132 protein-coding genes, 8 pseudogenes and 1 riboswitch (1 of these 141 cut by a window edge) are annotated in these 111,301 nt (G+C 39.3%); of the genes and pseudogenes, 109 read left to right on the forward strand and 31 right to left on the reverse strand.

Annotation, left to right across the window (positions count from 1 at the left end):
* The first annotated feature begins 212 nt into the window (after positions 1-212).
* Together trhO and HT688_RS00220 are read left to right on the forward strand one after the other, a co-directional pair.
* Entirely contained in the window at positions 213-1,199 is a 987-nt protein-coding gene (trhO, locus tag HT688_RS00215; protein WP_001030029.1) for an oxygen-dependent tRNA uridine(34) hydroxylase TrhO, read from the forward strand.
* Positions 1,200-1,411: 212 nt separating this feature from the next.
* Positions 1,412-2,272: a DUF4299 family protein gene (locus HT688_RS00220; protein ID WP_166736540.1), complete on the forward strand. Its 861-nt coding sequence runs from the start codon at positions 1,412-1,414 to the stop codon at positions 2,270-2,272.
* A 165-nt stretch (positions 2,273-2,437) separates the two neighbouring features.
* On the opposite strand, the gene HT688_RS00225 is transcribed toward HT688_RS00220, so the two are convergent.
* From HT688_RS00225 to HT688_RS00245, 5 genes are all read right to left on the reverse strand, one after another.
* The gene (locus HT688_RS00225; protein ID WP_000808432.1) at positions 2,438-3,502 is read right to left on the reverse strand and encodes a DUF6574 domain-containing protein; all 1,065 of its coding nucleotides are present in this window, start codon (positions 3,500-3,502) and stop codon (positions 2,438-2,440) included.
* Positions 3,503-3,563: 61 nt separating this feature from the next.
* Positions 3,564-4,475, reverse strand: coding sequence for a DUF4097 domain-containing protein (locus tag HT688_RS00230; protein ID WP_001229063.1), 912 nt, complete (start codon positions 4,473-4,475; stop codon positions 3,564-3,566).
* Positions 4,468-5,061, reverse strand: a complete 594-nt coding sequence (locus tag HT688_RS00235; protein WP_023941404.1) for a DUF1700 domain-containing protein — start codon at positions 5,059-5,061, stop codon at positions 4,468-4,470. The genes HT688_RS00230 and HT688_RS00235 overlap by 8 nt, the downstream gene beginning before the upstream one ends.
* Positions 5,048-5,374: a PadR family transcriptional regulator gene (locus HT688_RS00240; protein WP_023941403.1), complete on the reverse strand. Its 327-nt coding sequence runs from the start codon at positions 5,372-5,374 to the stop codon at positions 5,048-5,050. Before HT688_RS00240 ends, HT688_RS00235 begins: the two co-directional genes overlap by 14 nt.
* A 138-nt stretch (positions 5,375-5,512) precedes the next feature.
* Entirely contained in the window at positions 5,513-6,679 is a 1,167-nt protein-coding gene (locus HT688_RS00245; protein WP_050142008.1) for a CynX/NimT family MFS transporter, read from the reverse strand.
* A 57-nt stretch (positions 6,680-6,736) separates the two neighbouring features.
* On the opposite strand from HT688_RS00245, the gene HT688_RS00250 reads away from it, so the two are divergent.
* Together HT688_RS00250 and HT688_RS00255 are read left to right on the forward strand one after the other, a co-directional pair.
* Positions 6,737-7,867, forward strand: a complete 1,131-nt coding sequence (locus HT688_RS00250) for a glycosyltransferase family 2 protein (protein ID WP_000096212.1) — start codon at positions 6,737-6,739, stop codon at positions 7,865-7,867.
* A gap of 67 nt (positions 7,868-7,934) precedes the next feature.
* Positions 7,935-9,785, forward strand: a complete 1,851-nt coding sequence (locus HT688_RS00255) for a polysaccharide biosynthesis protein (RefSeq protein WP_023941401.1) — start codon at positions 7,935-7,937, stop codon at positions 9,783-9,785.
* Here HT688_RS00255 and HT688_RS11580 read toward each other — a convergent pair.
* From HT688_RS11580 to sdaAB, 4 genes are read right to left on the reverse strand one after another with little or no spacing between them, the layout of a single operon-like run.
* Positions 9,764-10,039, reverse strand: a complete 276-nt coding sequence (locus HT688_RS11580) for a hypothetical protein (protein ID WP_050142007.1) — start codon at positions 10,037-10,039, stop codon at positions 9,764-9,766. The two genes, HT688_RS00255 and HT688_RS11580, sit on opposite strands and share 22 nt — an antisense overlap.
* A gap of 49 nt (positions 10,040-10,088) precedes the next feature.
* The gene (locus HT688_RS00265; RefSeq protein WP_023941060.1) at positions 10,089-10,721 is read right to left on the reverse strand and encodes an HAD family hydrolase; all 633 of its coding nucleotides are present in this window, start codon (positions 10,719-10,721) and stop codon (positions 10,089-10,091) included.
* A 21-nt stretch (positions 10,722-10,742) separates the two neighbouring features.
* A complete protein-coding gene (sdaAA, locus tag HT688_RS00270) occupies positions 10,743-11,615 on the reverse strand; it encodes an L-serine ammonia-lyase, iron-sulfur-dependent, subunit alpha (protein WP_000500040.1) in 873 nt (290 codons plus the stop codon).
* A gap of 8 nt (positions 11,616-11,623) precedes the next feature.
* Positions 11,624-12,295 (reverse strand): L-serine ammonia-lyase, iron-sulfur-dependent subunit beta, encoded by a 672-nt coding sequence (sdaAB, locus tag HT688_RS00275; protein ID WP_000838914.1) that lies wholly within the window; start codon positions 12,293-12,295, stop codon positions 11,624-11,626.
* 241 nt (positions 12,296-12,536) lie between these two features.
* Here sdaAB and apf point away from each other — a divergent pair, with 241 nt between their 5' ends.
* Positions 12,537-13,109, forward strand: coding sequence for an aggregation-promoting factor (gene apf, locus HT688_RS00280; protein WP_016398064.1), 573 nt, complete (start codon positions 12,537-12,539; stop codon positions 13,107-13,109).
* Between the two features lie 51 nt (positions 13,110-13,160).
* On the opposite strand, the gene HT688_RS00285 is transcribed toward apf, so the two are convergent.
* On the reverse strand, positions 13,161-14,024 hold the full coding sequence (locus tag HT688_RS00285) for a helix-turn-helix domain-containing protein (protein WP_001268157.1): 864 nt from the start codon (positions 14,022-14,024) through the stop codon (positions 13,161-13,163).
* 465 nt (positions 14,025-14,489) lie between these two features.
* Here HT688_RS00285 and HT688_RS00290 point away from each other — a divergent pair, with 465 nt between their 5' ends.
* The 11 genes from HT688_RS00290 to HT688_RS11590 all read left to right on the forward strand — a co-directional run bounded on the left by HT688_RS00290 (position 14,490) and on the right by HT688_RS11590 (position 23,952).
* Positions 14,490-16,709, forward strand: coding sequence for a peptidase domain-containing ABC transporter (locus HT688_RS00290; RefSeq protein ID WP_031222872.1), 2,220 nt, complete (start codon positions 14,490-14,492; stop codon positions 16,707-16,709).
* The gene (locus tag HT688_RS00295) at positions 16,702-17,169 is read left to right on the forward strand and encodes a hypothetical protein (protein ID WP_001096141.1); all 468 of its coding nucleotides are present in this window, start codon (positions 16,702-16,704) and stop codon (positions 17,167-17,169) included. Before HT688_RS00290 ends, HT688_RS00295 begins: the two co-directional genes overlap by 8 nt.
* On the forward strand, positions 17,166-18,518 hold the full coding sequence (locus HT688_RS00300) for a beta-barrel domain-containing protein (protein ID WP_023941054.1): 1,353 nt from the start codon (positions 17,166-17,168) through the stop codon (positions 18,516-18,518). The genes HT688_RS00295 and HT688_RS00300 overlap by 4 nt, the downstream gene beginning before the upstream one ends.
* 145 nt (positions 18,519-18,663) lie before the next feature.
* Positions 18,664-18,987 carry a hypothetical protein gene (locus HT688_RS00305; RefSeq protein WP_023941053.1) on the forward strand — a complete coding sequence of 108 codons (324 nt, stop codon included), beginning with the start codon at positions 18,664-18,666 and terminating at the stop codon, positions 18,985-18,987.
* A gap of 109 nt (positions 18,988-19,096) precedes the next feature.
* Positions 19,097-20,155, forward strand: a complete 1,059-nt coding sequence (locus tag HT688_RS00310) for a hypothetical protein (protein WP_023941052.1) — start codon at positions 19,097-19,099, stop codon at positions 20,153-20,155.
* Between the two features lie 314 nt (positions 20,156-20,469).
* On the forward strand, positions 20,470-21,447 hold the full coding sequence (locus HT688_RS00315) for a hypothetical protein (RefSeq protein ID WP_061743318.1): 978 nt from the start codon (positions 20,470-20,472) through the stop codon (positions 21,445-21,447).
* Positions 21,448-21,823: 376 nt separating this feature from the next.
* Positions 21,824-22,198 (forward strand): SPH_0224 family bacteriocin-like peptide, encoded by a 375-nt coding sequence (locus HT688_RS00320; protein ID WP_061371279.1) that lies wholly within the window; start codon positions 21,824-21,826, stop codon positions 22,196-22,198.
* A 6-nt stretch (positions 22,199-22,204) separates the two neighbouring features.
* Positions 22,205-22,387: a hypothetical protein gene (locus tag HT688_RS11585; protein WP_000511665.1), complete on the forward strand. Its 183-nt coding sequence runs from the start codon at positions 22,205-22,207 to the stop codon at positions 22,385-22,387.
* Positions 22,388-22,405: 18 nt separating this feature from the next.
* Positions 22,406-23,308, forward strand: coding sequence for a hypothetical protein (locus tag HT688_RS00325; protein ID WP_172923437.1), 903 nt, complete (start codon positions 22,406-22,408; stop codon positions 23,306-23,308).
* A 55-nt stretch (positions 23,309-23,363) separates the two neighbouring features.
* A complete protein-coding gene (locus tag HT688_RS00330; RefSeq protein ID WP_000424453.1) occupies positions 23,364-23,744 on the forward strand; it encodes an SP_0115 family bacteriocin-like peptide in 381 nt (126 codons plus the stop codon).
* A gap of 1 nt (position 23,745) precedes the next feature.
* A complete protein-coding gene (locus HT688_RS11590; RefSeq protein ID WP_014632394.1) occupies positions 23,746-23,952 on the forward strand; it encodes a hypothetical protein in 207 nt (68 codons plus the stop codon).
* Between the two features lie 294 nt (positions 23,953-24,246).
* On the opposite strand, the pseudogene HT688_RS00335 reads toward HT688_RS11590, so the two are convergent.
* Positions 24,247-24,573 (reverse strand): annotated as a pseudogene (locus HT688_RS00335) (DNA-binding protein); the annotation flags it as partial.
* A 751-nt stretch (positions 24,574-25,324) separates the two neighbouring features.
* Here HT688_RS00335 and HT688_RS00340 point away from each other — a divergent pair.
* The 10 genes and pseudogenes from HT688_RS00340 to mnmG all read left to right on the forward strand — a co-directional run bounded on the left by HT688_RS00340 (position 25,325) and on the right by mnmG (position 32,061).
* Positions 25,325-25,708: a hypothetical protein gene (locus HT688_RS00340; protein WP_041171076.1), complete on the forward strand. Its 384-nt coding sequence runs from the start codon at positions 25,325-25,327 to the stop codon at positions 25,706-25,708.
* Positions 25,705-25,905 (forward strand): hypothetical protein, encoded by a 201-nt coding sequence (locus HT688_RS12090; protein ID WP_345789435.1) that lies wholly within the window; start codon positions 25,705-25,707, stop codon positions 25,903-25,905. The genes HT688_RS00340 and HT688_RS12090 overlap by 4 nt, the downstream gene beginning before the upstream one ends.
* Positions 25,906-26,101: 196 nt before the next feature.
* Entirely contained in the window at positions 26,102-26,476 is a 375-nt protein-coding gene (locus HT688_RS00345) for an SPH_0224 family bacteriocin-like peptide (RefSeq protein WP_050206582.1), read from the forward strand.
* 7 nt (positions 26,477-26,483) lie between these two features.
* Positions 26,484-26,672: a hypothetical protein gene (locus HT688_RS00350; protein ID WP_016397257.1), complete on the forward strand. Its 189-nt coding sequence runs from the start codon at positions 26,484-26,486 to the stop codon at positions 26,670-26,672.
* Between the two features lie 126 nt (positions 26,673-26,798).
* On the forward strand, positions 26,799-27,527 hold the full coding sequence (locus tag HT688_RS00355) for a hypothetical protein (protein ID WP_016397256.1): 729 nt from the start codon (positions 26,799-26,801) through the stop codon (positions 27,525-27,527).
* Positions 27,528-27,671: 144 nt separating this feature from the next.
* Positions 27,672-27,744 (forward strand): annotated as a pseudogene (locus tag HT688_RS12240) (argininosuccinate lyase); the annotation flags it as partial.
* The gene (locus HT688_RS00360; RefSeq protein WP_524539346.1) at positions 27,720-27,986 is read left to right on the forward strand and encodes a hypothetical protein; all 267 of its coding nucleotides are present in this window, start codon (positions 27,720-27,722) and stop codon (positions 27,984-27,986) included. The pseudogene HT688_RS12240 and the gene HT688_RS00360, both read left to right, overlap by 25 nt.
* A gap of 434 nt (positions 27,987-28,420) precedes the next feature.
* A complete protein-coding gene (gene mnmA / locus HT688_RS00365; protein WP_172923441.1) occupies positions 28,421-29,542 on the forward strand; it encodes a tRNA 2-thiouridine(34) synthase MnmA in 1,122 nt (373 codons plus the stop codon).
* A 140-nt stretch (positions 29,543-29,682) separates the two neighbouring features.
* Positions 29,683-30,138, forward strand: coding sequence for an NUDIX hydrolase (locus HT688_RS00370; protein WP_172923443.1), 456 nt, complete (start codon positions 29,683-29,685; stop codon positions 30,136-30,138).
* A gap of 9 nt (positions 30,139-30,147) precedes the next feature.
* Positions 30,148-32,061, forward strand: coding sequence for a tRNA uridine-5-carboxymethylaminomethyl(34) synthesis enzyme MnmG (gene mnmG / locus HT688_RS00375; RefSeq protein WP_023941038.1), 1,914 nt, complete (start codon positions 30,148-30,150; stop codon positions 32,059-32,061).
* 270 nt (positions 32,062-32,331) lie between these two features.
* Here the strand turns inward: mnmG and rnjA are convergent, their stop codons facing one another.
* Both rnjA and HT688_RS00385 read right to left on the reverse strand, forming a co-directional pair.
* The gene (rnjA, locus tag HT688_RS00380; protein WP_000331962.1) at positions 32,332-34,011 is read right to left on the reverse strand and encodes a ribonuclease J1; all 1,680 of its coding nucleotides are present in this window, start codon (positions 34,009-34,011) and stop codon (positions 32,332-32,334) included.
* 1 nt (position 34,012) lies between these two features.
* Positions 34,013-34,246 (reverse strand): DNA-dependent RNA polymerase subunit epsilon, encoded by a 234-nt coding sequence (locus HT688_RS00385; RefSeq protein ID WP_000639571.1) that lies wholly within the window; start codon positions 34,244-34,246, stop codon positions 34,013-34,015.
* Between the two features lie 184 nt (positions 34,247-34,430).
* Between HT688_RS00385 and HT688_RS00390 the strand changes: the two genes are divergently transcribed.
* The 3 genes from HT688_RS00390 (at position 34,431) to HT688_RS00400 (ending at position 35,431) form a co-directional block, all read left to right on the forward strand.
* Positions 34,431-34,664: a hypothetical protein gene (locus HT688_RS00390; protein WP_001200005.1), complete on the forward strand. Its 234-nt coding sequence runs from the start codon at positions 34,431-34,433 to the stop codon at positions 34,662-34,664.
* An 84-nt stretch (positions 34,665-34,748) separates the two neighbouring features.
* Positions 34,749-34,982 (forward strand): hypothetical protein, encoded by a 234-nt coding sequence (locus tag HT688_RS12245; protein WP_000234806.1) that lies wholly within the window; start codon positions 34,749-34,751, stop codon positions 34,980-34,982.
* Positions 34,983-35,215: 233 nt separating this feature from the next.
* Positions 35,216-35,431: a hypothetical protein gene (locus tag HT688_RS00400; protein WP_000282480.1), complete on the forward strand. Its 216-nt coding sequence runs from the start codon at positions 35,216-35,218 to the stop codon at positions 35,429-35,431.
* Between the two features lie 322 nt (positions 35,432-35,753).
* Here HT688_RS00400 and cibB read toward each other — a convergent pair whose 3' ends face one another.
* On the reverse strand, positions 35,754-35,906 hold the full coding sequence (cibB, locus tag HT688_RS00405) for a fratricide two-peptide bacteriocin subunit CibB (protein ID WP_000974046.1): 153 nt from the start codon (positions 35,904-35,906) through the stop codon (positions 35,754-35,756).
* Between the two features lies 1 nt (position 35,907).
* The gene (cibA, locus tag HT688_RS00410) at positions 35,908-36,093 is read right to left on the reverse strand and encodes a fratricide two-peptide bacteriocin subunit CibA (RefSeq protein ID WP_000180841.1); all 186 of its coding nucleotides are present in this window, start codon (positions 36,091-36,093) and stop codon (positions 35,908-35,910) included.
* A 177-nt stretch (positions 36,094-36,270) separates the two neighbouring features.
* Here cibA and tsaB point away from each other — a divergent pair, with 177 nt between their 5' ends.
* From tsaB to HT688_RS00495, 17 genes and pseudogenes are all read left to right on the forward strand, one after another.
* Complete coding sequence (tsaB, locus tag HT688_RS00415; protein WP_000865700.1) at positions 36,271-36,954, forward strand: tRNA (adenosine(37)-N6)-threonylcarbamoyltransferase complex dimerization subunit type 1 TsaB; 684 nt, start codon at positions 36,271-36,273, stop codon at positions 36,952-36,954.
* A complete protein-coding gene (gene rimI, locus HT688_RS00420; RefSeq protein WP_000569845.1) occupies positions 36,951-37,388 on the forward strand; it encodes a ribosomal protein S18-alanine N-acetyltransferase in 438 nt (145 codons plus the stop codon). The genes tsaB and rimI overlap by 4 nt, the downstream gene beginning before the upstream one ends.
* The gene (tsaD, locus tag HT688_RS00425) at positions 37,378-38,388 is read left to right on the forward strand and encodes a tRNA (adenosine(37)-N6)-threonylcarbamoyltransferase complex transferase subunit TsaD (protein ID WP_023938424.1); all 1,011 of its coding nucleotides are present in this window, start codon (positions 37,378-37,380) and stop codon (positions 38,386-38,388) included. The genes rimI and tsaD overlap by 11 nt, the downstream gene beginning before the upstream one ends.
* Positions 38,389-38,492: 104 nt before the next feature.
* Positions 38,493-39,356: an XRE/MutR family transcriptional regulator gene (locus tag HT688_RS00430; RefSeq protein ID WP_023941033.1), complete on the forward strand. Its 864-nt coding sequence runs from the start codon at positions 38,493-38,495 to the stop codon at positions 39,354-39,356.
* A gap of 289 nt (positions 39,357-39,645) precedes the next feature.
* The gene (locus HT688_RS12100) at positions 39,646-39,813 is read left to right on the forward strand and encodes a hypothetical protein (protein ID WP_014017185.1); all 168 of its coding nucleotides are present in this window, start codon (positions 39,646-39,648) and stop codon (positions 39,811-39,813) included.
* A 66-nt stretch (positions 39,814-39,879) separates the two neighbouring features.
* Entirely contained in the window at positions 39,880-40,548 is a 669-nt protein-coding gene (locus HT688_RS00440; RefSeq protein ID WP_023941031.1) for a CPBP family intramembrane glutamic endopeptidase, read from the forward strand.
* 148 nt (positions 40,549-40,696) lie between these two features.
* Positions 40,697-41,923, forward strand: a complete 1,227-nt coding sequence (locus tag HT688_RS00445; RefSeq protein ID WP_000862438.1) for an MFS transporter — start codon at positions 40,697-40,699, stop codon at positions 41,921-41,923.
* 158 nt (positions 41,924-42,081) lie between these two features.
* Entirely contained in the window at positions 42,082-42,777 is a 696-nt protein-coding gene (locus HT688_RS00450) for an AzlC family ABC transporter permease (protein ID WP_172923445.1), read from the forward strand.
* Positions 42,767-43,090, forward strand: a complete 324-nt coding sequence (locus HT688_RS00455) for a branched-chain amino acid transport AzlD family protein (RefSeq protein ID WP_000253927.1) — start codon at positions 42,767-42,769, stop codon at positions 43,088-43,090. The genes HT688_RS00450 and HT688_RS00455 overlap by 11 nt, the downstream gene beginning before the upstream one ends.
* 256 nt (positions 43,091-43,346) lie before the next feature.
* Positions 43,347-44,177, forward strand: coding sequence for an amino acid ABC transporter substrate-binding protein (locus HT688_RS00460; RefSeq protein ID WP_172923447.1), 831 nt, complete (start codon positions 43,347-43,349; stop codon positions 44,175-44,177).
* A gap of 153 nt (positions 44,178-44,330) precedes the next feature.
* A complete protein-coding gene (locus HT688_RS00465) occupies positions 44,331-45,185 on the forward strand; it encodes a MetQ/NlpA family ABC transporter substrate-binding protein (protein ID WP_000694496.1) in 855 nt (284 codons plus the stop codon).
* Positions 45,186-45,284: 99 nt separating this feature from the next.
* A complete protein-coding gene (locus HT688_RS00470) occupies positions 45,285-46,658 on the forward strand; it encodes a M20 family metallopeptidase (RefSeq protein ID WP_050223309.1) in 1,374 nt (457 codons plus the stop codon).
* Positions 46,651-47,712 (forward strand): methionine ABC transporter ATP-binding protein, encoded by a 1,062-nt coding sequence (locus HT688_RS00475; RefSeq protein WP_000085651.1) that lies wholly within the window; start codon positions 46,651-46,653, stop codon positions 47,710-47,712. The genes HT688_RS00470 and HT688_RS00475 overlap by 8 nt, the downstream gene beginning before the upstream one ends.
* Before the next feature lies 1 nt (position 47,713).
* Positions 47,714-48,406 (forward strand): methionine ABC transporter permease, encoded by a 693-nt coding sequence (locus HT688_RS00480; protein ID WP_000444653.1) that lies wholly within the window; start codon positions 47,714-47,716, stop codon positions 48,404-48,406.
* A gap of 130 nt (positions 48,407-48,536) precedes the next feature.
* Positions 48,537-49,406 carry a helix-turn-helix domain-containing protein gene (locus HT688_RS00485; protein WP_050223307.1) on the forward strand — a complete coding sequence of 290 codons (870 nt, stop codon included), beginning with the start codon at positions 48,537-48,539 and terminating at the stop codon, positions 49,404-49,406.
* Between the two features lie 184 nt (positions 49,407-49,590).
* Positions 49,591-50,835: an MFS transporter gene (locus tag HT688_RS00490; protein ID WP_025170636.1), complete on the forward strand. Its 1,245-nt coding sequence runs from the start codon at positions 49,591-49,593 to the stop codon at positions 50,833-50,835.
* A 16-nt stretch (positions 50,836-50,851) separates the two neighbouring features.
* A pseudogene (locus tag HT688_RS00495) lies at positions 50,852-51,076 on the forward strand (hypothetical protein); the annotation flags it as partial.
* 195 nt (positions 51,077-51,271) lie between these two features.
* Here the strand turns inward: HT688_RS00495 and HT688_RS00500 are convergent.
* Positions 51,272-51,841, reverse strand: coding sequence for an MptD family putative ECF transporter S component (locus HT688_RS00500; RefSeq protein ID WP_000415698.1), 570 nt, complete (start codon positions 51,839-51,841; stop codon positions 51,272-51,274).
* A 134-nt stretch (positions 51,842-51,975) separates the two neighbouring features.
* Here HT688_RS00500 and HT688_RS00505 point away from each other — a divergent pair, with 134 nt between their 5' ends.
* The 5 genes from HT688_RS00505 to nrdI all read left to right on the forward strand — a co-directional run bounded on the left by HT688_RS00505 (position 51,976) and on the right by nrdI (position 56,678).
* Positions 51,976-52,590, forward strand: coding sequence for a YesL family protein (locus HT688_RS00505; protein WP_023935553.1), 615 nt, complete (start codon positions 51,976-51,978; stop codon positions 52,588-52,590).
* Complete coding sequence (locus HT688_RS00510) at positions 52,568-54,238, forward strand: sensor histidine kinase (RefSeq protein WP_345789436.1); 1,671 nt, start codon at positions 52,568-52,570, stop codon at positions 54,236-54,238. Before HT688_RS00505 ends, HT688_RS00510 begins: the two co-directional genes overlap by 23 nt.
* 11 nt (positions 54,239-54,249) lie before the next feature.
* Positions 54,250-55,536 (forward strand): response regulator transcription factor, encoded by a 1,287-nt coding sequence (locus tag HT688_RS00515; protein WP_050207614.1) that lies wholly within the window; start codon positions 54,250-54,252, stop codon positions 55,534-55,536.
* 60 nt (positions 55,537-55,596) lie between these two features.
* Positions 55,597-56,130, forward strand: coding sequence for an ABC transporter permease (locus HT688_RS00520; protein WP_023935558.1), 534 nt, complete (start codon positions 55,597-55,599; stop codon positions 56,128-56,130).
* Between the two features lie 77 nt (positions 56,131-56,207).
* The gene (gene nrdI, locus HT688_RS00525; protein WP_050209058.1) at positions 56,208-56,678 is read left to right on the forward strand and encodes a class Ib ribonucleoside-diphosphate reductase assembly flavoprotein NrdI; all 471 of its coding nucleotides are present in this window, start codon (positions 56,208-56,210) and stop codon (positions 56,676-56,678) included.
* Positions 56,679-56,970: 292 nt separating this feature from the next.
* On the opposite strand, the gene HT688_RS00530 is transcribed toward nrdI, so the two are convergent.
* The 3 genes from HT688_RS00530 to HT688_RS00540 all read right to left on the reverse strand — a co-directional run bounded on the left by HT688_RS00530 (position 56,971) and on the right by HT688_RS00540 (position 59,438).
* On the reverse strand, positions 56,971-58,233 hold the full coding sequence (locus HT688_RS00530) for an NRAMP family divalent metal transporter (RefSeq protein ID WP_000075789.1): 1,263 nt from the start codon (positions 58,231-58,233) through the stop codon (positions 56,971-56,973).
* A 309-nt stretch (positions 58,234-58,542) separates the two neighbouring features.
* Positions 58,543-59,001, reverse strand: coding sequence for a DUF3021 domain-containing protein (locus tag HT688_RS00535; RefSeq protein WP_023939708.1), 459 nt, complete (start codon positions 58,999-59,001; stop codon positions 58,543-58,545).
* A complete protein-coding gene (locus HT688_RS00540; RefSeq protein WP_000861956.1) occupies positions 58,998-59,438 on the reverse strand; it encodes a LytTR family DNA-binding domain-containing protein in 441 nt (146 codons plus the stop codon). The genes HT688_RS00535 and HT688_RS00540 overlap by 4 nt, the downstream gene beginning before the upstream one ends.
* Before the next feature lie 205 nt (positions 59,439-59,643).
* Here HT688_RS00540 and mutL point away from each other — a divergent pair, with 205 nt between their 5' ends.
* Positions 59,644-61,593, forward strand: coding sequence for a DNA mismatch repair endonuclease MutL (mutL, locus tag HT688_RS00545; RefSeq protein ID WP_023939706.1), 1,950 nt, complete (start codon positions 59,644-59,646; stop codon positions 61,591-61,593).
* A 324-nt stretch (positions 61,594-61,917) separates the two neighbouring features.
* On the opposite strand, the gene ribH is transcribed toward mutL, so the two are convergent.
* From ribH to ribD, 4 genes are read right to left on the reverse strand one after another with little or no spacing between them, the layout of a single operon-like run.
* Positions 61,918-62,385 (reverse strand): 6,7-dimethyl-8-ribityllumazine synthase, encoded by a 468-nt coding sequence (gene ribH, locus HT688_RS00550; protein WP_001099497.1) that lies wholly within the window; start codon positions 62,383-62,385, stop codon positions 61,918-61,920.
* Complete coding sequence (locus HT688_RS00555) at positions 62,386-63,591, reverse strand: bifunctional 3,4-dihydroxy-2-butanone-4-phosphate synthase/GTP cyclohydrolase II (RefSeq protein WP_031222701.1); 1,206 nt, start codon at positions 63,589-63,591, stop codon at positions 62,386-62,388.
* Positions 63,592-63,610: 19 nt separating this feature from the next.
* Positions 63,611-64,246 (reverse strand): riboflavin synthase, encoded by a 636-nt coding sequence (gene ribE, locus HT688_RS00560; protein WP_000493842.1) that lies wholly within the window; start codon positions 64,244-64,246, stop codon positions 63,611-63,613.
* Positions 64,231-65,331, reverse strand: coding sequence for a bifunctional diaminohydroxyphosphoribosylaminopyrimidine deaminase/5-amino-6-(5-phosphoribosylamino)uracil reductase RibD (ribD, locus tag HT688_RS00565; RefSeq protein WP_001284104.1), 1,101 nt, complete (start codon positions 65,329-65,331; stop codon positions 64,231-64,233). The genes ribE and ribD overlap by 16 nt, the downstream gene beginning before the upstream one ends.
* Before the next feature lie 132 nt (positions 65,332-65,463).
* Positions 65,464-65,578, reverse strand: a riboswitch (FMN riboswitch).
* A gap of 156 nt (positions 65,579-65,734) precedes the next feature.
* On the opposite strand from ribD, the gene ruvA reads away from it, so the two are divergent.
* Genes ruvA through HT688_RS00580 form a run of 3 tightly spaced genes read left to right on the forward strand, consistent with a single transcriptional unit; the run spans position 65,735 to position 67,572 of the window.
* Complete coding sequence (ruvA, locus tag HT688_RS00570; RefSeq protein WP_000271487.1) at positions 65,735-66,328, forward strand: Holliday junction branch migration protein RuvA; 594 nt, start codon at positions 65,735-65,737, stop codon at positions 66,326-66,328.
* Between the two features lie 9 nt (positions 66,329-66,337).
* Positions 66,338-66,901: a DNA-3-methyladenine glycosylase I gene (locus HT688_RS00575; RefSeq protein WP_172923449.1), complete on the forward strand. Its 564-nt coding sequence runs from the start codon at positions 66,338-66,340 to the stop codon at positions 66,899-66,901.
* Positions 66,898-67,572: a CPBP family intramembrane glutamic endopeptidase gene (locus HT688_RS00580; protein WP_172923450.1), complete on the forward strand. Its 675-nt coding sequence runs from the start codon at positions 66,898-66,900 to the stop codon at positions 67,570-67,572. The genes HT688_RS00575 and HT688_RS00580 overlap by 4 nt, the downstream gene beginning before the upstream one ends.
* 51 nt (positions 67,573-67,623) lie before the next feature.
* On the opposite strand, the gene HT688_RS00585 is transcribed toward HT688_RS00580, so the two are convergent.
* The 5 genes and pseudogenes from HT688_RS00585 to HT688_RS11595 form a co-directional block, all read right to left on the reverse strand.
* On the reverse strand, positions 67,624-68,655 hold the full coding sequence (locus HT688_RS00585; RefSeq protein WP_172923452.1) for a S66 family peptidase: 1,032 nt from the start codon (positions 68,653-68,655) through the stop codon (positions 67,624-67,626).
* Positions 68,656-68,968: 313 nt separating this feature from the next.
* A complete protein-coding gene (locus HT688_RS00590; RefSeq protein WP_172923454.1) occupies positions 68,969-69,652 on the reverse strand; it encodes a DUF1129 domain-containing protein in 684 nt (227 codons plus the stop codon).
* A gap of 11 nt (positions 69,653-69,663) precedes the next feature.
* Entirely contained in the window at positions 69,664-70,608 is a 945-nt protein-coding gene (locus HT688_RS00595) for a magnesium transporter CorA family protein (RefSeq protein ID WP_000815629.1), read from the reverse strand.
* Between the two features lie 160 nt (positions 70,609-70,768).
* A pseudogene (locus tag HT688_RS00600) lies at positions 70,769-71,933 on the reverse strand (tyrosine-type recombinase/integrase).
* Between the two features lie 636 nt (positions 71,934-72,569).
* Positions 72,570-73,160 (reverse strand): helix-turn-helix domain-containing protein, encoded by a 591-nt coding sequence (locus HT688_RS11595; protein ID WP_078929748.1) that lies wholly within the window; start codon positions 73,158-73,160, stop codon positions 72,570-72,572.
* A 206-nt stretch (positions 73,161-73,366) separates the two neighbouring features.
* Between HT688_RS11595 and HT688_RS00610 the strand changes: the two genes are divergently transcribed.
* The 36 genes and pseudogenes from HT688_RS00610 to HT688_RS00780 form a co-directional block, all read left to right on the forward strand.
* Positions 73,367-73,567: a helix-turn-helix transcriptional regulator gene (locus HT688_RS00610; protein WP_000040966.1), complete on the forward strand. Its 201-nt coding sequence runs from the start codon at positions 73,367-73,369 to the stop codon at positions 73,565-73,567.
* A gap of 15 nt (positions 73,568-73,582) precedes the next feature.
* On the forward strand, positions 73,583-74,353 hold the full coding sequence (locus tag HT688_RS00615) for a BRO family protein (RefSeq protein ID WP_000828330.1): 771 nt from the start codon (positions 73,583-73,585) through the stop codon (positions 74,351-74,353).
* Entirely contained in the window at positions 74,344-74,970 is a 627-nt protein-coding gene (locus HT688_RS00620) for a Rha family transcriptional regulator (RefSeq protein ID WP_050222792.1), read from the forward strand. Before HT688_RS00615 ends, HT688_RS00620 begins: the two co-directional genes overlap by 10 nt.
* Positions 74,971-75,302: 332 nt before the next feature.
* Complete coding sequence (locus tag HT688_RS00625) at positions 75,303-75,578, forward strand: hypothetical protein (RefSeq protein WP_050222793.1); 276 nt, start codon at positions 75,303-75,305, stop codon at positions 75,576-75,578.
* Positions 75,565-76,080 (forward strand): hypothetical protein, encoded by a 516-nt coding sequence (locus HT688_RS00630; protein WP_050222794.1) that lies wholly within the window; start codon positions 75,565-75,567, stop codon positions 76,078-76,080. Before HT688_RS00625 ends, HT688_RS00630 begins: the two co-directional genes overlap by 14 nt.
* Positions 76,077-76,292 carry a hypothetical protein gene (locus tag HT688_RS00635; protein ID WP_050222795.1) on the forward strand — a complete coding sequence of 72 codons (216 nt, stop codon included), beginning with the start codon at positions 76,077-76,079 and terminating at the stop codon, positions 76,290-76,292. Before HT688_RS00630 ends, HT688_RS00635 begins: the two co-directional genes overlap by 4 nt.
* Positions 76,289-76,630 carry a helix-turn-helix domain-containing protein gene (locus HT688_RS00640; protein ID WP_049543979.1) on the forward strand — a complete coding sequence of 114 codons (342 nt, stop codon included), beginning with the start codon at positions 76,289-76,291 and terminating at the stop codon, positions 76,628-76,630. Before HT688_RS00635 ends, HT688_RS00640 begins: the two co-directional genes overlap by 4 nt.
* Entirely contained in the window at positions 76,623-76,904 is a 282-nt protein-coding gene (locus tag HT688_RS00645; RefSeq protein ID WP_050222797.1) for a hypothetical protein, read from the forward strand. The genes HT688_RS00640 and HT688_RS00645 overlap by 8 nt, the downstream gene beginning before the upstream one ends.
* Positions 76,891-77,733 carry a putative phage replisome organizer gene (locus HT688_RS00650; protein ID WP_138704601.1) on the forward strand — a complete coding sequence of 281 codons (843 nt, stop codon included), beginning with the start codon at positions 76,891-76,893 and terminating at the stop codon, positions 77,731-77,733. The genes HT688_RS00645 and HT688_RS00650 overlap by 14 nt, the downstream gene beginning before the upstream one ends.
* A gap of 11 nt (positions 77,734-77,744) precedes the next feature.
* Positions 77,745-78,602 (forward strand): DnaA ATPase domain-containing protein, encoded by an 858-nt coding sequence (locus tag HT688_RS00655; RefSeq protein ID WP_050222799.1) that lies wholly within the window; start codon positions 77,745-77,747, stop codon positions 78,600-78,602.
* Positions 78,583-78,753 (forward strand): hypothetical protein, encoded by a 171-nt coding sequence (locus HT688_RS00660; protein ID WP_078929750.1) that lies wholly within the window; start codon positions 78,583-78,585, stop codon positions 78,751-78,753. The genes HT688_RS00655 and HT688_RS00660 overlap by 20 nt, the downstream gene beginning before the upstream one ends.
* 82 nt (positions 78,754-78,835) lie before the next feature.
* A complete protein-coding gene (locus HT688_RS00665; protein WP_050222800.1) occupies positions 78,836-79,366 on the forward strand; it encodes a hypothetical protein in 531 nt (176 codons plus the stop codon).
* Positions 79,367-79,436: 70 nt separating this feature from the next.
* Entirely contained in the window at positions 79,437-79,940 is a 504-nt protein-coding gene (locus tag HT688_RS00670; RefSeq protein ID WP_050222801.1) for a hypothetical protein, read from the forward strand.
* Between the two features lie 54 nt (positions 79,941-79,994).
* Positions 79,995-80,309 carry a hypothetical protein gene (locus HT688_RS00675; RefSeq protein WP_045605141.1) on the forward strand — a complete coding sequence of 105 codons (315 nt, stop codon included), beginning with the start codon at positions 79,995-79,997 and terminating at the stop codon, positions 80,307-80,309.
* Positions 80,310-80,684: 375 nt separating this feature from the next.
* Entirely contained in the window at positions 80,685-81,095 is a 411-nt protein-coding gene (locus HT688_RS00680; protein ID WP_050222802.1) for a DUF1492 domain-containing protein, read from the forward strand.
* Between the two features lie 156 nt (positions 81,096-81,251).
* Positions 81,252-81,644, forward strand: coding sequence for a transcriptional regulator (locus HT688_RS00685; RefSeq protein ID WP_050222803.1), 393 nt, complete (start codon positions 81,252-81,254; stop codon positions 81,642-81,644).
* 69 nt (positions 81,645-81,713) lie between these two features.
* On the forward strand, positions 81,714-81,845 hold the full coding sequence (locus tag HT688_RS11975; RefSeq protein ID WP_258953688.1) for a hypothetical protein: 132 nt from the start codon (positions 81,714-81,716) through the stop codon (positions 81,843-81,845).
* Between the two features lie 218 nt (positions 81,846-82,063).
* Positions 82,064-82,249, forward strand: coding sequence for a type II toxin-antitoxin system HicA family toxin (locus HT688_RS00690; protein ID WP_023935892.1), 186 nt, complete (start codon positions 82,064-82,066; stop codon positions 82,247-82,249).
* 47 nt (positions 82,250-82,296) lie between these two features.
* Positions 82,297-82,701, forward strand: a complete 405-nt coding sequence (locus HT688_RS00695) for a type II toxin-antitoxin system HicB family antitoxin (RefSeq protein WP_050222804.1) — start codon at positions 82,297-82,299, stop codon at positions 82,699-82,701.
* A 332-nt stretch (positions 82,702-83,033) separates the two neighbouring features.
* Positions 83,034-85,865: an excinuclease ABC subunit UvrA gene (gene uvrA / locus HT688_RS00700; RefSeq protein WP_050222805.1), complete on the forward strand. Its 2,832-nt coding sequence runs from the start codon at positions 83,034-83,036 to the stop codon at positions 85,863-85,865.
* On the forward strand, positions 85,858-86,919 hold the full coding sequence (locus HT688_RS00705) for a M24 family metallopeptidase (RefSeq protein WP_001042863.1): 1,062 nt from the start codon (positions 85,858-85,860) through the stop codon (positions 86,917-86,919). The genes uvrA and HT688_RS00705 overlap by 8 nt, the downstream gene beginning before the upstream one ends.
* Positions 86,920-87,050: 131 nt before the next feature.
* Positions 87,051-87,449, forward strand: a complete 399-nt coding sequence (spx, locus tag HT688_RS00710) for a transcriptional regulator Spx (protein WP_000591165.1) — start codon at positions 87,051-87,053, stop codon at positions 87,447-87,449.
* Positions 87,450-87,514: 65 nt separating this feature from the next.
* Positions 87,515-88,084, forward strand: a complete 570-nt coding sequence (locus HT688_RS00715; RefSeq protein ID WP_000725131.1) for an SP0191 family lipoprotein — start codon at positions 87,515-87,517, stop codon at positions 88,082-88,084.
* Positions 88,085-88,170: 86 nt separating this feature from the next.
* Complete coding sequence (locus HT688_RS00720) at positions 88,171-88,437, forward strand: IreB family regulatory phosphoprotein (RefSeq protein ID WP_000507059.1); 267 nt, start codon at positions 88,171-88,173, stop codon at positions 88,435-88,437.
* Positions 88,438-88,440: 3 nt separating this feature from the next.
* On the forward strand, positions 88,441-88,860 hold the full coding sequence (ruvX, locus tag HT688_RS00725) for a Holliday junction resolvase RuvX (protein ID WP_001808830.1): 420 nt from the start codon (positions 88,441-88,443) through the stop codon (positions 88,858-88,860).
* Positions 88,861-88,875: 15 nt separating this feature from the next.
* Positions 88,876-89,181 (forward strand): DUF1292 domain-containing protein, encoded by a 306-nt coding sequence (locus tag HT688_RS00730; protein WP_000017620.1) that lies wholly within the window; start codon positions 88,876-88,878, stop codon positions 89,179-89,181.
* A gap of 206 nt (positions 89,182-89,387) precedes the next feature.
* Positions 89,388-90,638: a folylpolyglutamate synthase/dihydrofolate synthase family protein gene (locus HT688_RS00735; RefSeq protein WP_000464364.1), complete on the forward strand. Its 1,251-nt coding sequence runs from the start codon at positions 89,388-89,390 to the stop codon at positions 90,636-90,638.
* An 83-nt stretch (positions 90,639-90,721) separates the two neighbouring features.
* Positions 90,722-91,186 (forward strand): annotated as a pseudogene (locus tag HT688_RS00740) (SP_0198 family lipoprotein).
* Positions 91,187-91,331: 145 nt separating this feature from the next.
* Positions 91,332-92,864: a cardiolipin synthase gene (gene cls, locus HT688_RS00745; protein ID WP_000877323.1), complete on the forward strand. Its 1,533-nt coding sequence runs from the start codon at positions 91,332-91,334 to the stop codon at positions 92,862-92,864.
* 255 nt (positions 92,865-93,119) lie between these two features.
* Positions 93,120-94,658 carry a glycosyltransferase family protein gene (locus HT688_RS00750; RefSeq protein WP_050207603.1) on the forward strand — a complete coding sequence of 513 codons (1,539 nt, stop codon included), beginning with the start codon at positions 93,120-93,122 and terminating at the stop codon, positions 94,656-94,658.
* A 119-nt stretch (positions 94,659-94,777) separates the two neighbouring features.
* Positions 94,778-96,985: an anaerobic ribonucleoside-triphosphate reductase gene (gene nrdD / locus HT688_RS00755; protein ID WP_050207602.1), complete on the forward strand. Its 2,208-nt coding sequence runs from the start codon at positions 94,778-94,780 to the stop codon at positions 96,983-96,985.
* A gap of 11 nt (positions 96,986-96,996) precedes the next feature.
* Complete coding sequence (locus HT688_RS00760; protein ID WP_000521618.1) at positions 96,997-97,137, forward strand: hypothetical protein; 141 nt, start codon at positions 96,997-96,999, stop codon at positions 97,135-97,137.
* A gap of 43 nt (positions 97,138-97,180) precedes the next feature.
* Positions 97,181-97,687, forward strand: a pseudogene (locus tag HT688_RS00765) (GNAT family N-acetyltransferase).
* Positions 97,680-98,270, forward strand: coding sequence for an anaerobic ribonucleoside-triphosphate reductase activating protein (gene nrdG, locus HT688_RS00770; protein ID WP_050222807.1), 591 nt, complete (start codon positions 97,680-97,682; stop codon positions 98,268-98,270). Before HT688_RS00765 ends, nrdG begins: the two are co-directional and overlap by 8 nt.
* Positions 98,267-98,518 (forward strand): annotated as a pseudogene (locus HT688_RS00775) (phosphoribulokinase); the annotation flags it as partial. The gene nrdG and the pseudogene HT688_RS00775, both read left to right, overlap by 4 nt.
* A pseudogene (locus HT688_RS00780) lies at positions 98,510-98,656 on the forward strand (transposase); the annotation flags it as partial. The pseudogenes HT688_RS00775 and HT688_RS00780, both read left to right, overlap by 9 nt.
* Before the next feature lie 272 nt (positions 98,657-98,928).
* On the opposite strand, the gene HT688_RS00785 reads toward HT688_RS00780, so the two are convergent.
* The 3 genes from HT688_RS00785 to HT688_RS00795 all read right to left on the reverse strand — a co-directional run bounded on the left by HT688_RS00785 (position 98,929) and on the right by HT688_RS00795 (position 102,126).
* Entirely contained in the window at positions 98,929-101,067 is a 2,139-nt protein-coding gene (locus HT688_RS00785; protein WP_023939680.1) for an ATP-binding cassette domain-containing protein, read from the reverse strand.
* Between the two features lie 247 nt (positions 101,068-101,314).
* The gene (locus HT688_RS00790; protein WP_050222808.1) at positions 101,315-101,653 is read right to left on the reverse strand and encodes a hypothetical protein; all 339 of its coding nucleotides are present in this window, start codon (positions 101,651-101,653) and stop codon (positions 101,315-101,317) included.
* A 32-nt stretch (positions 101,654-101,685) separates the two neighbouring features.
* Positions 101,686-102,126 (reverse strand): hypothetical protein, encoded by a 441-nt coding sequence (locus HT688_RS00795; RefSeq protein ID WP_050222809.1) that lies wholly within the window; start codon positions 102,124-102,126, stop codon positions 101,686-101,688.
* A 520-nt stretch (positions 102,127-102,646) separates the two neighbouring features.
* On the opposite strand from HT688_RS00795, the gene rpsJ reads away from it, so the two are divergent.
* From rpsJ to rplR, 18 genes are all read left to right on the forward strand, one after another.
* Entirely contained in the window at positions 102,647-102,955 is a 309-nt protein-coding gene (rpsJ, locus tag HT688_RS00800) for a 30S ribosomal protein S10 (RefSeq protein WP_001284513.1), read from the forward strand.
* A gap of 216 nt (positions 102,956-103,171) precedes the next feature.
* Positions 103,172-103,798 (forward strand): 50S ribosomal protein L3, encoded by a 627-nt coding sequence (gene rplC / locus HT688_RS00805; RefSeq protein WP_000160197.1) that lies wholly within the window; start codon positions 103,172-103,174, stop codon positions 103,796-103,798.
* A 24-nt stretch (positions 103,799-103,822) separates the two neighbouring features.
* Complete coding sequence (rplD, locus tag HT688_RS00810; protein ID WP_172923456.1) at positions 103,823-104,449, forward strand: 50S ribosomal protein L4; 627 nt, start codon at positions 103,823-103,825, stop codon at positions 104,447-104,449.
* Positions 104,449-104,745, forward strand: coding sequence for a 50S ribosomal protein L23 (locus tag HT688_RS00815; protein ID WP_001055347.1), 297 nt, complete (start codon positions 104,449-104,451; stop codon positions 104,743-104,745). Before rplD ends, HT688_RS00815 begins: the two co-directional genes overlap by 1 nt.
* 17 nt (positions 104,746-104,762) lie before the next feature.
* Entirely contained in the window at positions 104,763-105,596 is an 834-nt protein-coding gene (gene rplB / locus HT688_RS00820) for a 50S ribosomal protein L2 (protein ID WP_000512910.1), read from the forward strand.
* Positions 105,597-105,699: 103 nt separating this feature from the next.
* Positions 105,700-105,981, forward strand: a complete 282-nt coding sequence (gene rpsS / locus HT688_RS00825; RefSeq protein WP_000533766.1) for a 30S ribosomal protein S19 — start codon at positions 105,700-105,702, stop codon at positions 105,979-105,981.
* 11 nt (positions 105,982-105,992) lie between these two features.
* Entirely contained in the window at positions 105,993-106,337 is a 345-nt protein-coding gene (rplV, locus tag HT688_RS00830; RefSeq protein ID WP_000818137.1) for a 50S ribosomal protein L22, read from the forward strand.
* 12 nt (positions 106,338-106,349) lie between these two features.
* Positions 106,350-107,003 carry a 30S ribosomal protein S3 gene (gene rpsC / locus HT688_RS00835; protein WP_000529936.1) on the forward strand — a complete coding sequence of 218 codons (654 nt, stop codon included), beginning with the start codon at positions 106,350-106,352 and terminating at the stop codon, positions 107,001-107,003.
* 3 nt (positions 107,004-107,006) lie between these two features.
* The gene (gene rplP / locus HT688_RS00840; protein ID WP_000960946.1) at positions 107,007-107,420 is read left to right on the forward strand and encodes a 50S ribosomal protein L16; all 414 of its coding nucleotides are present in this window, start codon (positions 107,007-107,009) and stop codon (positions 107,418-107,420) included.
* 9 nt (positions 107,421-107,429) lie between these two features.
* Entirely contained in the window at positions 107,430-107,636 is a 207-nt protein-coding gene (gene rpmC, locus HT688_RS00845; protein ID WP_000772918.1) for a 50S ribosomal protein L29, read from the forward strand.
* 24 nt (positions 107,637-107,660) lie between these two features.
* Entirely contained in the window at positions 107,661-107,921 is a 261-nt protein-coding gene (rpsQ, locus tag HT688_RS00850) for a 30S ribosomal protein S17 (RefSeq protein WP_000440801.1), read from the forward strand.
* Positions 107,922-107,946: 25 nt separating this feature from the next.
* The gene (gene rplN / locus HT688_RS00855; RefSeq protein WP_000616545.1) at positions 107,947-108,315 is read left to right on the forward strand and encodes a 50S ribosomal protein L14; all 369 of its coding nucleotides are present in this window, start codon (positions 107,947-107,949) and stop codon (positions 108,313-108,315) included.
* Positions 108,316-108,497: 182 nt separating this feature from the next.
* A complete protein-coding gene (rplX, locus tag HT688_RS00860; protein ID WP_000497691.1) occupies positions 108,498-108,803 on the forward strand; it encodes a 50S ribosomal protein L24 in 306 nt (101 codons plus the stop codon).
* A 23-nt stretch (positions 108,804-108,826) separates the two neighbouring features.
* Positions 108,827-109,369: a 50S ribosomal protein L5 gene (gene rplE, locus HT688_RS00865; RefSeq protein ID WP_000013542.1), complete on the forward strand. Its 543-nt coding sequence runs from the start codon at positions 108,827-108,829 to the stop codon at positions 109,367-109,369.
* Between the two features lie 17 nt (positions 109,370-109,386).
* Positions 109,387-109,656, forward strand: coding sequence for a 30S ribosomal protein S14 (rpsN, locus tag HT688_RS00870; protein WP_001085703.1), 270 nt, complete (start codon positions 109,387-109,389; stop codon positions 109,654-109,656).
* Between the two features lie 285 nt (positions 109,657-109,941).
* A complete protein-coding gene (rpsH, locus tag HT688_RS00875; protein WP_000245503.1) occupies positions 109,942-110,340 on the forward strand; it encodes a 30S ribosomal protein S8 in 399 nt (132 codons plus the stop codon).
* A 187-nt stretch (positions 110,341-110,527) separates the two neighbouring features.
* Complete coding sequence (gene rplF, locus HT688_RS00880) at positions 110,528-111,064, forward strand: 50S ribosomal protein L6 (RefSeq protein ID WP_000086622.1); 537 nt, start codon at positions 110,528-110,530, stop codon at positions 111,062-111,064.
* A gap of 83 nt (positions 111,065-111,147) precedes the next feature.
* On the forward strand, positions 111,148-111,301 hold the 5' portion of the coding sequence (gene rplR / locus HT688_RS00885; RefSeq protein ID WP_000624044.1) for a 50S ribosomal protein L18. Its footprint extends 203 nt past the window's final position; only the first 154 of its 357 coding nucleotides appear in the window; the start codon lies at positions 111,148-111,150; its stop codon lies off the right edge, out of view.

The raw sequence follows: 111,301 nt of genomic DNA on the forward strand, positions 1-111,301 counted from the left end.
ATAGAACTGACAGAGTCAGTATCATATACCTACGGCAAGGTGAAGCTGACGTAGTTTGAAGAGATTTTCGAAGAGTATAACCATTCAGGAAATTTCGATAACCCTCTACAATTTCCAGTCAAATAAATTGCATTCGTTTTCTCAAGCAGGTATACTGGTATGGATAAATAAAAAATTTAGAAAATTTAAGAATAGAAAAGAGAACAAATCTTATGGCAAAAGATATTCGTGTCTTACTTTACTACCTTTACACTCCAATTGAAAATGCAGAGCAATTTGCTGCAGACCACTTGGCTTTCTGTAAATCAATCGGCCTTAAAGGCCGTATCCTAGTCGCTGACGAGGGAATTAACGGAACAGTTTCAGGTGACTATGAAACAACTCAAAAATACATGGACTACGTTCACAGCCTCCCAGGCATGGAGGACCTCTGGTTCAAGATTGACGAAGAAAGTGAACAAGCCTTCAAGAAGATGTTTGTTCGCTACAAGAAAGAGATTGTCCACCTTGGTTTGGAAGACAACGACTTTGACAATGACATCAACCCACTTGAAACAACAGGTGCTTACTTGTCTCCAAAAGAGTTCAAAGAAGCCCTTCTTGATAAAGATACAGTTGTCCTTGACACACGTAACGATTATGAGTACGACCTAGGACACTTCCGTGGGGCTATCCGTCCAGACATCCGCAACTTCCGTGAGTTGCCACAATGGGTCCGTGATAACAAGGAAAAATTCATGGACAAGCGCGTCGTGGTTTACTGTACAGGTGGCGTTCGCTGTGAGAAATTCTCAGGCTGGATGGTCCGTGAAGGCTACAAAGATGTCGGCCAATTGCACGGAGGAATTGCAACTTACGGTAAAGACCCAGAAGTTCAAGGTGAGCTTTGGGATGGGAAAATGTACGTCTTTGACGAGCGTATCGCCGTTGATGTCAACCATGTCAACCCAACCATCGTAGGGAAAGACTGGTTTGATGGAACACCATGTGAACGTTATGTCAACTGTGGAAATCCCTTCTGTAACCGTCGTATCTTGACATCAGAAGAAAATGAAGACAAGTACCTTCGTGGATGCTCACACGAGTGCCGTGTTCACCCACGTAACCGCTATGTTTCAAAAAATGAATTGACACAAGCTGAAGTGATCGAGCGCCTAGCCGCTATCGGTGAAAGCTTGGATCAGGCAGCTACTGTATAAGATCAAACAGTCCTCAGGGGCTGTTTTTCTATGCTTTTTACTCAAAAATCTAATACTCAATGAAAANNGACTGACGAAGTCAGTTACATATATCTACGGCAAGGCGAAGCTGACGCGGTTTGAAGAGATTTTCGAAGAGTATAAAGTTTGTTTTTGTATCTTTCAGAAAAATAAGGTATACTGTATGTAAACGATTTCAAAGGAGTCCAGTTATGGAGAAAACAATTTTTATTCCAAATAAACAGAGCATTTTAGGAGAACAGGAAATTTTGACTGCCAAGTCCATCTTGGCCTTGGTAGATGGTTTGGAGTCACATAGCTATGATGCTGTCTATCTCCGTCAGCCTCTTAACCGTCTCGAGTATATCGAGTGTGCGATAGTGGGGCAATCACAATTTCTTTTTAAAGTCAGTTATGCTGATGGTCAAAAGGCTTACCGTGTCGATCTTCCTGACCTACTCACGAAGACAGACTGGGAGATCATCAAGTCATTTTTAGATGCTTTGCTTGCTTATACAGGGACTGATATTGAAGGGCTAGATGGTTTTGATTTTGAAGCTTATTTCCAAGCAAGTATTCAAGCCCATCTGACAGATAATGCAGTTCGTTTTACGATTTGCCAAGGAATTTTTAATCCTATTTTCTTTAGTCATGAGGACTTGAAAAGCTTTTTAGAGGAAGATGGTTTGGCTCAGTTTGAAGCGCGTGTGCGTGCGGTTCAAGAGACCGATGCTTACTTTGCAAGAGTTTCCTTCTATCAGGATGGAGAAGGCCAAGTGCACGGTGTTTACCATCTGGCTCAAGGAGTCAAGACTGTTTTACCGGAAGAACCATTTGTGCCTGCAGCTTATATTGAGCAATTGGTGGATAAGGAAGTGCAGTGGGAGATTGACTTGGTTCAAATCACAGGAGATGGCTCTAAACCAGAAAACTATGAAGCCATTGCTCGCTTGGACTATGCAAAATTCCTAGAGTCACTACCATCAGCATCTTACCACCAACTAGACGCCAATCAATTAGAAGTACAACCCATCTTAGACAAATATTTTAAAGCATTAGCACAAGAAAAGTAAAGCAGAAGCAGGTCAATCGACTTGCTTTTTTGGCATAGAAAAATCCTGCCATGAAAGACAGGATTGCTACTCAATGAAAATCAAANNACTGACAAAGTCAGGAACATATATCTACGGTAAGGCGAAGCTGACGTGGTTTGAAGAGATTTTCGAAGAGTATGAAGTTTAAAGAAAGGCTAAGATACGAAGATAATCTCCAATCAGTGCCACTTCAGCTACAAAGAAGAGGAGGATAATGACTCCGTTCACAAGGACAGACAAGAATAATTGATAGAAGGAGTCGCTTTCACTTGCTTGACTAGGTCTCGTAATGATATGGAGGCTAGCAAGCAGAATGATTCCAATGCTAATCACACACAAAAGGGCTGAAAATCGTAGGCTATCAAAGAAGGCAAAGAAACTAGCAATGGCAGTTAGGAAGATTGGAATTGCCAAGAGTTGACTATATTGTTGGAGAATCTTTTCCAGCGTCCAGTTCTTGTCTTGGTAGATAAATCGTCTCACAACGAAACTACCCAAGAGGAATGAAAAGAAGAAGAGTGTTGTTGCTACTAGGATAGAGATGATAGAAAAGAGAGTTAAAGGTGCTAGTTGCTCAGGGAAGTGGCTGTTTATGGTTGCTATATGTCCATAGTAAGCATGTTTGATGTGGTAGATACTAAAGAAAAAGGAAGATGAAGAAAATAGAATGAGCAAGAGAAAGGCTGTGTAGCTGTGTGTGCTACTTGTTTCAAGCTTGCTTGTAGGAGATTTGATTGCTTCCACTAGCCAAGACCAAAAATCAAGCACTTGCTCTTTCCATTTATCCCTAGATTTTGGAGCTTGGTCGGGGATATAAGGACTTTCTAAAGATTTACTGAGAAGAAGAGGCTCTTTCGTGGTTGCTTTTTGCTGAGGAAGAGCTTCTTGGCTCTCTTCAGCTATAGTGACTTTTTCTGTTTCTTTAGAAAGGTCTGGCTCTTCTTCACTAGAATTAGATGCCTTCTTTTCTTTTATTTCTGTTCTCGCTTCACCGTCTTCAGGAGTTTCAATTGTCTCTTCTTGCTGGCTTTCCAATTCGACTGCAGTTTGAGAGACTTCCTCCTCTAACTGAGTATTTTTTTCAATTGGTGTATCGAGATCGGCTATCGTTTCTTCAGCCTTGTCTGCAAGCTCTTGAGCTTGCTCTTCAGGCTTGTTCTTGCTTGTTGTTTTTACAAAATCATTACTTTCAAACCATTCTTGTTTCATGGTAGAACCTCCTTTTAGTTAGATAAATATGTTTCCATAGTAGCAGATGTAAGCGTTTTTGTCAACGTCTGATTGGTGTGGATATTAGTTCAATATCATCATCAGATCTCGCAATGAGTTGATCCTTGACATCGGTTTTTTCAGTTTTGTAAGGGTTGCTTAATTCCGTGCCTCTTGATTCAGGCTCTTCCCTTGTGAATTGGAAGATAGAACCGTAGTTACTTGAGATGTCCCAGTTAATTCGTTGGTTTTCTTTCTGGTCTAGGATGATTCTGAGATAATCTTTGGCAGTCAGTTCAACCTTACCATGAACTTGGATATTTTCAGCGTGGAAGTGATTCTCTGTTGACTCTAGCTGACTATCTGTAATATCTGTATCAAAGATATTAACGATATTGGGCGTTGTGAGTTTACTGTTTTTGATACGACTTCCTTCAATTCGGAGGATATAGCTGTTTGTATTGAGGGTCGCATTTTCAAGGCTAGCATTTATGATGGTGGTTTGTCCACGATTGCTTGAGATGTTGATCCCTTTTAGAGTTCTCCCTTTTGGCAGTCTGATGATGACATCATTAAAACGATTAGATGAACTACTTACAATATGGAGAATCCCATCAATTCCAGAAGAGATAAATGGACTTTCAGACAGTTTCTTATCAGTGAGACTCAGAGTTCTATCGTTCTGATTGGTGATAAGATCATGGTGAGCAGAAAGTGATGGATGGTAAGAAATGTGGATTTGATCATCGAAAGAGTCTGTGATGGTCAGTGCGTGTTGATGGAGAGTAATCTCTAGATTTTCGACTTCCTTGCCAAAGGTTAGCTCTTCCGTACGGCTATCATAGACAGGTTCTTTGGACATGGAAAGTAGGCTCTTGATTCCGTCAGATTGGATGCCTACAAAGAGCAGGATAAAGCCGATAACGGTAGTCACCACACCAAAAATGAGAAATCCTTTTGTCAATTTACGCATGCTGGTCACCTCTCTTTCCTTTTTTAAGAACAAATTGCACCAAGCGAACAATGAGTAGACCGAAGAAACGAGCTACATAGGAAATGCCTAGTAAAACTAGTGAAGAAGCACCGATAGCCAGTAAACCAGAACCGAAAATCAAGATAAAGGCTGGTTTGGCTTGGGCTAAGACAGTGAAACTTTCAACTAAAAATAGGAATCCGCCAATGATACCAAGTATGGAAATCGCAAAGAAAGCCAGAATGACAGTCAAAGCGGCCACAAGGATTGCGAACAGGGTCACGAGGATGGCGATTCCCAGAGGAATGCCGATAGGTGCTGCAAGGAGAGCTAACAAGGCGATATGTAAAATTTGTCGGTTATTTTTTTGAGCGGGTGCCTCATTGATTTTTTTATCGAGAAGATTGGATAGAACTTCGTGGGCTGCTTCTTTGGGAGTTCCCAAACTGGCAATGAGTTCTTCTTCTCCTTCGACTCCAGCATCGTCAAAGAGTTCCCTGAAATAGTCCATGGCTTCAATTTGGTCAGCCTGAGGCAGTTTTTTGAGATAGAGTTCTAGCTGAGTCAGGTATTCAGTTCTTGTCATGGCGGATACTCCCTTCTATGATGCCATTAATGGTGTCTGTATAGAGTGCCCATTCATCTTTTAGGGTCACGAGCTGTTCTATACCACCATTTGTCAAGGAGTAGTATTTGCGCATGCGACCTTGGAACTCTCTAGAATAGGTTGTCAGAAAGCTATTGCCTTCCAATTTTTTGAGAATGGGATAGAGTGTGGATTCTTTGATATTAGCGATCAGCTTAATGGTTTGGCTAATCTCATAACCATAAGAATCCCCTTTTTCCAGTACGGCCAAGATGAGAAATTCAATCAAGGCAGAGGATGTTGGAAAGTACATGGGAAACCTCCTTTTCTAATGTGTAAGATTTTTATATATAATTTTTCTACACATACATTGTACATCTAAAAGAAAGCCCTGTCAAGAGAAATGTGTAAAATTTTTATATATAAAAAACTTCTAGCTAAAACTAGAAGTTTAAAGGATCTTATCCGCTCTGTCCACTGTAAAGAGGGCTACAGTCATCAGAATATCGACGAGTAAGAGGGCAGCTACAGCTGGTACCCAAGAGTGGAACAGGTCAAAACTGTAACCAAAGAGGGTTGGACCAAAAGCTGCTAGGATATAGCCTCCTGTTTGAGATAAACCAGACAATTGGGCTGTCTTTTCAGGGGCGCTTGTCTTGAGTGAAAAGTTGACCATGAGATAAGGGAAGAGGGCGCTTGTTGCGGTTCCGATGAGGAGATGGATGGCAAGCCAGTAAAAGAAATTACCGACTGGGAAAAAGAGCATGGCAATGCCGACCACACCAGCTAGTGAAACCAGAGTGAGCATGAGCTGACGGTTGCGAGTAGATAAACTGGTTGTCAGGCTTGGGATGGTCATTGAGAAAGGAATGCTAATCAGAGAGAAGATAGAAGTCAGCAAGCCAGCTTCGTGACTGGATAGACCTGCATGGATAGACATGGTAGGTAACCAGGTCATGACGGTGTAAAAGATCAAGGATTGAAAACCTGAAAAGATAATAATTGCCCAAACCTGTTTATTACGCATGACCTTTATTTGACTTTTTTGTTTGGTTTGTGGAGCTAGTCTATGATTATAGCGGTGATTTGGGAGCCAGACCAAAAAAGTTGCTAGACAGAGTAACGTGAGGAGGAGGATAAGTCCTTTCCAAGAACTGGCTTGTGTAATGGGCACAGCTAGATAGGAAGCCAGAGCCGTTGCAATCCCCATAGAGGTTACATATAAGGTGGTCAGAAAACCAATTTTCTTTGGTTGATTGGCTTGGATAAGACTAGGAAGCAGGACATTGATGACTGCGACACTTGCCCCAACCATCAAGGTTCCTAGATAGAGCAGGGGCAGATTGATTAGTCGAATAAGTGAGCCGATGGTCAAGAAGAAGAGGCTGTAGGTGAAGAGATGCTCCAAGCCGATTTTCTGAGCCAGTCGGGTAGAAAATGGTGAAAAGAGGGTAAACATAAGGAGAGGCAGGCTGGTCAAGACACCAAGCGAACTAACTTCTACCTCTAGACCTTGCGAAATATTTCCCAAAATAATGGGTAAAACAGTAAAAGGAGTTCGCAAGGAAACACCAATCAGGATAATACCTGGAACAAAAAAGAGTGATTGCTTTTTCATATAATACCTCTTATAGCTGATTTTAATAACAGCTTATTTTAAGGCTTTTTCACTATAATGTCAAGTAAGGTTTCTGGCTTTCAAGATAAAAATGGGAAAGTCTTGAAAATTATGATAGAATGGTGGAAGGAAAAATTCAGGAGAGTAGTAGTGACTCAAAATGTTAAAAGTCTTCTCGTATCCATTGTAATCAGTGCATACAATGAAGAAAAATATCTGCCTGGTCTAATTGAAGACTTAAAAAATCAAACCTATCCTAAAGAGAATATTGAAATTCTATTTATAAATGCTATGTCCACAGATGGGACCACAGCTATCATTCAGCAATTGATAAAGGAAGATACAGAGTTTAACTCAATTAGATTGTATAACAATCCTAAGAAAAATCAAGCTAGTGGTTTTAACCTGGGAGTTAAACATTCTGTAGGGGACCTTATTTTAAAAATTGATGCTCATTCAAAAGTTACTGAGACTTTTGTAATGAACAATGTGGCTATTATTCAACAAGGTGAATTTGTCTGTGGGGGGCCTAGACCGACGATTGTCGAAGGAAAAGGAAAATGGGCAGAGACCTTGCATCTTGTTGAGGAAAATATGTTTGGCAGTAGCATTGCCAATTATCGAAATAGTGCCGAGGATAGATATGTTTCTTCTATTTTTCATGGGATGTATAAACGAGAGGTTTTCCAGAAGGTTGGTTTAGTAAATGAGCAACTTGGCCGAACTGAAGATAATGATATTCATTATAGAATTCGAGAACATGGTTATAAAATCCGCTATAGCCCAAGTATTCTATCTTATCAGTATATTCGACCAACATTCAAGAAAATGCTGCATCAAAAGTATTCAAATGGTTTGTGGATTGGCTTGACAAGTCATGTTCAGTTTAAGTGTTTATCATTATTTCACTATGTTCCTTGTTTATTTGTTTTGAGTCTTGTGTTTAGTCTAGCATTGTTACCGATCACATTCGTATTCATAACTTTACTATTAGGCGCCTATTTTTTACTTTTATCACTACTCACTTTGCTGACTTTATTAAAACATAAAAATGGATTTCTAATTGTGATGCCCTTTCTTTTATTTTCCATTCACTTTGCTTATGGCCTTGGAACGATTGTAGGTTTAATTAGAGGATTTAAATGGAAGAAAGAGTACAAGGGAACAGTAATTTATTTGGAAAAATAAGCCAAATAAATTAAAATGTGCTACAATAACAATATAGTAAAACTCTTTTAAGGAGGAGTAGATTGACATGAATAAAAAACTAACAGATTATGTGATTGATCTGGTGGAAATTTTAAATAAACAACAAAAGCAGGTTTTCTGGGGAATATTTGATATTTTCAGTATGGTGGTTTCGATCATTGTATCTTATATTTTATTTTATGGGCTGATTAATCCAGCACCTGTTGACTACATTATCTATACGAGTTTGGCCTTTCTGTTCTATCAATTGATGATTGGTTTTTGGGGGTTGAATGCTAGTATTAGTCGTTACAGCAAGATTACGGATTTCATGAAAATCTTTTTTGGTGTGACTGCCAGCAGTGTTTTGTCTTATGGAATCTGCTATGCCTTCTTGCCACTCTTCTCCATCCGTTTCATCATTCTCTTTATCTTGTTGAGTACCTTCTTGATTTTATTGCCACGGATTACTTGGCAGTTAATCTACTCTAGACGCAAAAAAGGAAGTGGCGATGGAGAACACCGTCGAACCTTCTTGATTGGTGCTGGTGATGGCGGAGCCCTCTTTATGAACAGTTACCAACACCCAACCAGTGATTTGGAACTTGTTGGTATTTTGGATAAGGATGCTAAGAAAAAGGGTCAAAAACTTGGTGGTATCCCTGTTTTAGGCTCTTATGACAATCTGCCTGAATTAGCCAAACGCCATCAAATCGAGCGAATTATCGTTGCAATTCCGTCGCTTGACCCGTCAGAATATGAGCGTATCTTGCAGATGTGTAATAAGCTGGATGTCAAATGTTACAAGATGCCTAATGTTGAAACGGTTGTTCAAGGACTTCACCCAGCAGGTGGAGGCTTCCAGAAGATTGATATCACAGACCTTTTGGGTCGTCAGGAAATTCGTCTTGACGAATCGCGTCTGGGTGCAGAACTGACAGGTAAGACCATCTTAGTCACAGGAGCTGGAGGTTCAATCGGTTCTGAAATCTGTCGTCAAGTTAGTCGCTTCAATCCTGAACGCATTGTCTTGCTCGGTCATGGGGAAAACTCAATCTACCTTGTTTATCATGAATTGATTCGCAAGTTCCAAGGGATTGATTATGTGCCAGTGATTGCCGATATTCAAGACTATGACCGTCTCTTGCAAGTCTTTGAGCAGTACAAGCCAGCTATTGTTTATCATGCGGCTGCCCACAAGCACGTTCCTATGATGGAGCGCAATCCAAAAGAAGCCTTCAAGAACAATATCCGCGGAACTTACAATGTTGCTAGAGCTGTTGATGAAGCCAAAGTACCTAAGATGGTTATGATTTCGACAGATAAGGCGGTTAATCCACCAAATGTTATGGGAGCAACCAAGCGCGTGGCTGAGTTGATTGTCACTGGTTTTAACCAACGTAGCCAATCGACCTACTGTGCAGTTCGTTTTGGAAATGTTCTTGGTAGCCGTGGTAGTGTCATTCCAGTCTTTGAACGCCAGATTGCTGAAGGTGGTCCTGTAACGGTGACAGACTTCCGCATGACCCGTTACTTTATGACTATTCCAGAAGCTAGCCGTTTGGTTATCCATGCTGGTGCTTATGCCAAGGATGGGGAAGTCTTTATCCTTGATATGGGCAAACCAGTCAAAATCTATGACTTGGCCAAGAAAATGGTCCTTCTAAGTGGGCACACCGAAAGCGAAATTCCAATCGTTGAAGTTGGAATCCGCCCAGGTGAAAAACTTTACGAAGAACTCTTGGTATCAACCGAACTTGTTGATAACCAAGTTATGGATAAGATTTTCGTTGGTAAGGTCAATGTCATGCCTCTAGAAGCCATCAATCAAAAGATTGAAGAATTCTGCACTCTCAGCGGAGATGAGTTGAAGCAAGCTATTATCGCCTTTGCCAATCAAACAACCCACGTTGAATAAAAAAGAAAAACGCATATTATCAAGTTTTGAACCTTGGTAATATGCGTTTTGTTATGTAGAGACTTATACTCTTCGAAAATCTCTTCAAACCACGTCAACGTCGCCTTGCCGTGCGTATAGTTACTGACTTCGTCAGTTCCATCCACAACCTTAAAACAGTGTTTTGAGCTGACTTCGTCAGTTCCATCTACAACCTTAAAACAGTGTTTTGAGCAGCCCGCAGCTAGTTTCCTAGTTTGCTCTTTGATTTTCATTGAGTATTACTTCATTTTCTTCTGAAATGGAGTTGTTACCCAGTCTATGCTATTGAAAATACGCCAAAACTTCTAAGGGTTTGTGAGCGATATAATCAGGTTGATAGTTTAGTAGATCTGCTTGCTCTCCAAATCCCCAAGTGATGGCCAATTTCTGAATACCTGTTTCTCGAGCTCCCAGCATATCAAACTTGGTATCTCCGATGATGATGGCTTGTTCTGGTGCTAGTTGATGTGCCTGCAAGGCTTGGTGAATGACATCTGCCTTATGGGGTGCTTCAGGGCTAGAACCATAAATGCCATCAAAGAAATGATGGATTTCCAAGTTTTTTGCCATGTCTTGAGCAGTAGATGTATTCTTTGTCGTGGTGATGTAGAGTGGATAACTGCTCGATAACTCCTCAAGCAAGTCTATAATCTGAGGAAAGAGTTGAGTTTCATAGATGCCTTTTGCCTTATAGTAAGAACGATATATCTGCACGGCTTCAGAAATTTGGTCTTTGGACAGGCAGGTCGCAAAACTACTTTCAAGAGGTGGTCCCATAAAACCACGAATAGTTTTGGCATCAGGGCTAGGTACCCCCAGCTCTTTAAAGGTATAGGTAAAGGCATTGTGAATCCCGATAGAACTATCAACGAGGGTTCCATCCAAATCGAAAAAAATCGCTGTGATAGAGGTCATGGTTTCTCCTATTTGATAAGCTTATTCTCCGAAAATTTCTTTTTGGAGGCGACGACCAGTAGGGGTGGTAGCGAGTCCACCTTCAGCTGTTTCACGAAAGGCAGTTGGCATGCTTGCTCCTACTTGGTACATGGCATCGATCACTTCATCCACAGGGATTTTAGATTCAATACCTGCCAAGGCCATGTCTGCTGCGATGAAAGCAAAGCTAGCTCCCATGGCATTACGTTTGACACAGGGAACTTCGACCAAACCTGCAACAGGGTCACAGATGAGGCCTAGCATATTTTTAATGACAAAGGCAATAGCTTGACTGGCCTGATAAGGTGTTCCACCTGCAGCCAGAGTCAAGGCGGCAGCACTCATAGCAGAGGCTGAACCAACTTCAGCTTGACACCCGCCCTCAGCACCTGAGATGGAGGCATTGTTTGCGATGACTAGTCCAAAGGCACCAGCAGCAAAGAGGAAATCCAATTGTTGCTCGTGGCTGAGGTCTAATTTTTCAATAGCAGCAGTGAGAACGGAAGGGAGACAACCGGCACTTCCTGCGGTAGGAGTAGCGCAGACCAAGCCCATTTTAGCATTGTGTTCATTGACTGCGATAGCATTTCGGGCAGCAGAGAGAATCGTGTAATCTGATAAAGTTTTTTCGTTTTTGATGTAGTGATCCAATTTGGCAGCATCTCCACCTGTCAGGCCACTACGAGATTTATTTTCATTGAGGCCAAGTTGGACAGAGGCTTTCATAACTTCCAGATTGCGTTCCATGAGAAGGAAGACTTCTTCACGTTCGCGACCGGTCAATTCAAACTCTGTTGTAATCATGAGTTCTGCGACATTTCCTTGAAAGTCCAGATCTGCTTGCTCGACCAATTCTTTGATAGAATAAAACATGCTTCCTCCTATTTAAAGAAATTGACATTGTGGAGATGAGGGATTTTTCGAATTTCTTCGATAGCCTCATCACAGTTGCGACTGTCAACTTCGATAATCATAATGGCTTTTTCACCAGCTTTTTCACGAGTGACATTCATCTGGGCGATATTGATACCATAGCGGGAAAGCGCCTCTGTTACAAGAGCAATCATGCCTGGAATATCTTGATGAACGATGATGATAGTCGGTGTATTCATATTGAGAGAGACGGCAAAACCATTGAGTTCGGTTACCTGAATATTTCCTCCACCGATAGAAATACCAGTCACGCTGATGGTCTTGTGGACATTTTTGACGGTAATTTTAGTGGTGTTGGGGTGAGGGGCATTGCTGTCTTTCTGAATGGTCCAGACAATCTTGATACCACGCTTGTGGGCAATCTCCAGACTGTTTGGAATTTCAGGATCATCTGTATCCATGCCTAAAATACCTGCAACAAGGGCTAGGTCTGTTCCGTGACCACGATAGGTCTTGGCAAATGAGTTAAAAAGTTGGAATTCAACTTCTGTCGGAGTATCATCAAAAATGGAAGAGACAATCTTCCCAATACGAACAGCACCAGCGGTATGGCTACTAGATGGGCCAATCATAACTGGTCCGATGATATCAAAGACAGATTGAAAACGAAGTGATTTCATCAGTTTCCCCTTATAAAAATTCTTATCTCTATTATATCAAAGAATGAGGGTCTTGACTTTAATTGTGGATGAAAACCTTTCTAATACCTCAAATAGCATAAAAATAGTATCTTTTATGACAAAAAACACCTTATCTAGGGAAATAAAAAATAATTTTGTAATATTTCTACATAAAAGTGTCAAGAAACGGTAATATTTAAAGGGTATGATAGAACTATAGAAAGAAGGAGAATTTTCGAATATGAAATCAATAACTAAAAAGATTAAAGCAACTCTTGCAGGAGTAGCTGCCTTGTTTGCAGTATTTGCTCCATCATTTGTATCTGCTCAAGAATCATCAACTTACACTGTTAAAGAAGGTGATACACTTTCAGAAATCGCTGAAACTCACAACACAACAGTTGAAAAATTGGCAGAAAACAACCACATTGATAACATTCATTTGATTTATGTTGGTCAAGAGTTGGTTATCGATGGCCCTGTAGCGCCTGTTGCAACACCAGCGCCAGCTACTTATGCGGCACCAGCCGCTCAAGATGAAACTGTTTCAGCTCCAGTAGTAAGTGAAACAGTTGTTTCAACTGTAAGCGGATCTGAAGCAGAAGCCAAAGAATGGATCGCTCAAAAAGAATCAGGTGGTAGCTATACAGCTACAAATGGACGTTATATCGGACGTTACCAATTAACAGATTCATACCTGAACGGTGACTACTCAGCTGAAAACCAAGAACGTGTAGCAGATGCCTACGTTGCAGGACGTTACGGTTCATGGACTGCTGCTAAAAACTTCTGGCTTAACAATGGCTGGTATTAAGAACTAACGAACAAATAATATGTAAAGAGTCGAGGAAATCCCTCGGCTTTTTTATCTTTCCTTCGCTTGGTAATAGATCTCTACTTCTTTTTTGAGATGAGACAGCATAGAAGTTTCCTCGGTTAGCTCCAGAAGGGAGAACCCTTTTTGGATAAGTTTAGAATCGTCTGTACAAATCCCAATACGGACATAGCAGATAGCCAGCCTGTCGTAGCTTTTCTTATTCTTGGCGTCCTCTAGTAAAGTGTAGCAGATTTGCTTACACATGTTTTTATCTTGATTGTATAGATAGAGTGTGGAAAGGTTGAGCAGGATTGCTATTCGCAAGTCATATAAATGTTGATAGTTTTTATAGACTTCTAGGCGTTGCAATATTTTTCCAGTGATGAGATGGAGGTATTCAATGGGAAAACTGAAAAGAATGGTATTGAGGATTTTTAGATCACTCTCATACCATGTATCTTGTTTTTCAATTTTTCTCCAAAGTTTTTTGACAACCTGTTCTGCGTGATCTGATAGTTCACCTGCCCCGTGTTGACGGATATAAATGACAACTTCAAGCATATCTCTGATTTCTTCTATAGGGAGATCGTGGTGGGTCTTGAGGTAGTCTTGGCATTTTTGAAATAAATTGACAAGATCGCTGGTCCCGATAATGGAACGCATATTGAGATAGGTTTGCATAATCTCTGTGCGTTGACTTGGTTGATAAAGTTGACAGATATATTCAAACTCTTCAAAACTCATATTGATTTGACGGAGAAGAAATTCCATATTTTCATATTTTGGGGTTGTCTTGCCACTTTCGATTTTTGATAAGCTGGTTCTTGAGAGAACACCCCCACAGACCTCTTCTTGGGTCAGCCCCTTTGACTCACGTATTTCTTTATAGACCTTTCCGAAATCATAACGCATGATTTTCTCCTTTCTGTGAAAAAAGTTAACAAATAATAAAATCTTGTTAAAAATATTGTATCATAGCAGTGTAAAAAGTAAAAAAGAAAGTAAAAATAAATTTGTGAAAAAAGTTAACGTAATTTTGAAATGAGCTTAATAAGAGGTATGATGTAGGTAGAAAATAAAGATAGGAGAAAAAGTATGAATAAAAAAATATTTTGTATTCTAGTATGTATTATATCATTGATTAGTCTGGCTATAATCTTTCCATGGGGCTGGCCGATATAATGTAAGGGAGCTTGAGTTGTTAAAGGAGGCTTAGTCCTTGGACAAAAATCTGCTGTACTACAATGCTTGGAAAGATATCAAGAACAAAGAATGATACGGTTGAAAATAAACTAATTCAAGAACTACTGGGCAGTGATTGAGGTTTGGGTGACATCAAAGAAAAGTTAGATGAATTCTAAAGAATTGAGTATTTCTATGTTAAAAAAATATCCTTGTACGATGCAACATGACCAGTCAGATTGTGCTGCGGCAGTTGTTTCAACAGTTCTTTTATCTTACAAAAAGGAACTATCAATCATGAAGATTAGGGAAATTATTGGTACAGACATGTATGGAACGACTGTCAGTGGTATTGTTTCAGGTCTGAATAAGTTGAATTTTACAGTAAAAGCTGTTCGAGTAGCACTGGAAGATTTGACTCCAAAATTAACATTTCCTGCGATTCTTCAAGTTAAGAATGATTTAGGTCAAAATCATTTTGTGGTATTACATAGTATCAAAAGGAATAGTAAATTTTACGTAGCAGACCCTGCTAGTGGCATACGCAAGATGTCAAGTGACGAACTGGGAGAAATTTATCAAGGTATTACTCTTTTTATGGTTCCAAATTCGGATTTTGAAAGAGGGAAACTAAAGGGAAAAGGACTTCTTGATTTATTTGGAACGTTAATTTTTAATCAAAAAGGATTGATTAGTACAGTCATATTAGCTTCCTTTGTTTTAAGTATCATTGGTATTTTATCGAGTCTCTTTTCAAAAGTTATCATGGACGAGGTGATTCCATATGCTTTAAAAAATAGTCTGTATATGTTTTTGATAGTATTTGGAATAGTGTCGTTCTTACAGACTCTTCTATCTGCATTTCGTCAGCACGTTCTTTTGTTTCTATCTCGAAAAATTGATATACCGGTTTTAATGGGATATTATGACCATATTATTCATCTTCCTTATAGTTTTTTTGGAAGTCGTAGAGTTGGTGATGTTTTAACAAGATTTCAAGATGCGATGACGATAAAGAATGTGTTTACGTCAGTCTCTATTTCATTAGTCATGGATATCACCTTGTCAGTTATTAGTGCGGTTGTCCTTTGGACTATTAATCAATCTTTATTTCTGATATTAGTTTTTATGGTTATTGTTAACATCATTCTTATATACTGTTTTAAAAAGCCTTATAAAAAAATTAATCATGAACAAATGGAAGCAAATGGACTTCTTAATTCACAGTTAATTGAATCTATTCGTAACATTGATACCATTAAGTCTCAGCATGATGAGGAACAACGTTTAAACAAAATTGAAGAAAAATTTGTTCATACTTTAGAAATTGGTTATAAAGAGGGTGTTTTGCAGAATATTCAATCTACAATATCTTCAATGACCTCAACCATGGGTGGGTTATTATTTATGGGAGTGGGCGCCTTATTTATCATTGATGGAAAAATGACTATTGGGGACCTCTTGGTTTTTCAGACATTAAGTCAATATTTTACAGAACCTATTCAGAATTTAGTTGGCTTGCAGTTAACCTTTCAAGAGGTACAGGTTGCGGTTAGTCGGCTTCAAGAATTGATGGAAGTAGATCGTGAAGACATTGCCTTGGATTATAGTATTAGAGACTTCACCTTATGTGATGACATTGAATTTAAAGATGTAACATTTGCCTATGGTTCACGCCCTCCTGTTATCGAGGACTTTAATTTGCGAATTAAACAAGGAGAAAAAATAGCTTTTGTTGGAGAAAGCGGAGCAGGAAAAAGTACGCTAGTTCGTTTGTTATTAAGATTTATAAATCCGAGTGAGGGGAAAATTCGTATAGGAGAAAATGACTTATCAGATCTTGACTATGGTAAACTACGTAAGAAAATTTCCTACATTCCTCAGACCATAGAACTCTTTACAGGGACAATTATTGATAATCTAAAAATTGGTAATCCTTCTGTTACATATGAGGATATGGTGAGAGTTTGTCGTATTGTTGGTATTCATGATACGATTCAACGTCTTCAAAATCGTTATGGCTCCTTTGTAGAAGAAGGCGGTCAAAATTTCTCGGGTGGAGAGAAACAACGATTGGCTATTGCAAGAGCACTACTGAGTAAAGCTGATTTGTATATATTTGATGAGGCAACCTCTAACTTAGATTCATTTAGTGAACAGATTATTCAGGATTTAATCTTTAATAAAATAATGGATAAGACAACAATTGTAGTAGCCCACAGGCTGTCTACAATTCTTCGATGTGATAAGATATGCTTTTTAGAAAATGGGACTATTATGGAATATGGTACTCATGAAGAACTAATGGCGAAAAATGGAAAGTATGCTAGAATGGTTGGTTTGCAGAGCGTTCAAGTGAATCAACAAATTCAGTCACAGGCTGTGTTAGATACAGAGGAGGTTACTTATGGCTAAGTTAGAGGTAAAAGATAATAAAAAACTGGTACTAAAGTCAGTTATCTGTAAAAAGTTACATGATACAAAAGTAGAAGATGTAGATCAGGAAATTAATAAATTTCATCAACATTTGCAGTTGTTAAAAGCACAAATTTTTGGTCCATTAATTGTAAAAAGTTGTGGTACTACTATTCATGATGATGGATTAATAACGACTGATTTTGAGTTTTATATTCAAGCTCATAATGCTCAACAGTACAGTAACATTTATGATGTACAGGATTCTATCTCTGTTCCATATTGTTTATATGTTCGTTTTGAAGACAGTCCAGAGTATCTACAGTATGCGTATTCTAAATTGGATCTATATGTCTATGAAAATGATATTCAAACGGATGGGATTGTCTATACAGTTTATGTTAATTCTTCTCCTGAAAAAATGGTAGTAGATATTTTTAGACCAATTGTAAGCCTATGAAATTATATAATAAATCAGAATTACGTTATTCTCGTATTTTCTTTGATAAGAGACCACCAGCTTTTGCGTTTATTCTCATTATTTCAACTGCTATTATCTTAAGCGGTGCATTGGTTGGCGCAGCTTATATACCCAAAAACTATATTGTAAAAGCGAATGGAAATTCAGTTATAACAGGTACAGAGTTCCTATCAGCAATTGGTTCAGGGAAGGTAGTTACTTTACATAAGTCAGAAGGAGATATGGTAAATGCTGGAGATGTCATTATTTCGTTATCAAGTGGACAAGAAGGTTTACAAGCGAGCTCTTTAAATAAACAATTGGAGAAGTTACGTGCAAAAGAAGCTATCTTTCAAAAATTTGAACAATCATTAAATGAGAAATACAATCATTTATCTAATTCTGGTGAAGAACAGGAATATTATGGGAAAGTTGAATACTATCTGTCTCAGTTAAACTCGGAAAATTATAATAATGGTACCCAGTATTCAAAGATTCAGGATGAATATACGAAGTTGAATAAAATAACAGCTGAAAGAAATCAGTTAGATGCCGACTTGCAAGTTCTACAAAATGAATTGCTTCAACTTCAACAGCAAGGAGACTCCCCTTCCTTATCAGATACGACATCAGCTGATGATAAAGCTAAGTTAGAAACTAAGATATTAGAAATAACAACAAAAATCGAAGCATTAAAAACAAATATTACTTCTAAGAATAGCGAGATTGATAGTCAACAAAGCAATATTAAAGATATGAACCGTACCTATAATGATCCAACTTCTCAGGCTTATAATATTTATGCTCAATTAGTTAGTGAGTTAGGTACTGCTCGTTCAAACAACAATAAAAGTATTACAGAGCTTGAGGCTAATCTTGGAGTGGCAACAGGTCAAGATAAAGCTCATAGTATATTAGCGCCAAATGAAGGTACTCTGCATTATTTGGTACCTTTGAAACAAGGAATGTCTATTCAGCAGGGGCAAACGATAGCAGAAGTTTCAGGGAAAGAAAAAGGTTACTATGTAGAAGCTTTTGTACTTGCGAGTGATATTTCTCGTGTTTCGAAAGGAGCAAAAGCTGATGTTGCTATTACTGGTGTAAATAGTCAAAAATATGGAACACTAAAGGGACAAGTCAGACAGATTGATTCAGGAACGATTTCCCAAGAAACGAAAGAAGGCAATATTAGTCTTTATAAAGTCATGATAGAATTAGAAACCTTAACTCTAAAACATGGAAGTGAGACAGTCGTCCTCCAAAAGGATATGCCAGTTGAAGTGCGGATTGTCTATGATAAAGAAACCTATCTTGATTGGATTTTGGAAATGTTAAGTTTCAAGCAATAATTGGTTTTAAACATTAAGTCACCTATAAAATAAAGTAAGATAAAGGAAAGATATCTTATCTAGGTAACTAAGTGCTATAAACAAAGTCAACGATCACTTGTTAGGAAACTATCCTAACCATGCTTAATAAAAAAGGAGAATTTTAATGGAACTCGTATTACCAAATAATTATGTTGATCTTGAGCAAGAAGAGATGATGTATCTTGATGGGGGAGATGCACAAAACTTTGCACGTAATATTGGAGGTCTTTTATATAAACTGGGAGTTAATGCAGCTAACAGAGTAGCGGCTGGACTACCTTCTACTCTCACAATTGCGAAATGGGGGTATTGGACAGCGATGGCATATTTTCCAGGAATTACTACTAAATTAACAGCTATGACAGGTAATCCTATAGTTATAGGACTTGCTGCATTAGGAACAGCTGCAGCTGTTCACTATTTATGGAACAACAGAGTATATTATTAGTAGAAACTTTTCTATATAACTAGAATAAAGCAGGGTTTAAAACTCTGCTTTATCAAATATTGCTTTATAGAAAGTCCTCTGTGGGATTGAAAATGATAAGGTGTTTTGAATGAAAGATGATCAGAAATATTTATTAGCGGGACTTTATTCGCTTCTAGTTGCAATATTTTATTTTCCATTGATTGATTCCAAGGGGATTTTTGTAAGTATATTGATGGCGGTTTTACTTTTATATTTAATATACTTCATTGCAACAGTCATTCATATTGTGATAATTAAGTTTATAAGAAAAAAATCTTTTAAGTATTTGGTTCTATATCCATTTACTTACGATGGGAGCTGGAGATTTCAGCCTATAAACTTACTCTACTTTCCAGAAATGGTGAGAGATGTCATTCCGATTAATTTAGTTCAAGAGTATTGCCAAGGACAACCTTACGGACTGTTAAAAAAGATGCTGAAAAGAATTCGATTGTCACGAGAGATAGCTTTACTTCTGGCTACCATTATCGTCTATTTTTTTACGCATAGAATTCTACCTCTTTCAGTATTTACGTTCATGTTTTCTTATATATTGCTATTTGTACAATCTTATTTGGGTAGCAATACCGCTTGGATTGGAAATAGAAGATTAATAATAGATGATGAATTTGAAAAAATCTTGCTTTCAAAAAGTTATATAAAAGAAATATCATCTGCACGATACTCGGAATACTTGACATGTGAATACAAAAACCTTACACCAATCATATTGTTAGCTATTTTTGAAAATTTGCTTGACTCCTACTTGCTTCAGAATCAGAGTAAGGTTGACTTAGATATTTTTTATAAAGTTTTACCTTTGCTTTATAAAGAAAAATATACTATGGGATTCAATTACTTTGTAAGTTTAAATTATTTACTATATAAGGTTGGATTTTTGGGAATCATTTACGATAATGAAGCATTAAGAGATTTGTCAAAACAATATTTAAACAAAAATATTTCGGAATTACAAGATGGTTCTTTCGAGGGCGGTATACAAGATGCTGTTGCCTCTAAACAAATAGTAGTTATAAATGAATTTATAGCTTGTTTAAATTCCAGATGCATGCCATCCCAATATGATAGATTTTTTTATAAAGATAGACCTTATATTTTTTCCAGAAAGAGTCCTATTAAGGGGTGAAAATTTGTTACATTTGGATTAACAAGTGTCCTAGGGATTAGAAATAACTCTAGTATAGCTAGATATTTTTGAGTAACTAGAAATATCATTAGGCTACCCATATGATTGCCAGAAAAGATGGCTGATGAATCTTATTTATACTGTTGCAGTAGGCGTTGTCTAGGATAAATAAGCTATCTTGATGGGGGAGATTGGAATAATTTTAGTAGAAACATTAAAGGATTATGGGCAAGTAGCACAGGATTAGGTGATGCAATGTGCTAAGTTGGCTTGGTGTTAGCAGTAGTATTATTTAACAATGGAAAGTAGACTAAATGAAAAATAAGCGTTATTTTTTTGACACAATTTTAATAATTTTACTGCTTATAAGCACGATATTTTGTGTCAGCCCAGTATTTATAAAATTGGACATCTTAGGAACCCCCTCTCATGCCATCTTAACCTTTGTATTGGCGATACCGTTATTCTATATTTTGTCTCAATGCTTACATACTTTGCTATTACTAGTTTCCTCAATCTTTTGTAAATTAAGACCAATTTATTTTTATTTTATATTTGTGATTATTATAGGAGCTAGGAAATACTATCGAATTCTCTTTCACCAACTAATGGGATTTAGTCCAGGAATAGCAGTGTTTTATAAGGAGAGTCAAACAACTAAGAATCTGTTTAAATTTTACTACTTCTTGTACTTTACAACACTAATTTCATACTATTTTTTCTTTACTTTTGTGTATGACAAACCGTTGCTTTTGCCTCTTATTCCATTTTCTATTATCATAGCATTAGTACAAAAACTTTATAGAATTGAGAATCAACAATTATTTCTGTTAAAATCAAAGGTACTAACAATACTGGAATCTAAGAAGAATTGTGAGTTTAATCTTCAGGATTATCATGAAATTTGGAAATTGCAATCAAAATCTGAGTTGCCATGCGTGGCTTTATCTTATATCAGTTTGATCAAGCCATATCTTTCAGAGAGCGTGCGTGAACAAATTGATTTATTAGAAGTTAAGCGATTTAAAAAAATAAATCATCCAATATCACTTTATGGTATGTTGGATGTTATAAAATTAAATCTATATTTACGGCATTATAATGAAAAAAATAAATATGAATCAATGTTAAAGAAAATTTTAGAGGTAAGACCAGACTTTGTTTTAATCGAGCAGAATATTGATGATAGTTTAAATAGCTCGCAACCATTATCTTTATCTTTAGCTATTTCAGAAATCCAACTTTTGCTTGAAGTGTATATAGGGATCAAACATGTTTCAATTAGGAGATAAAACTAGAATAACATTTGCTATTATAGGGGCAAGTTGCATATTAGTCAGTATGTATCTTATACCTCTCATTAACACGGATAATAAATTTTGGGAAATACTTTTATTTATAATAGGTGTATTGCTAATTGGAATTGCGTTACTAAGTCAAAAAAAATAAATTTTGAAATAGTATTAGTGAGTTCGCAATCATTTATTGCTAGTGGTTTAGAACTGTTAAGTTTCAAGCAATAATTGGTTTTAAACCTTAGGTAACCTATAAAAACAAATAAGGTAGAGAAAGGATATCTTATTTAGGTAACTAAGTACTATAAACACAGTCGTCTATCACTTGTTAGGAAACTATCCTAACTATGCTTAATAAAAAAGGAGAAAATAAATGGAACTCGTATTACCAAATAATTATGTTGCTCTTGAGCAAGAAGAGATGATGTATTTTGATGGGGGATTTTCTATTCCGAGATGGCCTGTTGCAACAGCCATTAATATAGCTTTTAATGGTGTTTTAGGTGGAGGAGCAATCAGTCTAGTTAGAAATTATATTCGTAATTATGGTTTGCGGCGAGTTACAAGCGCAATTGCTGGAGTAGCTGCAAGATATGTTGGGGTACGAGTTGCAAATAGAGTGGCAGGATTTGCACTGTCTGCTATTAATGGATTTGCAGCTTGGATGTCAATTGGTGATGCTATTACAACAATCTGGGCCAACAATGATGTAAATAGGAGAGACCCAAATTTAAACGCCTTGTGGTAACTAGATATGGGTATTAAAATGGAAAAAATTTTTGTTATTATTTTTTTTGTATGTCTATTTATATCATCCATAACTTTTTTAGCCTATGATTTTGTTAGCGAAGAAATAAAAAAGTTGATTATTTGGATTAATGTCGTTTTTTTGATTTTAATCATAGCAATGATAATTTATCCAAAATTAAGAAAATGATAAGGACACTGTAAAATTATGATACGTAAACTAATCATTTTTTTATTAATGCTCCCTCTTTTTGTCTTGTGGCTAGAGTTGCATGTCCTAGTGAATAACTTACTATTGAATCTAGAATCTCCCCTTGATTTTGTGATTAGTATGAGTCTTGCTTTCTGTAGTTTGATTTTATCAAAAATAGTTTTAGACATACTATACGCATTGAAAGATTTGTACAAGAAAGAAGCTCTTATTACGATTTTTCCCTTTATTTTTATAGGCAGGAAGAAAGTAAATGTGAGGTTCTCACCCTATTTTTCATTCCATCGAAAAAGTTTGTCGGTTGATGATTTAAAATCTAGAATGATATGGAGTTTTATTCTTGAAATAGCTATTATCCTAGTATTTATTTTAAAAATTCCTTTTGCAATCATCATGCTTACTACAATATTTTTCTGGACTATAATGGATATCAATCATCTCGTTTTTAATAAGACGGAATTTCTTTTTAATCAAAATAAATGGGAAAAAGAAGATTCGTTTGAAAGTGATTTGACAAATACGTTAAAGGATAAGATACAAAAATCAGAATTAAGCTATTCTGACTTAATGTCCCTTCTTCTCTATGATGCGATGAACCAATCCACCTTTTTAACGGATAGTGAACTTTTTGAGGATATTTTGAAAAAAATCGAAGATTCTCATAACACCCTTCTGTGTACAGGTCTTGTCGAGTTACTGCTGTATGAGATTTCTATTAGTAACAATAACAACTGGCAAGAAAAGGTTGATAAAATTAGAATACAGCTCATCAGAATAAATCAATTAGATTTTTTCTATTATACAAGTTGGTTAAGGCAAAATTTTGATTTCTGTATGAATAGAGAGTATCATAAAATGAAATCTCGGAAATTATTACTGAGTAATAAAAAGATAGTTTAAGTTCGTCCTATTTGTAAAACAAATGAAACAATTTCAACTAAGGAGGAGAAAACAAATGGAACTTGTATTACCAAATAATTATGTTGTGATTGATGAAGAAGAGATGATGTATCTTGATGGGGGTGGTGTTGGTCGTAACTGGTGGAATAGTAGAGGTAGTTTTGCAACAGTTCTGGATGTAGGTTTGGCCATCTATAGTGGTGGTGCAACAATTTATTCTGCTTATGCGATAAAAAAAGCTATCTCAGCTAATAGAGGGGCTATTACGAGAACATTACGTAGTTTAATAATTAAACATGTAGGTAGTGCAGCTGGCCATTTAGTCAATACTGCACTAAACGTTGCACTAACTGTTACTGGATTTTCACTAGGTGGAGCAATCGCATATGGGGCTGATTGGGCTGACGGTAGCTTAGATGGTTATATTTTTGCTTAAAATGAAACATTTTTTTGCAGGAATTGGTGAAATAAACTTTGTAAGTTATTTATTGTATATATGTGTAGGAATAGCCCCTTTTTTTCACGTATATATAATAGGTTCTGAAATGAATTTTGTGAAAATAGTGTTATCTATTTTGGGAATTATATTTGTTTGTATTTTAACTATTGCTCGAATTTATAGGACTTTTTTCTATAAAGAATAGTTTGGACTTGAAATGTATTTAAAAACAAGAGGTTGGTAGATTATCAGCCTCTTTCTTGTCGTTGAAAAAGTGAGATATATTGACTTTTGAAAAAAATGTCATAATTGAGTTGGGATAAACGTAAAAGTCATACTTTCTCGTTAAATCGTTCGGCGATTCATGGTGACATGGACACATAGTAGTAAACACACTATGTGGCTTGGCAGAGCTAAAAACTTCTGGTTTAACAATGGCTAGTATTAAGAACTAACGAACAAATAATATGTAAAGAGTCGAGGAAATCCCTCGGCTTTTTTATCTTTCCTTCGCTTGGTAATAGATCTCTACTTCTTTTTTGAGATGAGACAGCATAGAAGTTTCCTCGGTTAGCTCCAGAAGGGAGAACCCTTTTTGGATAAGTTTAGAATCGTCTGTACAAATCCCAATACGGACATAGCAGATAGCCAGCCTATCGTAGCTTTTCTTATTCTTGGCGTCCTCTAGTAAAGTGTAGCAGATTTGCTTACACATGTTTTTATCTTGATTGTATAGATAGAGTGTGGAAAGGTTGAGCAGGATTGCTATTTGCAAGTCATATAAATGTTGATAGTTTTTATAGACTTCTAGGCGTTGCAAGATTTTCTCGGATTATTGACAAATAAACGGACATTCTGATAGACGATTGCCCTGGCGGCTTAGTGTAAACTTTACAAATTTGGCTTGTAATTTTTTTATAAAATTCACTTTAGTTACTTGACAGTTATTATATTTTCGCTCATAATATAGATAAAAGGATGGGATAGGAGTTTAAAAATTTGAAAGCGCTATCCATAATCATAACGCATAATTTTCTCCTTTTCGTGAAAAAAGTTAACGTAATTTTGAAATGAGCTTAATAAGAGGTACTATGTAGGTAGAAAATAAAGATAGGAGAAAAAGTATGAATAAAAAAATATTTTGTATTCTAGTATGTATTATATCATTGATTAGTCTAGCTATAATCTTTCCATGGGGCTGGTCGATATAATGTAAGGGAGCTTGAGTTGTTAGTGGAGGATAAAATGTTAAGAGTAATAGTAGTTATTCAATCTTTAGTAATAATACTGCTTGCTGTTGCTTTATTATTATCTCGGAAAAGCTTTGATTCGTTAAATGTTGTTCTTATAATGATGATCGTATCACAATTGTTGTTATTAGTATATTTGATAAAATCAGGGAATCAGTGATTAGCTGTTATTTGAATTAAGTAAACTGTTAAGCTTCAAGCAGTAACTGGTTTTAAATATTTAAAATAAGATAAAGGAAGGAAGTCTAATTTAGGTAACTAAACAAAGCCTGCGATCACTTGTTAGGAAACCATCCTAACCATGCTTAATAAAAAAGGAGAAAATAAATGGAACTCGTATTACCAAACAACTATGTTACTATTGATGAACAAGAAATGATGTATCTTGATGGGGGATTGTCCATACATAACGGAGTACTTTCTTTTGGGATAAACGCTGCAGTAAATGCAACCCTGGCTTATTTCATGGGTGGTGGAGGTGGTATTGCTTTATTTAGAGCAGCCATTAAAGCAGTTGGAAGACAAACTTTTACAAGGCAACTTAGGGGAACGTTAATAAGCTTCGTGGGGGTACAAGCGGCTAATAGAATTTCTGGAACAGTTGTTGGATTTATTCTTCAATCCGGTGGTTTAAGCGTGGGAGGTATGCTTGCAAACTGGTTGGATTCTGGGGATAAATATCCAAGAAATGGTTGGTGGGATATAACATGATTCAACTAAGTGATAAAACCAGAATAATATTTGCCATTATAGGGGCAAGTTCCATATTAGTCAGTATGTATCTTATTCCACTTATTAAAACTGAGAATAAATTTTGGGAAATACTTTTATTTATATTAGGTGTATTGCTAATTGGAATTGTGTTACTAAGTCAAAAAAAAATAAATTTTGTGTTAGTGAATACGTAATCATTAATATTGACTGTTTTATGGTGGAAAGCATCCATAGCTTTTTGTAAGATATCTGATTGGAGAAGAGTTGAGGTGCGGATTGTCTATGATAAAGAAACCTATCTTATATAGGTAACTAAGTGCTATAAACAAAGTCGACGATTACCTGTTAGGAAGCTATCCTAATCATGCTTAATAAAAAAGGAGAAAACAAATGGAACTTGTATTACCAAATAATTATGTTGTGATTGATGAAGAAGAGATGATGTATCTTGATGGGGGATTTTCTATTCCAAGGTGGCCAGTTGCAGTAGCCATTAATATAGCTTTCAATGGTGTTCTAGGCGGAGGAGCTATCAGTTTGGTTAAAAATTATGTCCGTAAGCATGATTTACGATGGGTTACGAGTGCAGTAGCTGGAGCTGCAGCAAGATATGTTGGAGTACGGGTTGCGAATAGAGTTGCAGGTTTTGCAACTTCTGCTATTAACGGATTTGCAGCTTGGATGTCAATTGGTGATGCCATCACAACAATTTGGGCAAATAATGATATTAATCGAAGAGATCCAAACTTAAACGCTTTATGGTAATTGTAAAATGGATATGAAAATTGAAAAAATTTTTGTTATTGTATTTTTAGCATTTCTACTCATTTCCTCTGTAACTTTTTTAGCATATGATCATGTTGGTGAGGAACTAAAGAAATTAATCATTATGATTAATTTAATATTTTTGCTTTTAACCATAGCAATGATAGTTTATGCAAAAATTTTTTTAAATCGATAACAAATATGATATAGCTGGAGTGATAGGAAGGGGAGTCTACTATATTAGAGACTGTTCTCTTAATGAGGGTTATAATATTAGTGGTAATTTTTATCCTTGGGACGGCTTCATATCGGAGACAGTAAGATGAGTAATGTAGATAAAATTCGTAAAATACATATTATCGTATGTTGGATGTATATATTTTTATCATTCAGGACGATTATAAATGACACGGAGTATTTTTTGCTTATTTTTTTATCTTTTATCTACTCAATAGTATCACTACCTCTATATTCTGTGAAAAATAAAATAGTATCTATCTGTCTAGTTATAAATTCGATTCTGTTAATCAGTTTCCCCATTTTAATCAATAAGTTATTCCCAGAAAGCTTTTCGACTTATATTGTATTAATAAGTGTTTTTATTACAGAGTTGATAATTTTTCATTTAATTGGGAAAGATTTTGATACTAAATTGACTAACGAATATAAGAAAATTAGTCAGTTTAGAAGCAAGGTGTCTCAATCTCCTTGGATAAAATATTTAGAGATTTCTAGTTTTATATTAACTATATTTCCATCTATTCTTTATGCTACAGTTGATAATCATGTACTAACTCTTATCTTTTTGATAAAAATTTGTGTAGATACCACGATAAAATTTTTATTCATCAGATTATTTGACACAAGTACTTTAATGAAGAGGAGAATATTTTTTCTTTTCGCATTGGATGTTATAGCTTACTTATTTTTAGGATATCTTTTAGTGATTCAAAAAGCAGGCTATTTGTTTTCGGTTTTACTTCTTTTTTCTAATTTTTCAGTTCCATTTATCAAGGAAAAGGAATACGAATTATTTAAAAATAGCAAGTAATAGAAATATGGATTAAATCTTAGAACGGCTTAAAATCAGACATGATAAAGGAAAGCTATCTAGGTAACTAAGTACTATAAACACAGTCGACAATCACTTGTTAGGAAACTATCCTAACCATGATTAATAAAAAAGAGAATTTTGATGGAACTCGTATTACCAAACAACTATGTTACTATTGATGAAGAAGAGATGATGTATCTTGATGGTGAAGGGTGGCTTGCCTTGCTTTGTGGAGGTGTAGGTGGTGTCGCAAGCGGAATAGCAGGAGCTATAACTGGAGCGGCAGCTGGTGCAGCACTAGGGACAATAACCTTACCAGTTATTGGTACAGTTAGCTATGCATTCATTTTAGCTACTTGTGGTGCAGCAACAGGTTATATGTCAGGTTATATGTCAGGCTATATTATCGGCTATAATTTCGGTAGGATATTGGAAAGTAATTTAGGCTGGGACTAGTTATGAAAGATAAAAAAGTACAACTATTTGCGACTATAGTATTTATTATGAATCTATTATTAGCTATCGTGAGTTTATTTGATACTAGTATTTTTAAGCATGTTTTCCTTATAGTGAGCTATCTGGTAATCATGTTTGCCTTTCTTATCTATATTGTTGCTAAATACATTCAATCACGGAATAATGGAAGGTAAGTATAGGATATTTTATGTGCCTATTCAATCATGGGCATCTTTATCGATTACCATTTCATTTTCGGCTTAGAAAAGAAAGGACAAGGTTAAAACAATTTCTTCAATAAAGGAGTCAAGATTGGCTCCTTTCCTTGTCTTCTCTAACCAAGCGTGTTATAATGAATACTGCTCAAGCGACCTTCAATCGTTAAGCACACACGACCTTCAATCGTGAATAAACGAATAGATGGGAGACCTACCATGAGTGATAACTCTAAAACCCGTGTTGTTGTGGGGATGAGTGGTGGTGTTGATTCGTCGGTGACGGCTCTTTTGCTCAAGGAGCAGGGCTACGATGTGATCGGTATCTTCATGAAGAACTGGGATGACACAGATGAAAACGGCGTCTGTACGGCGACCGAAGATTACAAGGATGTGGCTGCGGTAGCAGACCAGATTGGCATTCCCTACTACTCTGCCAATTTTGAAAAAGAGTACTGGGACCGCGTTTTTGAGTATTTCCTAGCGGAATACCGTGCAGGACGCACGCCAAATCCAGATGTTATGTGCAACAAGGAAATCAAGTTCAAGGCCTTTTTAGACTATGCTATGACCTTGGGGGCAGATTATGTAGCGACTGGGCATTATGCTCGAGTAGCGCGTGATGAGGATGGCACTGTTCACATGCTTCGTGGCGTGGACAATGGCAAGGATCAGACCTATTTTCTCAGCCAACTTTCGCAAGAGCAACTTCAAAAAACCATGTTTCCATTGGGATATTTGGAAAAGCCTGAAGTTCGCAGATTAGCAGAAGAAGCAGGCCTTGCGACTGCTAAGAAGAAAGACTCGACAGGAATTTGCTTTATCGGAGAAAAGAACTTTAAAAACTTTCTCAGTAACTACTTGCCAGCTCAGCCTGGTCGCATGATGACTGTGGATGGTCACGATATGGGCGAGCATGCAGGTCTTATGTACTATACGATTGGTCAGCGTGGAGGTCTCGGTATCGGTGGCCAACATGGTGGTGACAATGCCCCTTGGTTCGTTGTCGGAAAAGACCTGAGCAAGAATATCCTCTATGTAGGCCAAGGTTTCTACCATGATTCGCTCATGTCAACCAGCCTAGAAGCCAGTCAAGTCCACTTTACTCGTGAGATGCCAGAGGAATTTACGCTAGAATGCACAGCAAAATTCCGCTACCGTCAGCCTGATTCTAAGGTGACCGTCCATGTCAAAGGAGATAAGGCAGAGGTTATCTTTGCAGAACCGCAACGCGCGATTACACCAGGTCAGGCAGTTGTCTTTTACGATGGCGAAGAATGTCTAGGTGGTGGTTTGATTGACAATGCTTACCGAGATGGACAAGTTTGTCAGTACATTTAGATTGACAAATTTTCTCAATTTGCTACAATAATAAAAGCAATAGAAATGATGGTCAAAGCTCATGGATGTTGCAGGCTTTTTTGTCCTGCACCTCTTTGGAGTTTTGACTGTTTTTGTGTCGTTTAAGGGAGAGGATAGAAATGACTCAACAAGACTTTCGGACAAAAGTAGGCAATACGGTTTTTGGTGTTCGGGCGACAGCTTTGATTGTCCAAAATCGTAAGCTTCTAGTCACCAAAGATAAGGGCAAGTATTACACAATTGGTGGTGCTATCCAAGTCAATGAAAGAACGGAAGACGCGGTAGTCCGCGAAGTGAGGGAAGAACTGAGTGTTAAAGCTCAAGCTGGGCAGCTAGCTTTTGTGGTTGAAAATCATTTTGAACAGGACGGTGTTTCCTATTACAATATCGAGTTTCATTATCTGGTGGACTTGCTTGAAGATGCTCCATTGACCATGCAGGAAGACGAAAAAACGCAGCCTTGTGAGTGGATTGACATAGACAAGATTAAGGGTATCAATCTAATTCCAGCCTTTCTAAAAACAGCCCTGCCAGATTGGGACGGCCAACTAAGACACATTCATCTTGAGAAATAGGAGAGAAATATGATTTATAACTTTACTGAAGAATACGATATTATTGTAATTGGTGCGGGACACGCTGGGGTTGAGGCTTCCCTGGCTGCCAGCCGTATGGGTTGTAAGGTTTTGCTTGCGACTATCAACATTGAAATGCTGGCTTTCATGCCTTGTAACCCCTCTATCGGTGGTTCTGCCAAGGGGATTGTCGTGCGTGAAGTCGATGCCCTCGGTGGCGAGATGGCCAAGACCATTGACAAGACTTACATCCAGATGAAGATGCTTAACACAGGGAAGGGGCCAGCTGTCCGTGCCCTTCGTGCGCAGGCTGATAAGGAACTTTACTCTAAGGAAATGCGCAAGACGGTTGAAAATCAAGAAAATTTGACCCTTCGTCAGACCATGATTGATGAGATTTTGGTTGAAGATGGTAAGGTTGTCGGTGTCCGTACAGCTACCCACCAAGAGTATGCTGCCAAGGCTGTTATCGTGACGACAGGAACGGCCCTCCGTGGGGAAATTATCATTGGAGACCTCAAGTATTCATCAGGTCCTAACCACAGCTTGGCTTCTATTAACCTTGCTGACAATCTTAAGGAATTAGGACTCGAAATTGGTCGTTTCAAGACAGGAACACCTCCACGTGTCAAGGCTTCTTCTATCAACTACGATGTGACCGAGATTCAGCCAGGGGACGAAGCGCCTAATCACTTCTCATACACTTCACGTGATGAGGACTATGTCAAGGATCAAGTGCCATGCTGGTTGACCTACACCAATGGTACCAGTCATGAGATTATCCAAAACAACCTCCACCGTGCGCCTATGTTTACAGGTGTGGTCAAGGGAGTGGGACCTCGTTACTGTCCGTCGATTGAAGACAAGATTGTGCGCTTTGCGGATAAGGAACGCCACCAACTTTTCCTAGAGCCAGAAGGGCGCAATACAGAGGAAGTCTATGTCCAAGGACTTTCAACCAGTCTGCCTGAGGATGTCCAACGTGAGCTGGTTCATTCTATCAAAGGTTTGGAAAATGCAGAGATGATGCGAACAGGTTATGCCATCGAGTACGATATGGTCTTGCCACACCAGTTGCGTGCGACTCTGGAAACCAAGAAAATCTCCGGACTTTTCACTGCTGGTCAGACTAATGGAACGTCAGGTTATGAAGAGGCAGCAGGCCAAGGGATTATCGCTGGGATCAATGCGGCTCTGAAAATCCAAGGTAAACCTGAGTTGATTTTGAAGCGCAGTGACGGTTATATCGGAGTGATGATTGATGACTTGGTGACCAAGGGAACCATTGAACCCTACCGTCTATTGACCAGTCGTGCTGAATACCGTCTCATTCTCCGTCATGATAATGCTGATATGCGTTTGACTGAGATGGGACGTGAGATTGGTCTTGTGGATGATGAACGCTGGGCTCGTTTTGAAATCAAGAAAAATCAATTTGACAATGAGATGAAACGCTTAGACAGCATCAAACTCAAGCCAGTCAAGGAAACTAATGCCAAGGTTGAGGAGATGGGCTTCAAGCCGTTGACAGATGCAGTGACAGCCAAGGAATTCCTTCGCCGTCCAGAAGTTTCTTATCAAGATGTGGTGGCCTTCATCGGACCAGCTGCAGAGGACTTGGATGACAAGATTATCGAATTGATTGAAACAGAAATCAAGTACGAAGGCTATATTTCCAAAGCCATGGACCAGGTTGCTAAGATGAAACGTATGGAAGAAAAACGCATTCCAGCCAATATTGATTGGGATGACATTGATTCTATCGCAACCGAAGCTCGTCAGAAGTTCAAACTCATCAATCCAGAAACCATCGGTCAAGCCAGCCGTATTTCGGGAGTAAACCCAGCAGATATTTCTATTTTGATGGTGTATCTGGAAGGTAAAAATCGTAGTATTTCTAAAACTCTTCAAAAATCAAAATGATACGTCGTCGGCTTCTTACGAATGAGTTCAAAGCTTGGCTTTGATTCATCTCCAACCTCCCATAGTTCCCCGAACTATGGGAGCTAACTCAAGTTATGCATTTTCCTAGCCTTCTGGTCTGATTTTCATTGAGTTTTAATCTCAAAAGAAAGCATAGAGAAAAACAGCTCCGAAGACGGGGCTGTTTTGTTGACTTGTACTCAATGAAAATCAAANNCATATATACGGCAAGGCGAAGCTGACGTGGTTTGAAGAGATTTTCGAAGAGTATTATTCTTCATCTGGTGTGAGGATCATCGGGATGATAATCGGTTCACGTTCGGTATTTTCATAGAGGAAGGGGCGAATAGCGTTGACAATGGCACCATTGACAGATTGCACGCTAGCATCCTTGTTTTTCAGTGCGATACGAATGGCATTGAAGAGGATACGCTGGCTTTGGCGAATCAGGTCGCCAGACTCTCTCATGTAGACAAAGCCTCGGCTGAGGATGTCTGGACCAGATAGAATCATCTGCGACTTGAAGTCAACAGTTGCGACTGCTAAAACGACACCGTCTTCAGATAGATCACGACGGTCTTTGAGGACAGCTGCGCCGATTTCACCGATACGATTTCCATCGACATAGATGTCTTGGGCGTTGAAATGACCTGCAATACGAGCTGAGTCAGCAGTAAGGGCAAGCACATCACCATTACTCATGATAAAGATATTGTCCTTCTCAACACCAGTATCCACTGCTAGTCCAGCATGGACTTTTTGCATGCGGTATTCACCGTGGACAGGCATGAAGTATTTTGGCTTAATCAAGCGGAGCATGAGTTTTTGCTCTTGCTGGCCACCGTGTCCAGATGTATGGATATTGTTCACTTTACCGTGGATAACTTCGACACCAGCTTCAGAAATGATGTTAATCAGCTTGTTGACGCTAGTCGTATTTCCAGGGATTGGGCTTGAAGAGAAGATAACGGTATCACCGGGTTGGAGTTGTACCTGACGGTGGGTTCCGTTGGCGATACGAGAGAGGGCTGCCATAGGCTCGCCCTGACTACCTGTACAGAGGATCAGAACCTCGCCAGCAGGGTAGTCTTTGATTTCATTTGGCTCGATAAAGGTTCCCTTAGGAGCTTTGATGTAGCCAAGGTCGATTCCGTTGACAATGGCCTTTTCCATAGAACGACCAAAGACCGCAATCTTACGTCCAGTCTTAACAGCAGCTTCAGTTGCTTGCTGGAGACGGAAGATATTTGAGGCAAAGGATGCAAAGATGATACGTCCTTCAATGCCTTGGATAATCTTCATGATGGACTGACCAACGACTTTTTCAGAGTTGGTAAAGGTTGGCACTTCTGCATTTGTTGAGTCAGACAGAAGACAAAGCACGCCTTCTTCACCAAGGGCAGCCATACGATGCAAGTCTGCAGGTTCTCCAACTGGAGTAAAGTCGAACTTGAAGTCGCCCGTACAGATGATTTTTCCTTGCGGAGTATGAATGACAATTCCCAAAGGCTCTGGAATAGAGTGAGTCGTTCTAAAGAAAGTTGCCTTGAGATTTTTAAAGGTCAACTCAGTGTTGTGGTTTATTTCGTAAAGTTTGGCGTTGCGCAAGAGGCCGTGTTCTTCGAGTTTCCCACGGATCAAAGCCAAGGCAAGTGGTCCAGCATAGATAGGGACATTTGCTTGCTTGAGCAGGAACGGAATCCCACCAATGTGGTCCTCGTGTCCGTGTGTGATTAAAACAGCCTTGACGCGGTCGATATTGTCCACGATGTATGAGTAGTCAGGAATGACATAGTCGATACCCAGCAAGTCATCTTCTGGGAATTTAATCCCAGCATCGACGATGATAATCTCATCTTGGTATTCAATTCCGTATGTATTTTTCCCGATTTCTCCCAGACCACCGATGGCAAAAACGCCGACTTCTTCAGGTTTAAGAGTGTAGGCCATATTAGAACTCCGTAATTTCGAAGGCGCCAGTTTCTTTTTCGTAATCTAGCAATTTGTCAGACAAGAGTTCGATATACTCGATATTGTACTCTGGGCGATTTTCTTCGACAAGTTGGCGAGCAGCGATACGGCCCTCAAGTTCTGAGTTGGCATCGATGTCTAGGTATAGTGCGCGTGTTGTTTCACGACGTGGGCTACGTTCTTTTGTTTCTTGATAAAAAACTTTGTAAATCATATAGTTCCTTTCTATTTTACAGGTCAGCTTATTCCAAACTTTTAGCATAGATTTGCTTGATTTCATTCCATTTTGTGTCTAGATTGACCTTGATTCGTTACAATTATTTCAATTATACCACAAAATGAAAAATTAGTAAAAGACGGAAACGAGAAAGTCATGGGACGATTTCTTTGGTAAACGCTTGCAATATCAAAAAGTATATGCTATAATAATAGAAAGAAATAGTATAAGCTGGAAAGGAAATAATTCGGAAACTATATTGTTTAGTGCTATTGATATTATGTTTAACTTTATAGATACTTCTGAATTGGATAAAGTTACCGAATTGAATGAACATGCTTTCCCTGTAGTTAGATTAGATAAAGCAGAGGAGCTTGGTTTAGATAATGAAGCTTTGGAGGTAGGCGTGTTTTAAACGAAATCGTAACGGATATAGAGACTAACGGAGAGTCAACTGATTTGGCTAGAATGGATCGCTCTCTTTTTCCTATAGGCTCTTATGGTAATTATTGTGGTTATGGGAAATAATGGATATTCTATTCCAGCTATTGATGATTTAGATATGGCTTGTTTCTATCATGATAAGTGTTTTAAGGGATTTTTAGCAGATAATAGAAGTTGCAATGCCGCATTCCTAATAAGATTATCTCCTATTGTAGCAAATAATGCTTGGAATACAACTAAAGGAGCATATGCAAGAGCAGCTGTGGTTCTATTTTCTAGATTCGTATAAGACCAAGTTTTTGTAAAATATGAGTTGTTACGTAAAAGTGTTGATATGAGTATTGGTGTCTATGAACAGAATCTTATCTTATAAGTTTTAACTTATCTTTTAAGGTTTCTGTTTATAGGCGCTTGTAGATGTGTTTATGTCTTTAAAAAATATATTTGCGATATTAAAAATGGATACTTATGCAATATTTCACTTTACTTATTAAGATAAATTTAAACTAAGGAGGTTGCTCTATGTATAACTTATTTGCTTTTGCTATCGGAGCTCGCTTGGTAGCTTTTATTGTTTTTGTTGCTTGCGTTTATGCGGGTAATCTTCTATTTACCAAACTGGAACGACGACAAACCAAGTTCTTGTGGAAAATTACCTTTGTGACTCTCTACTCGCTTTTTCTTCTCCTCGTAACCTATGTCGTTTGGTTTGTATTTTACTTTGGATTAAATGCTTAGATGCCCTGCTCATGCTGGGGCGTTTTTGTTTGGTGGCAAAAGATAGTAAATTTATGACACGAAAATTCCACCCCATCTATCAAGATGAGGTGGTCTTTGCATTTTTCTAAAATGACATGACAATGGAATTTTCAGAGCTTATTATTTTTATGGGAGTCATTGTTCTGCTCAAAAATAGAGTTGAAGCATAAAAATAAAACAATACAAACAGATAGATCAATTGGTAAAGGGATAGTAGTCATGTTTAAATCATTGAGAATGCTGAGCAAACTGTAAGAGATGAAGACAATAAAATTTATCCTTCTAAAAATGTGTTTCTTATCTAGCATGACTTACCAAACTTTTTACGAAGGTCTTTTCCAATGGTATAACCTGCCATAAATAAAGCGATACCAACACCTACACCAAAGCCACCCTTTATTTCTTGCAATTCCTTAGTAGAAATTTCACAATAGTTGTTCAAATCTTTCATCATATTAATCTCCTCCTAAAAAATAACCAGCTGCCAAACCAGAACCTATAAGTGCTGTTCCACCTGCAATAGCTTTCCAAGATACTGCTACTCCAAAGATAACCAAGGGAGCGAGACCGCCATCAATATCTGATAATTCATTTTCAGATAAGGATAAAAATTGATTGTCAAGAACGTCAAAATTTGTCATTGAACTTTCCTCCTTTTTTCTTGTTCACTTTTATATTCGTAAAAGAAAAGGAAAAGTGAACATTTTTTTAAATTATTTTTAGTTAAGTGAGGGCACTCTTGTTTGGGGATAAAGAAAATTCCCATGTGCCAGCTTTTGTAGTATAATAGTAAGCAGACAAAAAGATAGGAATGTGTTATGAAAGTATTAGCTTTTGATACGTCTAGCAAGGCTCTTTCTCTGGCTATTTTAGAGGACAAGCAGGTTCTTGCCGAGACGACGATTAATATCAAGAAAAATCACAGCATTACCCTTATGCCTGCCATCGATTTTTTGATGGCAAGTTTGGATTGGACACCCAAGGATTTAGACCGAATCGTGGTGGCGGAAGGACCAGGTAGCTATACAGGCTTGCGAATTGCGGTAGCAACTGCCAAGACCTTAGCTCATACCCTGAACATCGAGTTGGTTGGTATGTCGAGTCTCTTGGCTCTGGTGCCCTACCAACAAGAAGGTTTGTTTGTCCCCTTGATGGATGCGCGTCGCAATAATGTTTATGCAGGATTTTATGAAAATGCCAAACCTGTCATGCCAGAAGCGCACTTACCCTTTGAGCGAGTGATTGAGTTAATCAAGGGCGCTAGTCAGGTAACCTTTGTCGGAGAAGTTGTCCCCTTTGTTGAGCAGATTCAAAAACACTTGCCAAGGACTAATTTCAAAGAAACCCTGCCTAATGCAGCCAATCTTGCTCTTTTGGCCTGGGACAAGGAAGCAGACTCCTTACACGACTTTGTGCCTAACTACCTCAAGCGTGTCGAGGCTGAGGAAAACTGGCTCAAGAACCATACCGAGTCTGGCGAGTCTTACATTAAACGCCTATGATAGAAATCAAACGAATCCAACAGCAGCCTAATCTAGCTAAAGCCATCTACGCTGTTATGATAGCTGTTTACCCAGTCAGTCCTTGGACGCTGGAACAAATCCAAGCTGACCTATTCCAAGACCAGACTTGGTATGCTCTGGCCTATGATGGGGCAGAAGTGATTGGATTTCTAGCTGTGCAGGAAAATATCTTTGAGGCAGAAGTCTTGCAAATCGCTGTTAAAGGAGACTATCAGGGTCAGGGGATTGCGTCAGCCTTGTTTGCTCAATTGCCGACAGACAAGGAGATTTTCCTCGAAGTCAGAAAGTCAAATCACCGAGCGCAAGCATTTTACAAGAAAGAAAAGATGGCAGTCATCGCTGAGCGAAAGGCCTACTACCATGATCCAGTCGAGGACGCCATTATCATGAAGAGAGAAGTAGATGAAGGATAGATATATTTTAGCATTTGAGACATCCTGTGATGAGACCAGTGTCGCCGTCTTGAAAAACGACGATGAGCTCTTGTCCAATGTCATTGCTAGTCAAATTGAGAGTCACAAACGTTTTGGGGGCGTAGTGCCTGAAGTAGCCAGTCGTCACCATGTCGAGGTCATTACAGCCTGCATCGAGGAGGCACTGACAGAAGCAGGGATTACCGAAGAGGACGTGACAGCTGTGGCTGTTACCTATGGACCAGGCTTGGTCGGAGCCTTGCTAGTTGGTTTGTCAGCTGCTAAGGCCTTTGCTTGGGCACATGGACTTCCACTTATCCCTGTTAACCACATGGCTGGTCACCTCATGGCAGCTCAAAGTGTGGAGCCTTTGGAGTTTCCCTTGCTAGCTCTTTTGGTTAGCGGTGGACACACAGAGTTAGTTTATGTTTCTGAGGCAGGAGATTATAAGATTGTTGGGGAAACGCGAGATGACGCGGTTGGCGAGGCCTATGATAAGGTCGGCCGCGTCATGGGCTTGACCTATCCTGCAGGTCGTGAGATTGACGAGTTGTCTCATCAGGGGCAGGATATTTATGATTTCCCTCGTGCCATGATTAAGGAGGATAATCTGGAGTTTTCATTCTCAGGTTTGAAATCTGCCTTTATCAATCTTCACCACAATGCCGAGCAAAAGGGAGAAAGTCTGTCTACAGAGGATTTGTGTGCTTCCTTCCAAGCAGCTGTACTGGATATTCTCATGGCTAAAACCAAGAAGGCTTTGGAGAAATACCCTGTTAAAACCCTTGTCGTGGCAGGTGGCGTGGCAGCCAATAAAGGTCTCAGAGAACGCCTAGCAACTGAAATCACAGATGTCAATGTCATCATTCCACCTCTGCGTCTCTGCGGAGACAATGCAGGTATGATTGCTTATGCCAGTGTCAGCGAGTGGAACAAAGAAAACTTTGCAAACTTGGACCTCAATGCCAAACCAAGCCTCGCTTTTGATACCATAGAATAAAGAGTCAGCTTAAGGCTGGCTTTTTTATTTTTTCTAACTATCAGAATATTTTGACAAATGAACACAAATAATGATATAATATGCAAAAGCTAGGAGGTGGTAGGATGATTGAAAAAATGGAATTGGGGGAATTTTACAAGGAACTGCGCCTGGCTAGAAAGCTCAAGCAGTCAGATGTGGCTTGTGACGGGCTAACAGCTTCTCAGTTGTCCAAGTTTGAGCTAGGGCAGTCCATGTTGTCTGCTGATAAGCTCATATTAGCCATTCAAGGGATCAATATGAATTTTGATGAGTTTGGGCACAAGCTCAACAACTATCAAGAATCTCCACATATGCGAATCGGTCGAAAGGTTGTGGATCGCTTTGCCCACCAAGATATCGCTGGCTTAGAGCAACTATTGGAGAAAATCAAGCAAGAACAGATGGCAGAGACCTATCGTCGTTTGAATGCCATTGTGATTAAAAATGCCATCCATTCCTTAAATAAGAGCTATCTGCTAACAGAGGAGGATAGCGAATTTTTGACCAGCTATCTCTATGTTATCGAGTCTTGGACCTGGTTTGAACTCTATCTCTTTTGCAATACCATGCCCTTCTTGAGCAATCAAGATTTGATCTTTTTATCGACCGCTTTAATTGAGAAGTCTAAAGAATTTAAGGAGTTGGTACATAATCGGTTGTATATGAAGCAAGGACTCTTAAATATCTTATCAGAACTCATGGAGCGAAAACTTTTCTCATACATCCCAATCTTCGAAGCCGAGTTGGAGAGCATGTTGCGTCCGTACGATGTTTTTGAGAAAGTATCGTGGCAATTTTTAAAGAAAATGAGTGTCTTTCTTCAAACCAAAGGAAGCAATCAAAAAGAGATTGAACACTTTATCCAATCTCTGCAAGTATTAGAAAATCCACAATTGCTAGCCCTCTTCGAATTGCGTTTTCAGCAATACAAAGAACTTATCGATTAATTAGAAACGGGAAGACGATAACCCACTCCGAAATAAGCAGGAGTATCAGTTGGATTTTTCTTTTTTTCATCATTATATCCCTCCTTGTTAGTAATAACTTTATTATACCAGGGAAATAATCAAATCTACCAAAATCGCAAATCTGAAATTTCTATAAGAAAAAATATCAAATATGCGATTTTCTAAAATAAGTCAATTTCCGTGTTATACTGTCCTTGTAAAACATTTGAAGCAAATCCTAGGTCGCAGAAGTGGTTTACAAATGAAGATAATTGAAGGAGTGTAAAAGATGTTAAATTTACAATTTGCAGAAACAATGGAATTGACAGAAGCTGAGTTGGAGACAGTTTATGGAGGAAGGTCATATCCTCCATTGGGATCTGGTGGAATGGGCGGTCTATGGCAAAACTACTTTAACTTTGCTCCTCCAGCTCCTGAGACTAGACGTCGTTATTGATGTTTAAAGCCCTTGCCTTTTTCTTGGGTAGGGGCTATTTTTATTTCATATATAGGAGAAAATAAAATGGGAAAGATAACTTCAAGATACTATTTTTTTATAGCGATTCTACTCGTCCTTGCTTATCAGTACCTTAGTGGTCTGGTTTTATCTAGCGACTTTGCTCTTAGGCTATCTGACTTTGGCTATTATTTGTCGGATATGATGTTGCATTTTCTTGTCGTTTTTATTGCTTTTTTTGCTATGGTTAAGTCAGGAAAATGGCAAGGAATTAACAGTAAGAAGTTTCGCTGGTCTTATTTGTTTTATTGTGTCTTAGCTTTTCTTTTGTTGTTCCTTTGGAATAGGGTTACCTTTTCTCTTTTTCCACCTACTCGAAATGCAATTTCTTATCAACATGCTACTCCTACTTTTACAGGAGCTACGGCATTTTTGATGTATTTTTTTTATCCTGTGATTGCAGGTCCCATTTTTGAAGACATGATTTATCGTGGATTAGTGATGACTGCTCTGGAAAAAGGGAAGAAATGGGGATTGGATGTACTTGGATCAGCTATATTATTTGGAATTTTGCACATTAGTAGTCATGGTTGGGTCTTGACAGACTTTTTCGTATATATGGGTGGCGGTCTCATATTTGCAGTCTTGTTTAGAGTAACCAAGTCCATTTATTGGCCTATTGGACTGCACATAGTCTACAATGGTATTGGTCAGATTTTGATGTTATTGCACTAGGATCTGGTTAGTAGCTAAAGACATGATGAGGTGTGCAGTGAAAAAGGCTGTGTAGGCTATCTATATGATATGGGATAGACTGGGCATACAGGATTTATTAGGATGTTTTGGAATAAAAATTCTAACTGGAATTTAAAAAGGAGTTATAATGAAAGTATTTCTTCAAAATAGAGATTTTAGGCAATTAACTGTCAACCAGTGGATTTCAACGGTTGGGGATACGATTTTTTATCTGGCCTTTTTGAATTATGTGGCAGATGCCTCTTTTGCCCCTCTGGCGATTTTACTCATCACGATTTCAGAAACTCTTCCCCAAGTTCTACAAATCTTTCTGGGAGTTTTGGCGGATTTTCAACATCATCGTGTCCTAAAATATACAATTATTAGTTTTGCAAAATTTTTGCTTTACTCTATAGTGTCTTTATCACTTTCAGGGCAGTCTTTCTCCTTGTTGCTAGTAGCATTTATTTGTCTGATTAATCTCTTGTCTGACACATTGAGTTATTTTTCAGGCGCCATGCTTACTCCGATTTTCATTAGAATTATTGGGCAAGACCATTTGGCAGAAGCTATTGGGTTTAAACAATCAACTGTTAGTTTAGTGAAAACAATCAGTAATATTCTAGGAGGAGTCTTACTAGGTATTCTATCTATCCAGTTTATTTCCTTACTGAACGCTCTTACCTTTTTAATCGCATTTTTAGGTATCATTTTCATAAAAACTGACCTCTTGAAAGTAGAAAAAACGATTAGCTATCAAGAAGGACTCTCTGTAAAATCCTTTTGCCAGCATTTGCTCCAATCATCGAAATTGATATGGAATATGAATAAGGTGCTCTTGGTTTTGTTTATTATTTCTATTAGTCAAGCAGTGATAAATGTTACAGTTCCTGTTTCTACTCTATTTTTGAGGAATCAACCCTTTTTGAATTTACAAACAGGTCAATCTCTTGCCTTGCTATCCACTTTTGAACTGTCAGCCCTGATTGTCGGAAGCCTTGTAAGTGGCTATCTGAAAAATATGATTTCTATAAAAACAGCTCTCTATGCCTCACTCGTCATCCAGTTGCTTCTTCTAGTAGGATTTGCCACAGTTCGTTTTGACTGGATTCTCATCTTTAGTACCTTGGATGCCTTTTTCGCAGGTGTTCTCTCTCCTAGATTGCAAGAACTCGTCTTTAAACAAATACCTGAGGAGTCAATGGGAGCAGTTCAATCTTCTATCGGTGCTATTACGGTTGTTTTACCTAGCTTATTTACAATAGCTTTGGTAACCATTGCTACTAGCTTTGGAACTCTGGCAGTTAGCTTTGTTTTATTGCTATTTCTTCTAGTTGCCTTTGTCATGCTTCTGAATATCCGTGAAAGTATTTAGCGGAGAATTTGTTTAATATATGTTTGAGACTGGATTGCCAGTCTTTTTATGATGGTCAAAATCAGCAGACTTTTTTCTCTTTCCTGAATGTGTTATAATAGTCCATGCTGTGGCTGGAGCCTTTTCAGCCCATTTATTAAGACAATATGAGGAGAAAGATGAAAGAAAAAGGATTTTGGGAGGGGGCGCAGGCAGCCATGCCAACGGCCCTTGGTTATGTCAGTATCGGCCTGGCCTGTGGGATTATTGGTGCGCCCTATGTGACACCTGTAGAGATGGCCTTGATGAGCCTCTTTGTTTATGCTGGGAGTGCCCAGTTTGCCATGTTGGCACTGATTGAGGTTCAAGCTCCTGTGGCAGCTATTGCTATGACGGTTTTTCTAATCAATTTGCGTCTCTTTTTGTTGAGTTTGCATGCGTCGACCTATTTTCGTCATACCAGTCTTTGGCACAATATCGGTATGTCTAGTATCTTGACAGATGAGACCTATGGTGTTTTGATGGGAGAATTGGCCCATACAGACAAGGTCAATCCTATGTGGATGCACGGAAACAATCTCAACAGCTATGTGGCTTGGTTTGTGGGGACAGTAGTCGGAACGGCTCTGGGTGGTCTGTTACCAAATCCAGAAATCTTTGGTTTAGATTTTGCCCTAGTTGGGATGTTTATCGGTATTTTTGCTTCGCAATTTCAGATTATGCAAAGACGGATTCCTGTCCGCAATCTGCTCATTATCCTAGCAGTTGTTGCGGTGTCCTTCTTTTTACTCTTGACAGTGGTGTCTCAGTCGCTAGCTGTTCTCTTTGCGACGCTACTTGGTTGTAGCATGGGGGTGGTTTTAGATGGTCAGTAAGTATCTTTTATTAGCAGTTATTTTCTCTGGTCTTGTGACCTGGATTCCCCGTATGATTCCCTTCATCTTGGTCAAGTATAAGGGCTTGCCTGCGATCGTTGAGCGTTTTTTGAAGTTCTTGCCCGTCTCTATTATTTTTGCCTTGATTCTTTCAAGCGTAGTGGCAGGTAAGGTTGGAAGTTTGCCTCAAATCAAATGGCTGGACTTCTTAGCCGTCTTTCCAACAGCTTGGGTAGCCTTTCGCTACCGCAATCTAGTCGGAACAGTTCTCTTTGGAGTGGTCTTGATTGCCGTCTTGCGTTTGGTCTTTTAATACTCTCCGAAAATCTCTTCAAACCACGTCAGCTTTGCCTTTCCGTAGGTATATGTAACTGACTTCGTCAGTCTTATCTCCAACCTCAAAACAGTGTTTTGAGCAACCTGTGGCTAGCTTTCTAGTTTGCTCTTTGATTTTCATTGAGTATAAATCAGCCATAAAGAAAACTTATCACAGAGATAGATATCATATAATGGCGTAAATGGTCTTTTTCTGTTAAGATTATAAGGTATTCTATTTTGGAGGAAATGACATGAAAAAAATCGTTAAATACTCATCTCTTGCGGCCCTTGCTCTTGTTGCTGCAGGTGTGTTAGCAGCTTGCTCAGGTGGTGCTAAGAAAGAAGGAGAAGCAGCTAGCAAGAAAGAAATCATCGTTGCAACCAATGGATTACCAAAGCCATTTATCTATGAAGAAAATGGCGAATTGACTGGTTACGAGATTGAAGTCGTTCGCGCTATCTTTAAAGATTCTGACAAATATGATGTCAAGTTTGAAAAGACAGAATGGTCAGGTGTCTTTGCAGGTCTTGACGCTGACCGTTACAATATGGCTGTCAACAATCTTAGCTACACTAAAGAACGTGCGGAGAAATACCTTTATGCCGCACCAATTGCCCAAAACCCTAATGTCCTTGTAGTGAAGAAAGATGACTCTAGTATCAAGTCTCTCGCTGATATCGGTGGAAAATCGACGGAAGTCGTTCAAGCCACTACATCAGCTAAGCAGTTAGAAGCATACAACGCTGAACACCCGGATAACCCAACTATCCTTAACTATACTAAGGCAGACTTCCAACAAATCATGGTACGTTTGAGCGATGGCCAATTTGACTATAAGATTTTTGATAAAATCGGTGTTGAAACAGTGATCAAGAACCAAGGTTTGGATAACTTGAAAGTCATTGAACTTCCAAGTGACCAACAACCGTACGTTTACCCACTTCTTGCTCAAGGTCAAGATGAGTTGAAATCATTTGTAGACAAACGCATCAAAGAACTCTACAAAGACGGAACGCTTGAAAAATTGTCTAAACAATTCTTCGGAGACACTTACCTACCAGCAGAGGCTGATATTAAATAATTTCTTGAAATCATCCATTCTGAATAAGATGGGTGATTTCTCAGTTCTTAGATATATAGTTTTAAACTATATATCTGACTATCTAATAACAATTTGTGAAATAAAACAAAGTATGAGATACTAGTACGGTATTATTTTTAAGGAGAAAGAATCATGAAAATCAAAAAATGGCTTGGCCTAGCAGCCCTTGCTACAGTCGCAGGTTTGGCTCTTGCAGCTTGCGGAAACTCAGAAAAGAAAGCAGACAATGCAACAACTATCAAAATCGCAACTGTCAACCGTAGCGGTTCTGAAGAAGCTCGTTGGGATAAAGTTCAAGAATTGGTTAAGAAAGACGGAATCACTTTGGAATTTACAGAGTTCACAGACTACTCACAACCAAACAAGGCAACTGCTGATGGCGAAGTAGACTTGAACGCTTTCCAACACTATAACTTCTTGAACAACTGGAACAAAGAAAACGGGAAAGACCTTGTAGCGATTGCTGATACTTACATCTCTCCAATCCGCCTTTACTCAGGTTTGAATGGAAGTGACAACAAGTACACTAAAGTAGAAGACATCCCAGCAAACGGAGAAATCGCTGTACCGAACGATGCTACAAACGAAAGCCGTGCGCTTTACTTGCTTCAATCAGCTGGCTTGATTAAATTGGACGTTTCAGGAACTGCTCTTGCAACAGTTGCTAACATCAAAGAAAATCCAAAGAACTTGAAAATCACTGAATTGGATGCTAGCCAAACAGCTCGTTCATTGTCATCAGTTGACGCTGCTGTTGTAAACAATACCTTCGTTACAGAAGCAAAATTGGACTACAAGAAAGCACTTTTCAAAGAACAAGCTGATGAAAATTCAAAACAATGGTACAACATCATCGTTGCGAAAAAAGATTGGGAAACATCACCAAAAGCTGATGCTATCAAGAAAGTGATCGCAGCTTACCATACAGATGAAGTGAAAAAAGTTATCGAAGAAACATCAGACGGTTTGGATCAACCAGTTTGGTAATAAGAAACAGGGAGGTGGGAGAGAGAATTCCACCTCTTGCTTTTGTATAGAGCATGGATTGTAAAGAAGACTATAGTTTCATAGAAAGGTAGAGAGAATATGGTTTTTCCTAGTGAACAAGAACAGATTGAAAAATTTGAAAAGGATCATGTAGCCCAGCATTATTTTGAGGTTTTGCGTACCTTGATTTCTAAGAAGTCGGTCTTTGCCCAGCAGGTTGGACTTAAGGAAGTCGCAAACTATCTGGGTGAGATTTTCAAGCGTGTGGGGGCTGAAGTGGAGATTGATGAGACTTACACGGCGCCTTTTGTCATGGCGCATTTCAAGAGTTCACGTCCAGATGCCAAGACCCTGATTTTCTATAACCACTATGACACTGTGCCAGCGGACGGAGATCAGGTCTGGACAGAGGATCCCTTTACGCTTTCGGTGCGCAATGGTTTCATGTATGGACGTGGGGTTGATGACGACAAGGGTCATATCACAGCTCGTTTGAGTGCTTTGAGAAAATACATGCAGCACCACGATGACCTGCCTGTCAATATCAGTTTTATCATGGAGGGAGCGGAGGAATCGGCTTCGACAGACCTGGATAAGTATTTGGAAAAGCATGCGGATAAACTCCGTGGGGCGGATTTGTTGGTCTGGGAACAAGGAACCAAAAATGCCTTGGAACAGCTGGAAATTTCTGGTGGAAATAAGGGGATTGTGACCTTTGATGCCAAGGTGAAAAGTGCTGATGTGGATATCCACTCGAGTTATGGTGGGGTTGTGGAATCAGCTCCTTGGTATCTCCTCCAAGCCTTACAGTCTCTTCGTGCTGCGGATGGCCGTATCTTGGTTGAAGGTTTGTACGAAGAAGTACAAGAGCCAAATGAACGAGAAATGTCCTTGGTGGACACTTACGCTCAACGCAATCCAGGGGAAATCAGCCAGATTTATGGTTTGGAATTGCCTCTCTTACAAGAGGAGCGTGCAGCCTTTCTAAAACGTTTCTTTTTTGAACCAGCTCTTAATATCGAAGGGATTCAGTCAGGTTATCAAGGGCAAGGGGTTAAGACTATTTTGCCAGCAGAAGCTAGCGCTAAGTTAGAAGTTCGTTTGGTTCCTGGTCTAGAACCGCATGATGTTCTGGAAAAAATTCGGAAACAGCTAGACAAAAATGGCTTTGATAAGGTAGAATTATACTATACCTTGGGAGAGATGAGCTATCGAAGCGATATGAGCGCACCAGCCATTCTCAATGTGATCGAGTTGGCCAAGAAATTCTATCCACAGGGCGTTTCAGTCTTGCCGACGACAGCGGGGACAGGACCTATGCATACGGTCTTTGATGCCCTAGAGGTGCCAATGGTGGCCTTCGGTCTAGGAAATGCCAACAGCCGAGACCACGGTGGAGATGAGAACGTGCGAATCGCCGATTACTACACCCATATTGAATTAGTAGAGGAGCTGATTAGAAGCTATGAGTAGAGATATTATCAAGTTAGATCAGATCGATGTGACTTTTCACCAAAAGAAGAGAACCATCACAGCGGTCAAGGATGTGACCATTCACATCCAAGAAGGGGATATTTACGGAATTGTTGGATATTCTGGAGCAGGGAAATCAACCCTTGTACGGGTGATTAATCTCTTGCAAAAGCCATCTGCAGGGAAAATTACCATTGACGATGATGTGATTTTTGATGGCAAGGTGGCCTTGACGGCAGAGCAGTTACGTCGTAAACGTCAAGATATCGGGATGATTTTCCAGCATTTTAACCTGATGAGCCAGAAGACTGCAGAGGAGAATGTAGCCTTTGCCCTTAAACACTCTGGACTCAGCAAGGAAGAAAAGAAGGCTAAAGTAGCTAAGTTGTTGGACTTGGTTGGCTTGGCGGATCGTGCTGAAAACTACCCTTCACAACTATCTGGAGGGCAAAAACAGCGTGTAGCCATTGCGCGTGCCTTGGCAAATGATCCAAAAATCTTGATTTCAGACGAGTCAACTTCTGCCCTTGACCCTAAGACAACCAAGCAGATTTTGGCCTTGTTGCAAGATTTGAACCAAAAATTAGGCTTGACTGTTGTCTTGATTACGCATGAAATGCAGATTGTCAAAGATATTGCCAACCGTGTGGCGGTTATGCAGGACGGGCATTTGATTGAAGAGGGTAGTGTGCTTGAAATCTTCTCAGACCCTAAACAACCTTTGACTCAAGACTTTATCTCAACAGCCACAGGTATTGACGAAGCCATGGTCAAAATCGAGAAGCAAGAAATCGTGGAACACTTGTCTGAAAACAGCATTTTGGTGCAGCTCAAGTACGCAGGGGCTTCAACAGACGAGCCACTTTTGAATGAGTTGTACAAGCATTACCAAGTAACGGCTAATATTCTCTATGGGAATATCGAAATTCTCGATGGTACTCCTGTTGGAGAATTGGTTGTAGTCTTGTCAGGTGAAAAAGCAGCGTTGGCAGGTGCCCAAGAAGCCATTCGTCAAGCAGGTGTACAACTAAAAGTATTGAAGGGAGGACAGTAAGATGGAATCATTGATTCAAACCTATTTACCAAATGTCTATAAGATGGGCTGGGCTGGTCAAGCAGGCTGGGGAACAGCCATCTACCTAACCCTTTATATGACAGTTCTTTCCTTTATCATCGGAGGGCTCTTGGGACTGGTGGCAGGTCTTTTCCTTGTCTTGACAGCGCCAGGTGGTGTCTTGGAAAATAAGGTCGTCTTCTGGATTTTAGATAAGATTACCTCTATTTTCCGTGCGGTTCCTTTCATCATTCTCTTGGCAGTCTTGTCACCCTTCTCTCATCTAATCGTAGGAACAAGCATTGGTCCAAATGCAGCTATCGTACCCCTATCTTTTGCGGTCTTTGCCTTCTTTGCCCGTCAAGTGCAGGTTGTCTTGGCTGAATTGGATGGTGGTGTCATTGAGGCGGCTCAAGCGAGCGGAGCGACTTTCTGGGACATCGTGGGTGTTTACCTATCAGAAGGTCTTCCAGATTTGATCCGTGTGACGACTGTGACCTTGATTTCCCTTGTTGGGGAAACAGCTATGGCGGGTGCGGTTGGAGCTGGTGGTATCGGTAACGTAGCCATCGCTTATGGATTTAATCGCTACAATCACGATGTGACCATCTTGGCAACCATCATTATCATCTTGATTATCTTTACAATCCAATTCTTGGGAGACTTCTTGACCAAGAAATTGAGCCATAAATAAAAAAGGGCTAGGCAATCTGTACATCATTCATAGGAGTTGTCGTTATCGTCAAGACTTGAAATTTTCTGTACTGGTTGCTATCAATCATCACTTTTATGAGTTAGAGAGTTAAGCATTGTGGGGAGTCAATATGCAAAATCTGGGAGAAGTTTTTAAAGAATTGAGAAAGAGTCGGAATGTATCTCTACAGGAGGCGACGGGAGGAGAGTTTACTTATTCCATGCTGAGCAAATTTGAGCGTGGAGAAGCAGACTTATCATCTATGAAATTGATTACTGCCTTAGATAACATCCACTCTGATTTGAATGAATTTATGTACTTGGTACGTGGTTTTTCTCAGAAAAAGGCTTTGGCTTTTCAAGAAAATCTCTGGGAACTATATGATAGAGAAGGGATTGATTCTCTCCACGCCTTGTATGAAGAGACGATTCAAAAGTATAGATCAAGTGGTGAAAAAAGCTATCTTTTACAAATGATTCGTATCAAAAGCCTTCTTGTGTTTTTTGATTCAGAAATAAGGGCAACGGATGAAGAACTGACTTTTCTCTATGACTATTTTTTTACTATTGATATCTGGGGAAATTATGAATTGGAACTATTTTCAACGATTTCTACTTTGTTTCCTCTGCCCCTCTATTTTAAATATTCTAGGGAGATGTTGCAAAAGACGGATTTATTAGGCTCTTTACCTAGTAACAAAGTCGGTATTGATACCATTTTAATTAATGGACTTTTTAAAGCGATAGAGGAAAAGGATAAATTAAAAGCAGACTATTTTGTTTTTCAGATTGAAAAACGAGATCTACCAGAATCTCAAGCTTATCTTAAAATCATTTATATGATTGCTAAAGGGTATTATGATACGATTTTTAAAGTAGAAAATAAGGGTCTTGAAAAAATCCAGAGGGGCATTACAATCTTACAAGATTTAGAGTATATAGATGGTGCAAGATACTATGAAAACTATTTTGCAAATCAGCTTTCAAATAAAGATTTGTAATATATTCTCGTTACATCGACTGATGAAAAATAAATAGCCTTGTAGATGGAGTGATAATTAGTAGTTTCTAGGCGCTAGAGTTTCTATTTTCAGAAAAAATATATTACAAAAAAGTGGGGAGCCCCGCTTTTTTTGTTAGACTGGATTCAATAGAATACTCTTTGAAATGTGAGAAAGACCTGTTATGAAACTATTCTTAAGACATCATTTATTTAGAATACTTACCTTATCGAGGTTTTTAAGCTCAAGTGGAGCTTATATTTATAATCTGGTATTTATTGTTTATGCTGCGAGTCTACCCTTTAAAAATATAGCTGTATTTATGGCGAATATGATTACGATTTTACCTTTCCTATTTACTTTTTATGCTGGGATTAAGGCTGATCATACTCGGAATAAAGCAGGGACAATTATTTGGGTTGGTTGTGTGCAAAGTCTACTATTTCTTTTGATTGCTAGTGTGATTCATGATCAGAACTTCGTGACGTTTGCTTTTATCTGTATGGTTAATATCTGTTCAGATATTTTATCGGATTATACAGCAGGCCTTCGTATGCCGATTATCCAGCATAATATTTCAGAAGATAAGCTCTATGAAGCTTATTCCTTTACTCAGTTTGTTTCCTATTTATCAAATCTAGGAGGTCAAGCCTTAGGAGTGTGGTTACTCACAACAAGCCACCAAGATTTTTCTTTTGTTGCAATTGTGAATGCTGGCTTCTTTTTACTATCTTCTCTTATTTTGTTCAAAAATAGAAGAGAATTGACGCATTTGTCTGTAACAGTAGAGAATGAACCTATTAGTTTACTTCAACAAGTTAAGGCAATCTATGCGGACATGGATGATATCTTTAGACAGAGAGAAAGTAAATCATTGTTTAAAATTATTCTTGTCATTTTGGTAATGAATACTTTGGGAGGAGCTGTTGGAGGTATTTATCACTTTTACTTATTAGACCATACTATCTATCATTTCAGCTATGCTCAAGCCTTATTTTTAATTGAATGTGTTAGCTTGGGAGGAGCTATTCTTGGTAGCCTAACTCCCCATGATTATTTTGGGAAATGGTCTTTTTCAAGCTTGTTATCGCTCAATGCAATTCTGTTTGTATTGCTTGCTACTGCTAATATTTTAGATTTTTCTCCTCTAGTAGGTGTTGTTTGCTTAGCCTTTGTCATGTATTTGATGTCGAAATCAATGCCTAAATTAGATACTCTGTTACTGTCTAATTTGAGTGCGGATGTATTAGCTAGAAGTAATAATCTCTTGAGTATGATTTTTTCCCTAACATTACCCTTGGGGATGTCTGTATTTTCCTTCTTAGCTTTGCAAGATATCAGGCTTTGTTGGTGGGTATTTTTGGTAGTGAGTGTGATAGGGTTGATTTTATCACTAGAAAAAAGAAGTTTTTCAGGTAAAAAAGTTTAACCTAGGCAAATCAGGCTTACTAGAAGGTCTTCCAGATTTGATTCGTGTGACGACTGTAACCTTGATTTCCCTTGTTGGTGAAACAGCTATGGCTGGTGCGGTTGGAGCTGGCGGTATTGGTAACGTAGTCATCGCTTATGGATTTAACCGCTACAATCACGATAAAACTATCTTGGCAACCATCATTATCATTTTGATTATCTTTAAATTCATACTCAATGAAAATCAAAGAGCAAAGTAGGAAACTAGCCGCAGGTTGCTCAAAACACTGTTTTGAGGTTGGAGATAAGACTGACGAAGTCAGTTACATATACCTACGGCAAGGCGACGTTGACGTGGTTTGAAGAGATTTTCGAAGAGTATCAATTCTTGGGAGACTTCTTGACCAAGTCTTGAGCCATAAATAAAAAAGAGCCGCCTGGCTCTTTTTAACTAATCAGATTTTCTGTGCAAATTTTTTACTCAAGGCTTGTCCAATCAAGGCACCCACTAGGGCTCCGATGACAATACTTGCGATAAATAGAAGGACAGTTCCAGGGTTTGGCGCAACCATGATACGGTCGATATATTCTTGCGATTTTCCTCTTGCTAGAAGGGTTGCCATATAGGCTTGGGGTGCAATCCACATGAGTAAGATTGGTCCTGCTGTGCTAAAGGCAAAGAGTATGAAAGAAAGGAAATTCTTAGTTTGGTTCTTGTATTTTCCGAGGTTAGCTACTCCATCTGCTAGCAGCCCACAGATAATTCCAGGAAGGAAGGCACCGGCACCGTGTTTAGTTCCCAAGAAAAAGAGAGCAATAACAAGACCGATAGTGGTAACGGCTCCAAAGCGCGGAACTTTTGCGACTAGAATCATATAGACGCTACCGCCGACAAGGGCAGTAAAAGCAGGCGCATAAAACATGTTTCCAGTTTGGTCAAGGAGATTGCCCAAAAGAACACCAATCCCCATGCAGAGGAAGTAAAGAACTGCAAAAAGCAGTGTAGTTAAGATAGATTTTTCCATGAATTGTCTCCTGATCATTTTTTCACAATTCTCATTTTACCATGGTTTGATGGGATTGTAAATGGATACTAGAAGTTTTTGAAAACGCTTGAAATATGATATAATAGTTTCATAGTTATTTTTAGGAGGATATCATGGGGAGATTTTTAGACTTTGTCTTTAATCGTTTCTTTTTAGGGATGATTGCGACAGCCTTCTTTTGGCTATTAACCTTGGTGGGAGGGATTATCCTTGGTCTAGCGCCTGCTAGTGCCACCTTGATGAGCCTATATGCAGAACATGGTTATAGCTTTCGGGAATACAGTTTGAAGGAGGCCTGGTCTCTTTATAAGCAAAATTTTGTCTCAAGCAACCTGATTTTCTATAGCTTTCTAGGAGTGGATCTAGTTTTGGTTTATGGCCTGTATCTCTTGGTACAATTGCCTCATCAGACCATTGTTCATTTGATTGCGACCTTTTTAAATGTTCTAGTAGTTGCCCTGATCTTTTTGGCTTATACAGTATCTTTGAAATTACAAGTTTATTTTGATTTGTCCTATCGAAATAGCCTCAAACTATCCTTGATTGGCATCTTTATGAGCCTAGCAGCTGTGGTCAAGGTTCTCCTTGGGACCGTGCTACTTGTAGCAATTGGTTACTATATGCCTGCTCTGCTTTTCTTTGTAGGAATTGGGATGTGGCATTTCTTTATCAGTGATATGTTGGAACCGGTCTATGAAAGTATCCATGAAAAATTGGCGACAAAGTAGGATGAAGCAGTTTTGGCTACATACGCTTCTGCGAACCTACAGTTCAGTGATGATCATTATTATTGCGAGTTTTGCAATCTTACTCTCTTACGCTGACTGGGATTCACGGGAAAAGGAAGCCCAGAGAGTAGCCCAGCGTGTAACTGCTAGAACAGTGAGTGAAATTGAATATTACCATAGAGAATCAACCCAGATAGCTCAGGCTTTAGTTGAAAATCAAGCTCGTATTGAGGGAATCTATAAATACTTTAGCCTTAGCATGCCAGACTATTTTTACTGGCAATTAGAGCGGAAAGCTTCGCCTTATGTATCAGTCTCTCTGCATGAAAATGTTGATGACCTCTATGTTCGAAATGATTTTGTAACTGGAGTGGCCATTGCTTTTCAAGATTACAAGGAAGTCTATGTTTCTACTAAAGACAAACGTAGTGGAGAAAAAATCAGGGCTTATGATTTCAAACCAGCAGGAAATAGTTTTGCCATTCCGGTGTCAGATCCAGTGTCAGATCAAGACTTAGGAGTGATTTACATCTCCTTGGATCCTGCTGTTTTATACCATGCCATTGATAATACTAGAGGTCATACTCCGATGGCAGTAACAGTGACCTCACCTTTTGATACGGAGATTTTTCATATTGGTGAAACAGTTGATAAGGAGAGTGAAAATTGGCTAGTTGGCTTAACCTCTCATGGATATCAGGTTCAGGTGGCAGTTCCCAAAAACTTTGTTTTACAAGGAACAGTGACTAGCTCTGCTTTGATTGTGGGCTTGAGCCTTCTCTTTATTATCATTCTTTATCTGACTTTGAGGCAGACTTTTGCTAATTACCAAAAGCAGGTAGTGGATTTAGTAGAATCCATTCAAGTCATTGCTCAAGGCGAAGAGGGGCGTCGGATTGACATTTCCGAAAAAGATCAGGAATTACTCCTAATCGCGGAGACGACCAATGATATGTTGGATCGCTTGGAAAAGAATATCCATGATATTTACCAGTTAGAGCTTAGTCAAAAAGATGCCAATATGCGAGCCTTGCAGGCGCAAATCAATCCTCATTTTATGTATAATACGCTGGAGTTCTTGCGCATGTATGCAGTTATGCAGAGTCAAGATGAGTTGGCAGATATCATTTATGAATTCAGTAGTCTCTTGCGTAACAATATTTCCGACGAAAGAGAGACCCTCCTCAAACAGGAATTAGAATTTTGCCGTAAATATAGCTACCTCTGCATGGTTCGCTATCCCAAGTCCATTGCCTATGGTTTCAAGATAGATCCAGAGTTAGAGAATATGAAAATTCCTAAGTTTACCTTGCAACCGCTGGTAGAAAATTATTTCGCGCATGGTGTTGACCATAGACGGACAGATAATGTGATTAGCATCAAGGCTCTTAAACAGGATGGTTTTGTGGAAATTTTAGTGGTAGATAATGGTCGTGGGATGTCTGCTGAAAAGCTGGCAAATATTCGAGAAAAATTAAGTCAGAGACATTTTGAACACCAAGACAGCTACAGTGATCAAAGGCAGTCTATCGGGATTGTCAATGTCCATGAGCGTTTTGTGCTCTATTTTGGGGAACGATATGCTATTAGTGTAGAGTCTGCAGAGCAAGCAGGTGTTCAGTATCGTATTACAATTCAAGATGAGTAGAAAGGGAGAAAATGTATAAAGTATTATTAGTAGATGATGAGTACATGGTGACAGAAGGTCTGAAACGTTTGATTCCCTTTGATAATTGGGATATGGAGGTCGTCGCAACAGCCAGTCATGCCGATGAAGCCCTAGAATATGTTCAGGAAAATCCCATCGATGTCATCATTTCAGATGTCAATATGCCCGACAAAACAGGGCTTGATATGATTCGGGAGATGAAAGAAATCTTACCAGATGCTGCCTATATCTTGCTCTCAGGTTATCAGGAGTTTGATTATGTAAAAAGAGCCATGAACCTTAGTGTAGTGGACTATTTGGTCAAGCCTGTTGATAAGGTAGAGTTAGGAAATCTGCTGGAGAAGATTGCAGGTCAGCTTGGAGAGAGAAGAAAGAAAAGTCAGACCCTCAGTCAAGATTTAGATGAGGCTGGATTTGTCAGTTATTTAGGAGGTAAGGAGAATTGGTGGATAGGTCTATCCAAGGAAAAGCAAGGTTCCTTCACCATTCCCTACTATGTATTGGGTCAAGACTGGCAGATTTTCATTTCTGACCAACCCCTAGATGGTTTAGTCGTTACTCCCTTTGAAGCTCCCTATCAAGAACACTTTGAAGGCTGGAAGCTGAATGCTGAGAAAGCCCTCTTTTACGGCTCTGTAAATCTACAACAGTCTCAGAGTCTCTTTGCCTATTACGAACCGATTTATAGGGTTATCATTCAGGGGAATCTCAATCAAATCGTGGAAGAGTTAAACCTCTTGGAGAAAGTGGTTCTTGAAAATACACCGCGTGTTCCGATTACCAAACAGCTTTTTATCCAGTTTGTCATGGATGTCTTTCACTTGTTTGAACATCTCAAAGCTGATGATATGACGGACATTGTCAAAACCATTCATGCTATTCAAGCCTTCGATGAATTGGTTTCTTATATCAAGGAAACTCTGACCAGCTTTTTCGGTCAATACCGTATGAATGAAAATGTGGTCAGTGTGCTGGAAGTCATTGGTCGTGATTACCAAAAAGAGCTTTCCCTCAAGGATATCAGTAAGGCTCTCTTTATCAATCCTGTCTATCTAGGGCAGTTGATTAAGCGAGAAACCGATTCGACCTTTGCAGAGTTACTAAACAAACAACGTATTAAGGCTGCCCAGCAGCTCTTGCTTTCAACCAGTGACAGTATCGAAGATATTTGTTATGCTGTTGGTTACAGTAACCTTGGATATTTCTATAAAGTGTTCCGAAAATTGTGCGGAAAATCGCCAAAAGCTTACCGAAAACAGGTAGAAACGATACTATAAGATTTGTATTCCTTTGCAAAAAGTGCTATAATATGAATAATATTATCAGGAGGTTCTATTATGAAAAAGAAACCAATTTATCTATGGGTCTTGCTAATCTTGTCTGCCCTTATTTCAGCTATGTCTCTGTTTGGAATGTTGAGTCCCTTACCTAGCAAAGAAGCCCTTCGTGCCGCTCAGAAACAAGTTGCAGGGGTCAGTGCTCAGCAATTAGAAGACAACATCAATTACAGCTATAGAGTAGCAGAATCAACTCATTCTATTTTTAATATGGCCTTGATTGTGCTATCTGCTATTTTAGTGGTTGTAGCGATTGTCTTCCTTATTCGTAAGAATTTGCAATATGCAAACTATACTTATGTCGGCTATGTTTTGCTAGCCATTATTGGTTCGATTTATGGCTATGTTGGTTTACAGGATGCTGTGCAGTTAGTTCACGATGAAACCATGCGTTTAGGGATAAGTGTTATTTCACAAGCCGTTAGCATTCTCTCTATCGTCATCAATGTTCTTTTCCTAGCCCTTGTCTTCTACAAGATATGGCGTCAGCAGAAAGCCTTGGCAGAAGAAGAGGAAGCAGAAAATCTTGCTTAAGTATTGACAAAAAAGAGCTATCAAGTTACAATCTTGGTAGTTCTTTTTCGATTAAAAATAAAATCATGGAGGAAAATATGAAGACAATTTCTTTAGTTTATATTAGTTTGAGTGGCAATACTGAGAGTTTTGTGACGCGCTTGAAAGACTATCTCTTGTCCCAGTACGAGGGGATTGAGGTCCAAAAGATTCATATCAAAGATTTGGTCAAGGAAGGCCAAGATTTCTATGAAATGGACCATCCCTATGTCGCTTTTTTGCCAACCTACCTAGAAGGTGGGAATGGCGTGGATAACGGAGATGTCGAGATATTGACGACACCAGTGGGGGATTTTATCGCCTATGGTGACAATGCTAGTAAGTGTTTTGGCGTGGTTGGCTCAGGAAATCGTAACTTTAATAACCAATACTGCCTGACAGCTAAGCAATACAGTCAACGTTTTGGTTTCCCTGTCTTGGCTGACTTTGAAATGAGAGGCATGCTGGAAGATATCAAACGTGTTGCAGCGATTATCGCAGATTTGTATGAGTTGGAAAAGGAGAATTAATACTCAATGAAAATCAAAGAGCAAACTAGGAAGCTAGTCGCAGGTTGCTCAAAGCACAGCTTTGAGGTTGCAGATAGAGCTGACGTGGTTTGAAGAGATTCTCGAATAGTATAAAGTTCTTATAAGAGGTGGTTGAAGTTGTTCAACTGTTTTTTGAGTATAAACAGTCTTTAAGAACGTAAAAAAGCATAAGTTCAGGTCTTCAAAACCTTGTTCTTATGCTTTTTATCATAGAAATATTTGCTGAATTTTCTCTTGAAATGAAACCTTATCTTCATCTCGCGCTTGTCCCTTACCCTGCTTTTCCGATTGCGAGTGCGTAGATAAAGAAGATGGCGAAGCCAAAGAGGAAAATCAATCCTGCAATGGCAAGGTGTTTGAGCCAAGAAGGAAGATTTTTGTTTTCACGCGTTACCAAGGCATAATTCAAAAGAGCGAAGAATGGTGTTGTCAGGAAAGAGCCAATCATGGCAAAGCGGAGCATGGTTGATACCTGACCAGCGAAGAACTTGATAATGACGATACCGATGATAGCAGTGATGGTCATCCAGATGTTCAAAGATTTACGATTGTCCTCTTTTTGACTGATTAGCAGTCGGAGAGATTCCTGATTGACGCGAGAATAGCCATCGATAACAGTGATAACTGTTCCAAAGATACATAAGAAGGCAATAAAGGTAATCAAGTAACGGGACCATTCGCCAAGAACAGAGGCATACATGCCCACGAATTGAGAGATGTATTTGGCTGAAGCGGCTTCAACCGCCTGCCCTGTAGGATACTGAATCAGTGCTCCCAGTGCCACAAAGAAGACGGCTAGGATAGCTGTTCCAATATAACCAGTGTTAAAGTCAAACAGAGCGTCTTCTGTGTTAAAGTTGACGGTCTTTCTCTTTTCAGCTGACCAAAGTGAATTGATAGCTGAAATTTCAATAGGAGCCGGCATCCATCCTAGGAGGGAGACGATGAAGGGCAGAGCTGCCATTTGCCAAGGTGTTTTCTCAACAAAATCAGAGCTGTATTCGGGATGCTTGACCGCCGCAATGATAACTGCAAGAACAGTCGCAATGGTCAAAGCAGACATAATCCATTTGACCATGCCGTCTAAAAGTTTGTAGCCTCCAAAGAGTAACATAGCCCAAATGATGGCAACGAGAATGAGGGACCACTGAGTGATGCTAAGACCAATCATTGGGAAGGCGCTGGCGATGATAGCTGAGCACAGAATGGCAACACCAGCCGTGTTGACCATAGCCGAAAAGACATTGAGGATAAAGAAAATCCAGAGATAGAGTTTTCCTTTTTCGGCATAACCTTCAACCAAAGTCTTTCCAGTATCAGCGGTGTATTCAGCACCAAAACGGAAAAATGGATATTTAAAGACATTAGCTAAGATGACCAAGAGAAGTAGAGACCAACCGTAAGAACCGCCAGCTTGAGTGGAAGATACAATGTGAGAACCGCCAACAGCGGCAGTTGCCATTAGGATTCCAGGTCCCATTGCTTTTAGCTTGCTTGCCCAGGTTGATTGATTTAAGGAAATAGCTTGCGACATGATAAATACTCCTTTTTGAATTTTCAGAATAATCTGGATATGTAATCTATATTCTACAAAAAATTTTGGAAAAATGCAAGAGTATTTTGAAAAAAGATAGAAAATTTACAAAGAAGATCTGAAATAACTGTTATGATATAGCGGATTGAAACTAGAATAGTACACCTCTGCTTCTAAAACATTGTTAGAAATCGATTTGACTGTCCTGATCGATTTATCCTGTTCTTATTTCATTTCACTATAGTAAGGTGCAGCAGGATAAAGAAAAACCGAGAAGTTTCTTTCTCGGATTTGCTTATTATGAGGTGCCTATTTTCTATGCTCCAAGAGTTGATTGATGTGATCTACTTTTTTAGCCTCTCTTTTATAGAGAATAGCCCAGATGATGAGATAGACAATCGCAAACTCGATAATGAGCTGGAGGTAGAAAATCCAGTGGAAAGGGAACCAACTAGCAAGAGTTGCTAGTGGGACGAAGCCAGCCAGCATAAGGAAGAAATGAGTCAGAGTGGCACGAAGCATGCTCCAGTCACGGCTGAATAAGCGGTTGCCAAAGTTGAAGAGCATACCAATGGCTGCCCAGATAAGTGTGCAGTAGAGCAAGACCAAGGCACCGTGAACCTGATGCTGATCCATCACTTGACCGATGAGAGAGTAGGGATTTAGTGGTGCGTAGGTATTTGGTGCATAAATGAGTGAAAAGAGGATAGAGAGGATGAGGCCGATAAGAACACCGGCAGCTGCATCGTGAAATACTTGTTTTTTCATAGTTCTAATTTCTCCTTGATGGTTTTTAGATAACGGCGTGAAGAGTAGGTGAAGCTTTCGTTTTTCAAGAAAATTTCTACCAGACCGTTTGGCGTGAGCTTGAGGTGAGAGATGGAATCGATATTGATGATTTCTGATTGGGAAATTTGGATAAAATTGGTTGGCAAGAGTTTAAGAACCTGATAGAGTCGCAAATCAATGCTGTAGGTCTGACTCGCGGTTTCTGCTAGAACCTTCCGATTCTCGATATAGAAGCGCTGAATCTTGCCAATCTCAACTAGATAGACCTGATCATCGATTTTTCCTTTGATTTTTTCTCTTTGGTCCAGATTTTCTGCGAACTCGATGACTTTCTGGACTTTTTCGGTTTCTTGAGGTGCTTGGACAATCAGCTTTTCCTCCTCGTAAGTCTCACTAATCTGTAGTTCTACTTTCATAGTTTTCTCTCCTTTTCAGTTATACAAGGTTGTGATCACTTCCTGTATATCCTTATTAAACACTATTTTATAGCCCATGGCAAGGAACCTTGTCTATGTGGAGGGATTGGGCTCCTATGTGGTGGAGCTTTTCTGTTCTTTCTGAAATATGGTATAATAGCACTAATCAATTTCTAGGAAAATAGATACGGAAAGGGGCTGAAAGATGTCTCATATTATTGAATTACCAGAGGTGTTGGCAAACCAGATTGCAGCTGGGGAGGTCATTGAACGTCCTGCCAGTGTGGTCAAAGAGTTGGTAGAAAATGCTATTGACGCTGGTTCTAGTCAGATTATCATTGAGATTGAGGAAGCTGGTCTCAAGAAAATCCAAATCACAGATAATGGTCATGGAATTGCCCACGATGAGGTGGAGCTGGCTCTGCGTCGTCATGCGACTAGTAAGATAAAAAATCAAGCAGACCTCTTTCGGATTCGGACGCTTGGTTTTCGTGGTGAAGCCTTGCCTTCTATTGCGTCTGTTAGTGTCTTGACTCTGTTAACGGCGGTGGATGGTGCTAGTCATGGAACCAAGTTAGTAGCGCGTGGGGGTGAAGTTGAGGAAGTCATCCCAGCGACTAGTCCTGTGGGAACCAAGGTTTGTGTGGAGGATCTCTTTTTCAACACGCCTGCCCGTCTCAAGTATATGAAGAGCCAGCAAGCAGAGTTGTCTCATATCATTGATATCGTCAACCGTCTGGGCTTGGCCCATCCTGAGATTTCTTTTAGCTTGATTAGTGATGGCAAGGAAATGACGCGGACAGCAGGGACTGGTCAATTGCGCCAAGCAATCGCAGGGATTTACGGTTTGGTCAGTGCCAAGAAGATGATTGAAATTGAGAACTCTGACCTAGATTTCGAAATTTCAGGTTTTGTGTCCTTGCCTGAGTTGACTCGGGCTAACCGCAATTATATCAGCCTCTTTATCAATGGCCGTTATATCAAGAACTTCCTGCTCAATCGTGCAATTCTTGACGGCTATGGCAGTAAGCTCATGGTGGGGCGTTTTCCACTGGCTGTCGTTCACATTCATATCGACCCTTATCTAGCGGATGTCAATGTGCATCCAACCAAGCAAGAGGTGCGGATTTCCAAGGAAAAAGAACTGATGACGTTGGTCTCAGAAGCTATTGCAAATAGTCTCAAGGAACAAACCTTGATTCCAGATGCCTTGGAAAATCTTGCCAAATCGACCGTGCGTAATCGTGAGAAGGTGGAGCAAACTATTCTCCCACTCAAAGAAAATACGCTCTACTATGAGAAAACTGAGCCGACAATACCTAGTCAAGCTGAGGTGGCTGATTATCAGGTAGAATTGACTGATGAAGGGCAGGATTTGACCCTGTTTGCCAAGGAAACCTTGGACCGATTGACCAAGCCAGCAAAACTGCATTTTGCAGAGAGAAAACCTGCTAACTACGACCAGCTAGACCATCCAGAGTTAGATCTTGCTAGCATCGATAAGGCTTATGACAAACTGGAGCGAGAAGAAGCATCCAGCTTCCCAGAGTTGGAGTTTTTCGGACAAATGCACGGGACTTATCTCTTTGCCCAAGGGCGAGATGGACTTTACATCATAGATCAGCACGCTGCTCAGGAACGGGTCAAGTACGAGGAGTACCGTGAAAGCATTGGCAATGTTGACCAGAGCCAGCAGCAACTCCTAGTGCCCTATATCTTTGAATTTCCTGCGGATGATGCCCTGCGTCTCAAGGAAAGAATGCCTCTCTTAGAGGAAGTGGGCGTCTTTCTAGCAGAGTACGGAGAAAATCAATTTATTCTACGTGAACATCCTATTTGGATGGCAGAAGAAGAGATTGAATCAGGCATCTATGAGATGTGCGACATGCTCCTTTTGACCAAGGAAGTTTCTATCAAGAAATACCGAGCAGAGCTGGCTATCATGATGTCTTGCAAGCGATCTATCAAGGCCAATCATCGTATTGATGATCATTCAGCTAGACAACTCCTCTATCAGCTTTCTCAATGTGACAATCCCTATAACTGTCCTCACGGACGTCCTGTTTTGGTGCATTTTACCAAGTCGGATATGGAAAAGATGTTCCGACGTATTCAGGAAAATCACACCAGTCTCCGTGAGTTGGGGAAATATTAAAAGTATAAAAAAGTCTGGGAAAAATGTTCAAAATCAGAAAAACGCATAAAATCAGGTGTTCAAAAACCTTGATTTTATGCGTTTTATCATAGAAATATTTACTTCATTTTTTCCTAATTCTTTTCGAAAATCTCTTCAAACCAGGTCAGTTTTATCAGTAATCTCAAAACAGTGTTTTGAGCTAATTTTGCTAGTTTTGTCTGTAACATCGAAGTTGTGTTTTACCACTCTGCGACTGGTTTCCTAGTTTGCTCTATGATTTTCACAGAGTATTAAATTGCGATTTTGCCAAGTTTCTTTATTCGTCTAAAAGTAGAGTCTGTTCTATGCGTCTAATGTACGAATTAGGTTGACCATTTCAATAGCGCCTTGTGCACACTCAGAACCCTTATTTCCTGCTTTAGTGCCAGCTCGTTCTATGGCTTGTTCAATTGTATCTGTCGTTAGCACACCAAACATAACTGGGATTTCGCTATTTAAACTGATTTGGGCGATTCCCTTAGATACCTCGCTACATACATAATCATAATGACTTGTATTCCCTCTAATGACAGCTCCCAAGCAGATAATTGCATCATATTTTTTACTTTTTGCCATTTTTGATGCAATCAGAGGTATTTCAAAAGCTCCTGGAACCCAGGCCACCTCGATATCTTTCTCGTTTACATTCTCTCTTTTGAGATTATCCAGTGCTCCAGATAATAATTTTGAAGTTATAAATTCATTAAATCTCGCTACAACAATACCGATTTTAATATCGTTCGCTACTAAATTACCTTCATAAGTGTTCATTTATTTTTCCTCCATATTTAAAATGTGACCCATTCGATTTTTCTTTGTTTCTAAATAAAAACTATCGTAAGGATTGGCTTCTATTTCGATTGGTATTCTACTGGAAATGGTAATTCCATATTTTTCTAACTGTTCAACTTTGTCAGGATTATTTGTCAGTAAATGTAGTGACTGTAGTCCTAGGTCTTTAAGCATTTGTGCTCCAATATGATATTCTCTTAAATCACCTTCAAAGCCTAATGCAAGATTGGCATCAAGCGTATCCATGCCTTGATCTTGTAAATGATAGGCTTTTAATTTATTGATAAGTCCAATTCCTCGTCCCTCCTGTCGCAAGTAAAGTAAGACACCCGAACCATTCTCAACAATCATTTTCATAGCTTTATCGAATTGCTGTCCACAATCGCAACGTAAAGAGCCTAAAACATCTCCTGTTAAACATTCGGAGTGGACCCGACATAATACATTGGCTTCATCCTCTATGTTTCCCATAATAAGAGCAAGATGATGTTCCCCATTTAGTTTATCTATATAGCTAATTGCTTTGAAATTACCGTATCTAGTAGGCATATTGACAGTTGAAACTCGTTCTACCAGCTGATCATATACTTTTCTATATTCTTGTAATTCTTTGATGGTAATTAGTGGAATCTTGTGTTTCTTCGAGAACTGAATTAAATCATCTGTTCTCATCATTTTGCCATCATGATTCATTATTTCACAACATAGGCCACACTCTTTTAGTCCAGCTAATTTTAATAAATCAACAGTTGCTTCTGTGTGTCCATTTCTTTCTAGAACACCACCTTTTTTTGCAATTAAAGGAAACATGTGTCCTGGCCTGCGAAAATCAGAGGGTGTTATATCTTCAGCTACACACATACGTGCGGTCAGTCCTCTTTCCTCGGCAGAAATACCTGTGGTCGTTTCTTTATAATCAATTGAAACTGTAAAAGCAGTCTTATGATTATCTGTATTGTTTTCAACCATAGGTGAAAGCATTAATTGATTAGCTAAACTTTCGCTCATAGGCATACAAATTAATCCTTTGGCATAAGTAGCCATAAAATTAACATTTTCTGTTGTAGCTGCTTGTGCAGAACAAATTAAGTCTCCTTCATTTTCTCTATCCTTATCGTCTATAACAAGAACAAGTCGTCCCTTCTGCAATGCTTCTAATGCTTCTTGTATTTTTCGATATTCCATTGACTGATTATCCTTTCTGCTAAAATCCATTTTGATATAATAGTTCCTTAGATATTTCTGATTTTGGAGAATTATCCATCAGTTTTTGCACATATTTACCTAAGATATCATTTTCAAGATTTACTGTACTCCCGACTTGTTTACTCTTAAGAATGGTTTGTTCCAAGGTATGAGGGATAACAGATACTGAAAAGTTTACTTTGGAGACTTTAGCGACAGTCAAACTAATGCCGTCAATTGTAATAGATCCTTTTTCAACTATTAAATCTAAAATTTCTTTTTGTGTGTTGATTTGATACCATACAGCATTATCATCTTTTTTTATTGACGAGATTTTTCCTGTACCATCAATGTGTCCTGTAACGACGTGACCCCCAAGTCGACCGTTGACAGATAAGGCTCTTTCTAGATTCACCTCACTTCCATGTTTTAATAGAGTAAGAGCTGTTCGACTCCATGTTTCATTCATTACATCAACTGTAAAGGATTGATGATTGAAATGAGTAACTGTAAGACAGATACCATTTACTGCTATACTATCGCCTAAATGGATATCCGTTAATATTTTTGAGGCTTTAATTGATAGTTTACAATTACGAGAGTCTTTCTGTATTCTTTCAACTTTTCCGATTTCTTCAATTATTCCTGTGAACATGGATAAATCACTTCACTTTCTATGAGATAGTCATTTCCTATTTGAGAAAAAGCATAAGGTTTCAATCTAATAGCGTCATTTGGCAAAGAAATGCCTTCACCTCCGACAGGAAACTTGGCACTGCCTCCAAAAATTTTTGGTGCAATATATATTTTCAGCTCATCAACAATTTGTTGTTCCAAAGCACTCCAATTCATTAGACTGCCCCCTTCTAGAACTAGGCTATCAATCTGCATGTTTCCTAGATGTTGCATTAAACTCGATAAGTCTATATGATTGCCTTTTTTCTTTATGGAAAGTATTTCACAGCCATGATTTTGATATAGCTTCATTTTATTTTTGTCTTCAGAGGAAGTGGCAATGTAAGTTTTAATATCATTTGCTGTTTTTACGATTTTAGAGGTAAGAGGAGTTCGTAAATGTGTATCGCATATGATACGGATAGGATTTTTCCCTTCCTCCAATCTACATGTCAGCAAAGGATCGTCTTGAATAACAGTATTGACTCCCACCATAATTGCACTAACATGGTGTCGTAACTGATGCACATGCTTTCTTGCTTCTTCTTCAGTAATCCATTTGGATTGATTTGTTTTAGTGGCTATTTTTCCATCCATTGACATTGCATATTTCATAAAAACATAGGGTACATGCTGGGTAATATACTTTCTAAAACTTTTTATTAAGTTAAGACACTCATTTTCTAAAATTCCAACAGTAACTTGAAGATTATTTTCCTCAAGTATCTTTACTCCTTTTCCAGATACAATAGGATTACAGTCTAGGCTTCCAATGACTACTCTTGTAATACCACTATCGATTATAGCATCTATACAGGGAGGTGTTTTCCCGAAGTGACAACAGGGTTCAAGTGTTACATAAAGCGTCGCTCCGACAGGGGATTTTCTACAGTTTTTAAGAGCATTTCTCTCAGCATGTGGGCCACCAAAAAACTCATGATAACCTTGTCCGATGATGTGATTATCTTTTACAATAACTGCGCCGACCATAGGATTGGGGTTGACGTAACCAGCCCCTTTTTGTGCCAGTTTTATTGCTAATTTCATATATTTTGAATCGCTCATCTCACTACCTCCAAAAAATATACCTTGAATAGGGAACTACTCAAGGCATACAAAAGAAAACTTATGCGATTAACAAAAATGCTCTGAAATGACAAGTAATCATTTCAGAGCACGCAAAAAGCACAAATATACTTTTATCTTCTTTCATCCAGACTATACTGTCGGCTTTGGAATTTCACCAAATCATGCCTTTCGGCTCGTGGGCTATACCACCGGTAGGGAATTGCACCCTGCCCTGAAGATAGTTATTCAATTACAGATGATTATAGTACTTAATTTTGAATATGTCAACAGATAAATACCGATTGTTTTTGATATACTGTATTTGTGATAATCGATTCTCGCTCCTCGGATAAAGAAAATATGATATACTAGATAAACGAAATAAGAGAGAAGGAACACTATGTACGCATATTTAAAAGGAATCATTACCAAAATTACTGCCAAATACATTGTTCTTGAAACCAATGGTATTGGTTATATCCTGCATGTGGCCAATCCTTATGCCTATTCAGGTCAGGTTAATCAGGAGGCTCAGATTTATGTGCATCAGGTTGTGCGTGAGGACGCCCATTTGCTTTATGGATTTCGCTCAGAGGATGAGAAAAAGCTCTTTCTTAGTCTGATTTCGGTTTCTGGGATTGGCCCTGTATCAGCTCTCGCCATTATCGCTGCCGATGACAATGCTGGCTTGGTTCAAGCCATTGAAACCAAGAACATCACCTACTTGACCAAGTTCCCTAAAATTGGCAAGAAAACAGCCCAGCAGATGGTGCTGGACTTGGAAGGCAAGGTAGTAGTTGCAGGAGATGACCTTCCTGCCAAGGTCGCAGTGCAAGCAAGTGCTGAAAACCAAGAATTAGAAGAAGCTATGGAAGCCATGTTGGCTCTGGGTTACAAGGCAACAGAGCTCAAGAAAATCAAGAAATTCTTTGAAGGAACGACAGATACAGCTGAGAACTATATCAAGTCGGCCCTTAAAATGTTGGTCAAATAGGAGCAGAGAATGACAAAACGTTGTTCGTGGGTCAAGATGACCAACCCGCTCTACATCGCCTATCATGATGAGGAGTGGGGTCAGCCCCTCCATGATGACCAAGCATTGTTTGAGTTGTTGTGTATGGAAACCTATCAGGCAGGCCTGTCTTGGGAAACGGTACTCAACAAACGTCAAGCTTTCCGAGAAGCCTTTCATGGCTATCAAATTCAAGCAGTCGCAGAGATGACCGATACCGAATTGGAAGCCTTGTTAGACAATCCAGCCATCATCCGAAATAGAGCCAAGATTTTTGCTACACGCGCTAACGCCCAAGCCTTTCTACGACTACAGGAAGAATATGGCTCTTTTGATGCCTATCTTTGGTCTTTTGTTGTGGGGAAAACGATCGTTAATGATGTTCCCGATTACCACCAAGCCCCAGCTAAAACACCCTTGTCTGAGAAATTAGCCAAAGATTTCAAAAAACGAGGCTTCAAGTTCACAGGCCCAGTCGCTGTTTTGTCCTTTATGCAGGCTTCAGGGTTGGTTGATGACCACGAGAACGATTGTGAGTGGAAGGGGCTTAAATGATGTCTAACAAAAATAAGGGAATTCTGATTTTTGCGATTCTCTATACAGTTCTCTTTGTATTTGATGGCGTTAAATTGCTGTCTTTCTTGATGCCATCTGCCATTGCAAATTATCTAGTTTATGTAGTTTTAGCTCTATATGGTTCTTTTTTATTTAAGGATAGATTGATCAAACAATGGAATGAGATTAGAAAGACTAAAAGGAAATTCTTCTTTGGCGTCTTAACAGGATGGCTTTTTCTCTTTCTGATGACTGTTGTCTTTGAATTTGTATCAGAGATGTTGAAGCAGTTTTTTGGGCTAGTCGGACAAGGTCTAAACCAGTCGAATATTCAAAGCACTTTTCAAGAGCAACCAATACTGATAGCTGTTTTTGCTTGTGTTATTGGACCTCTGGTAGAAGAATTAATTTTCCGTCAAACTCTATTGAGATATTTGAGAAAAAGTCTGCCAACTTGGCTGAGTATCTTTATAGCCGGCCTTGCTTTTGCCTTAACTCATATGCACAGCTTGGATCTATCCGAGTGGGTCGGTGCAGTCGGTTATCTAGGTGCTGGCCTTGCCCTTTCTATTACTTATGTGAAAGAAAAGGAGAATATCTACTATCCTCTACTTATTCACATGTTAAGCAACAGCCTCTCCTTGATCATTTTAGCTATCAGTAGTATGTGATGAAAATACCAGTAATGATACTGAGAAAAAGCTGAGAAACTTTTCCCAGCTTTATTTGTTATAGTCAAAGCGAATGACTTGTTCCTGTGTATCTACATGAGCATGGACTCCGAAGGGAACAATGGCTCTTGGAGTTGCGTGGCCGACATTTAGATTATAGATAATCGGGATATTGCTGTCAATAATATCCAATAGTGCCTCTTTATAGTCGTCATAGAAAGTTTCATCCATAGGTTTTCCGACCAGGAGTCCACTGATGACCGCGAATATGCCAGTGTTCTTTAAAGTCTGCAACATCTTTTTGAAGTCTCCTGGATCAGGCTTTTCTTCGCTTGTCTCTAGCAAGAGGATCTTTCCTTTCCAGTCTGACAAGTCAGGGAAAAGTTTGTATTGTTGGCAGAGCTCCGTGCTGTCTGCGTATCGAGAGTTGTCAAAGATATCGTAGAGGGATTCTAGGCAACCACCGAGGATTTTCCCCTCGAACTGGGCATTTCCTTGCAACAACTCAAAACCGGTATTTGCATGACTGACACGAGGTGTCCCCAGAGCCTTGGGACTAAAATCAGTTCGTTCATCATACCAAACGTCACTAGGGCGGATTTCTGAGATTCTTCCCGTATCAATCAATTCTTTGAAGTAGTGAAGGCTATAGGCTAGCATTTCTTTGTCTAATTCACAAATGTCTGCTAAGAAGGATTGACCATAAAAAGTTTTGATTCCTAGTTTATGCAACATGAGATGGTTCATGGTTGTATCTGAGAAGCCAAGAAAAATTTTTTGTTTGATAACCTTTTGTAGTTGGTCATTTTCAAAAAGATAAGGTAGTAAGCGATAGGTATCGTCTCCACCGATGGCACATAGGATCATATCGATGCTATCATCAGAAAAGGCATGAATCAAATCCTCTGCACGAGCTTCAGGATGGTTCTTGATAAAGTCTAATCCATTTAGCGAATGGGGCAAAAAGATAGGATTGAGTCTCAGGTCCTTGAGACGTTGGACACCCAAGTCCACTTCGTGTTTGACAAAATCCTCTCCGATAATGCCACTAGATAAACTAACAATACCAATAGTAGAAACCATATCTCATCCTCCTAGAAATAGATTGAGCCTATTTTATCACAAAATATAAGAGAAAGCTATGTGGGATTTCAGAAGAATACTTTTAATACTCTTCGAAAATCTCTTCAAACCACGTCAGTTTTATTTGCAACCTCAAAGCTGTGCTTTGAGCAACCTGCAGCTAGCTTCCTAGTTTGCTCTTTGATTTTCATTGAGTATGAGCCTATTTTATCACAAAAGATTAGATGGAGCTATGTGGATGTCAGAAGAATACTTTAAAATCAAAAAAGTAAGTGAAAAAGCAACCGCACCTGCAGTTGCTTTTATCGTTTTCTTATTCTTGATAGCGTGTTGGTCCTGCACTTGCACTACGGATATTCAAGCGTTTCTTGAGATAGAAGCGAAGGGCTAGGAGGGCTGCTCCAATAATAGCTAGTGGCAATGAATCCAGTACTGGGTTAAGGCTAGCTGGTAGGAAGCTTGTTGCAAAGAAGACAAGCAACCAAAGGAACATAGAAGCTAGGATAACTAGTACAGATTTCCAGAAAGGTGGACGTTGACTGCGATCCATATCTGGTCCATAGTATTGGTAAACAAAGTAGTACATCAAGTAGAAGGCAAATCCACCAACCAGTCCAACTAATAGAAGAGTAATCAATCCATAGCCGAAAGCTTGATCTGCCGCAAAGAAGGTTGTGAGGGCGCTGACAAGGGCAAAGAGGCTAGTGATGAAAAGAGCTGAGTCCATAATCATGAGTTTTGGATCATCATTTTCTTTTGGATGCTCTTTTTCGTACTGCTCTTTGACAGTGAAGCTATGAGCCCAATGAGTTGGTGCGCCGTATAGGGAACGGGCAGTTGTACCTTTAGATTGCTCCTCAAGGATTTGGGGAATGACTTCCTCAAAAATAGTCTGGATTTCAGCGTCTGTTTTCCCATCTTTGATGAATTGTTGGGTAGCAATGTGGACAAACTCTTGGTTTTTCTTAGTTAATTTTTGTAGATCAATCTGAGACATAGGAACTCCTCTTAGAACCATTTTTTATGGATGAGATAGAGAGTGAGCGAGACACTCATAGCAAAGGCGATAAAGACGATTAACCAGAAGGCATTTGGCTCTCCGTTTAGGGGGATTTCATTATCCTTAAAGTTCATCCCGTAGGCAGAAAAGACCATGGTTGGGATGGACATGACGATGGTCACAAGAGCCAAGGTTTTCATGATGTTGTTCTGGTTGTTAGAAATGATAGAGGCGAAGGTCTCTGTCATAGAATGCAAGACGTTTCCATAAATGTCTGCCATCTCGATGGCCTGTTGGGTTTCAATCAGGGTGTCTTCAAGCAGGTCTTCGTCCTCAAGGTATTTCTTGATATTGCTGGTTGAACTGGTCAATTTCTTAATCACGCGCTCATTTGTTTTGAGGGAGGCTTTGAAATAGACGATAGTTTTTTCCAATTCCATGAGCTCAATCAATTCTTCATTACGAGTTGATTGATGCAGTTGACTTTCGATTTGTTCACTCTTACGGTCAATCGAACGAAGGGCTGTTAGGTAAAGTTCTGCATTGCGATAGAGAATCTGGAAGATAAAACGTGAGCGCATGAAGGTATAGAAATTACGCAAACGACGGTTGATAAAGACATCAAGGACAGGTAGTGGTTCCAAACACGTAGTGATAATGGTTTCCTCAGTGATGATAATACCAAGCGGTATGGTTACGTAGTAGGTGCGGTTATTTCTTTCCTCCGTGACCGGCACGTCTACGATAATCAGGGTATACTCGTCTTCAATGGTAATACGAGACATTTCTTCCGCATCGAGCGGTGCTCGAAGGTCGGCAATATCAATATCGAAGGTGTTGGCGATTTCGAGTGATTCATTTTGAGTCGGATTGACGAGATTGATCCAAGTACCCGGTTCAAGCGTATCGATCTCTTTAAATTCAGTTGTTGTAGAGAGAAAAACTTGTTTCATATCCCTTATCCTTTCTCATTTTTCAGATTTTTTCACACCGTACTATTATACTACAAAATCGGCCTTTTTCAAAATAAATCTAACAAAAATCCTGTTGCTATTGGATTTTTACTTTGTCTTGAAATGTTGATTTTTAAATTTGCTCCCCTTTTTGCTCCCCCTATAGTGCTTTTAGTGCAGTTTCGTAGAATGATACTGCTTTTTTTGCGTTCTCTTTTGAGAGGTGGCTATATATATCCATGGTCATTGATAAAGTGGAATGACCTAGGCGGTACTGGAGTTCTTTGTATGGTATTCCAGAGTTAAGCAAGAGACTAGCGTGAGTGTGACGGAATCCGTGAAATCCAATGTTAGGAACATCAGCACGCTTAAAATGTGTTTGCAATCTTCTTTTAAGTCTTGAACTGCTAGGATAGTCATGAATGAAATCAGAAAATACCACGCTTTCACGTTGCCCTATCTTCCAAGCCTCTTTAGCTTGGCGTAGTTTGTACTGTTTTAGCATGCTAACAGTCGCTTGATCTATATCTATATCCCGATAACTAGCCTTAGATTTTGGGCTATTAATTTCTAAATCACGATTTAGTGTTTTGGTAACATGTACCACGGCATTATCTAAATCTATATCAGACCAGGAAAGAGCTAAAGCTTCATTGATACGGCAACCAAGCCAATAGGAACTTATAGAGCGTTGTCTCATAGTAGTAACGATATCTATCGCTATCTAAATTATCGAGATAACCAAGAAACTTTTTTAGTTCTTGATTTTCAAAGTGTTTTACTTTTTTCCGCTTTGCTTTCTGAGTGTTACGAGGTAAAACAACATCACGCGCAGGATTGGACGGTATAGCCTGCATGGTTACGCCATACTGTAAGATACGTTTGTTTAAAGCGTGTATCTTGTCATAATGTAGAAAAGCCCCTTTTTCCCCTCTATTAGTCTTGTCAGCAAGTTCGTTGATAATTGACTGGATAAGTGGAGTAGTGAGCTTATCGAGCTTGTAAGCCCCAAAAATAGGCAATATATGATTATCGATTAGCTTTCTAACATTGCCTTGAGTGTTTGGCTTAACCGTATTCTTATAACTTTCTAGCCAGAGATTGGCTAATTCTTGATAGTTTTTTATGGTGCTAGCCTTTTGTCTAGTACAACCATCTTTCTGGAAAGTAATTTTTTCTTGATTGGCTTTCTGCTTAACTTCCTTTTGTGTCCGCCCCGTTACCTTAGTTTTAACTTTCTTTCCTGTTACCTGGTCAACTCCTAAATATACATTAGCACGATAGACTTTGCTACCGTCTTTTTTTATAACTTCAGTTATTTTCATGATGATAAACCTTTCTAAAATACATCAGCAGGCAAGCCATTATCAAAAAGGTTTTATATCATGCTAGGGGCTACGAGAACCCCTTATTTTTGGTTTTAAGTAGTCAGACGGTAAATAATACCAGAATAAAAAACAAGGCGGATATGGGGTTAGTATGGGTGTTTTTACATATACGGGTAAATGTTGGAAAATGTCGGATTTTCAAGAATACTGGAAAAAAGCAATTTTCTTCATTTTCTGAGTCCCTAAAAAAGGGGAAGGAAGTTGTTGATAGACAAAGTCAGCGGACTTGCTGAAGCACGCGCTTCATGATTGTTGGACATTGTGGCGCGTGGTATGCTATAGGTCGCTTTTTAACTGCAAGACTGGTATAATGATGTTGTAAATACCTAACCTTTCGCTTATTTTCAGTTAGGTACTATCAGACAAGTTGGCAGTAGCTAGCTTGTCTTTTTGTTGCTATTTTACAATTTTGCTTATTTTTGCGCTTTGGTCTGTAAAATCGGCTTTCTATTCTTCAATTTCCCCTATTTTTGCACAATAGACCATGAAAAGATGGTTGCTATTGGCGAATATGGGGTTAATTCTCTCTATATATGCCCACGACTTCGACCATCACTATATTTATCGCGTGATTTATTTGCTTTCAGATTCTTTAAGGAAATTCAATACATTTTCCATATTTTTATATTCATCTATAGATTGCATACCTTTAAAAATTGTCAAAAGTGTTTGAGAAAATGCTGAGTTCAAGTTTAAAACTTGATTTTCAAGGTATCCCAATGCTTTCTTCTCACTATCTGAGAACTTTTGTTTCGCTTTTAATTGCGCATTTAAATCAAGATAAGGTATTACAATATCTCCTAATTTTTGAGTTACATTATTTATATTTTCAGTTAAATCATTATTTTTTGCAAAATCTCTTAAAACTCTTAGTTCTTCTCTTCTTTCTTGCCTTCGTTTTTCTAGTTCTTTTACCAAATATGGTTTAGAAATTTCCGAAATTTCATCCCATTCAAAAGGGTGTTTTTCTACATCGTTACTAAACCCCAACAGATATCCAACGCTTACCCCGAAGAAGTCAGCTAGTTGCTGGGCTTTTTCTGGTTTTATTTGGCGTTCCTCGTTTTCCCATCGCAATACGGTGATTTTAGATACAGAAATTTCATCAGCTAATCCTTGTTGGGTTAGCCCTTTTTGTTTTCTCAGTTCTTTCAATCTATTCATAATTTATCACACCTTTCACAGATGATTATATCTGATTTTTAGAAAAGCATCAAGAAATGATACAAAAAATTCTAAAAAACAGTTGACAATTAACCGAAACGGATATATAATAAAACAAAAGGTATCCAAATTGGATACCGCACCCTCCAACCTTTCACACTTTCAATCTATTCATGGAGGGGGATTTTTTAGAAAGGGGGAAACCTATGAGCAAACTACGAGGCTATCGGGTTATGTTAGGACTAACTCAGCAACAGATGGCGGACAAGCTAAAAATTTCTTTGCAGTCATACAACAACAAAGAATTAGGTAAAACGCCATTCAATGACAAAGAACGTCTAGCGATTAAGTCAATGGTTGCAGAAATCAAATCAGATATAACCATAGATGAACTGTTTTATAGCTAGAAAGGCAGGCAAGCAATGAAGAGGAACTATACAAGGGTCATCGATGAAATGCGAACCACTCACGGGCTGAACTTGGTAGCTATTGGCCAACGAATAGGCATAGATCCCCGAACAGTTGGCAAGTGGGCACAGGGCAAACATAAGCCCAACAAGGAAAGCAGAAAAAGACTAAACAAGTTATACAGAGAGGTGAAGCAAGACATGACAACACAACAAAAAGGTTTATGTGATTTTTTTGGGAACTTCTATCCAAAAGGAGAACAACACAACAAAAAGGAAGTTTTGGAAGTTGTAACAACTCAACGATTCGGATCTAAATATTTTGATGTTTATGGAGACATTCAAAATCCGTTATTTGTAGCGGTAGAGGTTGCTGAGATGATTGAAATCCAAAACACCACAGATTTACTAAAACGGGTAGATGATGATGAAAAGCTGACCTATGTAATATCTAGGGCAGGTCAAAAAAGAGAAATGAATATGCTGACAGAGTTCGGAGTCTATGAAGTTTTATCGCAGTCACGCAAACCACTAGCAAAAGAGTTTAAAAAAGTGGTCAAGCACATTCTGAAAGAAATCCGACTAAATGGCTACTACATGGCTGGGGAACTGGTGGAAGAACCACAGACCACTATAAAAGCCCCTGACACGTTGGCAGAGGCAGAGCGGTATTATATCGATACACTAGCCAAAGCCATTGCAGAGGCTCAGAATATGGACGACAAGAGCCGTCTGACAAGCAAGTTAACCCGATTCATGCAGGAGGTAGAACCACAATGGAACTAGTCTACATGGACGGAAAGAAAGAGCCTTATACACTGAGCAGTATTGTGGCAGAATGTGCAGAAATCAAGCACAGACATTTGAAGATTTTGCTGAATAAGCACCGCGAGGACTTTGAAAGCTTCGGAAAGGTGCAATTTAAAATTTCACCTTCAGAAAGTGGGCAAAATGTACGGGACTATATTTTAAATGAACAACAAGCAACATTGCTGATCATTTACTTACGAAATACTGAACCTGTACGGCAGTTCAAAATGAACCTAGTCAAAGCCTTCTTTGAAATGCGTGAGGAGCTTTCTAAGTTTCGTATGCAGAGGGCGCTAGAAAAGCCAAAAAGAAAAACACTGCATGACAGTATAGAGACTTGGAGGAATGCACCCAAACATGCACACAGCACCATGAACAACTTGCTACTGAAAGCAGTAACTGACAGGAACGCTAAGCAGTTAAGGGAAGAACGTGGGGGCTATAATGGCATCGATAGCTTGACCAGTGACGAGCTAGAGCAATACCAGGCATTTGAGGATATGGTAATAGCCATGATTGGCTTGAATATGAGTTATCAGGAAATCAAAGCTATGGCATTCAGAAATAAAAAAACACGCCAAAGAAGCGCGTGAGAGCAACAAAAAAGGCTTACCGAGACCAATCAGCAAAGCCTTTCACACTAACACTAAAACGAATTTAACAAAAAGCAGGCAAGCTATTATCAAAGAGGTTTTAGTAAAGATTTATACCTAGATTATAGCATATTTAGGGCAATTTGACCATACGGAGAGCGCCAACTCTTAAAACTGGTACTTTCTCACGCTTTCAATTTGGCGACTCAGAGCGTGAGGATTAACGTTATAAGAAACAACTCAAAAATCCCCACACTCTCCGACGGCAATCTTGAGTGTGAGGATATCCTGGATAGTAAACGACAATTAAAAGGCCAACGGAGGAAAAAACAATGACAAAAGAAGATTTGAGAAATATTTTAGATGAACTAGATAACTTAACTTTAGGACTTAACACCGCTGAAAACGCCTTGGACGCTACTTTTCACTTTTTCAATAAAAATATAAGCACCAAAGAGAAGACTATGCTTTTAACCTTGGAATACGACACACAGAGCGCCATTTTTAATCTCGCTTATGATTGTCTTATAAAAACAAGAGAAAGTCTAAACGAGGCTATCGGGATGTACCAAAGAGAATTGGAGCAAGAGAAAGATGAAAATAGATAATATAACACTGGAGATTGAGGACTTATACGGAACTGGTTTATATCGTCATGCTGAGGAATTGGAACGAATCCGTAAAAGCTATGCCCTAGATGGAAGTGAAACATATCATGAAGTAGATAAAAAATACAAGGGTATTTTAAGGGAGATAGATCTTTTAGTGGTATCAACCAATGGTGAAGCATCCGAATGGAAAAAAGTAACAGAAAGCCATGATGAACTTATCAGGGCGAACATCCATAACTTGCTATATCGGTTGGATGGTGTTGATTTTAGGGTATCTATTGGGAAACATTTCCAAAGGGTAGGACGTTTTTTAAATACCAGATACACAGTATTAGAGCAAGCTTTATATAAGACCATGAAAACTATAAACCATAAAGCAACTTACATGGCAGTTAATGAGTATGTGCTGGAGTTGATAAAGCAAGACTTGGCAAGATTGGAAAATGAAGAGGATAGCTTGCTTTATAAGATGGCTAAGGAATGGAGAGAAGAGCAATGAATGAACTTGATTTAAGCAATACACAGGCAGTTTTTGTTACCGTGGTACTGATTGGCTTACTGCTTTATCTAAACCATCGAGACCGTAAAAAAAGCGCCCAATTTGAGCGAGAAAACCAACAGACGATAGAAACACCTAGCGAGGATTTAAACCCTGATTATGGGCGATATATCCAGCTTGCAGGGGTCAATGTATGGGGAGGAACTGAATGAGTCTATCAGAGAATGACAAACGAGTATTAAGACTAATCAAGGTAGGGGCTGAGAACTCCATAACAGGGGCAGAAATCAGCCTTATAACTAAGCTAACAGAAAGAACAGTACGTGACATCATCAAGCGCCTAGTAGTCAAGCATAACATCCCTATTGTGGGGGTTAGATGTGGTATTTTTAGTGGGTACTTTATCCCAGCGAATAAAGGCGAACTACTAGATGGCGCTAAGGCATTTTACAACCAAGTACAGGAGGAGAGCAAGCGACTAGCAGTGTTGATGAACAGCGACCTAGAAAGCTACAAAGAAACCTTGAAGGAGGTGGGCGGATATGTTTAGCCTAAGCCGAGAAAGTGAGCAAGACTTAGCGCATGGCATTCTGGAGGTAGTGGAAAGATACCTTGAAGCGCGTGACAGACTCAAACCACGACTGACAGGCTTAATATCAGCTCAGGAAGTCATGGACGAGTTAGATATAAAATATTTGACGCTCCAAAAGTGGGAAAAAGCAGGGCTAAGACGATACCAGCCCCCACTAGAAGATACTAGGAAAATCTATTACAAAGTTACGGACATCTGGAAGTTTCTGGGGGTGGAGAATGGCAAAAACTAAAATATATTTTTGGCTAAAAATTGATAAGAAATTTTTTGATAATATTTTTATCAAGAGACTAAAAACGGTACCTGGTGGGTACACTATGACGGTGATTTATATTAGGCTCATGCTAGAGAGCTTAGAAAGTGACTGTATTTTATACTATGAGGGTTACTTTGACAATCTCAAGGAAGAGTTAGCCCTAAAATTAGACGTATCGGAAGATGATATAGATATGACCATGGCATACTTTACTAAGTGTGGTCTAATACAAGTTGATGAAGATAAAAACGCAGAACTACCGCAGGCAAAAGCCTTGGTACAGCAGGAAACCAACCAAGCAGCATACATGCGAGAATATCGGAAACAGCAACGAGAACAAAAGGAAAATCTTACAATGTCATCTGACAATCTTACATTGTTAACTACATGTAAGACAGAGATAGAGATAGAGATAGAGAAAGAGTTAGAGGTAGAAGTAGATAAAGAACAATCACCCACACCCTCTACCCTCAATCAAGACTTTATAAATATCTATAAATCTTTTGAAGCTGAGATAGGTAAAGCATTATCACCGTTACAGATTCAAGACTTGCAGTATATGCTAGAAGATTTTAGCCCCGAGCTTATTCATGAGGCGTTAAAAGAGGCTGTCAGTCAGGGAAAAGCTAACTTTGCATATATCAAGGCAATTCTTAACCGTTGGAAACAGGACAACTTATTGACGGTTGAACTTGTTAGAAATAGCTTTGCAGTGCGTGAAGCTAGGAAACAATCTCCTAAGCAAGCGGAGCCTGTTAACCGTGAGGAATGGCTTAAAACACGAACAGAAGAAAACCCATTCTAGGAGGTGGAGCCATGGAAAATAATTTTGAGCAATATAACAACAGGAAAATTAGCGACAAAGTGTGTGAAATACACAAAGTCAATTATTGGAAAATATCCACACCGATAAGAGGCAGTAAGGAACGAAGTATACAAGAGTTTTGTCCTGAATGCACAAAGGAACTAATAGAGAGACAGGATAGGGAAGGAGTAGATAATAGCTTGAATGCTGAGATCTACCTAAAGACCTATAATGTACTTATGCGAGATAGTACAATCCCTAGAGAGCTTAAAGAGGCTAGCTTTGAGAATTTCATAGCTGAAACAGCCGAGGAAAAGCAACTATTAGCATTTGCTAGGGAGCAGGTAGATAAATACCTGGACGGTGTGACAGGGAATACCCTTTTTACAGGATCTACAGGCATAGGGAAAAGCCATTTGAGCGTAGCTATTGCTAAAGCTATAAACGAGGGCTACAAGGCCAAAGGAGAGCCTAAAAGCGTGTTATTTGTCAATCTAACAGAAATCCTTAGACGAGTTAGAGAGAGCTTTAACTCTCCTACTAGTCTAGAGGGGTACTACTCAAGAATGCTAAAAGAGGTTGATTACCTGGTACTTGATGATTTAGGTATAAAATCGGACAACGCTAGTAGTAAAGGTAAATCATTCTGGGAAGAAGAGTTTATTTTTGATATTCTCAGTAATCGAGACAAGACTATTATTACTACAAATTTGAGTAACTCAGAAATTACTAGTATGTATAGTGACAGAGTGGCCAGCCGTGTTAGAACAGGCCTAGAGGGTAATTTTTTCAAGTCATTTACTATCAAGGATAAGCGATACTCAATTAAAAGATTGAAAGAAAAACAACATGACATTACAACTTTTTAAGTATACTGAACGATATTGGAACAAAGAAGATTTTGAGAAAGAGGTCAACGACTTCATGGCGACTGTTGAAGTGGTGGATATTAAAATCTCTGGTAATACCACCAGTGAACCGTTCGCTTCGGTGGCTGTCGTATTGGTATTGTACAGATAACAAAATGGGGTAGATAGTACCGACCCCCTTGCAATGGTGTAACTACTAGTGACACCCTTAAAACAGAAAGAGGAAAAACAACATGACATTAAAAACATTTTCAGATAAAGCCAAAACATTTACTTTCACTTACGAATTTAAAGACCTAGATACTGCTATGGTAGCAGGTCACGCGCTACTGGGATATATGACTGGGACTTATGAAGTACCATCTATTTCAATAACTCACAAGGATAAAGGGACGCTTGTCGCTGAGTATGTGGAGGATAAGAAACTAAACAAGACCTTCAAGCGTATTTGTGACAGTTTTAAAGACTACTACAACCAACCAGTGGACGATGAAGCATTTGAGGAACGTTACAAACGGGAGCGCGTGCTTCAACTCAAAGAGTCAGAGGACTTTGAAAGTTTACTGAATAAGGTCACAAACTACGAGCTGGAACTATTAGACTATGCTGATCGCTTGCTTTCTGATAAGCCTATTCCTATGGACTCTATGACTGCTTTTGGTACGCTGGAAAAGCTAGGCGATGAAAGTATTAGCCTACTCCAAAAGTTGGACGTAGAGGGCGAATATAAAGGCCTTGCTGGTTATACAGAGCATTTGAAGTAGAACACAGGGGAGCAATCCCCTTTTTGCTATCAAGTCAATAGTTTTGGGTTTTTCCATATAGGGGGAAATAATGAAGCGGTTAGCAATAGAAACAATCACTAAACCAATGAAGCTGAGAGGAATATCTAAGGGTATAGCTGAGTTGGACGGTCAACGTTTAGAGATTGATTTGGATAATTTAATGATTGATTTTGGTGGAGAGTCATTTGAATTAGACAGAATGGCAGGAACTAAGGGAGGTAATCGCTATTTCTTTCTTTGCCCTGATTGTGGTAGACGGTGCAGGTTGCTTTATAAACGGTATTTATATTTTAGTTGCGGTACTTGTCTAGATATCCACAAGAGCACTCTGAACCGCAGTAAAACGGATTGCCAATATTACTGGGAGCTTGCGCTTAGGGAAGCTAGAAAGGTAGAACCAGGGTGGAGTCCTAGACGTGGTGGATATATGTTTGATAGTTTCCCTGAAAGACCAAAGTATATGAAGCGTGACAGGTATCATAAGCACTATAAGAAGTTTTTGAAGTATACTAAAAAAGGGGATAGATTTTGGCTGAATGGTTCGAGATTGTGAGACAATATGAAGTAGTGTGTAATTTACCAAACGAACACCGTATAAGGGGGAAATATGGAGCGCGATAGCCAAGGGAGGTTTTTGCCGGGCAATCAAGTAGCAAAAGGCAACAAGGGCAATAGAAAGCCCAAATATGGCAATAGCAACGCTTTGAAGCATGGACTACGCAGAGGATATACTGGACTGTTACCAAGCCGAGAAGGTGGGGTATCTATATATAAAAATGGTGCATATCTTGGAACACTACCAGACAAGTATTTTAACCATTCTGAAGATGGAGCGCTTTGGGTAGATTATAGCGCGTGTCAGTATCTTGTATTAGTTTGTGGCTTGCCTGAAAGTATGTTTAGCGAACCAGAGGAATGGTAAGGGTGTATATACTTGAACTCCGAGCGAACGCCGAGAAAGTGGCTATATCCCCCTATCATTTATCAAGCAGATAAGAGCAATAAAAACCCTCCTTAACTCCCTGAGAAATGACAAGCAGATAAGCGAAGTTTTTAGCCCTCTTATTTCGGATCTACTCCTTGCAGAATGATAGGCAGATAAGGACGACAATAAGCCTTCTTAATTGCTTGCAGAATGACAAGGAGATAAGAGAGATAAAAACGTCCCTTAATTGCCTATCAAATGGAATGGAGAATAGGCTTGAACTAAGAGCGAACATAGAGAAAACGAAAAAAGCCAAGGCGCTCCGCCTCAGCTATAATCTCAATAATATTATATCACACAGGAGACCAAGGCATGACACCAGAGCAGGTAAAAGAAAAACTAGAGGGCGTTAAGTGGATCAATAAAGAAATAGAAGGCTTATATTTGGAGCTTGCAGCTTTAGAAAGTGGTATTATCAAAAAGCAAGAACTGAGCACTACTAGAGTACAAACAAGCAGGGTAAATACAGCAGAGAATAACCTTATAAGCGTTCTAAAACTAAAAGAGGACACTTTACAGAGAATTGAGCGACTTACTGAAGAGAGAATGGAAATATCTAGGCTGATCGATAAGCTGGCCAATCCGCTTGAGCGTTCTGTTCTCAGGCTGTTCTACTTGAATATTCTTGACGCTTGGCAAGTTGCTGAGGAAATAGGTGTATCTACAGCCTCGGTATATCGAGTAAGGCAAAAAGCCATAGAACACTTAGCAAATGTGGGGTAATAGGTGAGCACAAAAAAACGCCTAGAACAATCTAAGCGCTAAAGAGTAGTGGACGGTGTGCCTGTCCCGTCATCTCATACTATGAAGTTGCGTAGCGACACTATCATCTCTACCTCACTTCTCTTTAGACTAATTATACCACAAAGGAGCGAACTAATGGAGCTGGATAAGTTTAAAACGATGATGAAAGTGAGAGAGCGGATGACTTACTTTCTACGTTTCCAGAGAATGGCAGGAAGTGAAAACCAAGTTACAATAGATGAAGAGGCTTGGAAACTTGTCTTACCTGACCAGTGGAATTTGACTAGCAAGCATGAAAAGGCAATCTGTGAGGGGTTGGAAATATTCGCCCATGACATCAACAGCATAGAGAACAAGCGAGCCAGAAAATACTTTATTATCCATTATTGCTATATGAGAAAGAAAACTATGAGCGAATGCGTAGAAATGGCAGGTACTAGCTCCACTAGCTACCACCGATATAAACAGATAGCCGTCTTAAACTTTGCGAGAATCCACCAGAACGGAGAGCTAGAAGCATATAAGTAGGCGTCGGTGGTGTTTTGTTGAGAAATGTTGAGATTTAAGTGAGGGGGGATGACATGATTGAAGATTTTTTTGATTGATTTGGAGAATATCCAATTAGAGGATATGGAGATAGATTTAAACATGGATATAGACATCGATTTAAACATAGATTTTGACCTTGATGGTTTAGATTTAACCTTACCACAAGAGTTAGAAGCATAAATGTTGGCAAATGTAGGCGTAGGCTTCATATTCGCCCCCTATTTTGCTTTGTTTCGTACTGGACAACTAAAACACCATGGATAAACTAGAAGCCCTCAGAAACGAATCTGGGGGCTTTTGTGAGGTTATGAAAAACAAGTGTAAAAATACGTGTTATATGTTGACAAGTGTTTTAAACAAGTGTATAATATAATTAAAGATACGGAAAGGAGAAATCGATGACCGAAAGAGAACTAAAGAAACTTGCTAAGAAAAAAGGGTTTATCAAAACAGCTTTTGGTAAAGGTTCGCATGAAGTTTGGAAGCATCCAGACGGAAGAACGGTAACGATACCTAAACCAAAAGAAAACGACTATAGACCTGGAACACTTGGCAAGATTTTGAAAGTACTGGAAGGGGAGTAAAAAACTCCCTCCCCTATATTGGGGCGGTCATTGGTTATTATCAGATTATGAAATACACCTACTTGGCACTATTTGAAGTGGATAAAGAAAACGGCGGTTATACAATCACATTCCCCGATTTTCAAGGAGCAATTAGCGAGGCTGACACCTTAAACGAGGCAATTTATAACGCCCGTGAGGTGCTAGAAATCTATACAATCATGTTTGAAGATGAAGGTAAAGAATTCCCAGAACCTTCTAGTTTTAAGGCTTTGGCTAGTCAACTTGGCAGTGATGAGGATATTCTGCAAGCTATCTCAGTAGATACGGAACTAGTTAGAGAGCGCGAACGTTCTAAGGTTGTCAATAAAACTGTAACCCTCCCTAGTTGGTTGGTTGAAGTTGGTAAAGAAAATAAAATCAATTTCAGTCAGCTGCTACAAAAAGCAATCAGGGAAGAATTACAGGTATAACGTCATAAAGTACGTACTTCATGGTATAATATACCTATCAGCGATAAAAAAAGCACGTTTGACCGTGCTAGTTTCTTGCCTGCTGAACTCGTCAAATCTTAGCCCTTTTGTGGGGCTTTTTTTGCTCCCCTTTTTGCGTACTTTGGGGGAGCAAGTAGTAAAAAGTAATATTAGTATTTTTTGTTTAAAAGCGCGTGATATAAGGGTTAGGGAGCCCTAAGGAAACATAAAATAAGAAGTTTTTTATTATACTACAAAATCGGCCTTTTGGGTAATAGAATCTCACTTTTTTTGGTATAATGGTAAGCAATAATGGACTAGAAAGAACAAAGATGCAAGATAAAATTGTCATTCATGGGGCGCGTGCCCATAATTTAAAAAATATTGATGTGGAGATTCCGCGAGACAAGTTGGTTGTCGTGACTGGCTTGTCAGGTTCAGGGAAGTCCAGTCTGGCTTTTGATACCCTCTATGCGGAGGGACAACGTCGCTATGTAGAGAGTTTGTCCGCCTACGCTCGTCAGTTCTTGGGAAATATGGAAAAACCAGATGTAGATGCTATTGATGGTCTCAGCCCAGCTATTTCCATCGACCAGAAAACGACTAGCAAAAACCCTCGTTCGACGGTGGGAACAACGACTGAAATCAATGACTATCTACGTCTTCTCTACGCACGTGTGGGGACGCCTTACTGTATCAAGGGGCATGGAGCTATCAAGGCTTCTTCGGTGGAGCAAATCGTTGATAAGGTTTTGGAGTTACCTGAACGCCAGCGCTTGCAGATTTTGGCCCCTGTCATCCGCAAGAAAAAAGGTCAACATAAGAGTGTTATCGAGAAGGTTCAGAAAGATGGGTATGTCCGTGTCCGTGTGGATGGGGAAGTCTATGATGTGACCGAAGTGCCAGACTTGTCCAAGAGCAAGCAACACAATATCGATGTCGTGGTTGACCGTATTGTCATCAAGGAGGGCATTCGTAGTCGTCTCTTTGATTCCATTGAGGCTGCCCTTCGTATCGCAGAAGGCTATGTCATTATCGACACTATGGACGATTCGGAGTTGCTCTTCTCTGAGCATTATGCCTGCCCAGTTTGTGGATTTACTGTTCCAGAGTTAGAGCCACGTCTCTTCTCCTTCAATGCTCCTTTTGGCTCTTGTAGTGAGTGTGACGGTTTGGGCATCAAGTTGGAGGTGGATACTGATTTGGTAGTGCCAGACGCCAGCAAGACCTTACGTGAGGGAGCGCTAGCACCTTGGAATCCTATCTCATCCAACTACTATCCAAACATGCTAGAGCAGGCTATGACGACCTTTGGAGTGGATATGGATAAGCCTTTTGAGGACTTGTCAGAAGAAGATAAAAACTTGATTCTATACGGCTCAGATGGCAAGGAATTCCATTTCCACTATGAGAATGAATTTGGTGGCGTGCGCGATATCGACATTCCGTTTGAGGGAGTTATCAATAATATCAAACGTCGTTACCATGAAACCAATAGCGATTACACTCGCACTCAGATGCGTCTCTACATGAATGAGCTGACCTGCGGAACCTGTCAAGGCTATCGTCTCAATGACCAGGCCTTGTCTGTCCGTGTGGGCGGCCAGCAAGGGCCACATATTGGAGAAATCTCAGACCTGTCTATCGCTGACCACTTGGACTTGGTGAGCCAGCTGACCTTGTCTGAAAATGAAGCCATCATTGCTCGTCCCATTCTCAAGGAAATCAAGGATCGTTTGACCTTCCTTAATAATGTGGGTCTTAACTATCTGACTCTGTCACGTTCAGCAGGAACTCTTTCAGGTGGGGAAAGCCAGCGTATTCGCTTGGCAACCCAGATTGGTTCTAACCTATCAGGCGTCCTCTATATATTGGATGAGCCGTCAATCGGTCTCCACCAGAGGGATAATGACCGTCTCATTGCCAGTCTCAAAAAGATGCGTGACTTGGGCAATACTCTCATCGTGGTGGAACACGACGAAGATACCATGCGTGAGGCTGATTATCTGATTGACGTTGGTCCCGGTGCCGGTGTTTTTGGTGGGGAGATTGTTGCCGCAGGTACGCCCAAACAGGTGGCTCGCAACAGTAAGTCTATCACAGGCCAGTACTTGTCAGGCAAACGTGCCATTCCAGTACCAGAAGAGCGACGTGTCGGAAATGGTCGTTTTATCGAAGTGACAGGAGCGCGAGAGAACAACTTGCAAAATGTTACTGCTCGCTTCCCACTAGGAAAATTCATCGCAGTGACAGGGGTGTCGGGCTCAGGCAAGTCTACCTTGATCAACAGCATCCTCAAAAAAGCCATTGCCCAGAAGCTCAACCGTAATTCAGACAAGCCTGGTAAATTTAAGACTATTACAGGGATTGAGCATGTAGACCGATTGATTGACATTGACCAGAGCCCTATCGGACGAACGCCAAGGTCTAACCCTGCTACCTATACAGGAGTTTTTGACGATATACGTGACCTTTTTGCCCAGACAAACGAAGCCAAGATTCGAGGCTACAAGAAGGGTCGTTTCAGTTTCAACGTCAAGGGTGGTCGCTGTGAAGCCTGTTCAGGCGATGGGATCATCAAGATTGAGATGCACTTCTTGCCAGATGTTTATGTGGCTTGTGAAGTTTGCCACGGAACCCGTTACAACAGTGAAACCCTAGAAGTCCACTACAAGGAAAAAAATATCTCGCAGGTCTTGGATATGACCGTCAACGATGCGGTAGAATTCTTCCAACACATTCCAAAGATTCAGCGCAAACTTCAGACCATCAAGGATGTGGGACTGGGATATGTGACGCTAGGGCAACCAGCTACCACCCTTTCTGGAGGAGAAGCCCAGCGTATGAAGTTGGCTAGTGAACTTCACAAACGATCGACAGGAAAATCTTTCTATATTCTGGATGAGCCGACGACAGGTCTTCATACCGAGGATATTGCTCGCTTGCTTAAGGTTTTAGCTCGCTTTGTAGACGACGGTAATACAGTCCTTGTTATTGAGCACAATCTGGATGTTATTAAGACTGCAGACCATATTATTGACTTGGGACCTGAGGGCGGTGTCGGTGGTGGAACCATCATCGCAACAGGAACTCCAGAAGAAGTAGCGACCAATGAAGCCAGCTACACAGGACAGTATTTGAAAGGAAAGTTACATCATGAATAAACGTGTACAAGCATTTCTAGCTAAAATGCAAGAAAAAGAACTAGATGGTATCATCATCAATAACCTTAAAAACGTCTATTACCTGACTGGTTTTTGGGGCTCAAACGGAACAGTCTTTATCAGCCGTGACCGTCAGGTCTTGGTGACAGACTCTCGCTATATCATTGCAGCCAAGCAAGAAACCAGTGGTTTTGAGATTGTGGCTGACCGTGATGAATTGGCTGTCATTACAGGAATTGTTAAGGACATGGGCTTATCTCGAATCGGTTTTGAAGATGAGATTTCAGTCTCTTATTATCATCGTATGCAGGCCGCCTTTGAAGGAATTGACTTGCTTCCACAAACTCAGTTTGTCGAAGGTCTTCGAATGATTAAGGATGAAGCGGAGATTGCAGCTATTCGTAAGGCTTGTTCTATCTCAGACCAAGCTTTCCGCGATGCGCTTGACTTTATCAAACCAGGAAAGACAGAGATTGAAATAGCCAACTTCCTTGACTTCCGTATGCGTGAGTTGGGAGCATCTGGCTTATCTTTTGACACTATCCTAGCTAGCGGTATCAACTCTTCCAAACCCCATGCCCATCCTATGCACAAACCAGTGGAGCTAGGAGAAGCTATTACCATGGACTTCGGTTGCCTCTACGACCACTATGTCAGTGATATGACACGGACTATCTATCTGGGGCATGTCAGCGACGAGCAAGCAGAGATTTACAATACAGTTCTAAAAGCTAACCAAGCCTTGATTGAACAGGCTAAGGCTGGCTTAGGTTTCCGTGACTTTGACAAAATTCCTCGTGATATTATCATCGAGGCAGGCTATGGTGACTACTTTACCCACGGTATCGGACACGGTATTGGACTGGATATCCATGAAGAGCCTTACTTTAGCCAAACTTCTACAGAAACTATTAAGGCAGGTATGGCCTTGACCGATGAACCAGGTATCTATATCGAAGGCAAATATGGCGTTCGTATCGAGGATGATATCCTGATTACAGAGACAGGTTGTGAATTATTGACCCTAGCTCCAAAAGAGTTGATAGTCATTTAGTTGTTTGTCAAGAAAAAAGTACGAAAATGACGAAAAAAGTCAAAAAAAATTAAAAATAGGTCGCAAGTCGGATGTTTTTTATGGTATAATAGACTAAACTGATAGTAACATGTAGCGAAAGGGGTAGGTACATGATTAAAATTTATACAGTCTCAAGTTGTACTAGCTGTAAAAAAGCAAAAACCTGGCTTAATGCCCACCAGTTAAGTTATAAAGAACAAAACCTTGGTAAAGAAGGAATTACGCGAGAAGAATTACTGGATATTCTAACCAAAACAGATAACGGAATAGCCAGTATCGTCTCATCTAAAAATCGCTATGCCAAAGCCCTTGGAGTGGATATTGAAGATTTGAGTGTTAACGAAGTCCTCAATCTGATTATGGAAACACCTAGAATTTTAAAGAGCCCAATCCTTGTAGATGAAAAACGCCTGCAAGTTGGCTATAAGGAAGACGATATTCGTGCCTTCCTACCACGCTCTGTCCGTAATGTAGAAAATGCAGAAGCACGTTTGCGTGCAGCTCTATAAACATCAAGGCTGGGAGCAATTCCCAGTCTTATTCTATTTTAATTTCAAAAAGAAAGAAGAAAGAAATGAAAAAAATAGTTCTTGTTAGTCTAGCTTTCCTTTTTGTCCTGGTTGGTTGCGGACAGAAAAAAGAAACTGGACCAGCTACAAAAACAGAAAAAGATACGCTTCAGTCGGCATTGCCAGTTATTGAAAATGCTGAGAAGAATACAGTTGTAACCAAGACTTTGGTCTTGCCCAAGTCAGATGATGGTAGCCAGCAGACCCAAACCATTACTTACAAAGACAAGATTTTTTTGAGTCTAACTATCCAACAAAAGCGTCCAGTCTCAGATGAGCTGAAGACCTACATTGACCAACATGGAGTGGAGGAAACTCAAAAAGCTCTTCTCGAGGCGGAAGAGAAAGACGACTCCATCATAGAAGCTCGTAAATTAGCAGGATTTAAGCTTGAAACAAAACTATTGAGTGCAACAGAACTTCAAACAACGACTGGTTTTGATTTTCAAGTTTTGGATGTCAAGAAGGCTTCTCAGTTAGAATATTTGAAGAATATTGGCTTAGAAAATCTTTTGAAGAATGAACCAAGCAAATATATTTCAGACAGATTGGCAAATGGTGCGACAGAACAATAGAAAATCCAAATAAATAAACTGCCTGAATTGTAGAACGTAAGGAATTATGCTATAATGGTACTATTCTAAGGAAAGAGGGTGTTAGAATGGGATTTACTGAAGAAACAGTACGTTTTAAATTGGACGATTCCAATAAAAAAGAAATTAGCGAAACTTTGACTGATGTCTATGCTTCGTTGAACGATAAGGGCTACAACCCAATTAACCAAATTGTAGGTTACGTATTGAGTGGAGACCCTGCCTACGTTCCTCGTTATAATAATGCACGAAATCAAATCCGTAAGTATGAGCGTGATGAAATCGTTGAGGAATTGGTTCGCTACTACCTTAAAGGACAAGGAGTCGATCTGTAACCTATGAGAATTATGGGATTGGACGTCGGTTCAAAAACGGTAGGGGTGGCTATTAGCGACCCGCTCGGTTTTACAGCTCAAGGGCTTGAAATCATCCAAATCAATGAGGAGCAAGGCCAATTTGGTTTTGACCGCGTTAAGGAGCTGGTTGATACTTACAAGGTGGAACGATTTGTAGTGGGCCTGCCTAAAAACATGAACAATACAAGCGGACCGCGCGTAGAAGCTAGTCAAGCCTACGGAGCAAAGCTAGAAGAGTTTTTTGGTTTACCAGTAGACTATCAGGATGAACGCTTGACAACAGTGGCTGCTGAGCGTATGTTGATTGAACAAGCAGATATCAGTCGCAATAAGCGCAAGAAAGTCATTGATAAGTTAGCAGCTCAGCTGATTTTACAAAATTATTTAGATAGAAAATTTTAATATAAAGGAGAGGATATGTCACACGATCATAACCACGACCACGAAGAACGTGAACTAATCACACTAGTAGATGAGCAAGGAAATGAAACCTTGTTTGAAATCCTTTTGACAATTGATGGAAAAGAAGAATTTGGTAAAAACTATGTTCTTCTAGTACCAGTTAACGCAGAAGAAGACGAAGACGGACAAGTTGAAATCCAAGCTTACTCATTCATCGAAAACGAAGATGGAACAGAAGGCGAATTGCAACCAATCCCAGAAGACTCAGAAGACGAATGGAACATGATTGAAGAAGTCTTTAATAGTTTTATGGAGGAGTGATACAGTCTGGGAGACTGTATCAGCCCAACTCCCAGAAATGGGGAAGAGTTGGAACGTCCTGTGGATGTTTTATCCCAAGTTAATATTCATAGTTGTTAGTGATTAGCTAACCAGGTGAGAGGTCGGGACGAAAATCCTGACCTCATTTTTTGTTATCTACGGAATTTTGCTAGATAATTGATTAGACTTTTGTCAAGGAGATGTGTATGTTTGAAGTAGGAGAATGGCTTTATAGTCGGATTGGTTTGAATTTTCGATCAGGTTTAGGCCGAATACAGCAAGCGGTGGATTTGTTAGGGAATCCAGAGAAGTCTTATCCTATTATCCATGTAACAGGGACTAATGGGAAAGGATCTACCATTGCTTTTATGAGGGAGTTATTTATGGGGCATGGCAAAAAAGTCGCGACCTTTACCTCCCCTCATATCGTCTCTATCAATGATCGAATCTGCATTAATGGGCAATCTATAGCAGACACAGACTTTATCCGTTTGGCTGAGCAGGTCAAGGAGATGGAGAAAACGCTTCTGCAAACCCATGATCAGTTGTCCTTTTTTGAACTGCTGACCTTGATTGCTTTTCTTTATTTTAGAGAGCAAGAAGTGGATTTGGTTTTACTAGAAGTGGGAATTGGCGGCTTACTTGACACGACCAATGTGGTAACTGGAGAGCTTGCTGTTATCACCTCCATTGGGCTTGACCATCAGGAAACCTTGGGTGATAGTCTGGAAGCAATCGCAGAGCAGAAAGCTGGTATTTTCAAGGCTGGTAAGAAGGCAGTGATTGCGAAATTGCCTCCAGAAGCTAGGCTTGTCTGTCAGAAAAAAGCAGACTCTTTAGCTGTTGATCTTTATCAGGCAGGTCAAGATTTTTCAATGCTGAATGGTAATTTTTCAAGCTCTTTACTAAATCTTTCACAGCTGAACATAGGCTTAGAAGGAGCTTATCAGCAGGAAAATGCGGCCTTGGCGTTGCAAGCATTTCTTCTCTTTATGGGAGAAGGAAAGGAAGTTGTTGATGAGCAGGTTGTAAGACAGGCTTTGGAGAAGACCCATTGGGCTGGGCGTTTGGAGCGTATTCGCCCTCAGATTTACTTGGATGGTGCTCATAACCTCCCTGCCTTGACTCGCTTGGTTGAGTTTATCAAAGAAAAAGAGCAGGAAGCCTATCGTCCTCAAATCCTCTTTGGGTCCTTGAAACGGAAGGATTATCAAGGGATGTTAGGTTATCTGACTGAGAATTTGCCTCAGGTGGAACTCAAGGTAACTGGCTTTGATTATCAGGGAGCTTTGGACGAAAGGGATGTGACAGGTTACGATATAGTTTCTTCTTACCGAGAATTTATCAGCGATTTTGAAGAAAGAACAGATGCTCAGGATTTGTTATTCATTACAGGGTCTCTCTATTTTATCTCAGAAGTACGGGGCTACCTGCTGGGGCATGAACAGATAAATTGACCACCTTTTTTGAACTTGTTATACTAGGGGAATTGCTGGTTAGAGAAAATTTCTCTAAATTGGTAGTAGAAAGGAAATCCATCATGAAATTAAAAAGATTCACACTTTCTCTTGCTTCTCTAGCAAGTCTTAGTCTCGTAGTAGCTTGTTCACAAAGAGCTCAACAGATTCAACAACCAGCAGCTCAAGCACAAATATAACAAACTCAGCAATCACAACCTGCTGCTTCATCGTCTACAGAAAATACAAACCAGGTAGCAACAAGTTCTTCATAAAATGCACCTGAGGCTCAACCGACTGATATTGATGGGACTTATACAGGCCAAGATGACGGAGACCGTATTACTTTAGTGGTCACTGGAACGACTGGTACATGGACTGAGCTCGAATCTGACGGGGATCAGAAAGTCAAACAGGTCACATTTGATGCAGCAAATCAACGCATGATTATTGGTGATGATGTCAAAATTTACACTGTAAACGGTAATCAAATCATCGTAGATGATATGGATAGAGACCCATCGGACCAAATCGTTTTAACTAAATAAGACTATGCAAGTAGGAAGGGCTGGATTTTTCAGCCTTTTTACTTTTACCTAGAAAATAATCATAAATACTTGCCTTCTATCGAATACCTGGGTTATACTAGTATCAATTACTTGTTTTTAGCATTCAAAATATCAAGGAGGGGATATGAAATATAGAAAATTTCAATTATTGATGTCCAAGTATGGCTTTAGTCTTTCGATTATGCTACTTGAACTTTGTCTTGTTTTTGGTATCTTTCTTTATTTAGGACGCATGGCTCCCATTTTATGGATTACTGTCCTCATTCTACTGAGTATCATCACAATCATTTCGATAGTCAACCGTAATACGACTCCTGAGAATAAGGTAACCTGGTTGTTAGTAGCCTTTGTGCCAGTATTTGGCCCCTTGCTCTATCTGATGTTTGGTGAGAGGCGATTGTCCAAAAAAGAAATCAAACAACTGAAGAAGCTAGGCTCCATGCATTTCCAAGAAGCAAATAGCCAGCTACTAAAAGAGGAATTAAAAGAAAGTGACAAGGCGGCATATGGTGTCATCAAGTCCTTATTGAGTATGGATACCAATGCTGATGTCTATGATCAAACTGCCTCTACATTTTTTTCTAACGGAGAAGCTATGTGGAAAAAGATGGTAGAAGATCTCAAAAAGGCTGAGAAATTTATCTTCTTGGAATATTACATTATAGAAGAAGGTTTGATGTGGAATCGTATTTTAGAAATCTTGGAGCAAAAAGTTGCTCAAGGCATTGAAGTTAAACTGCTCTATGACGATATTGGCTGTATGGCTACTTTAACAGGAGATTATGCACATCGACTTCGTCAGCTGGGCATCGAGGCCCATAAATTCAATAAAGTTATTCCTCGTTTGACAGTGGCCTATAATAACAGAGATCATAGAAAAATATTGATTATTGATGGTCAGATAGCTTATACAGGAGGCATTAACTTAGCCGATGAGTACATTAACCATGTCGAGAGATTTGGTTATTGGAAGGATAGTGGAATTCGCTTAGACGGACTAGCAGTAAAAGCCCTAACACGCTTGTTTTTAACCACTTGGTACATCAATCGAGGAGAGATTAGTGATTTTGATCAATATCATTTAGAAAATCATTCTATCCCAAGTGACGGTTTAACCATTCCATACGGAAGTGGACCCAAGCCAATTTTTCGAACGCAGGTAGGGAAAAAGGTTTATCAGAGTTTGATCAATCAAGCAACGGAATCGGTCTATATTACGACACCTTATTTGATCATAGACTATGATTTAACGGAGACAATCAAAAATGCTGCTATGAGAGGGGTCGATGTTCGGATTGTCACCCCTTACATACCAGATAAGAAGTTCATTCAGTTAGTCACAAGAGGCGCTTATCCAGACCTTCTTTCTGCTGGTGTTCGAATTTATGAGTATAGTCCAGGTTTTATTCATAGTAAGCAGATGTTGGTAGACGAAGATTTTGCGGTGGTGGGGACAATCAATCTCGACTACCGGAGCTTGGTACACCATTATGAAAATGCAGTCTTACTCTATAAAACTCCTTCTATAATGGAAATAGCCCGAGATTTTCAAAATATATTTGCAGATTCTCAGGAAGTTTATCCCCATTCTATCAAAACGAGCTGGTATCAAAAACTTGTAAAAGAAATCGCCCAGTTATTCGCTCCAATCTTATAAGAAGTCTAGGACTGAGGACACAAACCAGTCCTCTTTTTCTTGCTTTTTACGAATAGAAAGATATAGGGAGGGACGATGCTGACTCAGAAAGAATTGGATTATATCCTGACATTCAAACAGACACATTTACACCGTTTTCGGGAAATTGAAACCTTTGTGAAACTATGTAAAAAATCACTTAAACAGCCATCGTAAGCTGACAATCCTAGGACTTTTTGATATACTAAGACAGATAAATTGAATAGGAGAAACGATATGAGTGTGTATGGTAGAGTAGAAGAAGTTCATCAGGAGAATCGTGAACCTCTAGAATACCAAATCAAACAAGAATTGCATCATCGTGAATCAAGTCGTCTTCCTTTGGTGAAAATTTTACTATGGAGTACGCTTGTAACAGGAATAACTCTAGGAGTACCGCTATTACTCGATTTAATGAGTGCACAGGAAGTGCAGGATTTTTATGCAGGTTGGGCGCTTCATCAGACAGGGAAGATTTACAGCGACTATTATGGAAGTCAAGGTTTGCTTTATTATTTGCTGACTTACGTGACTCAGGGCGGATTTTTCTTTGCCATCTTTGAGTGGTTAGCCTTGGTAGCAGGAGGATTTTTCCTTTTTAGATCAGCGGACACCTTGACAGAGCAAGGAGAGCAAGCTGGACAAGTGGTGACTATTTTTTACATGCTAGTTACAGGTCTTGCTTTTGGTGGAGGATATGCGACTCTTTTAGCGCTTCCCTTCTTATTCGCGGCCTTTAGTTTAGTTGCGGCTTACCTAAGCAATCCAAGCCATGATAAGGGCTTTGTACGGATTGGGCTGGCTTTGGCAGGCGGATTTTTCTTTGCTCCCTTGTCATCGCTCCTGTTTCTTGCTGTAGTGAGTTTAGGCTTGTTGGTCTTTAACCTTGGGCATAGACGCTTTGCGCATGGGTTTTATCAGTTTCTTGCAGTGGCTTTAGGTTTTTCACTTGTCTTTTATCCAACTGCCTACTATAGTGTTGCAACAGGAAGTTTTGGGGATGCCATTAGTGGTATTCGTTATCCTATTGACAGTATTCGCTTTGATTTCACTTCTAAAATTTTAGAGAATATAGCTTTTTATGGCTTGTTGTCCCTTGGTTTGGGATTTGTGGTTTGTATCTTTTTAGGTCTCTTTCAATCCAAACCCTCTAAACTATATGTCATCTCAGTGCCTGCGAGTCTTGTGACAATTTTAGGTTTGATTTTGCTTTTCTTTTCACAAGAGCCTCTGCACGCTTCTTATTTGATGGTCGTCTTCCCTGTTTTCCTACTTTTATTGGTAACCAATATTAAGAGTCAACAGAGGGGGCGTAGTGTTAGACGAAGACGAAGAGAAACGCCAGTTAGTCTATGGAGTCGTTTCTTCAAAGGAAATCTATATCTGCCAGTTTTAGGGCTTGTCTATCTCTTGACTGTTCCCTTTTTGATGAGGTTTGTCCTTTATCCGGTACCTTATCAAGAACGTAATCGTCTTGCTGATTTGGTAAAAGAGGAGACAAATACGGAAGATGCTATCTATGCATGGGATGATACTGCGACTCTTTATCGTAAGAGTGAGCGCTTGTCGCCATCGGCGATTTTGTCTCCCGTGCACTATACAGCAACTGAGGAAAATCGGAATAAGCTACTCAATGACTTGAAAGAAAAACAACCTAAGGTGATTGTGGTAAATGACAAGGTGCCAGTCTGGTCTGAAGTAGAAACAATCTTGAAAGAAAATTACCAACAAGTAAAGACTGATTACTCAGAGTTTAAAGTCTATAAAATCAAATAACAAAATCAATATCTTGTGTATTTTTAAAAATTTTAGGATTTTTAACACAAGATATTGATTTTTCTTTTTAGAGTGGTATAATACTTTTTAGAAAGAACATTTTAGAAAAGAGCATGCATATGATTGCACTAGAAGAAAAAATTACAATTTTGCCAACTCTCTTCGTCGAGAAACGAGATGGGAGACGTGTTGTATTTGATGTGGATAAGATTGACAAGGCTCTCCACAAGGCGGCAGACAAGGTTATGGATGTGACACCCTTGGTTGAAAAACGCCTCAATGCTCTGACTGAGCGAATTGTCACAGAAATTCATAGTCGCTTTCCACAGGGGGTTAAGATTTACGAAATTCAAAATATCGTAGAACATGAACTCCTTGAAGCCAAAGAATATGCGCTGGCTGAGGAGTATATCACTTATCGGACACAGAGGGATTTTGAGCGCTCAAAAGCGACAGATATCAACTTTAGTATTCATAAGCTTCTTAATAAAGATCAGGCAGTTGTCAATGAAAATGCCAATAAAGATAGCGATGTTTTTAACACCCAACGTGATTTGACTGCGGGGATTGTTGGGAAGTCGATTGGACTCCAAATGCTTCCTAAGCACGTAGCCAATGCTCACCAAAAGGGGGATATCCACTATCACGATTTGGACTACAGTCCCTATACACCGATGACCAACTGCTGTTTGATTGATTTCAAGGGGATGTTGGAAAATGGTTTTAAGATTGGAAATGCAGAGGTAGAAAGTCCCAAGTCTATCCAGACTGCAACAGCTCAGATTTCCCAAATCATCGCCAACGTGGCTTCTAGCCAGTACGGTGGTTGTTCAGCTGACCGTATCGATGAAGTCTTGGCGCCTTATGCAGAGAAGAACTACCAAAAACACCTCAAAGATGCAGAAGAATGGGTCTTGCCTGAAAAACGGGAAGATTACGCTTGGAAGAAAACTCAAAAAGACATCTACGATGCTATGCAATCCCTTGAGTATGAAATCAACACCCTCTTCACTTCAAATGGCCAAACACCTTTTACCTCGCTAGGTTTTGGTCTAGGAACTAGCCGTTTTGAGCGTGAAATTCAAAAAGCTATTTTAAACATTCGTATCAAGGGTCTCGGTTCAGAACACCGTACAGCCATCTTTCCTAAGCTCATCTTTACGCTTAAAAGAGGTCTTAACTTGGAAGAAAGAACTCCCAACTACGACATTAAGCAGTTGGCTCTTGAGTGTGCAACCAAGCGGATGTACCCAGACGTCTTGTCTTACGATAAGATTGTCGACTTGACAGGTTCTTTTAAGGTGCCTATGGGTTGCCGTTCGTTTCTTCAAGGGTGGAAGGATGAAAATGGTGTAGAAGTCAATTCAGGTCGGATGAATTTAGGCGTTGTGACGGTCAATCTTCCTCGCATCGCCCTCGAGTCTGAGGGCGACATGAATAAGTTCTGGGAAATCTTCAACGAGCGTATGAATATCGCAGAAGATGCCCTGGTTTACCGTGTCGAACGAACCAAGGAAGCGACACCGGCAAATGCTCCTATTCTTTATCAGTACGGTGCTTTTGGCCATCGTCTAGGTAAAGAAGAAAGTGTTGACCAGCTCTTTAAGAATCGTCGGGCAACCGTTTCGCTGGGCTATATCGGCTTGTATGAAGTAGCGACAGTTTTCTTTGGTAACAGCTGGGAAAGTAATCCAGATGCTAAGGAATTCACGCTAGACATCATTCGCGATATGAAACGCCGTGTAGAAGAGTGGTCTGACCAATATGGCTACCATTTCTCTATCTACTCAACACCGTCTGAAAGTTTGACAGACCGTTTCTGTCGACTAGATACAGACAAGTTTGGTTCTATTCCTGATATTACAGATAAGGAATACTACACCAACTCTTTCCACTACGATGTTCGTAAAAATCCAACACCGTTTGAAAAATTAGACTTTGAGAAAGTCTATCCAGAAGCAGGTGCGTCAGGTGGTTTCATCCATTATTGTGAGTATCCAGTCCTTCAGCAAAATCCTAAGGCTCTGGAAGCTGTCTGGGATTATGCTTATGACCGTGTGGGTTATCTGGGGACTAATACTCCAATAGACCGTTGCTATAAGTGTGACTTTGAAGGGGATTTTGAACCAACTGAGAGGGGCTTTGCTTGTCCTAACTGTGGCAATAGCGACCCTAAAACAGTAGACGTTGTTAAACGGACTTGTGGCTATTTAGGTAATCCTCAAGCGAGACCTATGGTCAATGGGCGTCACAAGGAAATTGCAGCGCGTGTCAAACACATGAATGGTTCAACGATTAAAATAGCTGGTCACCAAGTAACCAATTAGAAAGAAATGAAATGGGAAAATATCAATTAGACGATAAGGGGCGTGCACAAGTGACCCGTTATCACGAGAAACACTCTAAAGGTGGAGCTGGTAAGAAAGAACGCTTGCTCAACCTCAGAGAACAATTTTTAAATAAGAATAAGAAGAAATAAAAGTGAGAGTCAGCTCTCGCTTTTCTCATAGTGGGAGGTAAGGATGGAATTACGCAGACCAAGATTAGCAGATAAAGAAACAGTTTTAGAGATGATGGCAGAGTTTGAAAAGAGCCAATCAGCCCATGATGGCGGATTTTGAGATACAGAGAACTTTGTGTATGAAGAGTGGTTGGAAACAAATATGCAAAAAGAAATGGGAATAAACTTGCCTGAAAATCGTGTTCCTTCTATTCAATTTGTATCATTTGATGATGCAGGTCATACTCTAGGATTTTTGAATCTGCGATTGAGACTGAATGAGGGTTTACTGAATTATGCTGGCCACATTGGCTACTCCATCCGTCCATCAGAAAGAGGCAAAGGTTATGCAAAAGAGACTCTCCGTCAGGGCTTGAAAGTTGCTAAGGAAAAGAATATCAAGAAAGCTCTGGTGACCTGTAGTGTGAATAATTCTGCTAGTAGAGCAGTCATTTTAGCAAATGGTGGGCTCCTTGAGGACGTTCGTAATGGTGTGGAGCGTTATTGGATAGAGGTAGCGAATGAATAATCCAAAACCACAAGAATGGAAAAGCGAGGAACTCAGTCAAGGGCGTATCATTGACTACAAGGCCTTTAACTTTGTGGATGGCGAAGGCGTGCGTAACTCTCTCTATGTATCAGGTTGCATGTTTCATTGCGAGGGATGTTATAATGTTGCCACCTGGTCCTTCAATGCCGGAATTCCCTATACAGCAGAATTAGAAGAACAGATCATGGAAGATCTCGCTCAACCTTATGTTCAAGGCTTGACCTTGCTGGGAGGGGAGCCTTTTCTTAATACTGGGATTCTCTTGCCACTTGCTAAGCGGATTCGGAAGGAATTGCCAGACAAGGACATCTGGTCCTGGGCCGGCTACACTTGGGAAGAAATGATGTTGGAAACTCCAGATAAACTGGAACTCTTGTCACTGATTGACATTCTTGTCGATGGACGATATGATCGAACTAAGAGAAATCATATGCTCCAGTTTCGAGGTTCGTCTAACCAACGAGTTATCGATGTGCAAAAATCGCTCAAAAGTGGGCAAGTAGTGATTTGGGACAAGCTCAATGACGGAAAAGAAAGCTATGAACAGGTGAAGAGAGAATGAAGAAAAAAGACTTAGTAGACCAACTAGTCTCAGAGATCGAGACGGGGAAAGTCAGGACACTGGGAATATACGGTCATGGAGCTTCGGGTAAATCAACCTTTGCTCAAGAATTGTACCAAGCTTTAGATTCTACTACAGTAAATTTGCTAGAAACAGATCCTTATATCACCTCAGAACGCCATCTGGTAGTGCCAAAGGACGCACCAAATCAAAAGGTGACAGCTTGTCTGCCGGTGGCGCATGAACTTTTACCTCTTCCTCCCTACTCATCTGAGTACAATCCTATTGAGAAAACATGGGCTCATATCAAAAAGCACCTCAAAAAGGTATTACCAAGTTGCAATACCTTTTACGAGTCTCTTCTGTCCTGCTCTTGTTTCAATTAACTATATCTATAGAGTAACATAAATCTCAAAAAATGGGGTGCCCCCCTCTGTTTGTTATGCAAAAAATAGAAGATAGGATAGAGAATCGCTTTGATGATTTCAATCATATCTTCTATTCAAATAGTTAGCTCATTAAATTAATGATATTACTGAGTTCAATTCCCTCTCTTTTAATATCTTAAAGCCTCCCAATATCCATGACAATGAGATATTTTAGCTAAAATCAAAGAGTGTTCACAAAATTTGATGTAATAAACTCTTGATTAACATTGTTAAAATTGATTATTCAAAAATTTCCGGAGTTGCCTTTGTTTAACAGTGTTCAACCCCCATATATCCGATACTAACATCATCAATATAACAAGTGCAAAAATATATCCCATATTTGATAATGATGATAACGATGAAAAATAGGAGAAGTACACAGTCTTACTGAGATAAACTAAATTTAATCCTGTAGTTATTAGCACTGCACTAAAGAAAGATAAAAGAAAAATTAATATATTGTCAAAAAATATTATTGAAAAAATATACTTTTTCTTATACCCTAAGCTATATAAAATAGCTAACTCTTTTGATCTATTGATTATATATCCCTTATTTAAAAATGCAACTACTAATCCTATGACCAGAGAAATTACAGTCGAACCAACTATCAATATTCTCACTAAGCTACCATAAATATCACTAAAAGTTCCTGACCTCATATCATATCTGGAAGCTAATCGATACTTAGGAAATAGTTTTTGCAGATTTTTAGAAATAGTCTCTACATCACCAGTTATTTTTATTAACAATCCATCTTTGCTCGTCCCTACAGCATTTACATAATTTTCATAACTATCTACAATGTCTTTACTAGCCTTTGATGTTTCAGGAGTCAACGATAATATTTGTTTGTGATGCTCATATGATTCTTGACTTAAAAAATATTCAAGATTAGATTCTTCAAAATAAGATGAGTAAATTGGATAATTTGATTTCAAACTATTTTGATAATATGTTTGATAAACACCGCTAATTATTACTTTATCATTCTTTTTTTCCTTAGAGTATATATTTGCTGTTTCCAAATCAATTTCTTTTCTAAGAACTTTTTGATAGTCTTCAGTATTTAAATGTTGCAAAATAAAAGTATCTGGTACTAAAACTTCATTACTGTCATCCTTTGGATAGTCACCTGATAACAGGATTATATTCTCAGAATTATAATCTGAAATAAAGTATTTAGGAACATCGAGTTTTTGGAAATTGAATGAAAGTGAAGAAATTTTATTCCAGCCATAGTTAAACTTTCTTATTTTACTAGAAAAATCTTTTTCAGAAAAATTTAAATTTAAACTATTATAAGCATTGTTATAATTAGATTTTACACCATGATTAAATAAAATTACCTTCTCAATTCCATCAATAGATTCAACTTGTTGTTTATCTTTATCCGAAAAACCTATTCTCTTACCATCATAAGGGCTTTGTATATTATTTTCATTATAATCTTTTATTGTATCTGTATTGAGTTGCTGAGTAGATGCCACTATGACTCTTTCACTTATTCCAGAAAAAAAACTCTCAAAACTAAGTAAAGAAGCTGAACGATACGCAGTAAAGCCTAGTATAAAAATAGATATTATTAAAGTCATAGGAACTATTAGAAGTAATTGCCTCTTCATATTTCGAATTGACTTATATTTTACATAATCTATAGTAAAATTAAAGGGAATTTTTCGAGTATTTTCGTTGAAGTTATCAGATAACTTTATATTTTCCTCTGTTCTCCTGACTTCTTTAATTGTTTTATCTTTTATCTCATATACAACATCTGCCAAATTAGCCAACTCTCTATCATGAGTGATATAGAAAATAAGAATCCCTCTATTTCTAAGTTTTTGTAGATATTTAAAAACTAATTGGCTGGTTGAAGTATCTAAGTTTCCTGTAGGTTCATCTAATAGTAAAATCTTTGGTTTTTTTATGGCTGCACGTGCAAGAGCTACCCTCTGCTTTTGCCCTCCGCTTAACTCAAAGCAAAACTTAGATTTCAAATCAAAAATATCTAATTCTTTCATGATACTTCCGATATCTGAATCCGGTGCATTACTTGCTAATTTTAAATTTTCAAAAACAGTAAAGTCTTCCAAAAGTTTATAATCTTGAAAAACTAATCCTATCTTTGATTCTCTTAACTGCGCCCATGTATCCAAACTATATTCTTTTGCGTTTTGCTTGAATAAAGTATACTCTCCTTCATACTCCTGATCTAAACCAAATAAAATATTAAACAATGTTGATTTACCTGTTCCGCTTTCACCTATTAAAGAATAAATTTTATTTGAGTCTTCTATATTGAGTGTAACTGAATTCAAAACTATTTTTTCTTTATATTTTTTGTCAAGATTTGAAATTTTCAACATACCTTTTACTCTCCAATGACATCTAAAAATAATATGAGAACCTGCTGTAGAATCACGGTACTAGTTAATTTTAAAATAGTTCAAATTTATGTCAGTATGATTTTATTATTTTTAATTGACTAAGCACCATGGATATATAATATATTTTCCCAAAAATAAAAGTTGAGTTNNAACTCAACTTTTATTTTTGCTATTTTGAAGGGTTAGACATTAGCCAAAAGTACTAATATTCAGACACATAAAGTTTTTATGAATTAAACCAAGGTGTATGCCAATATCTATTGTTTATAATAACTTGCCCCTGTCTATCTAAAGCAGGTTGCCCCCAGTAACTATTAGAAGCTGATTGATTAGGCCCTATTGTGTGATTACTATAGCCAATCCAAGAACCATCTGCTCGGATTACTCTAAAAGTAAAGTGACCTACCTCATTAAAAGAATTAGAGGTCCCTACTCCTGAAACACCGTTTACGTCAAATTGGAAATTAGAAAACCATGAACCTTGTGCGGCGAATGCAGCAGTCCCAGAAATAAGAGATAGTGAAGCAAGAGACAGAAATATTAATGATTTAAATTTTCTTAACATATTTTTTCCTTTCTTATTAAGTAATGCGCTTTTTAATTTAAACGAAGCAACAATTTTCTATCAGTATACTTCAAAACATTGATGTGATTATACTTACTATCATTAAATTTAACGATAATATCATTGCCACTAACGACATATATGTTGTTGATGGCTTGGTTTATATTGCCAACCAAGATATTTGATAAATCTGCATCTACTGTATTTTTTTTAAAAATTGCCTTCGTTTTCATAAAATATAAATAGACATCATTACTTATTTGTATTGCTTGATAATTTGAGAGTTGTTCAAAATTATCTAAATCTGCTTTAACAGATATAGAATAATCTTTATCGGTTTTTATTACCGTTACTTGTAAAGACTCTAGTGGAATAATTTCTCTTGTACTGTCTTGATATACTTTCCAGCCCCAATACCCCAAAAATAGCAAAATAATCCCAATAATCGCTAATAAAAATTTTTTTCTAATCATAGCTTACTCACATTCCAATCTTATTGAAGAAAATCTAGTTTATAGTTCCATTTACAACATCTTAACTAATTTCATTCATTGGCGAGAGCTTGCTAAACTCCCACAAATTCTACCAATATTTTTGAGAACTAAAATTAGTCCTCTCAATGAAGGTATAATAATTTTTTCTTAAAACATCTCCCCCTCCGTTTTTGTTTTGGTTTGTCCTATTTTTTAAATTATATTTACATCTCTTATTATACTCTATTATTTTTAATTTGACAACGCTTTCGCTGTTTTATTTCTTGATTTTTTGTAAAACTTTTCATCAAAAGCGATTTCATCCCAAAAAAAAGAAAAAAACCTAACAAATCCCTTGCAATCGCAGGGGCTTTGTGTTATTCTATTATGGTGCTGTAAATTACAGCTTTAGCTTTGATGCAAGAGGTTGCGACACGCTCGGTTGCATTGCCACGCAACGCCGCGTCGGTTTTCTTGTGGAGCTAGCCTATTATCTTAAATAGACGAAAAGGAGAAAAAAATGGCAAACAAAAAAATCCGTATCCGTTTGAAAGCTTACGAACACCGTACGCTTGACACAGCGGCTGCAAAAATCGTAGAATCAGCTACTCGTACAGGTGCACAAGTTGCGGGTCCAATCCCACTTCCAACTGAACGTAGCCTCTACACAATTATTCGTGCGACTCACAAATACAAAGACTCTCGCGAACAATTTGAAATGCGTACACACAAACGTTTGATCGATATCGTTAACCCAACTCAAAAAACAGTTGATGCTTTGATGAAATTGGATCTTCCAAGTGGTGTAAACGTAGAAATTAAACTTTAATCTAAAATATAAAAGAGCAGAGGCTGGTGTTTCAATCTAATTGAACACGGGCTAAACTCGGTGTGAAAAAGATAAACTTCCTAGTGTCTGCTAGACACTGCGTCAGTTTCCTATTTTCACTTTGAGTTTGACGCCCTTTGTATCTTAGACCTGAGCATAAAAAACGCTCGTTAAAAACTTTTTGAATAAAAAATATAGAAAAGGAACTATTTTCTCATGACAAAAGGAATCTTAGGGAAAAAAGTGGGAATGACTCAAATCTTCACTGAAGCTGGCGAATTGATCCCTGTAACAGTTATTGAAGCAACTCCAAACGTTGTTCTTCAAGTTAAAACTGTTGAAACAGACGGATACAACGCTATCCAAGTTGGTTTCGATGACAAACGCGAAGTATTGAGCAACAAACCTGCTAAAGGACATGTAGCGAAAGCTAACACGGCTCCTAAGCGCTTCATTCGTGAATTCAAAAACGTTGAAGGCTTGGAAGTTGGTGCTGAAATCACAGTTGAAACATTCGCAGCTGGAGACGTTGTTGACGTAACTGGTACTTCTAAAGGTAAAGGTTTCCAAGGTGTTATCAAACGCCACGGACAATCACGTGGACCAATGGCTCACGGTTCTCGTTACCACCGTCGTCCAGGTTCTATGGGGCCTGTTGCACCTAACCGCGTATTCAAAGGTAAAAACCTTGCAGGACGTATGGGTGGTGACCGCGTAACAATTCAAAACCTTGAAGTTGTACAAGTTGTTCCAGAAAAGAACGTTATCCTTATCAAAGGTAACGTACCAGGTGCTAAGAAATCTCTTATCACTATCAAGTCAGCAGTTAAAGCTGGTAAATAATAAGGAAAGGGGAATACAGTCAAAATGGCAAATGTAACATTATTATTCGACCAAACTGGTAAACAAGCTGGCGAAGTTGTTCTTAACGATGCAATCTTTGGTATCGAACCAAACCAATCTGTTGTGTTTGATGTGATCATCAGCCAACGTGCTAGCCTTCGTCAAGGAACTCACGCAGTTAAAAACCGCTCAGCTGTTTCAGGTGGCGGACGCAAACCATGGCGTCAAAAAGGAACTGGACGTGCTCGTCAAGGTTCTATCCGCTCTCCACAATGGCGTGGTGGTGGAATCGTCTTCGGACCAACTCCACGTAGCTATGCGTACAAACTTCCTCAAAAAGTTCGTCGCCTTGCGCTTAAATCTGTTTACTCAGAAAAAGTTGCTGAAAATAAATTTGTAGCCGTTGATTCTCTTGAATTTACAGCTCCAAAAACTGCTGAATTTGCAAAAGTTCTTGCAGCTTTGAGCATCGATTCTAAAGTCCTTGTTATTCTTGAAGAAGGAAACGAATTCGCAGCTCTTTCAGCTCGTAACCTTCCAAACGTGAAAGTTGCGACTGCTACAACTGCAAGTGTTCTTGACATCGCAAATAGTGACAAACTTCTTGTTACTCAAGCAGCTATCTCTAAAATCGAGGAGGTTCTTGCATAATGAATTTGTATGATGTTATCAAAAAACCTGTCATCACTGAAAGCTCAATGGCTCAACTTGAAGCAGGAAAATATGTATTTGAAGTTGACACTCGTGCACACAAACTTTTGATCAAGCAAGCTGTTGAAGCTGCTTTCGAAGGTGTTAAAGTTGCTAATGTTAACACAATCAACGTAAAACCAAAAGCTAAACGTGTTGGACGTTACACTGGTTTTACTAACAAAACTAAAAAAGCTATCATCACACTTACAGCTGATTCAAAAGCAATCGAGTTGTTTGCTGCTGAAGCTGAATAATCTAAGGAGGAAATATCGTGGGAATTCGTGTTTATAAACCAACAACAAACGGTCGCCGTAATATGACTTCTTTGGATTTCGCTGAAATCACAACAAGCACTCCTGAAAAATCATTGCTTGTTGCATTGAAGAGCAAGGCTGGTCGTAACAACAACGGTCGTATCACTGTTCGTCACCAAGGTGGTGGACACAAACGTTTCTACCGTTTGGTTGACTTCAAACGTAACAAAGACAACGTTGAAGCGGTTGTTAAAACAATCGAGTACGATCCAAACCGTTCTGCAAACATCGCTCTTGTACACTACACTGACGGTGTGAAAGCATACATCATCGCTCCAAAAGGTCTTGAAGTAGGTCAACGTATCGTTTCAGGTCCAGAAGCAGATATCAAAGTCGGAAACGCTCTTCCACTTGCTAACATCCCAGTTGGTACTTTGATCCACAACATCGAATTGAAACCAGGTCGTGGTGGTGAATTGGTACGTGCTGCTGGAGCATCTGCTCAAGTATTGGGTCAAGAAGGTAAATACGTTCTTGTTCGTCTTCAATCAGGTGAAGTTCGTATGATTCTTGGAACTTGCCGTGCTACAGTTGGTGTTGTCGGAAACGAACAACACGGACTTGTAAACCTTGGTAAAGCGGGACGTAGCCGTTGGAAAGGTATCCGCCCAACAGTTCGTGGTTCTGTAATGAACCCTAACGATCACCCACACGGTGGTGGTGAAGGTAAAGCACCAGTTGGTCGTAAAGCACCATCTACTCCATGGGGCAAACCTGCTCTTGGTCTTAAAACTCGTAATAAGAAAGCGAAATCTGACAAACTTATCGTTCGTCGTCGCAACGAGAAATAATATTAAACTAGTCGCTTAAGCAACTAGTAAATCCGCCAGCTCGGTAGCGCTCCATGTGAGCGCAAGCCGCTGTGGTACAACATTTAAAGGAGAAAATATAAAAATGGGACGCAGTCTTAAAAAAGGACCTTTCGTCGATGAGCATTTGATGAAAAAAGTTGAAGCTCAAGCTAACGACGAAAAGAAAAAAGTTATTAAAACTTGGTCACGTCGTTCAACGATCTTCCCAAGTTTCATTGGTTACACTATTGCAGTTTATGACGGACGTAAACACGTACCTGTTTACATCCAAGAAGACATGGTAGGTCACAAACTTGGTGAATTTGCACCAACTCGTACTTACAAAGGTCACGCTGCAGACGACAAGAAAACACGTAGAAAATAAGGAGAACATAAATGGCAGAAATTACTTCAGCTAAAGCAATGGCTCGTACAGTACGTGTTTCACCTCGTAAATCACGTCTTGTTCTTGATAACATCCGTGGTAAAAGCGTAGCCGATGCAATCGCAATCTTGACATTCACTCCAAACAAAGCTGCTGAAATCATCTTGAAAGTTTTGAACTCAGCTGTAGCTAACGCTGAAAACAACTTTGGTTTGGATAAAGCTAATTTGGTAGTATCTGAAGCATTCGCAAACGAAGGACCAACTATGAAACGTTTCCGTCCACGTGCGAAAGGTTCAGCTTCACCAATCAACAAACGTACAGCTCACATCACTGTAGCTGTTGCAGAAAAATAAGGAGGTAAAATCGTGGGTCAAAAAGTACATCCAATTGGTATGCGTGTCGGCATCATCCGTGATTGGGATGCCAAATGGTATGCTGAAAAAGAATACGCGGATTACCTTCATGAAGATCTTGCAATCCGTAAATTCGTTCAAAAAGAACTTGCTGACGCAGCAGTTTCAACTATTGAAATCGAACGCGCAGTAAACAAAGTTAACGTTTCACTTCACACTGCTAAACCAGGTATGGTTATCGGTAAAGGTGGTGCTAACGTTGATGCACTCCGTGCAAAACTTAACAAATTGACTGGAAAACAAGTACACATCAACATCATCGAAATCAAACAACCTGATTTGGATGCTCACCTTGTAGGTGAAGGAATTGCTCGTCAATTGGAGCAACGTGTTGCTTTCCGTCGTGCACAAAAACAAGCAATCCAACGTGCAATGCGTGCTGGAGCTAAAGGAATCAAAACTCAAGTATCAGGTCGTTTGAACGGTGCAGATATCGCCCGTGCTGAAGGATACTCTGAAGGAACTGTTCCGCTTCACACACTTCGTGCAGATATCGATTACGCTTGGGAAGAAGCAGATACTACATACGGTAAACTTGGTGTTAAAGTATGGATCTACCGTGGTGAAGTTCTTCCAGCTCGTAAAAACACTAAAGGAGGTAAATAACCAATGTTAGTACCTAAACGTGTTAAACACCGTCGTGAGTTCCGTGGAAAAATGCGCGGTGAAGCAAAAGGTGGAAAAGAAGTAGCATTCGGTGAATACGGTCTTCAAGCTACAACTAGCCACTGGATCACTAACCGCCAAATCGAAGCTGCTCGTATCGCCATGACTCGTTACATGAAACGTGGTGGTAAAGTTTGGATTAAAATCTTCCCACACAAATCATACACTGCTAAAGCTATCGGTGTGCGTATGGGATCTGGTAAAGGGGCACCTGAAGGTTGGGTAGCACCAGTTAAACGTGGTAAAGTGATGTTCGAAATCGCTGGTGTATCTGAAGAGATTGCACGTGAAGCGCTTCGACTTGCTAGCCACAAATTGCCAGTTAAATGTAAATTCGTAAAACGTGAAGCAGAATAAGGAGAAGGCATGAAACTTAATGAAGTAAAAGAATTTGTTAAAGAACTTCGTGGTCTTTCTCAAGAAGAACTCGCGAAGCGCGAAAACGAATTGAAAAAAGAATTGTTTGAACTTCGTTTCCAAGCTGCTACTGGTCAATTGGAACAAACAGCTCGCTTGAAAGAAGTTAAAAAACAAATCGCTCGTATCAAAACAGTTCAATCTGAAGCGAAATAATAGACTAGGGAAGGAGAAATTTCAATGGAACGCAATAATCGTAAAGTTCTTGTTGGACGTGTTGTATCTGACAAAATGGACAAGACAATCACAGTTGTAGTTGAAACAAAACGTAACCACCCAGTCTATGGTAAACGTATTAACTACTCTAAAAAATATAAAGCTCATGATGAAAACAATGTTGCCAAAGAAGGCGATATCGTACGTATCATGGAAACTCGCCCGCTTTCAGCTACAAAACGTTTCCGTCTTGTAGAAGTTGTTGAAGAAGCGGTCATCATCTAATCAAACCTGAAAGGAGAAAACTGAAATGATTCAAACAGAAACTCGTTTGAAAGTCGCAGACAACAGCGGTGCTCGCGAAATCTTGACTATCAAAGTTCTTGGTGGTTCAGGACGTAAATTTGCAAACATCGGTGATGTTATCGTGGCATCTGTAAAACAAGCTACTCCTGGTGGTGCGGTTAAAAAAGGTGACGTTGTTAAAGCAGTTATCGTTCGTACTAAATCAGGTGCTCGTCGTGCTGATGGTTCATACATCAAATTTGACGAAAACGCAGCAGTTATCATCCGTGAAGACAAAACTCCTCGCGGAACACGTATCTTTGGCCCAGTTGCACGTGAATTGCGTGAAGGTGGCTTCATGAAGATCGTGTCACTTGCTCCAGAAGTACTTTAATTGGTTGCTCAAAGAAAATTAAAACAAGTCTAGGAAGTAAAACGAAAGCATAACTTAAGTTAGGTGAGTTGAAACTGACGAAGGATTGCTTTGATTTTCGAAGAGCAAAAACAAACAAACTAGTCCCCTAGCTTCAAGCTAGGGTGCCCTTATGGGCGTAAGAAAAATCAAGGAGAAACCTAATGTTTGTAAAAAAAGGCGACAAAGTTCGCGTAATCGCTGGTAAAGATAAGGGAACAGAAGCTGTTGTCCTTACTGCCCTTCCAAAAGTAAACAAAGTTATCGTTGAAGGTGTTAACATCGTTAAGAAACACCAACGTCCAACTAACGAGCTTCCTCAAGGTGGTATCATCGAGAAAGAAGCAGCTATCCATGTATCAAACGTTCAAGTTTTGGACAAAAATGGTGTAGCTGGTCGTGTTGGTTACAAATTTGTAGACGGTAAAAAAGTTCGCTACAACAAAAAATCAGGCGAAGTGCTTGATTAATCACGAAGGAAAGGAGAAGTATAATGGCAAATCGTTTAAAAGAAAAATATCTTAATGAAGTAGTTCCTGCTTTGACAGAACAATTCAACTACTCATCAGTGATGGCTGTGCCTAAAGTAGATAAGATCGTTTTGAACATGGGTGTTGGTGAAGCTGTATCAAACGCTAAAAGCCTTGAAAAAGCTGCTGAAGAATTGGCACTTATCTCAGGTCAAAAACCACTTATCACTAAAGCTAAAAAATCAATCGCCGGCTTCCGTCTTCGTGAAGGTGTTGCGATCGGTGCAAAAGTTACCCTTCGTGGTGAACGGATGTACGAATTCTTGGATAAATTGGTTTCAGTTTCACTTCCACGTGTACGTGACTTCCACGGTGTTCCAACAAAATCATTTGATGGACGCGGAAACTATACACTTGGTGTGAAAGAACAATTGATTTTCCCAGAAATCAACTTCGATGACGTTGACAAAACTCGTGGTCTTGACATTGTTATCGTAACAACTGCTAACACTGACGAAGAGTCACGTGCATTGCTTACAGGCCTTGGAATGCCTTTTGCAAAATAATATAGGAGGTAAATCTAATGGCTAAAAAATCAATGGTAGCTAGAGAGGCTAAACGCCAAAAAATTGTTGACCGTTATGCTGAAAAACGTGCTGCATTAAAGGCAGCAGGGGACTATGAAGGTTTATCTAAATTACCTCGCAACGCCTCACCGACTCGTTTACATAATCGTTGTAGAGTTACGGGGCGCCCACATTCAGTTTACCGCAAATTTGGTCTGAGTCGTATCGCTTTTCGCGAACTTGCGCATAAAGGTCAAATTCCTGGTGTAACAAAAGCATCTTGGTAATTTAAGATATCAAGGGCGTCAAAACTCTAAGTGAAAATAGGAAACTTGACGAAGAAACTGAGGTTTCTAGGAAAGTTTATCTTTTTCACACAGAGTTTAGCCCGGGTTCAGTTGGGCTAGCCAATTTGAACACGAGCTACGGCTTTGGCAAAAAAAGACCAATTTTCTTTGGAGCATCGCTCCTGCATCAAATTGCCTATTTTTGCTCTTGCTGTTACGCTCTTTGTATCATGTATTAACTAGCAAGTGCAACTTGCAAACTACTAGTAAGAGGAGAAAAACAAAATGGTTATGACTGACCCAATCGCAGACTTCCTAACTCGTATTCGTAACGCTAACCAAGCTAAACACGAAGTACTTGAAGTACCTGCATCAAACATCAAAAAAGGGATTGCTGAAATCCTTAAACGCGAAGGTTTTGTAAAAAACGTTGAAATCATCGAAGATGACAAACAAGGCATCATCCGTGTATTTCTTAAATACGGACCAAACGGTGAAAAAGTTATCACTAACTTGAAACGTATTTCTAAACCAGGACTTCGTGTCTACAAAAAACGTGAAGACCTTCCAAAAGTTCTTAACGGACTTGGAATTGCTATCCTTTCAACTTCTGAAGGTTTGCTTACTGATAAAGAAGCACGCCAAAAGAATGTTGGTGGTGAGGTTATCGCTTACGTTTGGTAATATTTAGCTCCCAATTTCTTTGTGACTCTTCGTTATCGTCTCTTGCCTAACCCAAAGTTATGCCTGCGAGACGATGCCTAGATTCACTTTGAAATTGAAACCTAAATGTTCCTTTAAATCGAGAAATCGATTTAGCCCCGTGAAAACTGGCCGTTCTGGCCTGACAATTTAACAGGAGAAAATAAACATGTCACGTATTGGTAATAAAGTTATCGTGTTGCCTGCTGGTGTTGAAATCACTAACAATGACAACCTTGTAACTGTAAAAGGACCTAAAGGAGAACTTACTCGTGAGTTCTCAAAAGATATTGAAATCCGTGTGGAAGGTACTGAAGTAACTCTTCACCGTCCAAACGATTCAAAAGAAATGAAAACTATCCACGGAACTACTCGTGCCCTTTTGAACAACATGGTTGTTGGTGTATCAGAAGGATTCAAGAAAGAACTTGAAATGCGCGGGGTTGGTTACCGTGCACAACTTCAAGGATCTAAACTTGTTTTGGCTGTTGGTAAATCTCATCCAGACGAAGTTGAAGCTCCAGAAGGAATTACTTTTGAACTTCCAAACCCAACAACAATCGTTGTTAGCGGAATTTCAAAAGAAGTAGTTGGTCAAACAGCTGCTTACGTACGTAGCCTTCGTTCACCAGAACCATATAAAGGTAAAGGTATCCGTTACGTTGGTGAATTCGTTCGCCGTAAAGAAGGTAAAACAGGTAAATAATGTTGAGTGGTTGATTCTCAACCACCAACCTATTTTCCAACTTTGTGCATAGCACACGATTTAAAACTAAAGAGGTGAAAACTGTGATTTCAAAACCAGATAAAAACAAACTCCGCCAAAAACGCCACCGTCGCGTTCGCGGAAAACTCTCTGGAACTGCTGATCGCCCACGTTTGAACGTATTCCGTTCTAATACAGGCATCTACGCTCAAGTGATTGATGACGTAGCGGGTGTAA

Origin of the sequence: Streptococcus sp. 1559, from assembly GCF_013276735.1 — a bacterium.
Taxonomy (GTDB): Bacteria; Bacillota; Bacilli; order Lactobacillales; family Streptococcaceae; genus Streptococcus; species Streptococcus pseudopneumoniae.

Bases quoted from the DNA above. Each gene is read 5' to 3' on its own strand.
- HT688_RS00815 (WP_001055347.1), top strand. From the start codon at position 104,449: ATGAATTTGTATGATGTTATCAAAAAACCTGTCATCACTGAAAGCTCA.
- sdaAA (WP_000500040.1), bottom strand. From the start codon at position 11,615: ATGTTTTATTCTATCAAAGAATTGGTCGAGCAAGCAGATCTGGACTTT.
- HT688_RS00705 (WP_001042863.1), top strand. From the start codon at position 85,858: ATGAATAAACGTGTACAAGCATTTCTAGCTAAAATGCAAGAAAAAGAA.
- rpsS (WP_000533766.1), top strand. From the start codon at position 105,700: ATGGGACGCAGTCTTAAAAAAGGACCTTTCGTCGATGAGCATTTGATG.
- HT688_RS00450 (WP_172923445.1), top strand. From the start codon at position 42,082: ATGAAAGAAAAAGGATTTTGGGAGGGGGCGCAGGCAGCCATGCCAACG.
- rplC (WP_000160197.1), top strand. From the start codon at position 103,172: ATGACAAAAGGAATCTTAGGGAAAAAAGTGGGAATGACTCAAATCTTC.
- HT688_RS00370 (WP_172923443.1), top strand. From the start codon at position 29,683: ATGACTCAACAAGACTTTCGGACAAAAGTAGGCAATACGGTTTTTGGT.
- HT688_RS00465 (WP_000694496.1), top strand. From the start codon at position 44,331: ATGAAAATCAAAAAATGGCTTGGCCTAGCAGCCCTTGCTACAGTCGCA.
- HT688_RS00580 (WP_172923450.1), top strand. From the start codon at position 66,898: ATGATGTCTAACAAAAATAAGGGAATTCTGATTTTTGCGATTCTCTAT.
- HT688_RS00475 (WP_000085651.1), top strand. From the start codon at position 46,651: ATGAGTAGAGATATTATCAAGTTAGATCAGATCGATGTGACTTTTCAC.
- rnjA (WP_000331962.1), bottom strand. From the start codon at position 34,011: ATGGCCTACACTCTTAAACCTGAAGAAGTCGGCGTTTTTGCCATCGGT.
- HT688_RS00300 (WP_023941054.1), top strand. From the start codon at position 17,166: ATGAAATTATATAATAAATCAGAATTACGTTATTCTCGTATTTTCTTT.
- HT688_RS00220 (WP_166736540.1), top strand. From the start codon at position 1,412: ATGGAGAAAACAATTTTTATTCCAAATAAACAGAGCATTTTAGGAGAA.
- HT688_RS00460 (WP_172923447.1), top strand. From the start codon at position 43,347: ATGAAAAAAATCGTTAAATACTCATCTCTTGCGGCCCTTGCTCTTGTT.
- HT688_RS00500 (WP_000415698.1), bottom strand. From the start codon at position 51,841: ATGGAAAAATCTATCTTAACTACACTGCTTTTTGCAGTTCTTTACTTC.
- HT688_RS11580 (WP_050142007.1), bottom strand. From the start codon at position 10,039: ATGAAAATCAAAGAGCAAACTAGGAAACTAGCTGCGGGCTGCTCAAAA.
- HT688_RS00515 (WP_050207614.1), top strand. From the start codon at position 54,250: ATGTATAAAGTATTATTAGTAGATGATGAGTACATGGTGACAGAAGGT.
- HT688_RS00400 (WP_000282480.1), top strand. From the start codon at position 35,216: ATGTATAACTTATTTGCTTTTGCTATCGGAGCTCGCTTGGTAGCTTTT.
- HT688_RS00645 (WP_050222797.1), top strand. From the start codon at position 76,623: ATGTTTAGCCTAAGCCGAGAAAGTGAGCAAGACTTAGCGCATGGCATT.
- HT688_RS00555 (WP_031222701.1), bottom strand. From the start codon at position 63,591: ATGGAATATCGAAAAATACAAGAAGCATTAGAAGCATTGCAGAAGGGA.
- HT688_RS00455 (WP_000253927.1), top strand. From the start codon at position 42,767: ATGGTCAGTAAGTATCTTTTATTAGCAGTTATTTTCTCTGGTCTTGTG.
- HT688_RS00680 (WP_050222802.1), top strand. From the start codon at position 80,685: ATGACACCAGAGCAGGTAAAAGAAAAACTAGAGGGCGTTAAGTGGATC.
- HT688_RS00295 (WP_001096141.1), top strand. From the start codon at position 16,702: ATGGCTAAGTTAGAGGTAAAAGATAATAAAAAACTGGTACTAAAGTCA.
- HT688_RS00350 (WP_016397257.1), top strand. From the start codon at position 26,484: ATGGATATGAAAATTGAAAAAATTTTTGTTATTGTATTTTTAGCATTT.
- HT688_RS12090 (WP_345789435.1), top strand. From the start codon at position 25,705: ATGATTCAACTAAGTGATAAAACCAGAATAATATTTGCCATTATAGGG.
- rpsN (WP_001085703.1), top strand. From the start codon at position 109,387: ATGGCTAAAAAATCAATGGTAGCTAGAGAGGCTAAACGCCAAAAAATT.
- HT688_RS00245 (WP_050142008.1), bottom strand. From the start codon at position 6,679: ATGAAAAAGCAATCACTCTTTTTTGTTCCAGGTATTATCCTGATTGGT.
- HT688_RS00640 (WP_049543979.1), top strand. From the start codon at position 76,289: ATGAGTCTATCAGAGAATGACAAACGAGTATTAAGACTAATCAAGGTA.
- HT688_RS00285 (WP_001268157.1), bottom strand. From the start codon at position 14,024: ATGCGTTATGATTTCGGAAAGGTCTATAAAGAAATACGTGAGTCAAAG.
- HT688_RS11590 (WP_014632394.1), top strand. From the start codon at position 23,746: ATGAAACATTTTTTTGCAGGAATTGGTGAAATAAACTTTGTAAGTTAT.
- HT688_RS00440 (WP_023941031.1), top strand. From the start codon at position 39,880: ATGGGAAAGATAACTTCAAGATACTATTTTTTTATAGCGATTCTACTC.
- HT688_RS00520 (WP_023935558.1), top strand. From the start codon at position 55,597: ATGAAAAAGAAACCAATTTATCTATGGGTCTTGCTAATCTTGTCTGCC.
- cibB (WP_000974046.1), bottom strand. From the start codon at position 35,906: ATGATGAAAGATTTGAACAACTATTGTGAAATTTCTACTAAGGAATTG.
- HT688_RS00730 (WP_000017620.1), top strand. From the start codon at position 88,876: ATGTCACACGATCATAACCACGACCACGAAGAACGTGAACTAATCACA.
- HT688_RS00695 (WP_050222804.1), top strand. From the start codon at position 82,297: ATGAAATACACCTACTTGGCACTATTTGAAGTGGATAAAGAAAACGGC.
- HT688_RS00510 (WP_345789436.1), top strand. From the start codon at position 52,568: ATGAAAAATTGGCGACAAAGTAGGATGAAGCAGTTTTGGCTACATACG.
- rplV (WP_000818137.1), top strand. From the start codon at position 105,993: ATGGCAGAAATTACTTCAGCTAAAGCAATGGCTCGTACAGTACGTGTT.
- HT688_RS00325 (WP_172923437.1), top strand. From the start codon at position 22,406: ATGATACGTAAACTAATCATTTTTTTATTAATGCTCCCTCTTTTTGTC.
- rplX (WP_000497691.1), top strand. From the start codon at position 108,498: ATGTTTGTAAAAAAAGGCGACAAAGTTCGCGTAATCGCTGGTAAAGAT.
- HT688_RS00630 (WP_050222794.1), top strand. From the start codon at position 75,565: ATGAAAATAGATAATATAACACTGGAGATTGAGGACTTATACGGAACT.
- HT688_RS00650 (WP_138704601.1), top strand. From the start codon at position 76,891: ATGGCAAAAACTAAAATATATTTTTGGCTAAAAATTGATAAGAAATTT.
- HT688_RS00790 (WP_050222808.1), bottom strand. From the start codon at position 101,653: ATGTTAAGAAAATTTAAATCATTAATATTTCTGTCTCTTGCTTCACTA.
- ribE (WP_000493842.1), bottom strand. From the start codon at position 64,246: ATGTTCACAGGAATAATTGAAGAAATCGGAAAAGTTGAAAGAATACAG.
- rpmC (WP_000772918.1), top strand. From the start codon at position 107,430: ATGAAACTTAATGAAGTAAAAGAATTTGTTAAAGAACTTCGTGGTCTT.
- rplE (WP_000013542.1), top strand. From the start codon at position 108,827: ATGGCAAATCGTTTAAAAGAAAAATATCTTAATGAAGTAGTTCCTGCT.
- HT688_RS00310 (WP_023941052.1), top strand. From the start codon at position 19,097: ATGAAAGATGATCAGAAATATTTATTAGCGGGACTTTATTCGCTTCTA.
- HT688_RS00385 (WP_000639571.1), bottom strand. From the start codon at position 34,246: ATGATTTACAAAGTTTTTTATCAAGAAACAAAAGAACGTAGCCCACGT.
- HT688_RS00330 (WP_000424453.1), top strand. From the start codon at position 23,364: ATGGAACTTGTATTACCAAATAATTATGTTGTGATTGATGAAGAAGAG.
- nrdI (WP_050209058.1), top strand. From the start codon at position 56,208: ATGAAGACAATTTCTTTAGTTTATATTAGTTTGAGTGGCAATACTGAG.
- ruvX (WP_001808830.1), top strand. From the start codon at position 88,441: ATGAGAATTATGGGATTGGACGTCGGTTCAAAAACGGTAGGGGTGGCT.
- HT688_RS00235 (WP_023941404.1), bottom strand. From the start codon at position 5,061: ATGACAAGAACTGAATACCTGACTCAGCTAGAACTCTATCTCAAAAAA.
- ruvA (WP_000271487.1), top strand. From the start codon at position 65,735: ATGTACGCATATTTAAAAGGAATCATTACCAAAATTACTGCCAAATAC.
- ribD (WP_001284104.1), bottom strand. From the start codon at position 65,331: ATGAGCGATTCAAAATATATGAAATTAGCAATAAAACTGGCACAAAAA.
- rplN (WP_000616545.1), top strand. From the start codon at position 107,947: ATGATTCAAACAGAAACTCGTTTGAAAGTCGCAGACAACAGCGGTGCT.
- HT688_RS00660 (WP_078929750.1), top strand. From the start codon at position 78,583: ATGACATTACAACTTTTTAAGTATACTGAACGATATTGGAACAAAGAA.
- HT688_RS00785 (WP_023939680.1), bottom strand. From the start codon at position 101,067: ATGTTGAAAATTTCAAATCTTGACAAAAAATATAAAGAAAAAATAGTT.
- mutL (WP_023939706.1), top strand. From the start codon at position 59,644: ATGTCTCATATTATTGAATTACCAGAGGTGTTGGCAAACCAGATTGCA.
- HT688_RS00340 (WP_041171076.1), top strand. From the start codon at position 25,325: ATGGAACTCGTATTACCAAACAACTATGTTACTATTGATGAACAAGAA.
- HT688_RS00610 (WP_000040966.1), top strand. From the start codon at position 73,367: ATGAGCAAACTACGAGGCTATCGGGTTATGTTAGGACTAACTCAGCAA.
- HT688_RS00535 (WP_023939708.1), bottom strand. From the start codon at position 59,001: ATGAAAAAACAAGTATTTCACGATGCAGCTGCCGGTGTTCTTATCGGC.
- mnmA (WP_172923441.1), top strand. From the start codon at position 28,421: ATGAGTGATAACTCTAAAACCCGTGTTGTTGTGGGGATGAGTGGTGGT.
- HT688_RS00490 (WP_025170636.1), top strand. From the start codon at position 49,591: ATGAAACTATTCTTAAGACATCATTTATTTAGAATACTTACCTTATCG.
- HT688_RS00590 (WP_172923454.1), bottom strand. From the start codon at position 69,652: ATGTCTCAGATTGATCTACAAAAATTAACTAAGAAAAACCAAGAGTTT.
- rimI (WP_000569845.1), top strand. From the start codon at position 36,951: ATGATAGAAATCAAACGAATCCAACAGCAGCCTAATCTAGCTAAAGCC.
- HT688_RS00540 (WP_000861956.1), bottom strand. From the start codon at position 59,438: ATGAAAGTAGAACTACAGATTAGTGAGACTTACGAGGAGGAAAAGCTG.
- trhO (WP_001030029.1), top strand. From the start codon at position 213: ATGGCAAAAGATATTCGTGTCTTACTTTACTACCTTTACACTCCAATT.
- rplP (WP_000960946.1), top strand. From the start codon at position 107,007: ATGTTAGTACCTAAACGTGTTAAACACCGTCGTGAGTTCCGTGGAAAA.
- HT688_RS00225 (WP_000808432.1), bottom strand. From the start codon at position 3,502: ATGAAACAAGAATGGTTTGAAAGTAATGATTTTGTAAAAACAACAAGC.
- HT688_RS00240 (WP_023941403.1), bottom strand. From the start codon at position 5,374: ATGTACTTTCCAACATCCTCTGCCTTGATTGAATTTCTCATCTTGGCC.
- HT688_RS00230 (WP_001229063.1), bottom strand. From the start codon at position 4,475: ATGCGTAAATTGACAAAAGGATTTCTCATTTTTGGTGTGGTGACTACC.
- mnmG (WP_023941038.1), top strand. From the start codon at position 30,148: ATGATTTATAACTTTACTGAAGAATACGATATTATTGTAATTGGTGCG.
- HT688_RS00255 (WP_023941401.1), top strand. From the start codon at position 7,935: ATGAATAAAAAACTAACAGATTATGTGATTGATCTGGTGGAAATTTTA.
- apf (WP_016398064.1), top strand. From the start codon at position 12,537: ATGAAATCAATAACTAAAAAGATTAAAGCAACTCTTGCAGGAGTAGCT.
- HT688_RS00345 (WP_050206582.1), top strand. From the start codon at position 26,102: ATGGAACTTGTATTACCAAATAATTATGTTGTGATTGATGAAGAAGAG.
- HT688_RS00485 (WP_050223307.1), top strand. From the start codon at position 48,537: ATGCAAAATCTGGGAGAAGTTTTTAAAGAATTGAGAAAGAGTCGGAAT.
- HT688_RS00355 (WP_016397256.1), top strand. From the start codon at position 26,799: ATGAGTAATGTAGATAAAATTCGTAAAATACATATTATCGTATGTTGG.
- HT688_RS00690 (WP_023935892.1), top strand. From the start codon at position 82,064: ATGACCGAAAGAGAACTAAAGAAACTTGCTAAGAAAAAAGGGTTTATC.
- HT688_RS12100 (WP_014017185.1), top strand. From the start codon at position 39,646: ATGTTAAATTTACAATTTGCAGAAACAATGGAATTGACAGAAGCTGAG.
- HT688_RS00655 (WP_050222799.1), top strand. From the start codon at position 77,745: ATGGAAAATAATTTTGAGCAATATAACAACAGGAAAATTAGCGACAAA.
- tsaD (WP_023938424.1), top strand. From the start codon at position 37,378: ATGAAGGATAGATATATTTTAGCATTTGAGACATCCTGTGATGAGACC.
- HT688_RS00320 (WP_061371279.1), top strand. From the start codon at position 21,824: ATGGAACTCGTATTACCAAATAATTATGTTGCTCTTGAGCAAGAAGAG.
- HT688_RS12245 (WP_000234806.1), top strand. From the start codon at position 34,749: ATGGTAATTATTGTGGTTATGGGAAATAATGGATATTCTATTCCAGCT.
- HT688_RS00795 (WP_050222809.1), bottom strand. From the start codon at position 102,126: ATGATTAGAAAAAAATTTTTATTAGCGATTATTGGGATTATTTTGCTA.
- nrdG (WP_050222807.1), top strand. From the start codon at position 97,680: ATGAATAATCCAAAACCACAAGAATGGAAAAGCGAGGAACTCAGTCAA.
- HT688_RS00685 (WP_050222803.1), top strand. From the start codon at position 81,252: ATGGAGCTGGATAAGTTTAAAACGATGATGAAAGTGAGAGAGCGGATG.
- HT688_RS00505 (WP_023935553.1), top strand. From the start codon at position 51,976: ATGGGGAGATTTTTAGACTTTGTCTTTAATCGTTTCTTTTTAGGGATG.
- HT688_RS11595 (WP_078929748.1), bottom strand. From the start codon at position 73,160: ATGAATAGATTGAAAGAACTGAGAAAACAAAAAGGGCTAACCCAACAA.
- nrdD (WP_050207602.1), top strand. From the start codon at position 94,778: ATGATTGCACTAGAAGAAAAAATTACAATTTTGCCAACTCTCTTCGTC.
- HT688_RS00670 (WP_050222801.1), top strand. From the start codon at position 79,437: ATGAAGCGGTTAGCAATAGAAACAATCACTAAACCAATGAAGCTGAGA.
- HT688_RS00585 (WP_172923452.1), bottom strand. From the start codon at position 68,655: ATGGTTTCTACTATTGGTATTGTTAGTTTATCTAGTGGCATTATCGGA.
- HT688_RS00250 (WP_000096212.1), top strand. From the start codon at position 6,737: ATGTCAAGTAAGGTTTCTGGCTTTCAAGATAAAAATGGGAAAGTCTTG.
- HT688_RS11585 (WP_000511665.1), top strand. From the start codon at position 22,205: ATGGGTATTAAAATGGAAAAAATTTTTGTTATTATTTTTTTTGTATGT.
- HT688_RS00715 (WP_000725131.1), top strand. From the start codon at position 87,515: ATGAAAAAAATAGTTCTTGTTAGTCTAGCTTTCCTTTTTGTCCTGGTT.
- HT688_RS00290 (WP_031222872.1), top strand. From the start codon at position 14,490: ATGTTAAAAAAATATCCTTGTACGATGCAACATGACCAGTCAGATTGT.
- cls (WP_000877323.1), top strand. From the start codon at position 91,332: ATGAAATATAGAAAATTTCAATTATTGATGTCCAAGTATGGCTTTAGT.
- HT688_RS00615 (WP_000828330.1), top strand. From the start codon at position 73,583: ATGAAGAGGAACTATACAAGGGTCATCGATGAAATGCGAACCACTCAC.
- HT688_RS00595 (WP_000815629.1), bottom strand. From the start codon at position 70,608: ATGAAACAAGTTTTTCTCTCTACAACAACTGAATTTAAAGAGATCGAT.
- uvrA (WP_050222805.1), top strand. From the start codon at position 83,034: ATGCAAGATAAAATTGTCATTCATGGGGCGCGTGCCCATAATTTAAAA.
- rpsH (WP_000245503.1), top strand. From the start codon at position 109,942: ATGGTTATGACTGACCCAATCGCAGACTTCCTAACTCGTATTCGTAAC.
- rplF (WP_000086622.1), top strand. From the start codon at position 110,528: ATGTCACGTATTGGTAATAAAGTTATCGTGTTGCCTGCTGGTGTTGAA.
- rpsJ (WP_001284513.1), top strand. From the start codon at position 102,647: ATGGCAAACAAAAAAATCCGTATCCGTTTGAAAGCTTACGAACACCGT.
- rpsQ (WP_000440801.1), top strand. From the start codon at position 107,661: ATGGAACGCAATAATCGTAAAGTTCTTGTTGGACGTGTTGTATCTGAC.
- cibA (WP_000180841.1), bottom strand. From the start codon at position 36,093: ATGACAAATTTTGACGTTCTTGACAATCAATTTTTATCCTTATCTGAA.
- HT688_RS00635 (WP_050222795.1), top strand. From the start codon at position 76,077: ATGAATGAACTTGATTTAAGCAATACACAGGCAGTTTTTGTTACCGTG.
- rplD (WP_172923456.1), top strand. From the start codon at position 103,823: ATGGCAAATGTAACATTATTATTCGACCAAACTGGTAAACAAGCTGGC.
- HT688_RS00470 (WP_050223309.1), top strand. From the start codon at position 45,285: ATGGTTTTTCCTAGTGAACAAGAACAGATTGAAAAATTTGAAAAGGAT.
- HT688_RS00575 (WP_172923449.1), top strand. From the start codon at position 66,338: ATGACAAAACGTTGTTCGTGGGTCAAGATGACCAACCCGCTCTACATC.
- HT688_RS00750 (WP_050207603.1), top strand. From the start codon at position 93,120: ATGAGTGTGTATGGTAGAGTAGAAGAAGTTCATCAGGAGAATCGTGAA.
- HT688_RS00305 (WP_023941053.1), top strand. From the start codon at position 18,664: ATGGAACTCGTATTACCAAATAATTATGTTGATCTTGAGCAAGAAGAG.
- HT688_RS00530 (WP_000075789.1), bottom strand. From the start codon at position 58,233: ATGTCGCAAGCTATTTCCTTAAATCAATCAACCTGGGCAAGCAAGCTA.
- HT688_RS00665 (WP_050222800.1), top strand. From the start codon at position 78,836: ATGACATTAAAAACATTTTCAGATAAAGCCAAAACATTTACTTTCACT.
- HT688_RS00480 (WP_000444653.1), top strand. From the start codon at position 47,714: ATGGAATCATTGATTCAAACCTATTTACCAAATGTCTATAAGATGGGC.
- HT688_RS00430 (WP_023941033.1), top strand. From the start codon at position 38,493: ATGATTGAAAAAATGGAATTGGGGGAATTTTACAAGGAACTGCGCCTG.
- HT688_RS00735 (WP_000464364.1), top strand. From the start codon at position 89,388: ATGTTTGAAGTAGGAGAATGGCTTTATAGTCGGATTGGTTTGAATTTT.
- HT688_RS00760 (WP_000521618.1), top strand. From the start codon at position 96,997: ATGGGAAAATATCAATTAGACGATAAGGGGCGTGCACAAGTGACCCGT.
- sdaAB (WP_000838914.1), bottom strand. From the start codon at position 12,295: ATGAAATCACTTCGTTTTCAATCTGTCTTTGATATCATCGGACCAGTT.
- HT688_RS00360 (WP_524539346.1), top strand. From the start codon at position 27,720: ATGATGTATCTTGATGGTGAAGGGTGGCTTGCCTTGCTTTGTGGAGGT.
- HT688_RS00445 (WP_000862438.1), top strand. From the start codon at position 40,697: ATGAAAGTATTTCTTCAAAATAGAGATTTTAGGCAATTAACTGTCAAC.
- ribH (WP_001099497.1), bottom strand. From the start codon at position 62,385: ATGAACACTTATGAAGGTAATTTAGTAGCGAACGATATTAAAATCGGT.
- tsaB (WP_000865700.1), top strand. From the start codon at position 36,271: ATGAAAGTATTAGCTTTTGATACGTCTAGCAAGGCTCTTTCTCTGGCT.
- HT688_RS00675 (WP_045605141.1), top strand. From the start codon at position 79,995: ATGGAGCGCGATAGCCAAGGGAGGTTTTTGCCGGGCAATCAAGTAGCA.
- HT688_RS00265 (WP_023941060.1), bottom strand. From the start codon at position 10,721: ATGACCTCTATCACAGCGATTTTTTTCGATTTGGATGGAACCCTCGTT.
- HT688_RS00315 (WP_061743318.1), top strand. From the start codon at position 20,470: ATGAAAAATAAGCGTTATTTTTTTGACACAATTTTAATAATTTTACTG.
- HT688_RS00620 (WP_050222792.1), top strand. From the start codon at position 74,344: ATGGAACTAGTCTACATGGACGGAAAGAAAGAGCCTTATACACTGAGC.
- spx (WP_000591165.1), top strand. From the start codon at position 87,051: ATGATTAAAATTTATACAGTCTCAAGTTGTACTAGCTGTAAAAAAGCA.
- HT688_RS00720 (WP_000507059.1), top strand. From the start codon at position 88,171: ATGGGATTTACTGAAGAAACAGTACGTTTTAAATTGGACGATTCCAAT.
- HT688_RS00625 (WP_050222793.1), top strand. From the start codon at position 75,303: ATGACAAAAGAAGATTTGAGAAATATTTTAGATGAACTAGATAACTTA.